This window comes from Pseudomonas sp. Irchel 3F6 (genome assembly GCF_900187595.1).
GTDB classification, from domain to species: Bacteria; Pseudomonadota; Gammaproteobacteria; order Pseudomonadales; family Pseudomonadaceae; genus Aquipseudomonas; species Aquipseudomonas siliginis.
Genome location: NZ_FYDP01000002.1, coordinates 630,331 through 741,409, shown reverse-complemented (window position 1 = coordinate 741,409; position 111,079 = coordinate 630,331). Strand labels below are relative to the sequence as shown.

At 59.0% G+C, this 111,079-nt stretch carries 112 protein-coding genes, 3 tRNA genes, 6 pseudogenes and 1 riboswitch (2 of these 122 running past the window's edge); of the genes and pseudogenes, 49 read left to right on the top strand and 72 right to left on the bottom strand.

Annotated elements, in window-relative coordinates; all coding sequences use genetic code 11:
• Positions 1-144: the 3' end of a cyanate transporter gene (locus CKW30_RS09500; RefSeq protein ID WP_095180649.1), read on the top strand. The gene continues 1,029 nt to the left of window position 1, outside the view; 144 of the gene's 1,173 nt are visible here — the last part of the coding sequence; its start codon lies beyond the left edge, outside the window; its stop codon occupies positions 142-144.
• A gap of 176 nt (positions 145-320) precedes the next feature.
• On the top strand, positions 321-1,256 hold the full coding sequence (locus tag CKW30_RS09495; RefSeq protein WP_024012014.1) for a LysR family transcriptional regulator: 936 nt from the start codon (positions 321-323) through the stop codon (positions 1,254-1,256).
• 3 nt (positions 1,257-1,259) lie between these two features.
• Here the strand turns inward: CKW30_RS09495 and CKW30_RS09490 are convergent, their stop codons facing one another.
• The 6 genes from CKW30_RS09490 to CKW30_RS09465 form a co-directional block, all read right to left on the bottom strand.
• Complete coding sequence (locus CKW30_RS09490; RefSeq protein WP_041478855.1) at positions 1,260-1,625, bottom strand: 5-carboxymethyl-2-hydroxymuconate Delta-isomerase; 366 nt, start codon at positions 1,623-1,625, stop codon at positions 1,260-1,262.
• A gap of 164 nt (positions 1,626-1,789) precedes the next feature.
• The gene (locus tag CKW30_RS09485; protein ID WP_095180648.1) at positions 1,790-2,710 is read right to left on the bottom strand and encodes a LysR substrate-binding domain-containing protein; all 921 of its coding nucleotides are present in this window, start codon (positions 2,708-2,710) and stop codon (positions 1,790-1,792) included.
• Between the two features lie 89 nt (positions 2,711-2,799).
• A complete protein-coding gene (locus CKW30_RS09480; RefSeq protein ID WP_095180647.1) occupies positions 2,800-4,905 on the bottom strand; it encodes a DUF6311 domain-containing protein in 2,106 nt (701 codons plus the stop codon).
• Positions 4,902-5,288: a GtrA family protein gene (locus tag CKW30_RS09475; protein WP_056783558.1), complete on the bottom strand. Its 387-nt coding sequence runs from the start codon at positions 5,286-5,288 to the stop codon at positions 4,902-4,904. The genes CKW30_RS09480 and CKW30_RS09475 overlap by 4 nt, the downstream gene beginning before the upstream one ends.
• On the bottom strand, positions 5,285-5,995 hold the full coding sequence (locus tag CKW30_RS09470; RefSeq protein ID WP_095180646.1) for a bifunctional 2-polyprenyl-6-hydroxyphenol methylase/3-demethylubiquinol 3-O-methyltransferase UbiG: 711 nt from the start codon (positions 5,993-5,995) through the stop codon (positions 5,285-5,287). Before CKW30_RS09470 ends, CKW30_RS09475 begins: the two co-directional genes overlap by 4 nt.
• A 3-nt stretch (positions 5,996-5,998) precedes the next feature.
• Positions 5,999-6,964, bottom strand: coding sequence for a glycosyltransferase family 2 protein (locus CKW30_RS09465; RefSeq protein WP_095180645.1), 966 nt, complete (start codon positions 6,962-6,964; stop codon positions 5,999-6,001).
• Between the two features lie 275 nt (positions 6,965-7,239).
• Between CKW30_RS09465 and CKW30_RS09460 the strand changes: the two genes are divergently transcribed.
• Entirely contained in the window at positions 7,240-7,431 is a 192-nt protein-coding gene (locus tag CKW30_RS09460; RefSeq protein ID WP_016771242.1) for a DUF1508 domain-containing protein, read from the top strand.
• Positions 7,432-7,544: 113 nt separating this feature from the next.
• Here CKW30_RS09460 and CKW30_RS09455 read toward each other — a convergent pair whose 3' ends face one another.
• Together CKW30_RS09455 and CKW30_RS09450 are read right to left on the bottom strand one after the other, a co-directional pair.
• Positions 7,545-8,522, bottom strand: coding sequence for an SDR family oxidoreductase (locus CKW30_RS09455; RefSeq protein WP_095180644.1), 978 nt, complete (start codon positions 8,520-8,522; stop codon positions 7,545-7,547).
• A 152-nt stretch (positions 8,523-8,674) separates the two neighbouring features.
• Positions 8,675-10,252, bottom strand: coding sequence for a histidine kinase famiy protein (locus CKW30_RS09450; protein ID WP_256584281.1), 1,578 nt, complete (start codon positions 10,250-10,252; stop codon positions 8,675-8,677).
• Positions 10,253-10,448: 196 nt separating this feature from the next.
• On the opposite strand from CKW30_RS09450, the gene CKW30_RS09445 reads away from it, so the two are divergent.
• Positions 10,449-11,447 (top strand): ribonuclease Z, encoded by a 999-nt coding sequence (locus CKW30_RS09445; RefSeq protein ID WP_095180643.1) that lies wholly within the window; start codon positions 10,449-10,451, stop codon positions 11,445-11,447.
• Positions 11,448-11,470: 23 nt separating this feature from the next.
• On the opposite strand, the pseudogene CKW30_RS27495 reads toward CKW30_RS09445, so the two are convergent.
• Positions 11,471-11,605 (bottom strand): annotated as a pseudogene (locus tag CKW30_RS27495) (manganese catalase family protein); the annotation flags it as partial.
• Between the two features lie 40 nt (positions 11,606-11,645).
• Positions 11,646-13,001, bottom strand: coding sequence for a chromate efflux transporter (chrA, locus tag CKW30_RS09440; RefSeq protein ID WP_095180642.1), 1,356 nt, complete (start codon positions 12,999-13,001; stop codon positions 11,646-11,648).
• A gap of 428 nt (positions 13,002-13,429) precedes the next feature.
• Here chrA and CKW30_RS09435 point away from each other — a divergent pair, with 428 nt between their 5' ends.
• The gene (locus CKW30_RS09435) at positions 13,430-14,128 is read left to right on the top strand and encodes a hypothetical protein (protein ID WP_095180641.1); all 699 of its coding nucleotides are present in this window, start codon (positions 13,430-13,432) and stop codon (positions 14,126-14,128) included.
• A 369-nt stretch (positions 14,129-14,497) separates the two neighbouring features.
• On the opposite strand, the gene CKW30_RS09430 is transcribed toward CKW30_RS09435, so the two are convergent.
• From CKW30_RS09430 to CKW30_RS09415, 4 genes are all read right to left on the bottom strand, one after another.
• The gene (locus CKW30_RS09430; protein ID WP_095180640.1) at positions 14,498-15,703 is read right to left on the bottom strand and encodes a PIN-like domain-containing protein; all 1,206 of its coding nucleotides are present in this window, start codon (positions 15,701-15,703) and stop codon (positions 14,498-14,500) included.
• Between the two features lie 125 nt (positions 15,704-15,828).
• Positions 15,829-16,446: a hypothetical protein gene (locus CKW30_RS26805; RefSeq protein WP_143497913.1), complete on the bottom strand. Its 618-nt coding sequence runs from the start codon at positions 16,444-16,446 to the stop codon at positions 15,829-15,831.
• Positions 16,446-16,793, bottom strand: a complete 348-nt coding sequence (locus CKW30_RS09420; RefSeq protein WP_095180638.1) for a hypothetical protein — start codon at positions 16,791-16,793, stop codon at positions 16,446-16,448. Before CKW30_RS09420 ends, CKW30_RS26805 begins: the two co-directional genes overlap by 1 nt.
• Positions 16,790-17,941: a hypothetical protein gene (locus tag CKW30_RS09415; protein WP_143497911.1), complete on the bottom strand. Its 1,152-nt coding sequence runs from the start codon at positions 17,939-17,941 to the stop codon at positions 16,790-16,792. The genes CKW30_RS09420 and CKW30_RS09415 overlap by 4 nt, the downstream gene beginning before the upstream one ends.
• A gap of 578 nt (positions 17,942-18,519) precedes the next feature.
• On the opposite strand from CKW30_RS09415, the gene CKW30_RS09410 reads away from it, so the two are divergent.
• From CKW30_RS09410 to CKW30_RS09385, 6 genes are all read left to right on the top strand, one after another.
• Positions 18,520-18,738, top strand: coding sequence for a hypothetical protein (locus CKW30_RS09410; protein ID WP_095180636.1), 219 nt, complete (start codon positions 18,520-18,522; stop codon positions 18,736-18,738).
• Positions 18,739-19,272: 534 nt separating this feature from the next.
• A complete protein-coding gene (locus CKW30_RS09405) occupies positions 19,273-19,641 on the top strand; it encodes a hypothetical protein (protein WP_143497909.1) in 369 nt (122 codons plus the stop codon).
• Positions 19,634-19,879, top strand: a complete 246-nt coding sequence (locus tag CKW30_RS09400) for a hypothetical protein (RefSeq protein ID WP_095180634.1) — start codon at positions 19,634-19,636, stop codon at positions 19,877-19,879. Before CKW30_RS09405 ends, CKW30_RS09400 begins: the two co-directional genes overlap by 8 nt.
• A complete protein-coding gene (locus CKW30_RS09395; RefSeq protein ID WP_095180633.1) occupies positions 19,876-20,124 on the top strand; it encodes a hypothetical protein in 249 nt (82 codons plus the stop codon). The genes CKW30_RS09400 and CKW30_RS09395 overlap by 4 nt, the downstream gene beginning before the upstream one ends.
• A 194-nt stretch (positions 20,125-20,318) precedes the next feature.
• The gene (locus tag CKW30_RS09390) at positions 20,319-20,942 is read left to right on the top strand and encodes a chemotaxis protein CheB (protein ID WP_143497907.1); all 624 of its coding nucleotides are present in this window, start codon (positions 20,319-20,321) and stop codon (positions 20,940-20,942) included.
• Between the two features lie 124 nt (positions 20,943-21,066).
• Positions 21,067-21,321, top strand: a complete 255-nt coding sequence (locus CKW30_RS09385) for a DUF6555 family protein (RefSeq protein ID WP_073472985.1) — start codon at positions 21,067-21,069, stop codon at positions 21,319-21,321.
• Positions 21,322-21,337: 16 nt separating this feature from the next.
• On the opposite strand, the gene CKW30_RS09380 is transcribed toward CKW30_RS09385, so the two are convergent.
• From CKW30_RS09380 to CKW30_RS09340, 8 genes are all read right to left on the bottom strand, one after another.
• The gene (locus tag CKW30_RS09380; protein WP_095180631.1) at positions 21,338-21,583 is read right to left on the bottom strand and encodes a hypothetical protein; all 246 of its coding nucleotides are present in this window, start codon (positions 21,581-21,583) and stop codon (positions 21,338-21,340) included.
• Between the two features lie 486 nt (positions 21,584-22,069).
• Positions 22,070-22,864, bottom strand: a complete 795-nt coding sequence (locus tag CKW30_RS09370) for a DNA adenine methylase (RefSeq protein WP_095180630.1) — start codon at positions 22,862-22,864, stop codon at positions 22,070-22,072.
• Between the two features lie 151 nt (positions 22,865-23,015).
• Positions 23,016-23,561, bottom strand: a complete 546-nt coding sequence (locus tag CKW30_RS09365) for a lysis system i-spanin subunit Rz (protein ID WP_095180629.1) — start codon at positions 23,559-23,561, stop codon at positions 23,016-23,018.
• Positions 23,543-24,202 (bottom strand): glycoside hydrolase family 19 protein, encoded by a 660-nt coding sequence (locus CKW30_RS09360; RefSeq protein ID WP_095180628.1) that lies wholly within the window; start codon positions 24,200-24,202, stop codon positions 23,543-23,545. The genes CKW30_RS09365 and CKW30_RS09360 overlap by 19 nt, the downstream gene beginning before the upstream one ends.
• A 57-nt stretch (positions 24,203-24,259) precedes the next feature.
• Complete coding sequence (locus CKW30_RS09355) at positions 24,260-25,309, bottom strand: phage late control D family protein (RefSeq protein WP_095180627.1); 1,050 nt, start codon at positions 25,307-25,309, stop codon at positions 24,260-24,262.
• Between the two features lie 83 nt (positions 25,310-25,392).
• Positions 25,393-25,599 (bottom strand): tail protein X, encoded by a 207-nt coding sequence (locus CKW30_RS09350; protein WP_095180626.1) that lies wholly within the window; start codon positions 25,597-25,599, stop codon positions 25,393-25,395.
• The gene (locus tag CKW30_RS09345; RefSeq protein ID WP_095180625.1) at positions 25,574-26,419 is read right to left on the bottom strand and encodes a phage tail protein; all 846 of its coding nucleotides are present in this window, start codon (positions 26,417-26,419) and stop codon (positions 25,574-25,576) included. The genes CKW30_RS09350 and CKW30_RS09345 overlap by 26 nt, the downstream gene beginning before the upstream one ends.
• A gap of 12 nt (positions 26,420-26,431) precedes the next feature.
• Positions 26,432-27,199, bottom strand: a complete 768-nt coding sequence (locus CKW30_RS09340) for a hypothetical protein (RefSeq protein ID WP_177434198.1) — start codon at positions 27,197-27,199, stop codon at positions 26,432-26,434.
• Here CKW30_RS09340 and CKW30_RS09335 point away from each other — a divergent pair.
• A pseudogene (locus CKW30_RS09335) lies at positions 27,150-27,839 on the top strand (phage tail tape measure protein); the annotation flags it as partial. The gene CKW30_RS09340 and the pseudogene CKW30_RS09335 sit on opposite strands and share 50 nt — an antisense overlap.
• A 74-nt stretch (positions 27,840-27,913) precedes the next feature.
• Here CKW30_RS09335 and CKW30_RS09330 read toward each other — a convergent pair.
• The 5 genes and pseudogenes from CKW30_RS09330 to CKW30_RS26800 all read right to left on the bottom strand — a co-directional run bounded on the left by CKW30_RS09330 (position 27,914) and on the right by CKW30_RS26800 (position 32,175).
• On the bottom strand, positions 27,914-29,083 hold the full coding sequence (locus CKW30_RS09330) for a phage tail sheath family protein (protein WP_095180624.1): 1,170 nt from the start codon (positions 29,081-29,083) through the stop codon (positions 27,914-27,916).
• A gap of 103 nt (positions 29,084-29,186) precedes the next feature.
• Positions 29,187-29,756 carry a DUF4376 domain-containing protein gene (locus tag CKW30_RS09325; RefSeq protein WP_256584273.1) on the bottom strand — a complete coding sequence of 190 codons (570 nt, stop codon included), beginning with the start codon at positions 29,754-29,756 and terminating at the stop codon, positions 29,187-29,189.
• A gap of 19 nt (positions 29,757-29,775) precedes the next feature.
• The gene (locus tag CKW30_RS27370; protein WP_159894651.1) at positions 29,776-31,392 is read right to left on the bottom strand and encodes a phage tail protein; all 1,617 of its coding nucleotides are present in this window, start codon (positions 31,390-31,392) and stop codon (positions 29,776-29,778) included.
• Positions 31,385-31,483, bottom strand: a pseudogene (locus tag CKW30_RS27490) (phage tail protein I); the annotation flags it as partial. The pseudogene CKW30_RS27490 and the gene CKW30_RS27370, both read right to left, overlap by 8 nt.
• A gap of 98 nt (positions 31,484-31,581) precedes the next feature.
• Positions 31,582-32,175 carry a hypothetical protein gene (locus CKW30_RS26800; RefSeq protein WP_143497905.1) on the bottom strand — a complete coding sequence of 198 codons (594 nt, stop codon included), beginning with the start codon at positions 32,173-32,175 and terminating at the stop codon, positions 31,582-31,584.
• A 146-nt stretch (positions 32,176-32,321) separates the two neighbouring features.
• Between CKW30_RS26800 and xisR the strand changes: the two genes are divergently transcribed.
• The gene (gene xisR / locus CKW30_RS09305) at positions 32,322-32,537 is read left to right on the top strand and encodes an excisionase family protein (protein WP_095180621.1); all 216 of its coding nucleotides are present in this window, start codon (positions 32,322-32,324) and stop codon (positions 32,535-32,537) included.
• Positions 32,534-33,760, top strand: a complete 1,227-nt coding sequence (locus CKW30_RS09300) for a site-specific integrase (protein WP_095180620.1) — start codon at positions 32,534-32,536, stop codon at positions 33,758-33,760. Before xisR ends, CKW30_RS09300 begins: the two co-directional genes overlap by 4 nt.
• A gap of 54 nt (positions 33,761-33,814) precedes the next feature.
• On the opposite strand, the gene CKW30_RS09295 is transcribed toward CKW30_RS09300, so the two are convergent.
• The 7 genes from CKW30_RS09295 to CKW30_RS09265 form a co-directional block, all read right to left on the bottom strand.
• Positions 33,815-34,663: a DUF4062 domain-containing protein gene (locus CKW30_RS09295; protein ID WP_095180619.1), complete on the bottom strand. Its 849-nt coding sequence runs from the start codon at positions 34,661-34,663 to the stop codon at positions 33,815-33,817.
• A 195-nt stretch (positions 34,664-34,858) separates the two neighbouring features.
• Positions 34,859-34,953 (bottom strand) — tRNA-OTHER (locus CKW30_RS27210).
• Positions 34,954-35,064: 111 nt separating this feature from the next.
• Positions 35,065-35,583 (bottom strand): lysis system i-spanin subunit Rz, encoded by a 519-nt coding sequence (locus CKW30_RS27485; RefSeq protein ID WP_256584272.1) that lies wholly within the window; start codon positions 35,581-35,583, stop codon positions 35,065-35,067.
• Entirely contained in the window at positions 35,580-36,131 is a 552-nt protein-coding gene (locus CKW30_RS09280) for a glycoside hydrolase family 19 protein (RefSeq protein WP_095180616.1), read from the bottom strand. The genes CKW30_RS27485 and CKW30_RS09280 overlap by 4 nt, the downstream gene beginning before the upstream one ends.
• A gap of 59 nt (positions 36,132-36,190) precedes the next feature.
• The gene (locus CKW30_RS09275; RefSeq protein WP_095180615.1) at positions 36,191-37,294 is read right to left on the bottom strand and encodes an acyltransferase; all 1,104 of its coding nucleotides are present in this window, start codon (positions 37,292-37,294) and stop codon (positions 36,191-36,193) included.
• A gap of 62 nt (positions 37,295-37,356) precedes the next feature.
• Complete coding sequence (locus CKW30_RS09270; RefSeq protein ID WP_095180614.1) at positions 37,357-37,743, bottom strand: hypothetical protein; 387 nt, start codon at positions 37,741-37,743, stop codon at positions 37,357-37,359.
• Positions 37,744-37,745: 2 nt separating this feature from the next.
• Complete coding sequence (locus tag CKW30_RS09265) at positions 37,746-38,828, bottom strand: hypothetical protein (RefSeq protein WP_095180613.1); 1,083 nt, start codon at positions 38,826-38,828, stop codon at positions 37,746-37,748.
• A gap of 262 nt (positions 38,829-39,090) precedes the next feature.
• On the opposite strand from CKW30_RS09265, the gene CKW30_RS09260 reads away from it, so the two are divergent.
• The 7 genes from CKW30_RS09260 (at position 39,091) to CKW30_RS27480 (ending at position 42,408) form a co-directional block, all read left to right on the top strand.
• On the top strand, positions 39,091-39,366 hold the full coding sequence (locus CKW30_RS09260; protein ID WP_095180612.1) for a hypothetical protein: 276 nt from the start codon (positions 39,091-39,093) through the stop codon (positions 39,364-39,366).
• Entirely contained in the window at positions 39,363-39,884 is a 522-nt protein-coding gene (locus CKW30_RS09255) for a hypothetical protein (protein WP_095180611.1), read from the top strand. The genes CKW30_RS09260 and CKW30_RS09255 overlap by 4 nt, the downstream gene beginning before the upstream one ends.
• Positions 39,865-40,488 (top strand): YqaJ viral recombinase family protein, encoded by a 624-nt coding sequence (locus tag CKW30_RS09250; RefSeq protein WP_095180610.1) that lies wholly within the window; start codon positions 39,865-39,867, stop codon positions 40,486-40,488. Before CKW30_RS09255 ends, CKW30_RS09250 begins: the two co-directional genes overlap by 20 nt.
• A gap of 6 nt (positions 40,489-40,494) precedes the next feature.
• A complete protein-coding gene (locus tag CKW30_RS09245) occupies positions 40,495-41,043 on the top strand; it encodes a hypothetical protein (protein WP_095180609.1) in 549 nt (182 codons plus the stop codon).
• Positions 41,044-41,223: 180 nt separating this feature from the next.
• Entirely contained in the window at positions 41,224-41,526 is a 303-nt protein-coding gene (locus tag CKW30_RS09240) for a helix-turn-helix domain-containing protein (RefSeq protein ID WP_095180608.1), read from the top strand.
• Positions 41,527-41,650: 124 nt separating this feature from the next.
• On the top strand, positions 41,651-41,827 hold the full coding sequence (locus CKW30_RS27205) for a hypothetical protein (RefSeq protein WP_159894648.1): 177 nt from the start codon (positions 41,651-41,653) through the stop codon (positions 41,825-41,827).
• A gap of 329 nt (positions 41,828-42,156) precedes the next feature.
• Entirely contained in the window at positions 42,157-42,408 is a 252-nt protein-coding gene (locus CKW30_RS27480) for a hypothetical protein (protein WP_095180607.1), read from the top strand.
• 2 nt (positions 42,409-42,410) lie between these two features.
• On the opposite strand, the gene CKW30_RS09230 is transcribed toward CKW30_RS27480, so the two are convergent.
• The 6 genes from CKW30_RS09230 to dapA form a co-directional block, all read right to left on the bottom strand.
• A complete protein-coding gene (locus CKW30_RS09230) occupies positions 42,411-43,388 on the bottom strand; it encodes a site-specific integrase (RefSeq protein WP_177434206.1) in 978 nt (325 codons plus the stop codon).
• Between the two features lie 110 nt (positions 43,389-43,498).
• A tRNA-Ser gene (locus CKW30_RS09225) sits at positions 43,499-43,588 on the bottom strand.
• 84 nt (positions 43,589-43,672) lie between these two features.
• Positions 43,673-44,386 carry a phosphoribosylaminoimidazolesuccinocarboxamide synthase gene (gene purC / locus CKW30_RS09220; protein WP_016771262.1) on the bottom strand — a complete coding sequence of 238 codons (714 nt, stop codon included), beginning with the start codon at positions 44,384-44,386 and terminating at the stop codon, positions 43,673-43,675.
• 28 nt (positions 44,387-44,414) lie between these two features.
• Positions 44,415-45,176, bottom strand: a complete 762-nt coding sequence (locus tag CKW30_RS09215) for an MBL fold metallo-hydrolase (protein ID WP_024012002.1) — start codon at positions 45,174-45,176, stop codon at positions 44,415-44,417.
• 6 nt (positions 45,177-45,182) lie between these two features.
• Positions 45,183-46,298: an outer membrane protein assembly factor BamC gene (gene bamC, locus CKW30_RS09210; RefSeq protein ID WP_016771264.1), complete on the bottom strand. Its 1,116-nt coding sequence runs from the start codon at positions 46,296-46,298 to the stop codon at positions 45,183-45,185.
• Between the two features lie 17 nt (positions 46,299-46,315).
• Positions 46,316-47,194 carry a 4-hydroxy-tetrahydrodipicolinate synthase gene (gene dapA, locus CKW30_RS09205; RefSeq protein WP_016771265.1) on the bottom strand — a complete coding sequence of 293 codons (879 nt, stop codon included), beginning with the start codon at positions 47,192-47,194 and terminating at the stop codon, positions 46,316-46,318.
• A 328-nt stretch (positions 47,195-47,522) separates the two neighbouring features.
• On the opposite strand from dapA, the gene CKW30_RS09195 reads away from it, so the two are divergent.
• Complete coding sequence (locus CKW30_RS09195) at positions 47,523-48,083, top strand: glycine cleavage system protein R (protein ID WP_024012001.1); 561 nt, start codon at positions 47,523-47,525, stop codon at positions 48,081-48,083.
• Between the two features lie 10 nt (positions 48,084-48,093).
• Positions 48,094-48,567, top strand: a complete 474-nt coding sequence (locus CKW30_RS09190) for a peroxiredoxin (RefSeq protein WP_056783542.1) — start codon at positions 48,094-48,096, stop codon at positions 48,565-48,567.
• 119 nt (positions 48,568-48,686) lie between these two features.
• On the opposite strand, the gene CKW30_RS09185 is transcribed toward CKW30_RS09190, so the two are convergent.
• Together CKW30_RS09185 and CKW30_RS09180 are read right to left on the bottom strand one after the other, a co-directional pair.
• Positions 48,687-49,757, bottom strand: coding sequence for an AI-2E family transporter (locus CKW30_RS09185; RefSeq protein ID WP_041478862.1), 1,071 nt, complete (start codon positions 49,755-49,757; stop codon positions 48,687-48,689).
• Between the two features lie 32 nt (positions 49,758-49,789).
• Entirely contained in the window at positions 49,790-50,029 is a 240-nt protein-coding gene (locus CKW30_RS09180; RefSeq protein ID WP_041478863.1) for a sulfurtransferase TusA family protein, read from the bottom strand.
• A 96-nt stretch (positions 50,030-50,125) separates the two neighbouring features.
• Here CKW30_RS09180 and CKW30_RS09175 point away from each other — a divergent pair, with 96 nt between their 5' ends.
• The gene (locus tag CKW30_RS09175) at positions 50,126-51,559 is read left to right on the top strand and encodes a M48 family metalloprotease (protein ID WP_095180604.1); all 1,434 of its coding nucleotides are present in this window, start codon (positions 50,126-50,128) and stop codon (positions 51,557-51,559) included.
• Between the two features lie 80 nt (positions 51,560-51,639).
• On the opposite strand, the gene CKW30_RS09170 is transcribed toward CKW30_RS09175, so the two are convergent.
• From CKW30_RS09170 to rpoE, 4 genes are all read right to left on the bottom strand, one after another.
• Entirely contained in the window at positions 51,640-53,073 is a 1,434-nt protein-coding gene (locus CKW30_RS09170) for a DegQ family serine endoprotease (RefSeq protein ID WP_095180603.1), read from the bottom strand.
• Positions 53,074-53,281: 208 nt separating this feature from the next.
• On the bottom strand, positions 53,282-54,247 hold the full coding sequence (locus tag CKW30_RS09165; RefSeq protein ID WP_095180602.1) for a MucB/RseB C-terminal domain-containing protein: 966 nt from the start codon (positions 54,245-54,247) through the stop codon (positions 53,282-53,284).
• 8 nt (positions 54,248-54,255) lie between these two features.
• Entirely contained in the window at positions 54,256-54,843 is a 588-nt protein-coding gene (locus CKW30_RS09160) for a sigma-E factor negative regulatory protein (RefSeq protein WP_008077804.1), read from the bottom strand.
• 30 nt (positions 54,844-54,873) lie between these two features.
• Positions 54,874-55,455, bottom strand: coding sequence for an RNA polymerase sigma factor RpoE (rpoE, locus tag CKW30_RS09155; RefSeq protein ID WP_003172477.1), 582 nt, complete (start codon positions 55,453-55,455; stop codon positions 54,874-54,876).
• A gap of 556 nt (positions 55,456-56,011) precedes the next feature.
• On the opposite strand from rpoE, the gene nadB reads away from it, so the two are divergent.
• A complete protein-coding gene (nadB, locus tag CKW30_RS09150; protein WP_095180601.1) occupies positions 56,012-57,628 on the top strand; it encodes an L-aspartate oxidase in 1,617 nt (538 codons plus the stop codon).
• Here nadB and CKW30_RS09145 read toward each other — a convergent pair.
• Together CKW30_RS09145 and CKW30_RS09140 are read right to left on the bottom strand one after the other, a co-directional pair.
• Positions 57,597-58,049 (bottom strand): protein YgfX, encoded by a 453-nt coding sequence (locus CKW30_RS09145; RefSeq protein ID WP_095180600.1) that lies wholly within the window; start codon positions 58,047-58,049, stop codon positions 57,597-57,599. The two genes, nadB and CKW30_RS09145, sit on opposite strands and share 32 nt — an antisense overlap.
• Positions 58,033-58,287: a succinate dehydrogenase assembly factor 2 gene (locus CKW30_RS09140; protein WP_007911418.1), complete on the bottom strand. Its 255-nt coding sequence runs from the start codon at positions 58,285-58,287 to the stop codon at positions 58,033-58,035. Before CKW30_RS09140 ends, CKW30_RS09145 begins: the two co-directional genes overlap by 17 nt.
• Before the next feature lie 150 nt (positions 58,288-58,437).
• On the opposite strand from CKW30_RS09140, the gene CKW30_RS09135 reads away from it, so the two are divergent.
• Both CKW30_RS09135 and CKW30_RS09130 read left to right on the top strand, forming a co-directional pair.
• Positions 58,438-59,379: a folate-binding protein YgfZ gene (locus tag CKW30_RS09135; RefSeq protein WP_095180599.1), complete on the top strand. Its 942-nt coding sequence runs from the start codon at positions 58,438-58,440 to the stop codon at positions 59,377-59,379.
• Positions 59,380-59,413: 34 nt separating this feature from the next.
• Positions 59,414-60,235: an HDOD domain-containing protein gene (locus CKW30_RS09130; RefSeq protein WP_016770675.1), complete on the top strand. Its 822-nt coding sequence runs from the start codon at positions 59,414-59,416 to the stop codon at positions 60,233-60,235.
• Positions 60,236-60,348: 113 nt separating this feature from the next.
• Here the strand turns inward: CKW30_RS09130 and CKW30_RS09125 are convergent, their stop codons facing one another.
• Positions 60,349-61,734 (bottom strand): sensor histidine kinase, encoded by a 1,386-nt coding sequence (locus tag CKW30_RS09125; RefSeq protein ID WP_039760888.1) that lies wholly within the window; start codon positions 61,732-61,734, stop codon positions 60,349-60,351.
• Positions 61,727-62,398 (bottom strand): response regulator, encoded by a 672-nt coding sequence (locus CKW30_RS09120; protein WP_024011992.1) that lies wholly within the window; start codon positions 62,396-62,398, stop codon positions 61,727-61,729. The genes CKW30_RS09125 and CKW30_RS09120 overlap by 8 nt, the downstream gene beginning before the upstream one ends.
• A gap of 445 nt (positions 62,399-62,843) precedes the next feature.
• Here CKW30_RS09120 and CKW30_RS09115 point away from each other — a divergent pair, with 445 nt between their 5' ends.
• The 4 genes from CKW30_RS09115 to CKW30_RS09100 are packed head-to-tail and all read left to right on the top strand — an operon-like array spanning position 62,844 to position 66,878.
• Complete coding sequence (locus tag CKW30_RS09115) at positions 62,844-63,821, top strand: tripartite tricarboxylate transporter substrate binding protein (protein ID WP_024011991.1); 978 nt, start codon at positions 62,844-62,846, stop codon at positions 63,819-63,821.
• A gap of 55 nt (positions 63,822-63,876) precedes the next feature.
• Positions 63,877-64,335: a tripartite tricarboxylate transporter TctB family protein gene (locus CKW30_RS09110; protein ID WP_095180598.1), complete on the top strand. Its 459-nt coding sequence runs from the start codon at positions 63,877-63,879 to the stop codon at positions 64,333-64,335.
• A gap of 1 nt (position 64,336) precedes the next feature.
• On the top strand, positions 64,337-65,851 hold the full coding sequence (locus CKW30_RS09105; protein WP_016771277.1) for a tripartite tricarboxylate transporter permease: 1,515 nt from the start codon (positions 64,337-64,339) through the stop codon (positions 65,849-65,851).
• Positions 65,844-66,878 carry an AbrB family transcriptional regulator gene (locus tag CKW30_RS09100; RefSeq protein WP_056783516.1) on the top strand — a complete coding sequence of 345 codons (1,035 nt, stop codon included), beginning with the start codon at positions 65,844-65,846 and terminating at the stop codon, positions 66,876-66,878. Before CKW30_RS09105 ends, CKW30_RS09100 begins: the two co-directional genes overlap by 8 nt.
• A gap of 119 nt (positions 66,879-66,997) precedes the next feature.
• Here CKW30_RS09100 and ung read toward each other — a convergent pair whose 3' ends face one another.
• Positions 66,998-67,690 carry a uracil-DNA glycosylase gene (ung, locus tag CKW30_RS09095; protein WP_095180597.1) on the bottom strand — a complete coding sequence of 231 codons (693 nt, stop codon included), beginning with the start codon at positions 67,688-67,690 and terminating at the stop codon, positions 66,998-67,000.
• 132 nt (positions 67,691-67,822) lie between these two features.
• Between ung and CKW30_RS09090 the strand changes: the two genes are divergently transcribed.
• Positions 67,823-68,935 carry an enoyl-CoA hydratase/isomerase family protein gene (locus CKW30_RS09090; protein WP_095180596.1) on the top strand — a complete coding sequence of 371 codons (1,113 nt, stop codon included), beginning with the start codon at positions 67,823-67,825 and terminating at the stop codon, positions 68,933-68,935.
• A gap of 64 nt (positions 68,936-68,999) precedes the next feature.
• Here CKW30_RS09090 and CKW30_RS27755 read toward each other — a convergent pair whose 3' ends face one another.
• From CKW30_RS27755 to CKW30_RS09070, 4 genes are all read right to left on the bottom strand, one after another.
• Positions 69,000-74,531 (bottom strand): calcium-binding protein, encoded by a 5,532-nt coding sequence (locus tag CKW30_RS27755; RefSeq protein ID WP_095180595.1) that lies wholly within the window; start codon positions 74,529-74,531, stop codon positions 69,000-69,002.
• Between the two features lie 2 nt (positions 74,532-74,533).
• Positions 74,534-75,388 (bottom strand): hypothetical protein, encoded by an 855-nt coding sequence (locus CKW30_RS09080; protein WP_095180594.1) that lies wholly within the window; start codon positions 75,386-75,388, stop codon positions 74,534-74,536.
• Position 75,389: 1 nt separating this feature from the next.
• Positions 75,390-76,634, bottom strand: coding sequence for a glycosyltransferase family 4 protein (locus tag CKW30_RS09075; RefSeq protein WP_095180866.1), 1,245 nt, complete (start codon positions 76,632-76,634; stop codon positions 75,390-75,392).
• 196 nt (positions 76,635-76,830) lie between these two features.
• Positions 76,831-77,235, bottom strand: coding sequence for a hypothetical protein (locus CKW30_RS09070; protein ID WP_039760873.1), 405 nt, complete (start codon positions 77,233-77,235; stop codon positions 76,831-76,833).
• Positions 77,236-77,584: 349 nt separating this feature from the next.
• Positions 77,585-77,685, top strand: a riboswitch (guanidine-I (ykkC/yxkD leader).
• Between the two features lie 63 nt (positions 77,686-77,748).
• Between CKW30_RS09070 and CKW30_RS09060 the strand changes: the two genes are divergently transcribed.
• The 12 genes and pseudogenes from CKW30_RS09060 (at position 77,749) to CKW30_RS09000 (ending at position 91,628) form a co-directional block, all read left to right on the top strand.
• Positions 77,749-78,816 (top strand): putative urea ABC transporter substrate-binding protein, encoded by a 1,068-nt coding sequence (locus tag CKW30_RS09060; protein ID WP_095180593.1) that lies wholly within the window; start codon positions 77,749-77,751, stop codon positions 78,814-78,816.
• A gap of 18 nt (positions 78,817-78,834) precedes the next feature.
• The gene (locus tag CKW30_RS09055; RefSeq protein WP_024011982.1) at positions 78,835-79,650 is read left to right on the top strand and encodes an ABC transporter permease; all 816 of its coding nucleotides are present in this window, start codon (positions 78,835-78,837) and stop codon (positions 79,648-79,650) included.
• Positions 79,647-80,435 (top strand): ABC transporter ATP-binding protein, encoded by a 789-nt coding sequence (locus CKW30_RS09050; RefSeq protein WP_095180592.1) that lies wholly within the window; start codon positions 79,647-79,649, stop codon positions 80,433-80,435. The genes CKW30_RS09055 and CKW30_RS09050 overlap by 4 nt, the downstream gene beginning before the upstream one ends.
• A 13-nt stretch (positions 80,436-80,448) precedes the next feature.
• Positions 80,449-81,174 carry an urea amidolyase associated protein UAAP1 gene (locus CKW30_RS09045; protein ID WP_016771290.1) on the top strand — a complete coding sequence of 242 codons (726 nt, stop codon included), beginning with the start codon at positions 80,449-80,451 and terminating at the stop codon, positions 81,172-81,174.
• A gap of 11 nt (positions 81,175-81,185) precedes the next feature.
• Entirely contained in the window at positions 81,186-81,827 is a 642-nt protein-coding gene (locus CKW30_RS09040) for an urea amidolyase associated protein UAAP2 (protein ID WP_016771291.1), read from the top strand.
• 282 nt (positions 81,828-82,109) lie between these two features.
• Positions 82,110-85,745: an urea carboxylase gene (gene uca / locus CKW30_RS09035; protein ID WP_095180591.1), complete on the top strand. Its 3,636-nt coding sequence runs from the start codon at positions 82,110-82,112 to the stop codon at positions 85,743-85,745.
• 25 nt (positions 85,746-85,770) lie between these two features.
• The gene (gene atzF, locus CKW30_RS09030) at positions 85,771-87,543 is read left to right on the top strand and encodes an allophanate hydrolase (RefSeq protein ID WP_095180590.1); all 1,773 of its coding nucleotides are present in this window, start codon (positions 85,771-85,773) and stop codon (positions 87,541-87,543) included.
• 217 nt (positions 87,544-87,760) lie between these two features.
• Positions 87,761-89,247 (top strand): annotated as a pseudogene (locus CKW30_RS09020) (diguanylate cyclase).
• Positions 89,240-89,470, top strand: a complete 231-nt coding sequence (locus CKW30_RS09015) for a cysteine-rich CWC family protein (RefSeq protein ID WP_056783484.1) — start codon at positions 89,240-89,242, stop codon at positions 89,468-89,470. The pseudogene CKW30_RS09020 and the gene CKW30_RS09015 overlap by 8 nt, the downstream one beginning before the upstream one ends.
• A gap of 33 nt (positions 89,471-89,503) precedes the next feature.
• Positions 89,504-90,196 carry a pseudouridine synthase gene (locus CKW30_RS09010; protein ID WP_095180588.1) on the top strand — a complete coding sequence of 231 codons (693 nt, stop codon included), beginning with the start codon at positions 89,504-89,506 and terminating at the stop codon, positions 90,194-90,196.
• A gap of 316 nt (positions 90,197-90,512) precedes the next feature.
• Positions 90,513-91,397, top strand: a complete 885-nt coding sequence (locus tag CKW30_RS09005; RefSeq protein ID WP_041478884.1) for an alpha/beta fold hydrolase — start codon at positions 90,513-90,515, stop codon at positions 91,395-91,397.
• A gap of 157 nt (positions 91,398-91,554) precedes the next feature.
• Positions 91,555-91,628, top strand: a tRNA-Gly gene (locus CKW30_RS09000).
• A gap of 145 nt (positions 91,629-91,773) precedes the next feature.
• On the opposite strand, the gene CKW30_RS08995 is transcribed toward CKW30_RS09000, so the two are convergent.
• Positions 91,774-93,057, bottom strand: coding sequence for a type II toxin-antitoxin system HipA family toxin (locus CKW30_RS08995; protein ID WP_095180587.1), 1,284 nt, complete (start codon positions 93,055-93,057; stop codon positions 91,774-91,776).
• A complete protein-coding gene (locus CKW30_RS08990) occupies positions 93,057-93,353 on the bottom strand; it encodes a helix-turn-helix domain-containing protein (protein ID WP_095180586.1) in 297 nt (98 codons plus the stop codon). The genes CKW30_RS08995 and CKW30_RS08990 overlap by 1 nt, the downstream gene beginning before the upstream one ends.
• A 299-nt stretch (positions 93,354-93,652) precedes the next feature.
• Here CKW30_RS08990 and CKW30_RS08985 point away from each other — a divergent pair, with 299 nt between their 5' ends.
• A complete protein-coding gene (locus CKW30_RS08985) occupies positions 93,653-93,862 on the top strand; it encodes a transcriptional regulator (protein ID WP_081932519.1) in 210 nt (69 codons plus the stop codon).
• Between the two features lie 64 nt (positions 93,863-93,926).
• Here the strand turns inward: CKW30_RS08985 and CKW30_RS08980 are convergent.
• A pseudogene (locus tag CKW30_RS08980) lies at positions 93,927-94,285 on the bottom strand (DUF6124 family protein).
• A gap of 343 nt (positions 94,286-94,628) precedes the next feature.
• On the bottom strand, positions 94,629-95,399 hold the full coding sequence (gene tam / locus CKW30_RS08975; protein WP_095180585.1) for a trans-aconitate 2-methyltransferase: 771 nt from the start codon (positions 95,397-95,399) through the stop codon (positions 94,629-94,631).
• A 176-nt stretch (positions 95,400-95,575) separates the two neighbouring features.
• Here tam and CKW30_RS08970 point away from each other — a divergent pair, with 176 nt between their 5' ends.
• The gene (locus CKW30_RS08970; RefSeq protein WP_016771301.1) at positions 95,576-95,986 is read left to right on the top strand and encodes a low affinity iron permease family protein; all 411 of its coding nucleotides are present in this window, start codon (positions 95,576-95,578) and stop codon (positions 95,984-95,986) included.
• Between the two features lie 162 nt (positions 95,987-96,148).
• Here the strand turns inward: CKW30_RS08970 and CKW30_RS08965 are convergent, their stop codons facing one another.
• The 6 genes and pseudogenes from CKW30_RS08965 to CKW30_RS08940 form a co-directional block, all read right to left on the bottom strand.
• The gene (locus tag CKW30_RS08965; protein ID WP_095180584.1) at positions 96,149-96,652 is read right to left on the bottom strand and encodes a DUF4142 domain-containing protein; all 504 of its coding nucleotides are present in this window, start codon (positions 96,650-96,652) and stop codon (positions 96,149-96,151) included.
• 152 nt (positions 96,653-96,804) lie between these two features.
• The gene (locus CKW30_RS08960; protein ID WP_095180583.1) at positions 96,805-98,154 is read right to left on the bottom strand and encodes a sensor domain-containing diguanylate cyclase; all 1,350 of its coding nucleotides are present in this window, start codon (positions 98,152-98,154) and stop codon (positions 96,805-96,807) included.
• A gap of 75 nt (positions 98,155-98,229) precedes the next feature.
• Positions 98,230-98,868, bottom strand: coding sequence for a LysE family translocator (locus CKW30_RS08955; protein WP_071174649.1), 639 nt, complete (start codon positions 98,866-98,868; stop codon positions 98,230-98,232).
• A gap of 60 nt (positions 98,869-98,928) precedes the next feature.
• Positions 98,929-99,060: pseudogene (locus tag CKW30_RS08950) on the bottom strand (glutathione transferase); the annotation flags it as partial.
• A complete protein-coding gene (locus tag CKW30_RS08945; protein ID WP_095180582.1) occupies positions 99,059-99,793 on the bottom strand; it encodes a hypothetical protein in 735 nt (244 codons plus the stop codon). The gene CKW30_RS08945 and the pseudogene CKW30_RS08950, both read right to left, overlap by 2 nt.
• A gap of 347 nt (positions 99,794-100,140) precedes the next feature.
• Complete coding sequence (locus CKW30_RS08940; protein WP_095180581.1) at positions 100,141-101,445, bottom strand: hypothetical protein; 1,305 nt, start codon at positions 101,443-101,445, stop codon at positions 100,141-100,143.
• A gap of 216 nt (positions 101,446-101,661) precedes the next feature.
• On the opposite strand from CKW30_RS08940, the gene CKW30_RS08935 reads away from it, so the two are divergent.
• The gene (locus CKW30_RS08935; protein ID WP_177434205.1) at positions 101,662-102,336 is read left to right on the top strand and encodes a hypothetical protein; all 675 of its coding nucleotides are present in this window, start codon (positions 101,662-101,664) and stop codon (positions 102,334-102,336) included.
• On the opposite strand, the gene yiaY is transcribed toward CKW30_RS08935, so the two are convergent.
• Positions 102,297-103,445, bottom strand: a complete 1,149-nt coding sequence (gene yiaY, locus CKW30_RS08930) for an L-threonine dehydrogenase (protein WP_056783452.1) — start codon at positions 103,443-103,445, stop codon at positions 102,297-102,299. The genes CKW30_RS08935 and yiaY overlap by 40 nt on opposite strands.
• A 154-nt stretch (positions 103,446-103,599) precedes the next feature.
• Here yiaY and CKW30_RS08925 point away from each other — a divergent pair, with 154 nt between their 5' ends.
• Positions 103,600-104,619, top strand: a complete 1,020-nt coding sequence (locus CKW30_RS08925) for a DUF4917 family protein (RefSeq protein ID WP_095180580.1) — start codon at positions 103,600-103,602, stop codon at positions 104,617-104,619.
• Between the two features lie 164 nt (positions 104,620-104,783).
• On the opposite strand, the gene CKW30_RS08920 is transcribed toward CKW30_RS08925, so the two are convergent.
• From CKW30_RS08920 to CKW30_RS08895, 6 genes are all read right to left on the bottom strand, one after another.
• Entirely contained in the window at positions 104,784-105,128 is a 345-nt protein-coding gene (locus CKW30_RS08920) for a YegP family protein (RefSeq protein WP_076566339.1), read from the bottom strand.
• Positions 105,129-105,208: 80 nt separating this feature from the next.
• Positions 105,209-105,790, bottom strand: coding sequence for a DJ-1/PfpI family protein (locus CKW30_RS08915; protein WP_095180579.1), 582 nt, complete (start codon positions 105,788-105,790; stop codon positions 105,209-105,211).
• Positions 105,791-105,954: 164 nt separating this feature from the next.
• Complete coding sequence (locus CKW30_RS08910) at positions 105,955-107,181, bottom strand: SAM-dependent methyltransferase (protein ID WP_095180578.1); 1,227 nt, start codon at positions 107,179-107,181, stop codon at positions 105,955-105,957.
• 177 nt (positions 107,182-107,358) lie between these two features.
• On the bottom strand, positions 107,359-107,976 hold the full coding sequence (locus tag CKW30_RS08905) for a TPM domain-containing protein (protein WP_095180577.1): 618 nt from the start codon (positions 107,974-107,976) through the stop codon (positions 107,359-107,361).
• 33 nt (positions 107,977-108,009) lie between these two features.
• Complete coding sequence (locus CKW30_RS08900; protein ID WP_095180576.1) at positions 108,010-108,762, bottom strand: YgcG family protein; 753 nt, start codon at positions 108,760-108,762, stop codon at positions 108,010-108,012.
• Positions 108,763-108,775: 13 nt separating this feature from the next.
• On the bottom strand, positions 108,776-109,384 hold the full coding sequence (locus tag CKW30_RS08895; RefSeq protein ID WP_095180575.1) for a LemA family protein: 609 nt from the start codon (positions 109,382-109,384) through the stop codon (positions 108,776-108,778).
• Positions 109,385-109,642: 258 nt separating this feature from the next.
• Between CKW30_RS08895 and bglX the strand changes: the two genes are divergently transcribed.
• On the top strand, positions 109,643-111,079 hold the 5' portion of the coding sequence (bglX, locus tag CKW30_RS08890) for a beta-glucosidase BglX (protein ID WP_095180574.1). It continues 855 nt past the right edge of the window; only the first 1,437 of its 2,292 coding nucleotides appear in the window; its start codon is at positions 109,643-109,645; its stop codon lies off the right edge, out of view.

The following is a 111,079-nucleotide window of genomic DNA, read 5'->3' as shown; positions in this document are numbered from 1 at the left end:
CTGTTGGCAGGGATGATTCGCGATCGGCTGGGCAGTTTCGAAGGCGCGTGGTGGGCGCTGACTGCAGTGATGGTGACCATGCTGCTGATGGTCGTGCGCTTCAACCCTCGCGACTACACACGTCACTTGCCCTGCCCGGGCTAGAGGCCTCTGGCCATCTTTTGCGCACGAGATTGGCAACGTCGTGTTGCTAAAAGTTTCTGTCCCACATGTGTCCGTGAAATGTCCTACGAGGGTTTCTCCTGGCACCATCGTTCCGTTAGGATCGTACGCACACGTTTGCGCGAATTCTGCGCGAGGGGCACAGCGAGACGGAACTCATGCTGAACAGTAATTTGCTTCGCAAGCTCGATATGCAGGACTTGATGGTATTCGTCGCCGTGTACGAGCAGAGCAGTGTCACCGATGTCTCGGAAACCCTGTTCGTCAGCCAGTCCACCGTCAGTTATTGCCTGAAGAAACTGCGCACCAGTTTCGAAGACGAACTGTTCATCAACACCCGCACCGGCATGCGCCCGACCTACAAGGCCTGCAGCATGTACGGCCATGTGCAGAAAATCCTCGAAAGCATCAACCTCTGTCATGCCGGTGCCCCGGCCTTCGACCCGAGCCGGCAGGCGGTGACATTCAACATCTGCGCCCCGGAATACTTCGAGCAATTGATTCTGCCGCGTCTGTTGAAGCGCTTCGATTTCGACGACTTGCCGGTGATGGTCAACATGCACAAGTTTGAAACCGACGTTCCGGCCGAAGAGCTGCGTGACGGCAGCCTCGATCTGGTGATCAGTTTCGGCCCGCACTTTCACCGCCAGCATGCGGATCTGAAATCACGGATGTTGCTTGAAGATGACCTGGTCTGCGTCTTCGACAAACGCGCCACGCCACTGGAGCCGCGCCTGAGCCTGCAAGCATTCACCGAACGTCGGCATGTGTTTCCAACGCCGTGGACTTCAAGCACCAACATGGTCGACGGCTGGCTGGCGCGGCAAGCGCAAAAGCGCCAGATAGTGGCCCGATCGAACAGCTACAGCGCCGCGTTGAAGATGATCACCGGCACCGATTTCATCCTCACCCTGCCCCGGCGTATCCAGCGTCTGCTGACCAACGACGCGGTGTTCAACCACTGCGAAGCGCCCAACGGCCTGCCGGGTTTCACCCTCGACATGCAGTGGAGCCAGAACGCCGATCAGGACAGCGCCAACGTCTGGCTGCGCGAGCAGGTGATTCAGGTGTGCAGCGAGCTGGAAAACGCCTGAACGTCAGATGCCGATGGCGGCTTTGCTGTAGGACTCGCGATCGATGTCGAGCAGTTCCACGCACAGTTGCACTTCGAGCCCGGCCGGCCATTCGCACAGTTCCTGCAACACTGCCAGCAGACTTTGCGAGAGCTGCTTCTTGATCTCCGCCGAGCGCCCGCTGAGCAAGGCCAGTTTCACATGGACGAAGGCACGCTCGCCCTGCGCCGTGCCGACCTTGAAGTTGTCGATCTTGATCGCGCGGCTCTTGATATCGAACTCCGCGCCGAACTGACCGGAACCGACCAGCGTGTTGTTGAGCCGGATCAGGGCGATGTCAGCGTTCAACTGCGTCAGGTTGGCGGTGTATTCCATGTGCAGGTGTGGCATTGCGGATCTCCAGTCGGCGGATGCGGGGCGTACATATACCACAATCACACAGCGTCATTTGTGGGAGCGAGCCTGCTCGCGAAAGCGTCCTTTCAGTTTGCACACCCGCGCCTGCTGAACCGCTTCGCGAGCAGGCTCGCTCCCACAGGGATACGTGGCATCTGTTAGATCTGAATACCCGGCCGTTCACTCATGAATGCTTCCAGCCGCGAGCGCAGCCAGCGTTCGGCAGGGTCGCTGTCGACGTGGCTGAGCCAGACCATCGACAGGTCCAGTGTCGGCGTCTTGAACGGGAACGGTTCCTGGAACAGCGCCCCGGACGCCGCCATCGCCGCTGCGGTGTAATCCGGCAGGCTGGCGATCAGGTCGGTGCCGGCCAGCAAAGCTGGCAGTGCGCTGTATTGCGGCACCGACAACACCACCTGCCGCGTGCGCCCCAGTTCCGCCAGCCACTCATCGGCGTAGCCACTGACATTGGCCGTGTGCGACACCAGCACATGCGGGCGAGCGCAATATTCGTCGAGGGTCAGCGGCGTATCAGAGGCATCGGCGCGCAGGATGCTTGGCTGGATATGCCGCAGCAGTTTGCGTTTGGCGTTGGCCGGCAGGCCACGGGTCTGGCTGATGCCGACGGTGATATCGCCGGCAGCGAGCAGGTCGGGAATGCGCCAGTAATCGACATGCTGCACCACGAACACCACGCTCGGCGCCTCTTGGCGCAACGCGCGCAACAGCGGCGGCAGCAGGCCGAATTCGACGTCGTCGGACAGGCCGATGCGAAAGGTCATGGTGCTCGTCGCGGGATCGAAATCGCGGGTCAGGCTCAGCGCCGCCGACAGTGAATCCAGTGCCGGTTTGAGATGGCGGTAAATATCTTCAGCGCGGGCCGTCGGCTCCATGCGATGGCCGACGCGGATGAACAGCGGATCATTGAGCATCGTGCGCAAACGGTTGAGTGCCGAACTGATGGTCGGCTGGCCAAGAAACAGCTTCTCCGCCGCGCGGGTCACGTTGCGTTCGAGCATCAGGGTCTCGAACACCACCATCAGGTTAATGTCGGCCTTGCGTAGTTCATTGCGGTTCATCCTTTGCCCCTGCTCCCCGGAATAGCGGCAGTGTAGAAAGCCCCAAGAACCGCGTCTATGGGCCGCTGCGCCGAACAGTCACTGAAGGGTCAATGAAGCGTCAACGCCAGAATGCCAATGGCCAGTTTGCGCGGATCGAGTCCCATGCCCAGCGCTCTCGGGCTGACGGCATCGGCGTGCTGGAAACGAATCACCAGCACGCCTTCACGCTCAATGCGCTGCTGGACTTCAGCTGGCAGATCAACGCTGACAACGTTCGCTTCGGCCTTGAGCAAACGGGTGGAGAGCACCGGCACATCGTTGACGCTAATCTCCAGCCCCTGTTCGGTATGCGACGGCGTAATCAAAGCATTGGCTTCCAGCACAAATGATCTCACCGGGGCCTCGGGCCGCAGAATGATTTGCGATTCACTGCCCTCAGACCACGTGCCCCACGGTTCGCTTTTCGACCATCCGCTGCCGAGGAAAAACGTCGCCAGGCTGGTTACGTTGAAGGTCACGCGCTCGTTCGACTTCATTGGCGAAATCAGCGTAAGGGGATCGGCGGCCACGATGGGCGGGCAATCGGCGCAACGCTTCCAGCCGGGCGCCAGCACGTTCAAACCGTCGATTCTGGCGAGTACGTCAGTCTCGCGATTGAGAGTCAGCGCGGCCGGCAGCACAGTGCGGCTATCGAGTACATGCAACGTATCGGCGGCGTATTGACCAGAGCTGACCATCTGGTCGGCCACAGCCTGGGCCGCCTCGGTGGCCTTGGTACTCATGCGGCCGAGGTAGACCGCATTGGTCGGCAGATGATGGCGTCCCGCATACTCGGCCAGCGTTCGCCACTGCTCCGGATAATTCTCCGGGCGCAGCCAGCGCACCGCCTGATAATGGCGGGCTGCCTGATCCCAGAACGGATCAACCAGTGGCGTCGGCCATTGTGGCGCCGGCGTGGCCATGAACAGGTTGCGCGACTCTCCCCAACCGGAACGCGTATCCGCCACTTGCAGCAACAGGGCAATGCTCAGCAGAATCCGTGCCGTGCGCGAAGTATGGCCGCGAATCACCACGTACAGAATGGCGAAAATCGCCATGTACATGACAGGCCAGATCATCCGCCCCGAACCGCGAAAAATCGTCGCCACCGCCACCACCGCATCCGGCAGCGGGATGTGCAACTCGAATGGGCCGACCCCAATGTTGTTGGAAAACGCAAACAGCGCCAGGCCGGCGAGCGCGAGCAACAGCAACGGGTAGCGACGTGGCTTGAGGTGAACATCCGTGCCGCGTTGCAGCCATGCCGCGAAGGCGCAGATGAACAGGAACACCACACCCAAACCAAGGAAAGCAAAACCGTCACCATCGCCCAACACACCGGGCATGTCGCGCAGGGCAAACGACCAGGTTCCCGGGTCGAAAAAGCTCAGCACATTGGCGCGGAACAGACCGTAGCCCATCAGTGCCAGACCGTCATCGCCGACGCTGAAGTAGCCCGCCTGCCAGCAACACAGACTCACCAGCAAAAACAGACCGATCAGTTCGGCCACAGCTTTGCGCGGCGCCAGATGTCGCCGCAGGGTGTGCGCTGCGAGATCGGCGAGCCAGATCAGCGCAATCATCGCCAGCAGATAGGCGTGAATCAGCGCGGCCGCCGCCAGCAACGTTCCCCAGGCCAGAGAGCGCTTGGGCGTGAAGGGCCGCAGCGCCAGGTACAGCGCGGCCAGCAACATGAAATGCCCGCCTAGGGACAGGTGCACGCTCATGCGGATCAGCATGGCCGGAACGAATAAAAACAGCCCGGTGCCGAGCAACCGCAGAACCGCGTCGCGGGTCACCAGGCCGAGCAGTTTCCAGGCAAACCAGCTCTGCAGAATGAAGCAGGTCAGCAACCACAGTCCGAAATACTGAAACGGCTCCGGCAACAGCGCCGAAAACGGCTTGAACAGAAAGGCAAACAGCGGATTGGAATCGGAAAAGATCAAGCCATTGCTCAATTCAAGTCCATAAGACGGATTGAGCCCCAGCGGAAAGCTCCATGGCGAGTGCCGGAAAAACACCCAACCCTGGTAATGGGTGGCCGGGTCGCCGTCGCCCAGCCAGGCAATGTTCATCGGGTTCAACGCCCGTGGGCCGACCACGATAAAAAAGGCCAGAATGCCTAGCAGCACAGGCAACAGCGCAGCGGCCCGAGAGGTTGAGCAAAGCTTCATCGATACGTCCAGAAATTATGCAAAACGAAAGTGAACGCTGGCACCGTCAGGGCCACGGCGCCGATCCCGAGCAGATAATGCAACCCAGCCATTTGCGCCGCCCAGGCAACCAGCATCGCCAATAGAAAACCGCCCGCCGAGACCGACACAAAGCGCAGTAACGTGCGCCCGTGCAGGCGAGCTGAAAAGCTCCAGGTGGTATTGATCACATACGACACAACGGTCGCCACGGCAAAGGCGAAACCATTGGCCAGCGGCGGTTCGGGCGCGATGAAGCGGATGAACATCACGGCCACCAGCGCATGCAGCGCAGTGACGAACAGCCCGGTCAGGGCAAAGCGCAGACCACGGCGAACCAACGCTGAACGATCACTGTCGATCACGGTTTCTGCGCCAGCACGAAGACGCTCAAACCGGCCAGCCGGTTGCTGCCCATCAACGGCAACTCCATTCGGCAAAGAGTCTTGAGCACGCTGTTGACCCACGGGTGATGACGCTTGAGTTGCGACTGCGGCCGTGCGGTTTGCGAACCTTGAGGTATCAGGCGCAACGCTGCGGCGATAGGAAACACCGCACCGAAATAGTAGGCGCCGCGCTGCACGGTCAAACCGGCATCGCCCGCCAGGGTTTCGAATTGCGCGAGGGTGTAGCGGCGCTTGTGCTCAAGAAAATCATCATGACCGCTCCAGAGAAACTGAAACGCCGGCACCGTCATCAGAAAACGACTGCCCGAAGGCACTTTATCGACATAGTTTTTGAGCAGGCCGAGGTCGTCGTCGACATGCTCGAGCACGTCCATCAGTAACACCAGATCGGCATCGATGCTGTCGATGCCGCGGCGGTAATGCACCGGTTTGCCCGCGGTGGTGGCGCTTGAATCGGCGGGGTAACTGATGTCGACGCACCACGCCTCATGCGCGTCGGTGTGGGTCAGCAGATGATGCGAGAAAAACCCCGAGCCGGCACCGACATCGAGTATTCGTCGGATCGGCATGTTACCCAGCAATCGCCGGGTCGCCGCCGCTTTGCAGCAGTAATACCAATGCTCATCGATGCTGTCGCCGAGGATGTCGGTTTCCTTGAGATCCATCTGTCAGTCCTTGGGGTCGTAAACGCGACGCACCAGAAAAACCGGCCGGCGTTTGGATTCGATATAGGTGCGGCCAAGGTATTCGCCGAGTACGCCAATGCCGATCAATTGCAGACCGCCAAGGAACGTGACTGCGACCATCAGCGAGGCATAACCAGGCAAGTCGACACCGTGGATCAGTGTGCGCAGGACAATGAACATGGCGAACGCAAACGACACCAGCGAAACCGTTGCCCCCAGGTAAGTCCAGACCCGCAGCGGCTCGGTGCTGAAACTGGTGATGCCTTCGAGGGCGAAGTTCCACAGCCGCCAGCCATTGAATTTGCTTTGCCCGACCACGCGCTCGGGGCGCTCGTAGTCGACATGAGTGGTGCGGAAACCGACCCAGGCGAACAGACCTTTCATGAAGCGTCGCGACTCAGGCAGGGTCAGCAAGGCATCGACCACGCAGCGGTCCATCAAGCGGAAGTCGCCAACGTTCTCCGGCAACGGCTGTTCGGCGATGCGGTTGTGCAGGCGATAGAACCAGTGGGCCGAGGTCGATTTGGCCCACGTGTCGCTGCGGCGGCTGACACGATGCCCCAGCACCACTTCGTAACCTTCGCGCCAGCGCTCGATCATCTGCAAAATGACTTCCGGCGGGTCCTGCAGATCGGCGTCGATCGGAACCACGATCTGCCCGGTGGCCATTTGCAGACCGGCCGACAACGCCGCTTCCTTGCCGAAGTTGCGGCTTAGATCGACGATGCGCAGACGCGAGTCTTGCCGCTGCCGCTCAAGCAAGCGCTCAAGGGTGGTGTCGGTGCTGCCATCGTTGATGAAGACCAGTTCAAGATCGATCAGTGCCTGCGTCTGAAAGACGTCGTCGATGCGCGAAAGAAAGCTGTCGAGGCTGTCGGCCTCGTTGAAAACGGGGATCACCAGCGACAACGTCACCTGCCCGGCCTGTTGCGTTCCGTGCTCAGTCAAAGGAGTGCTCTTTTTATAGTTTGTCGGTCATCGAAAGTCTTTCGAGGCCATGAGCCGTGCCGTATTAAGCAGCAGCCGGCACGCACGTGCAAGCAGGACACGGCGTCATATCGGCCAATTCGCCGGGCAGTCGCGGCGCTCTGGCCAGCGTCTTTCAGAAACATCCGCGAACGATTGGAAACAAATCCGCGATAGCCAAAAAAACCCGCTGCGCTAGGCTTGCGTCGATGCGCCACACAGGTTGGCGCGCCTTTCTATCGCAGGGAGCGAACCCCATGTATTTCGAAATCTACCGACAAACCCGAGGCACCCCCAGCACTGGCAAAGGCCAGTGGCGCTGGCGTCTGCGTGCGCGCAACCACGAGACGGTGGCCAGTGGTGAGTCATATGTGAACAAGGCTGATTGCCTGCACGTGATCAATCTGATCAAAGCCGTTCAAGGCGAGACGCCGATCAAGGAGATTTGAGCGAAACCACATTCATCAAAGGTGCATGTGCTGCATTTGTTGCTTCCATGCACCCCAGCGCCTCTAGCAGCGCGCGCAGAGATGCGTCGACAGTGGAGCGAACCGGGAAAGCATCAGAGCTGTAATAGAACCACGCCGACCAATATGGCAATCACTGCCGATATCGCCAGCACTTGCGTCGAGGTCAAGGCCAGCGCTGCATCCCTGGAACGGCCGACGAAACGACCGCGAATCTGATGCCGATCCGGCTGCGCTTCGAACAGGTTGTCCGGGTGCTCGTTGTCTTCAGGCTCATTGGTCTGCTGACCGGACCATGCACTTCGCGCCATCAAACGGTCGAGCAGACCGGGCATGACCGACTGCCCAATAATCGCTTTGATCGTCGACCACCCTAGCCACAACTCTCGCGGAGGATGCTTTACCACACTGAAAATCGCCCGTGCCGCTACGTCGGGGTCGTGAATCGGTGGCACAGGTTGGGGACGCTTGGGCAATTTGTTACGTGCCCAATCGAACTGCGGGGTATTGATCGCGGGCAATTGCACCATGCACACGCGAATATGGCTGCGCTCATGCAGCAACTCACAGCGCAACGAGTCGGTAAAACCGCGCACGGCAAATTTTGCCCCGCAGTAAGCGGCCTGCAACGGAATGGCCCGATAGGCCAGCGCCGAGCCGACCTGAATGATCAGTCCCTTGTTGCGTGGGCGCATCAACGACAGCGCTGCCAACGTGCCATGAACCGTGCCGAGATAGGTTACCTGAGTGACGCGCTCGATCTCGGCGGCGGACAATTGTTCTATCGGCGAGAGCACCGTGACCATCGCTGCATTGACCCACACCGCCAGCGGCCCGAGCGCGGTTTCCAGTTGCTGGGCGGCCTGCTGCACGGCGAGCGCATCGGCGACGTCGACGCTGACTGTTTCAACCTGAACGCCATACGCTCGCAGCTCCTCTTGCGTGGCGGCCAGCCCCGCCGGATCACGCGCCAACAGCCCGATGTGGTAGCCGCCAGCGGCAAACCGATGGGCCACCGCGCGCCCTACGCCAGCACTGGCGCCGCTAATCACCACCAAAGATTGCTCCTGCATGAACCGTCCTCGTCGACGCTCAGTCGATCGGCCCGTTATTGATCATCAAGTCATCGCTCACTGCCAATATCTCCTCGGGGATCGGGTCCCTCACTGGTTGTTCAATGCAGTCTTTAGGATGGACGCCGAACGTGCGCCGTCAGTTCGTTTTTTCAGCCGAGCATCAAGCGCAGCTTGCGCAAAAGGTCCACCGGCGCGTAGGGCTTGGCGATCAATTCGAACTCATTGTCAGCCAGCTCATTGGGCGTCGACTCGTCCGCGCAGTACCCGGTCGTCAGCAGGATCTTCATGGCCGGATAGCGTTGGCTGATTTCCCGCGCCAGTGCCAGCCCGTTCATGTCGCCCGGCATGACCAAATCGGTGAATACCAGGTCGTATTCGCTACTCTGCAGCAAGGCCAGTGCCTCGCTCGCATCTGCAGCGAGGTCGGTGTGGTAACCCTGTTCGGACAATACAAAGCGCGCCAGTTCAGCGACTTCGGCGCGATCCTCGACGATCAGGATGCGCTCCGTGCCCTTGAGATTTTCTGCGGTTTCAGCGGAGCCAGATGCCGATAGCTGACTGTCATCCGCCGGGAAGAACAGGCGCACCGTGGTGCCGAGCCCCGGCGTCGATTCGATTTTGACCACACCGCCGGATTGCTTGACGAAGCCGTAAACCATCGACAAACCGAGGCCGGCACCGTTGCCTTCCTCTTTGGTGGTGAAAAACGGCTCCATCACTTTGTCGAGATCGTCAGCGGCAATGCCCACGCCGTTATCGGCAACCGCGATGCAGACGTAACGCCCCGCCGCCAGTCCGCCCTGGTGCGGATCCGTCGAGTCCGGTACATCGACGTTGCGGGTCTGCACGGTGATCGCAGGTTGCTGCTGGTCAACCAGCGCATCGCAGGCGTTGGAGAGCAAATGGTTCAGGGCCATCTCCGCCTGCGCCGGGTCGAGGCGGCAATTCCACAAATCCTCGGCCAACTCGAATTGCGGCTCCAGATCGCAGGATTCCGGTGCCGGCAGCGTTGACCGCTCGAGCAAGGCATTGAGATTGATCACCCGGCCCTCAAGCCGTTGCCGGCGCGAGAACGCCAGCAGATGCTGAGTCAGCAGACGGGCTTTTTCCGCCGCCGCACGGGCGTGACCGGCGCCGACCACGATGCGTTGCGGATCGATGCTCGGCCGCTTGGCGGTGTGCTGGATCAGCTCGATGTAGCCGATCATCACTTGCAGCAGGTTGTTGAAATCGTGGGCGATGCCACCGGTCAACTGCCCGAGTGCTTCCATGTTTTCGCTGTAACGCAAACCGTCCTCGGCGTCACGGCGGCGGCTGACGTCCATTTGCGAAGCGAAGAAATACACCAGTTGTCCGCGCTCGTTGAATAGCGGCGCGATGAACAGCTCGTTCCAGAACGACGAGCCGTCCTTGCGATAGTTGAGCACCTCCACGCAGGTTTCGTGTTGATGTTTCAGCGCTTGCTTGACCCGTTGCAACACCGCACGATCAGTCTGCTCGCCTTGCAGAAACCTGCAGTTGCGCCCGAGCACTTCTTCCAGCTCGTAGCCGCTGAGTTCAAGAAACGCATTGTTGGCAAAAATGATGGGATCGTCGGGCTGCGCTGGATCGGTGACAATCATGGCCATGCGGCTGACCTGCACCGCCGCGAAAAACACATCTTTGCGTTCTTGCGAAAGGGTCGCCGCATCGGCGCGGTCGACGATCGGCCTGGATTTTCTGGGCAAGTTGACCTCCGCTAAGTGACTCCGTTTCGCTGTGACCATCATCAGCGAGCGAAGTGCCGAGGCCAGCCGCCGACAGCGCGGGTGTCCGATGAATTGTCGCAGTCCATCGATGGATCCGAATCGCCTCGCTGATTGTCGAAAGCTCACCGAGAACTGCACGCAATATCTGAAATCCGATCCGCCAGGGAGAACCACCGTGGATTTGTTGTTTCTGGGCACGTCTGCCGGCGTGCCGACCCGCCAGCGCAACGTCAGCGCGACGGCACTGATCGCGTCTGCCGGCAAGGGCTGGTACCTGATCGATTGCGGTGAAGGCACCCAGCATCAGGTGCTGCGCACGCCGCTGTCGCTGAGCGAGTTGCGGGCGATTTTCATCACTCATGTGCATGCCGATCACTGCCTGGGCTTGCCGGGCCTGCTGGCTAGCACCGGCATGTCCGGACGCACGCGACCACTGGACATTATCCTGCCGACAGCGCTGCATCCCTGGCTGAAAATGAGTCTGGAGGTGACGCAATCGTATCTGCCGTTCGAGATCAACCTGCACGCTGTGGAAACGCTCACGGAGTGGCGCAACGTTAACGTTCAGGTGCAGACCGTCGAACTGTCACATCGGGTGCCGTCTCACGGTTATGTGTTCACCGAGTCCGACCCGGAACCGCGTCTGGACGTGCAGCGCCTGGATGCCGAAGGCATCGAACGCGGCCCGCTCTGGGGTCAGTTGGCCCACGGTCAGGACGTGGAGGTTGACGGGCGGATGCTGCACGCTCGCGACTATCTGCTGAGTTCACGACCTGATCGACGCATCATTGTCTGCGGCGATAACGATCGGCCGGCACTGCTGGCCGAAGTGGCGCAATCGGCAGATGTGCTCGTGCATGAAGCGACATTCGTGCAGGCAGCGATCGACCGCGCTCGTGCCAGTTACGGCCACAGCAGCGCCGCCGCTGTCGCCGGTTTCGCCGAATCAGCCGGGGTGCGCAATCTGGTGTTGACGCATTTCAGCGCGCGCTATCAGGCCAATCCGGCGGTGAGCCCGTCGATCGAGGATGTGCGCAACGAAGCGGCAGCGTTGTATCACGGCCAACTGATTCTGGCGCGGGACCTGCAGCGTTATCACCTCGACCGCTTGGGGCATTTGCAGCCCGTAGCGATCGAGCGCAAATCTTTGCAAGTCACCAAGATCTCACAGTGATCAACCGGGGCGCGCCGCCTGATGTCAGGCGCGCGCCCCATCAAGCGCTCATGAACGATCTTCGCCCGTGCTTCAGCTGCGATGTTGGAGCGCATGTCGGCGCCCTTGTTGAGCATGACGATGATCGAGCCAATGATCTCCAGGTGACTGAGTTCTTCAGGCCTCCAGCGCGCGACTCGATTTCCGGCGCCGCGACCACTAACGCAGCAAATGCACCACCAACCCAACCAACGCACAGCCCAGCAACACCTGAATCACTCCGCGCTTGAAGCGAAACAGCGCAATGGCCGCCGCAAGCGCAATCAACGCCGACGTCCAGTCCAGGCTGCCGCTGAAACCCTGCGGCCAGAGCACGTGGTAGCCGAAGAAACACGCCAGGTTGAGAATCACCCCTACCACCGCGGCGGTGATGGCGGTCAGCGGGGCGGTGAATTTGAGTTCGTCGTGCGTCGACTCCACCAGTGGGCCGCCGGCGAGGATGAACAGGAATGAGGGCAGAAAGGTAAACCACGTCACCAGCGCGGCGGCGACCGCTCCGGCGAGGAACACCTGATCGGCGCCGAACACCTGCGACACATAAGCCCCGACAAAACCGACAAACGCCACCACCATGATCAGCGGCCCCGGCGTGGTTTCGCCCAGCGCCAGGCCGTCGATCATCTGTGTCGGGGTCAGCCAGCCGTAGTGACCGACCGCACCTTGATAGACATATGGCAACACCGCATAAGCCCCGCCGAAGGTGAGCAGCGCTGCCTTGGTGAAGAACCAGCTCATCTGCGTCAACGTGCCCTGCCAGCCGAATAGCGCGGTCAATACACCCATCGGCAATGCCCACAGCGCGGCGCCAATCACGGCGAGCATGGCCAGTCTCGTCCAGCTGAAACGGGCATGGGCCGGTGTTGGCGTGTCGTCGTCGATCAACGCCGGACCGAAAGACTTCTTCGCCGCACTATGCCCGCCGGCTCTGAACCTCTCAGGCGCCAAGCGTCCGCCGCAATAGCCGATTACCGCCGCACCCAAAACGATCAGCGGAAACGGCACATTGAACGCAAAGATCGCCGTAAACGACGCCGCAGCAATCGCCCACAGCCAGTTGTTCTTCAGCGCCCGCGAACCGATCCGATGGGCCGCCTGCACGACGATGGCCGTCACCGCAGGCTTGATCCCGTAAAACAGCCCGGCCACCACCGGCACTTCACCGAAGGCGATATAAAGCCACGACAGGAAAATCAGGATGAACAGCGAAGGCAACACGAACAACGCCCCGGCCACAATCCCGCCCCAGCTTCGATGCATCAGCCAGCCAATGTAGGTCGCCAGCTGCTGCGCCTCCGGCCCGGGCAGCAACATGCAATAGTTCAAGGCATGCAGAAAACGCCGCTCGGAAATCCAGCGTCGGCGCTCGACCAGTTCCTGATGCATGATCGAAATCTGCCCGGCCGGCCCGCCGAAACTGATAAAGCCCAGCTTCAACCAGAACCAGAACGCCTCGCGCAGACTCACGCTCTGCGGCCTAACGTCATCATCACCCGCCAACGGCTGAACTTCACTCATCGAGCTGTTCCTTTTATGCAGTCGGCAGGTTGTACCCGAAAAGCATTGCGAACAAAACGCCAGAAACGAAAAAGCCCCCGTAATCAGCAATGATTACGGGGGCTTCGTCTTGTTCAATAATGGCGGAGAGATAGGGATTCGAACCCCTTCTGGAATCTTTGTAGGCCGCTTTAGCCCACCGAAAACGGTGCTTTCTACCTTCATCGTTGGCGTGCAGCGGGCCCAAACGGCCTCCCATATGCCCTAATTTTGCCCTAAACAGTAACGGCGGCTTTCGGCCAGAAGCGGACGCTCACCCGGCCTCCTCTGAAAGAATTAGGCGGTCAGAATCAAACTCGATTCACGACTAATCCATGCGCTGCTTCATGATCTGGGAACTGCTCGAGATCTGCTATCCTTGTCGACCAATTTCAAACTGACTGGCGGACATGGACCTTTTTATAATCGTTTTTTTGATTAGTTTTTTATTTTTTCAGGTACTTGGGCTTTTCACTTTCAAGCGCGAGATTCTATGGCTCTCTAGTGATTATGTGTGGCTTGGATTGGCAGCTATTTCGCTAATTTTTTACGCTCAGAAGGCTGAACAAGATAATGCCAAGCGAGTGTTACCAAACTATAATGCGCACCTTAACCAAATGCAAAAAATGACACACTCCGATGTTCTTTTCAATTTGGGTCATCTTGACATAATGTATGAGTACGGCCCAGGAGAAGGCATCAAGAACAGCAATGAATATCGTTCTGATATTTTGCTATTAAAGCACCGCATTGAAGCACTCATTGAGCCAACGCAGGCGAAAGACTGGCCAGATAGAATGGAGCAGTTTTTTGACTGCGCCCAGATATCAGAGAATTTAGTGAGTGAAACGACGCGCCTCACGGCAGATAGATTATGCGAAAAATTTGAATGGGTACATAAATCAAGAGAGGATAGAAATGCGGTAGCTAAAACCGCTAAAGGCGGGATCGCATCAGTCTTAGAAATTCACATTTACCCAATTTTTTTTGCTTTGGCGCTGGCCATTCGACTTGGACGTACGACAGCAGATGTCCGTAGAAAGCAACCAGCAAAAACGCCTCCAACCGTACTTAAGCCCGATGATGCAGCCGATACCTCTGAGGCATAACTTTAAAGCTTAAATCAAGTCGAATTTTGTAGGCAGATCATATATCTATCTGTTATAGCGTCCGCTCATACTGATCGTCCGATTCTTGCAGAGGAGGCCGGGCGAGGGTCCGCTTTTGGCGGAATGCGGACGGTCAGAAGCGACAGCTATCAGTGAAAGCTTGCCCTTCACCCCGAGTTCGATCCGAACCTCAGATATCGCTGTAAAGGTACAAGAGGGATTTTACCCCATTGATTAATCTTTTGGGAGTCAATATGTTTATGAACAAATTGAATAACATCTAGGAGCGGCAAATTTCCTTGCCTGCCCCTTTTTACCGCGTATTTATCGATAATAGGTGTTTAGGTACAGCACATTTTGCAGGAACGACTAAATTAACTCATCGCTAAGGAACTGAGATATTCTACGGGCATAATAACGTTGCTTCATTCGTAAAGATTTTCGCCGTCTCACTGAAAAATTTAAGCGGCCCTTATATACCTCAATCACTGATGGGGTTGAGGACGACTCTGCTTCGGATAACTTTTCGCGCAAATTTTTTATTATGACGTCCATCTTGGCGATGGCTTCCTCAATCATTATTTCTTGTTGCTGATAATACTCCGCACCGTACTTACTCGATATGGCGTTATCTACATCAACTTCACTAGCCTCGTCTTGAGTTGACGATAGATCTCTATCCTGAATTGAAGGTTGCTTTTCATTGATGAACGTATCTCTAACCTCCTCGACAGCTGCGGAAGAGGTTTTTTGGTGAAGGTACTCATTAGCAAGCTTCAAAAAACTGTGAGTCGAGTATATGTAAAAGTCCTTGCCAGTGACTTCAAGAAATTCATCCATCAGTCCAGGTAAGGGGCCGATAGTTTTCCCGCCGCATATTGACCACCAATCCTCTTTTCGCTCACCGGTGACTAAAATCACCGAGTTGGACGATTCTCTTGCCTTGTCTAATATCTGCTTCCAAAAAATAAGATCTCCATAGCGTTTATAAATTTCCTTTACCAGCATCGACCCCTTATGTTTGTCCTTGTCTTCAAACCCAGGCGGTATTTTCTGAAGGTATCTAATGTCGCCCTCTATCACTAGAGCATCTAGTTCCTCAGTAGAATACTTTGGCCCAACTTTTCCCTCTAATAGCTCGCCAAGTCTCGCTTTGACATCATCATCTGTGATTCGACCCTCATGAAAATCTTTTCTGTTTTTTAATTCATCTAAAACTTTTCCTGTAGAAATGCAGAATTCTTCGTAAATATCTCTCGATACAAACGGATGCCGGGTTGGCATCTCTAGCTCTGTCTTGAATTCTTCGAGCGTAGCAATCGCCGAAGTATAAAGCTTCGATTGGTCGTGTACGATCTTTGCCCGATTATCGAGATACTCAAGCATGACTTGGTACGGAATCCACAATCTTTCACCAAGGGATTCTATAACTTGGTAAAGTGCATCCCGAGTTTCATCGGAGTATTTATACAGCCCAGTCAAAACATTTGTGTCAAAAACAAATATGCACTCCGCCCACAATTTAACTATTCTTCCGTTGTCGCTAGCGAAATGACTTGGAAATAACGACTTCATAAAAGTGCACCCTCACTTCCATTTCTCTTGGGTTTAAGCTTATTAATTTATGGCCTACAACTAGAATGCAGGCGCCTGAATCCCCATCCCCTTAGGGTCGATTTAATAAAGCGAGCGCCACACTTTCACATGTTTCTGTCTTTTGGATCAAAGTGTAAAGGAATATTGTAGTGCGTAACAAAGTAATCCCTGCCAGACTTGACATGTTTTCCGACAGTTTTAAAATCCAAGTCCTGCTCGTCGTACGGAGCGATGATAAGCTCGGGGTAAAACTCTTTCAGCCTCGATCGCCATTCGTTTGTAACACTCAACGCGTCCACATTGAAGTTATATATCAGAAAGGCTCCTCGATCCTCATCTTTCATTCCAGTAGAATATCTAGAGTTCAGCTGTTCCCAACCTCTTTGAAGATTCATGTAGTCTTTGTGAATCTTAGCTTCTGCAAGCCACAAGTAGTCCTCGTATTCGATACTAACATCAACGTGGCCGCCAATCATGACATCATGGCGAGCGCCAAATCCCCATCCTTTGAAATGTGAAATAATATGAAAGGTTATTTGGTCTTCGGATTGTCCTTGAAAATAATTGCTGCTTCTAACCATTTCCTTGGTTATCTGGCATAACTTTGTCTCAATAGCACTAACAAAATCTCCGTAACATTCAATCGAATCGCTCAATGTAGATCGAAGTATTGGCATTAAGTCTATTTTTTTTGATGCGGACTTTATATTGAGGTTAGTCATCAGAGCACCAAAAATTCTATCGCTATACTTTCTTCGGAAACACTTTCAATCGGCATTTTTGTTTCTGGGTGGGAAAGTACACCTGTCAGCAAATAGTGCTTTATATACTTGGGCGGGATAAATAGCGGTCGACCGTTTTCGTCTTCGTAATAAAATTCTTTTTCAAGCACGCCTACTGATTTATTGCAGAGCAGTTCAATTCTCAGTGCTAATTCGCAGGTTTCTATTGGAGAGAACAATCTTTGCAAGGCCGCGAATGTTAAAGTTTGTTTCTTGTAGCCAACAAGCGTCCTTTTAGCGTCGTCAATCAAAACGACAGCTTCTTGGCTATCAGGATTAATTCTCATGGCATCCTTGCAAACGTCATTAAACGACCGTAGGTGAAGTTAAACGACGAACGGCCAGTACACCCCAGAATGATGGCATGATCAATGCTTGCAATGCTGAGAGCGCGGTAGCTGCCAGGGATTGAAAGAATTGGCTCGTCATCACTCATAGTGATTCTCCAACTAACATTCAGTTTGTAGATGTCAATTGTATCAGGAGTGGGCGCGGATGCTATCGCAACCATAGCTCCTGCATGCCATGTTTCGCTCCTCAAATCCGCAGAGTTTCGCTTCATTTTCTCGGTTTTCATCGAGTTTCCGAGCATTGTTACAAAGCCCAACTCGCAGACGTTACCTTCCTTCGAGTTATAAATTTTCTGAATAACAGGAAAAAAATTTAATTCACTTGGTATCACAAATGAACTATTACTTCTCAGCAGGCACGTATTAATAATAGATCGATATTCTTTTGATCGAATTAAGATTTCATTCGAATTTAAAATAGTGCCGCCGGGCTTAGTAATGTCCAGAATCATTTCTATAGTTGGTGAGAAAGAAGCGCTGTTGCCTGACCAACGAAATCTGATGGTGTCGATTTGCTCGTGAAGGGCTGTACGAATTCCTACCACCTTTGAATAACCATCGAGTTTCTCAACAGCTTGGGTGTCTGCTGGAGAGATCGCTATGGTCTCTCTGATTTGATACTCCCTTATCGATGAGAATACGAACGATATGCCACCGGCCTGGCGGTAGACCTTGCGCAGCATTGTTTTGCCGTTAAAGGAGGGTAGTTCGTGTTTATCCAAAAGACCTGGAAAAGTAGCCGGGTGATCTCTGTGAACTCCTACGTGCTTGAGGTTTTTTTTAAAGTCAGCCGCCAAGTCCTGAATCTTACCGGGCTTAGAGTTTGAAAAATCAAATATGAATATTGCCTTTGAGGAATACCGAAAATATTCGGACACCCAAGATTTTATAGCCTCTAGCGAACCAATTACGGCAGATGTAATTTTTGGATTTTCAGCAATTTCTGTCAATGCTGTTACGGTTTTCGACCACGAGTTTGATACTGGGAGATCTAATTCTCGTAATTTAGAGGCAAAATCCGGCAGAGGGATTCTTTTGTCTATGTTTGCAATACAAGACGTGAATTCAGTTGCGTCGAAAACCATTAGCAAAAAATCCCTTTAAGCAGGTTGGCTGGCTAGCACGCAGCCAAAGGGCTTTTCTACCATTGAGTCACTTAAAATGAAAGCAAAATGCCACTTAAGCGATCAGTGGAAAATCCAGATGCTAAATTCGTCAACGAAAACGACGCTGCTCCGACTAGCGGGGCTCACGAAAGCTGGAAGTGTTGCTAAAACGATCAGAGCCTTTAAGAGGTGATCCGTACCCATCTGTCCGCTTATGGCCGAAAGCAGCCGCTCAGGGACGTCCGGCTCTGGCCAAGAGCAGTCATTGGCGCAGGGGCACCGACGTTGTCAGGAGGGCGCGTGGTCAAGCTGGTAATGCTGCAAGTTCGAATCTCTCCTTCACCGCCACATTCAGTAAACGCAAACCCCTGATTTTCCTAGAGAAAATCGGGGGTTTGTGGTTTTTGACGTCCGAAAAATGGCCATATGGGACAGATCTGGGACAGATGCGCCATTCTGGTGCGAAAAAGTCATCGAAACTCAGATGCCTGAGCTAGTCTGGTTTGGCACGGCTGAACTAGCCCTTTTGGTAGCTTTCGCTCAAGGACGATCCAAAAATGCCAAATAACTCAGATTCAAATGTAACCACGGCCGACGCGCTGACTTTGTTGCTACACAACCAGCATGCGCTGGGTGCGGCGATAGAAGAGATCACTCATTGGATCTCGGGGGCTGGCGCAGATGTTGTTGCCGATAATGCTGTAGTCGCCTTAGAAACACTGGACAGGAATGCGGCAGCGATTACGGACGCGATCACGCGATTACGGCAGGTGTAGTCACTGGTAATGGTTGGCGGAGCGAGCCAACGCGCGTTCGGAGTCCATCGGATTCCGCTCAACACTTTCTGGACGTTGCGAAACGAGCTGTTCCGTTGCCAATGGTTGGTGATACTCCAGCAGACATAGCGTCGGAGATCAGGTATCTCATAGCTTCTACATCAAGCGTCTTGCCTTTGTTCTCGCGCATGAACTCGCGGCTAATGAAATAGCGGCCACAGGCATCACATTTAATATTTACCCAGTCGCCTGCCAGAGTTCGACGCTCCGCGTTTTCCCAACAAATCCAGCACATACATTTCATAAAGGCGCTCCTCGATGACCAATGGATTGCGCCAGAGAAAAACGAGTTCAACGCTGAGTGCCGACCGGAACCACCGTCTATCGGTTTGTATATTCAGATGTGCGGACGCCGCGTACGGCCGATAGCGGCTTTTGCCGACCAATGAACAGAACGCCGTTTATGTTCAATAGGCCCCCACATCTGGCCTAGGTATGGGGGCCTTTTTGTGGCTTACCGCTTGCCGGAATCCCATGGACTGGTCTACCGCCACCCCCTATGCTGGCCATCGTCTTGCTACCAGTCTTAAAGGAAAGGTTATGGTCGCCCCTGAGAATCGCCCAGAGTCCGATGAGTTCGCGTTCAGCTTCCCTAAAGTCGAACTGAAGACGCCCTATTTGCAGCATATGTGGGGAGAGCTGCTGGATAATCTCTACCGCGCCGAGCACGAAGGCGCCGACATCGAGGGCGATGCATACGTGGCGCAAGGCTTTGTATTGGGCTTAGCGGCGGCGGAGGTTGTTACCGACGAGCAACGCGACCTCATGTACGAACTGTTGTCCCTGACCCGTCAAGAAGCGTTGCGCCGCGTTGGACGTCACAAGGGGTTAGACAATGAGTGACTACGACGAATTTGCCGCACTGAACTTGCCGCGTTCGGTGCACGCGCAAGCGCTGAAGCTGCTCGCTGGCATCGCCCAGGCAAGCACCTTGGCCGACACGCTGCACGCGGCCGACCGAGCCGAAGGTTTCACTCTGGGCATTGAAACGGTGAAAGCACTCAACCTCGGGGCCATCGAAGGGCTGTATCTGATATTCGACCGCGCTTTACAGACGCGTCAGCGGGAACTGAAAAAATGATCGGTGAAGGCATTCATGAAGAGGTACTGCGCGCCTTGGTTGAACAACATGCGATGCGCGAATGCCTTGTGACCAGGATCGATGGCGGCTCCGACTGGGGCCTGTCGATCCGCCTGGGCGGCAGCGGCGCACGCTGGGTGCCGGTGCGCTCGCGGCGTGAGCGGCTGCGCACCTGGGCCAGCCTGACGGCGGGGGGCCGTTTCGCCGACAGCATCGGTCTCAAGGGTTTCACCGTGGAGTTATGAGCGGTTTTTGCTGAGTAATCGGCCCATCGCTGACGTGGCGCCAAAGCGGACACCGAAAATCACTCGCCTAGTGATGATCTGAGGCATCGTCACCCTGCTGTCTTACAATTCTTTCACCCGCAAATTCTCGCTGCAGTCTGGAACATTTGGCCGACGCTTTTGATCCACTTATAAAGACAGAGCGTACGAGCGACATGGATACCGTAAGAGATATCGTAGTGATCGGTGGATCAGAGGGCAGCTTCGGCCCTCTTCGTCAAATCCTTTCAGGGTTGCCAGCAGACTTCCCTGCTGCCGTATTGATCGTTGTGCACACAGGCTCCTCGAGCCCCAGACTGCTTGCATCGATATTCGATTCTTGGTCAGCCTTGCCCGTTGCCTATGCAGACGAAGGCGTCCGCGTCGAAGCGGGTCGTGTCTACGTGGCCCCGCCAGGACGACATCTTGAAGTGGTTGAACCGGGGCTTATGCATCTCAGCGATGGACCGAAACTGCATTTCTCCAAGCCTGCCGTGGATCGGTTGTTTGGCACTGCCGCGGCGGTGTTTGGAATAAGAGTCATCAGCATGATCCTTTCCGGCAATGACGGAGACGGCGCCGCCGGGGCGGCCGCTGTGCAGGCGGCCGGTGGGGTCAGCCTGGTGCAAGACCCCGGCGATGCGCTGGTGTCCAGCATGCCGATCAGGGCAATTGAGAAAGATCATCCGAACAGCTTGGTTCGCACCGACGCGCTACTGGAAGCGCTGATCCATTGCGTCACGCCTCTCGAACTGGAGCGAACGGCCGCGGGTGATAGAACTTCGTCTGTCAACCGCTGACTGGTCGCAATCTTGCTCACCGCGAACACAACTGACCTACCGATGGCGTTAATGATCGTCGGACAATTTCTCTGAATTTTCTTCAGCGCGCAAAATCACTTATTCATGAGCAATAGGAGGCCTCGTGAAGCCAGCTGATTTGTACGTCATCGATTATCAACTCCACGGTGAGCCCAAAAGCTTCGTCATCAGAACGAAGCTGATGAACAACGCGGAGGCCTGGCAGTGGGCGAGCTGTGATGCGGGCCTTGCTCCGATACCCAAGCCGGGGCGTCCACCACTGAAGCGTTTTTCTAAACCGATGGCGGAGCGTTTCGGCGTGACCGACGTGAAATGGCGGGCGTCCGTCACAGTCGTCTGGGAGGAAGATCATGCGTAAATGATCGAAGTTGAGGTCACTCAGCTACGGTGGTGATCCCGTCAGCCGCTCGACCGTCGAGCACAGGCATCGGGTCGATCTGAATGCCTGGGAGGATGGAGACCCACGCGGCATAGGCTCGCTGCTGTCGAACCAACGCTTCTTCCCATCGAGAGCCACTGACTTCATGTGATACGACCAGCATCATGAGGTGATTGGTGGTTGCATCAAGGTCGAGCAACAAGTGATGGGCATTGAATCGAAAATCATCGGTCGAGAGCATGGAGTCACACTGTATGGATGGAGGGAAGCGCACATCTCTGCTCCCACATGACATCATTATGACACTAGCCAAATAATACGACCGCTCGGACCGACAACCGGTTGCTAGGGTAACTGACTGTCAATCCAGCGTTCGGCAGCCGCCATCGCGTCAGCGAGCGCACATGGATAATCCGGCCATGGGCCTGGCAGTTCCGCAACCGTATCAGCGAACCCGTGCACCCCGCTCTCTGCCAGCACATGCGCCGCTGTCGGCGATGGATCGTTGGGCCTATTCCAATCAAATTTTACGACCAGCTTATGGCCGCGATATTCATGCGTGATGGGAACGTCTAAGCCATGGGACATCTGTCGAACCCTTTGCCACTGATCAATGCCTTCGAGTATTAACGCAATTGAGCCAGGAGCACTATCGTGGCGCTTCGCTATTGGAGCGGAGTGTGCCACCCCGCCCAGCTCCGGACGGAGTAAGCAAGCCCGAGATTTCTCAAAACAAGCCGCCCAACGATTCTGGCGCCCAGTTCATGATCACCAACTCACCGCTCACCTCGGCTTTACCTTGCCGCTGGTTGGTTGTGGTGTAGCGGATATCTAAGGTTTCGAAGTGGAAACCGTCGAACACACGGCGGATATCCGGATGGTCGTTGATGCTGACCATGACTTTGCCTTTGCAGCGGCGCATAAAGTCGGCCATCCGCTCATAGTTCTCGAACGGAAAGTCCACGCCATAGCCAGCGGTCTGCCAATAAGGCGGATCCATGTAGTGGAAGGTGTGGGCACGGTCATAGCGTTCAGCACATTCAAGCCAGGGAAGGTTTTCGACGTAGGTGCCGGACAGGCGCTGCCAAGCGGCCGAGAGGTTTTCCTCGATCCGCAGCAGGTTGATAGCCGGGGCAGTCGTCGCCGTGCCGAACGTCTGGCCCGAGACCTTGCCGGCGAAGGCATGGTGCTGCAGGTAAAAGAATCGGGCGGCGCGCTGGATGTCGGTGAGGGTTTCAGGGCGGGTCATTTTCTGCCACTCGAACACCTGTCGCGAGCTAAGCGCCCATTTGAATTGGCGCACAAATTCTTCGAGGTGGTTCTGCACGACGCGGTAAAGCGTGACCAGGTCGCCGTTGATGTCGTTGAGGACTTCGACCGGCGATGGCTGGGGCTTCATGAAGTAGAGCGCGGCACCACCGGCAAAGACTTCAACGTAGCATTCGTGTGGCGGAAAAAGCGGAATGAGACGGTCGGCCAGGCGGCGTTTGCCGCCCATCCAAGGAATGATGGGGGTAGGCATAAAAAAGCAAGACCTTTACTGTATGGATAAACAGGTGCTAGGCTCGCCGCGCTTTGTGCACGGAGCAAGAGCCTTGGCTGGACTTGCAGGGAGAATCTGCAGGGACGGCGGTCGATCTGGATGTTGACGCATCCGGACCGGCCGCTCTTTTTTACTTCGGTGTTGAGACTTCTTTGGCGTATGCCTGACAGGCCGCGAGGGCAATCAGCCCCCGGTCGCCGGCATCGGTGATGCCGATAATTCGCCGAGCATGCGCTGGGTCAAGTTCGGCTCTTGCGGGGCCATGAACCACGCCGCCGGCGCGGGCAGGGGCTGACACCCCGTCGCAACGGCCGGCAGCGCTGCCGGCGTCAAGTAGGACTGACAGCCTGACATCAGCAGTGGCAAGGCGATCAGACAGGCGTTGCTGAGCTGTTTGCGCATCGGATAGATCCTTGTAATGGGTTTGGTCGTTGTCTTTCAGGCGCCGCTCCAGCGCCAGGCGCTTGTCCTGCTCGATCACCAGCGCCCCCACCGTCGCCTCGGCGGCCGCCCGGGCCACGTCGGCGGACTGGCGGGCCTGCTCGGCTAGCGCGTTACCGTAACGCCAGTCCTGTATCGCCCAACTGCCGGCAGCTCCGGCGCCGGCGATCGACAGCAGTACCAGGGCGATCGCACAGGGTCGCACCGGTGCCGGGATCAGATCGAGGATTGACATAGCACCGCCTTGGCCTTGGCCCACAGCTCGCGGCGATCGGCCAGACCGACGTCGCCCCCGTTGATTTTCCGGCTGATGCCGTCGAACAGGCCGGCGTCGGCCAGATCGTTAAGACCTCGATCCCACCAGTACCAGGCCGCCGACAGCGCGGCATATTCAGGCTGCTCCAGCAGCTCGGGCCGATCGAGCAAAGGCAGGCCGAGCGCTTGCCCGCACAGGCGGTAGTTGTCGCGCCCGGTGATCTGGATCAGGCCGCGCCCTCGATAGCGGTAGCCATCGCCAGACGCCTCGGGACCATTGCCCATGCGATTTGCATAGACGCGGTTGGCCAGCTTTTCCGAGTTGCACAGATACGCCTTTGCGGCCACGATCTCGGCCGGATCCGCTCGGCCGTTACGGTTGTCATCGAAACCCGACTTGAACAAGCGCGCGACGCGCTCGGCGTCCCGGTAGTAGAGGCTTTCCGACAACTTGGTCAGGTGCTGCGACTCGTGCCCGCACTGGGCGAGAAACGCCGCCTCGCGCACCGGCGAGGTAATGCGGAACCGCGCCATGGCCGTGACCAGCGCAGACACAAAAACGCCCGCGACTGGGCGGGCGTTGGGGAGGATCTGCAGCAATTGCTGCTGAGTGATCGGCATACAAACTCCAGGCACAAAAAAGCCGCTCAAGGCGGCGGGATGGGGTGCGCTCTCGCGCTATTTGAGGCTCACGACCTTGACCGGCTTGGCGGGCTTTTTCCCCTTCTTGCCTTTGGCTTTGGCCTTGCCATTCTTGCCGCCGTTGCACTCGACAACGGTGGTCCAGCCGGCTTGGGTGTAGGTCTGCTGCACCGACTCGGCCAGATACTCGCCGTCAAGTCCAACCTTGAAGCCCTGGGCGATGATCGATCGTTCGGCAAACAGATCGGTACGCCCTGCCATTTCCAGCCGCACGCCGGCCGTGGACCGGTTGAACGCTGCAAGTCGGGCCTTCGCCGCTGCCTCGGCCGCCGTCTTGTTCGGGTGAATATGGCGATCGGTATGCACCGCCGGCAGGCCGTCCGGGGCGTCGTCGTTCTCCAGTGACACCACGGCAAGCTTGCCGGTCTTCTTGTCTTGATGCTTGGCCCCGACCGCCTTGTGGCTGCTGCGATCGCCAAGGTGGAATTGCCAGCGGCTGACGTCTTCGCGCGTGATTACGATCGGCGCAAAGGCCTTGCCGCTCGCACTCTGCCCGCCCTGACGCGGCATCACCAGTAGCTTGCCGTCGGCGACCTTGGCCGTGCAGTCGTACTGCTTGGCCAGCCGTGTGATGAAATTAAAATCGGACTCGCTGAGCTGATCGGCACGCACCACTTTCGTGTTGTCCGGACACACCGGCGCCCAGCCGTTGCGGGCCGCGACGTCGGCGACGATCTTGGACAACGGCACGTTTTCCCAGCTACCGCTCCGAATAGTTTTGCCGCTGCCGCGCATGTCGCTGGCCTTGCCCGTGATCACGATCGTATCCGGCGGACCGGATACCGTGACCTCGTCGACCACATAACGGCCCAGCCGGGCCAGCGACGTCTCCAGATAGCCCAGGTAGACCTCGATCCCGGCGCCCCGGGCAGGCAGCACCACCAGCCCGTCACGGTCGTCAATGCGCAGTTCGAACTCGTCGGACTCCATCCCGACCTTGTCGGTGACACTCAACTGAATCAGGCGATCGTTGAGCAGCGCCGTGATGTCGTTGCCATCGGCAACAATGCGGAATCGGGGGGTCATGGATTGTTTCCAAAAGAAAGCGGGCCAAGGATTGAAGCGTTACGCGTAACGCGAGCGGACGCCGGCGGCGTGTCCGGACGGGATCAATCCCACAAGGTCACAGCCTCGGTGACTGGGTGCGGCAGATCCGGCAGCACGATCACCACGCCGGCGCGGTAGGGCTGTTCCTCGTCGGCCAACCCCTGATTGGCGCCCAGCACCGCCTCGACGCTGCCATTCAAGTGCCCGTAAAAGTTGTGACAGATGGTATCGAGCAGATCCCCGTCAGACGTTCTGCATGTCGTCGCCATAGCGGACAAACTCCAAGGTAAAGGCCTGTTTGCGTGGAATGCCGCCCGCCATCAGCGAGCTTTGTTCCTCGTCGACGCTCTTGAGGCACCACGTTCCCAGCACGTCGCCATAGCCGGTGGTCAAGGTCAGCGGCTGAAGCTGGGCGCCCAGCGTGCGCAGCGTGTCGAGCTGCTTTAAGCCGCCCTTGAAGCCCGGGAAGATCACCCCCTTGAGCGTGATTTTCTCGTCGCCCATGCCCACGCCCTGCTGCGCCGGCCGCCGCCCCAAGCGCTCTTGCGAGGCCCAACGAAACTCGGTGGATCGGCGCAGCTCGTCAAACGCAGCGGTGTCGAGGTTGAACGTGTACTGCGGCGCCTTCGGGTCCTGCGGCTGAATGATCAGCAAGTGCGGGAACGGCTTCACCGTTTCCGGCGCCGGCGTCTGATCCGTGGCAAAGGCACCGGTGGGCACGATGTTGGCCAGCGCCGGGCTGGACTTGCCGGCGATCTTGTTGATCGCCGTGGCGGCGCGGCCGGCCTGTTCCTTCAGCACCCCCAGTCGCTCGTCGATCTGCGCCACTGCGCGCGTGGCCGTGCCATACATCGACACCACCCGCCCGACTTGCGCCTGGGCGGCATTGATCCCGCGCATGGCGCGCTGAAGCTTGGCCCCGATCGCCGGACCGACAAAGGGCAAGCCCTCCAGCTCGGACGCGGCGCCGGTGATTTCCCCGATCGCGCCGTTAACCGGCGCCATCATGCCGTCAAGGCTGCGCCGGCCCGTCTCCCCGGCCGAGGCCAAGTATTTAATCCCCGACTGCAATTGCCCCAATGCTTCCATAAATCCCCCTGATCACACGTGCGGCGCATCAAACAGATTGCGGCTTTCCTGCTGCTTGGCCATGTCGCGGTAATACTGATCGAGCTGCGGTTTGATCTGCGCGAACAGTTGATTGCCGTCCTTGACGTCTCCGTTGACCGTCAGCGAGAACGGCGCATTGATCGCCACGTTGGACTCGACCTTTGGCGTCGCCGGCGCACTGGCCGGCGCTGCCTTGGCCAACGGCCCCAGCTTCGCGTCGGCACTGGCTTCGGGCAGCATCATCGAGCGGCCCACATCGCCGGGCTTTGCCGAGTCGCTGGCCACTGGCGCAGCGCCAGGCGCGGCCATCATCAATGGCGTAGAAGGCTTGGCGAAGGACTTGGCGATATCGCCCATCACCGGCGCAATGTCTTTGCCAGCGTTGGCCATCATCAATGGCCCGGCGTCTGGCATCTTCTTCGCGGCGTCATCGGCCCCGAACAGTGATTTGCCGACAAAGCCGCCCAGAGAGTCGCCGCCTATGTTGCCCAGCACGCCGCCGATCAAGGCACCGATCGCCGTACCAATCACAGGCACGACCGAGCCGATCGCAGCACCCGCCGCCGCACCAGCGAGGGTGCCCGCCAACCCGCCCGCCGCTGAGCCGTAGCCCTCGGCCTTCTCGTCCTGAGTCTCGGCGTTCTGATAGGTGTCATAGGCCTTGAAACCAGCGTCAGCCACCGCGAGAACCGCCGTGCCTTTGACCGCTGAGGCGACGCTGTCCAAGACCGTGATCGACACGTCACGCGATACCGGCATGGCGCGTAATCAGGTGGCCGAGGTGGTGAACGCCCTGGTGGGTGCCGGCATGGAGCTGGACAAGGCGCTGGCCTACGCACCGACGGCGGCCAAGTTCGCTGTGGGGCAGGGTTCGGACGGTACCGAAACCGCCCGTATGATCAATGCCCTCGGGCAGAACGCCAAAATCACCGACCCCGCAATGATGCAAAAGGCGCTTGAGGCGATCGCCTACCAAGGGCAGGCGGGCAGCTTTGAGGCGGCCGACATGGCGCGCTGGTTCCCTGAGCTGCTCGCGGGTATGGGCAAGCTGGGCATTACCGGCATGGACTCGGTGACGCAACTGGGTTCGATGCTTCAGGTGCAGATGAAGACGGCCGGCGGTTCCGACGAGGCGGCGAACAACCTCAAGAACTGGATGGAAAAAATCGGTTCCGGTGACACGGTCAAGGCCTACGAAAAGGCCGGCATCGATTATCAAGGCTCGATGAATACGGGGCTGCAAAACGGCAAGTCCACCTTGGAATCCAGCTTTGCGCTGGCCCAAAAATACATTGAGGCGACCGACCCCAAGAAGGCCGCCGAAATGGCCAAGGCGACGGCCGCGATCAGCAAGGAATCGGACCCCGAGAAAGCCAAGGCCATGATCGCCTCGCTGGAATCGCCGGAAAAGCTGACGCCGTCCACAAACAGGTTCATGTTCTTCAGAACTTGAGGAATCATCGGTAAGCCCCCTTAGGCTTCAAGCACTTCGGTCAGCCACTCGTTGGTGACCTCGATCAGGAAATTCGGGTTTTCAGCCGGCGGCACGTCGGTAAAACGGATGCGCCAATAAACCTTGCCCTGTTCGAGCTGGCTGGCCGTGTTCATTTCGGTGTCCGGGTAGACTTCAAAGTTGATGATCGCGCCGGCGTTCTTCTGGTCGCGCATGAACGCTTGCAGGCCTTCGGTCACGTCCTTGACGTAGGTTTTGGTGATCGAGCGGTCGACCGCCCATTTGTGCCCCGCCTGGATCGCATCCATCAGGATGTCGCAGGTACGAACGCGGGTGACAAACGACCATTTCGGATCACTCGACAGCGTGCGGTTGCCCCACAGGCGATAGCCGCCGTCACGAATGATCGTGCTGATATTGGCGTTATTGAGCAGGTTAGCCCGGCAGGTTTCGTCGCCGTCCAGGAACTCGATCGGGCGAGTAGTGCCGGTGATGCCGACAAACTCCTTGTTCGACGGCGAAGCCCAGTAGCCGTAAGTCGCATCGGTCCACGCGAACAGGCCCGCCACCCAGGCAGAACCCGGGGCATCGATCGTCGCGCTGGTCACCGTGTCCCAATACTGCACGCCCGGATCAACCAGATAGATGCGCTTGCTGCCGAACTCCTGGGCGTAGGCCAGCACCGCCTCGTCGGTCGTGTTCGGACCGTCGACAATCGCGATCGCGCGCAGCTTGGCGGCCAATGCATCCATGGCGGTTGCCACAGCCTGAGTGGCCGAGTGTTTCGGGGCGATCAGCAACTTGGGTTGCGCGTTGTGCTTGCTCTTGCCGTCCAACAGCGCTTGCAGGCCGGTACGCTGGCCACCGACCAGAACGCCACCGATGATCGCTGAGGTTTGCAGCGCTGCATCTTCCAGCTTGGGCACACCGACAGCGACGATCACCGCCTTGGCGCGCACATAGATTGCCTGGGCGGCCTTGGTGATCGCCGAGTCAGCACCGAATGCAGCGATCGCCTCGCGCTCGGACGTGAGCAGCACCAGCTCCCCGGCCTTGGCCGTGCCGCCGCCGACAACGCCCGGCTTGAAGGTGTCGCAAAGACCGATGATCGAGGACGACGGCAGCGAGATATTGCGCGCACCGGTATCAATCAGTGTGGTCGTCACACCGTGAAAAAAAGAACCAGCCATATGGGTCAATCTCCAGAAACGAAAAAGCCCCGCATAAGCGAGGCTGTGAGGGTGTTGGTGTTACGCGTAACGGAAAAGAAAACGCCCCGTCAGTGCAGGGCGTTTATTGCGGCTCTACTTCAGCATCCGGCGCTAGATCTGGGTCAGGCCCCGGCAGGGTCTGCGGCGCCGGGATCGGCCAACCTTTGTCCAGCATAGCCTCGGTGAATTCGCCGGCGGCGATCGACTCAAGCAACGCTTTCTCACGGTCAAAACAGGCTTGAACATGGGCGCGCACGGCCTTGGCGATCGCGATGATTTGCACCGCGCCGATCTCTACGAATCCGCCTACCGTCTTGAAGTTACAGCGATAGTCGGGATCAAAAAGGGCGGACAGTCCGGTACTGGCAATCAGCGCCTGGCTGTCACGCGTAGTCTCGATCGGCAGGCCGTTGACGATCACACCCGTGGCTTCGCGCTTGTAACGCTCATCGGCCACCATCTGTACAAAGTCCGGCAACAGCTCGGGCAATGGCTGCTTGATTAGCTCACCGTCTACCAGACGCCAAACGCCATCGGTGTCATTAAGCGTCGAATCCCACAGCGCCGCTGTTACTCGCATTGCCTCCTTGGGAATCACCGCGTGAAAGGCCGAGTCAAACCGCGCACTGACTTGCCCGGCATCATCAAACATTAGGTATTTCATGCTTACCTCATCGACCGATGGCCAGATAGACGAACGGAATTGCTAGACTCCCTTGGGACCGCACATGCGTGATCGTCCAGTTGAGGACATTCGCCGAAAAAAAATGATCGGTCGTAGTCGTGTTGCCGTTCTGCAGTTCCGAGCTTCGATAACCGATGATGCGAAAAACCTGATTCGGAAACGCCATTGGAAACGCATAGGTGTTCTGCCTGATGGTCGTCTCTACCTGCGCTGTCTGCTGGCCCCACTGGATAATCACCCCGCCCAGCCACGACGGCAGCGCCAACCAGCCGTTAGCGCCGAAGTTCCAAGAAACCCCCATGCGCAGCTTTCTCGGCGTGACGATCGCGGCGTCATCCTCACCCGTATCGGTCTGCGCCTGCGTCGCGATCTTGGCAGTGCCGAGTTTTATTTCGGTGGCCTGAGTCGCCAAAACAGCGAGCGCCGCGATATCAATATTTCCCTGATTGATTGGTGCGTTCCACGCCTTAATACACCACATTACCGCCAAGTTACGGCCGCGCGTTTCGTCAGCAGTTCGCGCCACCTTGGAGGCGTCAAAATTCATATTGATTACGCCGGAAGAGGCAGTTCCGTTCGGAAGCTGCGTCCCGCCACTCGCCGTCGCGGTGAAAGCGCCTAACACCGTTCCTGTAGCCGCGAGCTGTACGCCGTTGTTAGCAGCATATTGGCCGGTAATGTTCTGCAAGGCATCAAGCTGACTGCTTCCAATTGCACGGCCAACATCTACACCGCGGCCATGATCCCAGCCGCGCAAGAATTCGGCGCGCGACTCCGGCAGACGGAAATTCCCGGCACCCTCGCCTCCCTTGTTGAAGGCCGTACCGAGAAACGCAGCCAGATCGGGATAGACCGCAATGCTTTTGACACTGCCGTCCAGCTCAAGAAAACCGGGCGCGACCTTGTCCAGCGGAAACGCCACCGTTGCACCCACCGGCAGCGCCGAGGCCTGCGCAATCATCGCCTCGATTTCGGCCTTGGTGTAGCTGTCCTTGATACCCATCCCTGCGAGCGTGTCCGGGTTGTCTCCTGACACTACAATCCCGCGATCGCTGACCTTGACCCGGGTGAATTCGCCCGGCGTCTTGTTCTTCGGCAGCACTTCCAAAATGGCCGCGTCGACGTAGGCCCGCGAGGCCAGCACAATCGCCGGGTCAATCTTGAGTTGAATGTTGCCGGTGCTGGTGACAATGAAGTTCATCCGCACGATTTGCGTGCGACCCGATCCTTGCGACAGCATCGGCTTGAAGCTGGGCGCGCAGTTGGCCACCGCCACCAGATCGCCGTCCGCATCGTAGAGGCCGATTTCGCGAATCCACTTACCGCCCTCGTCGGCCGGAATGATCTGCTCGGCGATGATCACCGCCGGGTTGACCGGGTCAATCTTCAGTTGGTTGAGCGGCTTGCGGCGCCACTCGTTGAGCAGCTTGGTTTGACTGGCCGACGGCACCGGATTGGGAGGATCGGCCAGCCCGTTCGGGTTGGCATCCCCCACGCCCATTTGCGTGATCAGCCAGGGAATGCCGAGCGCGTCGGCGTTCGCCTGCTTGTTCATCCCCACATTCGTAAGGATCGCGAAAAACTGCGAATTCGCATCAATCATAATAAACGTCCAGGGTGTCTATGGTGTGTTCGCGGCCGACCACGCCAAAGCTGCCAGTGACCTCAATGTCACGCATGACGGGCGGGTATACCCCACAAAAAGCTGCGCGAGGCAGCCACACCCTATGCAACGCTAATCGCTCAGAATCGCCCGCCCGCGCAGCCTGTTGTGGGGTATAAGCAAGCTCAATTAGTCGCTGACAAGCTCCATACTCATCAAAGCGTCGGCCGCAATCCTGATCTTTTGAGAGCTATGAGCCAGCACCGTTGCGCACCTCATTCGATCCACCTGAGGTTCAGAGAGAAGTCTGGCCATCACTGTGGCCTTCTCCAAAGCGCCGCGAATAGCCATAAACGGCTCGACCATTTCCGGCAACGGGAGGTCAACCGGGCTGACAACTTTCATAGCCATCAAATGCTCTTCGGCCTCAGTCAAAACCTCGACTCGCTTGGCAGTATCAGACTCATGCAGCGAATCAAAGTTAACGAACAACACGTGGCTGACCTCAGCTGCTCGCTTGGCAATACCGCATACCAGTCGAAATATAACTTCATCGCGCTGCCGACGAGCGCGAGCCGTATCTCTTGCCTGTTTGTTCCCAATGTAGAAAGCCGCACCTACAGCTGCAATGCCTCCGATCGCCTGAACCCAAGCAGCTGCACTTTCACTAGACCAGCCTTTGAGAAGAAGCGTAATCACTACCCCAAGACACAGGCTACCAGGAGGAGAGAGGATTATTTTGTACAACGTGCTGGTGTTGATCTTGATCTCTGCGGACCACATAAATGGCTCCTAGCCATTACTCAAAAAAGCAGTTTGAACACTTCCACAAGCCTCGTCCATGAACTTGAAAACCCGACTGATTCACGCTTGAGCAAGCATCCCACCGCTCGCCCCCATATGCCAGTACATGGCTGGAGGGCGGCAGTATGAGTGCAGCTGAGAAGATTGATCTCCACATCACCCCGGGAGCTTGGTTCCGCCAAGACTTGCTTTACCCAGTGTTTGGACTCAGCACAGAAGCAGTCCGCAAGTATCGCTCTCGCGGACTTTGGCTTGAGGGTAAGCACTACCGAACAGACCCTGCAAATGTGCTGGTTTACAACAAGGACGCAATTGAAAAGTGGATGGCAGGTCAACCATGACTGACAAGATGCCCACTGGCGTCGAAATGAACGGCAAACAGCTACGCATCTGGTTCATCTTCAATGGCCAACGATGCCGGGAACCATTGGATGGGATTTCGAAGGTAAACAAAGCTGCGATTGCTTATGCAGACAACAAACGCCGCACAATCCTTGCAGAGATCAAAGAGGGCCGCTTCGATTATGCAGCCCACTTTCCCAAATCACCCAGGGCTGCCATGTTCACAGGCACTGGCGGCCCTTCGCTAAAGCGTACCGTGAAGGAAGGTATTGATCGCTGGCTAGAGGTTCAGCGCGCGCTCAAGGCTTCGAGCACGGTCGTCAACTACGTCAGCAAAGCCGTGCACGTTGAGAAAAAATTCGGCAAGCGTCGGATCGTAGACATCAGCAAGAGCGACATCGAGCTGTTTCAAGCGCAGTTGTTGAAGCAAGGCCTGGCCCCGAAGACAGTAAACGACATTTTTACCGTCGTTCGCGGGATCTGGGCCGACGCGTTCGGTGACGGAATACTGAAAGCCAACCCACTCGACCGGATCAGCAACGTCGGGGCGGATGTCGACCTCGAGCACGCTGACCCCTTCAGTCGGACCGAGATCGAGTTGATTGGTAAAGCGGACCCCGACCGCCGAGCTGATGCCCGAATGATTGAGTTCAACTGCTGGGCCGGGCTGTCTCTGTCCGAGCTTATCGGATTGGCCGCTGAAGACGTCGACCTCCAAGCCGGACTGGTACACGTTCGGCGGGCATTGGTCGTAGGAGAATTCAAAGTTCCCAAGGAACGCTCAAGAGTAAGAGTCGTTGAGCTGATAGACCCTGCCCTCGAACTTATGCGGGAGATTGTGGCTGCCGCCAAGGACGCACAAGCCGAAGAGATCAAAGTTATTCAGCGCGACAACATCACTTTTAAGAAAATGAAAGTGAGGTTCCTTTTCCGTAGCTCCACCAGCGGCTTGCTCTGGAGTGGCAAAACACTGAGCAACTGGTTCACCGCCCATCTGAAAAAGGCAGAAGTCCGCCACCGCGGGGCCAACCAATGTCGCCACACCTTTGCTAGTCAGATGCTGTCGAGTTACGTCCCAGTCGAGTGGGTAGCCCGACAACTCGGGCACGCCGATACAACGATGGTGAGAAAGCACTACGGGAGATGGATACCGAAGGACACCAAGAGTATGGCGGGAATCGTGTCTAAGATGCTGGGGTTTCGAGAAAATAGCGAGACATGAAACTTTAATCTTGATGATGCGGCCGGGCCGCATCTCAAACCGTTGCGATAGTCTTCAAGAGATTATTGTATCGGCGACTTCGTAGCCTTTCGCCGTGATTTCAAAAAACTCTCCTTTATGACCTCGTTCCACAATCAATTCCTCTTCTTGGAGGAGCTGCAACGCATTCTCCCACTTCGCCACCTCTCTTCGTTCCTTACTATCCAAAAAGCTTTTAGCGTTCGACTGCATAGCAGCACCACCTATGTAGCGGACGTACGTAAGCCGACCATGGGGATCCTGGCTCACCTCTTTAAGCAAAACTTTGGCCTCATGAGTTAACGAAGGAACCGTTAGGCGCATGAAATCGGACACCGGTTGGTTACTTGAAGATTCAGTCTGCGTAAGCTTGAACATTTCATGAGCGTTCAGCTTTTGCTGTAATTGTCTTGAAAATTTGTTTCGAAATTCAGCGAGACTATCGAATGACTCAAACAAGCCTCGGCTTCTGCAGCTAGCCTTGAAATCTCTAAGTGTCTGATATTGTTCATTATCGACGTCGTCAAGCACGGCGGGGGTTGTGGAGAAGTACAGCATTGCCAGGCGCCCAGCTGCTATGTGCTTTTCAATTTCCTCAATGGTACCGCTCGCATATTCTGTTGTAGGGGTTCCGGCCCTGGTCCAAAAGATGCCGACCAAAAGATCGCAACTATGAAGTACCTGCTGATTGATAATCTCTTGAGGCCCAGCTCCCATCTCTGGCGATGAGTGCGTTTCCCACCCGACAGGCATGAGTACAACCTTTCTCACTTCAGAGTTAACCGCATTCCACTCGTGGATGACTTCTCGAAAAAGCGCGCGCTCGGCTAGTACATCCCCGGGCGATGCAACCATCACGTTAAAGACCTTAGCGTCGTAGCTCATTCGTACTACCCCCTAGTGCCGTCCATTTTCGAACGCTTCGAGAGTAGCAGATCGAAGCTAGGCGACATGCCTACAGCGGTATAGAACGGTTTAGATGCTCAGATTCTTGCCCTAAATATGCCCTAAACAAAACTACGAAAACGAAAAAGCCCCCGTAATCAGCAATGATTACGGGGGCTTCGTCTTGTTCAATAATGGCGGAGAGATAGGGATTCGAACCCTAGGTACCGGTGAAGGTACAACGGATTTCGAATCCGTTTTCGCCCCCAATGATCGTTGGCAGCATTTCCCGAGACCCCCTTCCGGGCCTCACTTTCGCTGCATCACCGTTCCACATGATTAATCATGTTTTGGGGGAATCATTGCACCAGATTTCCCCCACCCCATCTCAGGCGTTCTGCCTACTGCACATTCCCCCTCGAAAGACACACATGCGTCACATATTCCTGAAGCGCCTTCAGGGCTGCTTGGTCGGCGATAATCCCGGCTCGGGCAGAGAGAACAGTTGATCCAGCAACTGAAGAGAGTTCGACGGTGCCTGCATTGTCCACGCTGGCGGCTCCGGCGGGGCTGGGCACGTCGACGCCACTGGCACGACAACTTCCCGCGATCCGCAGCCGGCGAGTGCCAGCAGCAACGTCAGCGCGCAGCTTTTCATTTTCAACGAGAGCATCGGTCTTTTCCTTCTGGGCTTTCTGGTCAAGTGCGGCGAGGGCTTGTTCGGCTGCCTGCTGTTTCTCCACCGCCTGCCGGGCCTGCGCAGCACCGGCTGCCGAGATCCTGGCCAAGTCAGCCTGCCGGCCTGCCTCATTCTTGGCGATGATCGCGTCGTAGCTGTTGGCCTGCCACATCCAGGCACCGGTGGCGCCGAGCAGGAGCGCAGCTATATAAGGAAGGATCCGCAGCAATAGCGGATTCATGCCAGCACCTCAATCCCGCGCTCGTAGAACTCCATCCGCTCCTCCAGCCCGTTGTAGCCGCCGTTGATGCGCCGGGTGATGCCGCGCATGTCGCCAGCGTCGGCCAGGGCATTCAGGTTGCGCGAGCTCCAGAACCACGCCGCCGACTTGCAGGCCCACTCTGCCTGTTCGAGCAGTTCTGGCGTGCGCAACAGGCGATCGTCACCGAATAGCGCCTTGCTGCAGGCGTAGTAGTTGTCTCGCCCAGTTACCTGAATCAGCCCTCTGCCTCGGTACTTCTGCCCGTCTCCATCAGCCTCCGGTGTGTTGCCCAGGCGCTTGGCCAGCGTCCCGGTGTCGTACTTGCTCAGGTACTGGTCGCCGCCCAACTCCCGGACGTACCGGAACTGGCCGGATTCATGCCCGACCTGCGCAATGAACGCCGCCATGCGCAGCGGCGTGTTGATCTGATACCGATCCATGGCCAAATTCAGCGCAGACGCAAAAACGCCGGCTTGCTTGCCGGCGTTCGGGAGGATCTGCAGCAGGTGCTGCTGGGTGATGGGCATCTATTTTCTCCAGACAATAAAAAGCCCGACCTAAGCCGGGCTTTTTGTGGAATGAGCCATTAAAGCGGCGCTGTCGCCACCCTACTATCAAGACTTGGCTTGCGTTTTAAGGAAAGCGCTGGCTTCTCGATATATCTCCACGAAAGCCATGCAAGTGACATCGCGATGATGGATGCTGAAATCGCCAGCCACCAACCGTTGATTGACTTACCTGAGACATAAACAAGAATTTGCTGGATCGGGAACGCGAACAAGTATGTGCCGTATGAAAGATCTCCGATCTTTTTCATCCCGGATACAAATATAGGCTTTCGGTAGGCTAGATACAAAAGCAGATACGGCAGCGCAAACAGAACAGCGTAATGGGCATACCCTAGATTGGTGCCCATCAGCATGACTACAATGCACGCCGCAGCAATCCCGCCCTTGAAGGGGATTTTATCTTTAAACACCCAAAGCATTGATCCCATCAAAAACGAAAATCCGAAACGCACGACTTGCGATGTTTCAGTGGTGCCGAACAATGCGACAGACTTTATCGGAGCAATAAAATAATCATATGCATAATAAATAACGAGTAGCAGCAGGGTTGGCACAACAAGCTTAAAGGATCTACTGCCGACAAAGAATATGGCCGCCAAGAATACATAGCAGAACGCTTCTATCGGGATAGTCCACAGCGAACCGTTCACAGCGCCTGCTGCGGGAAGGTTTTGAAATACTCCAGGGAGAATGAACGCCGTCTTGTAAGGTATGGCGTTGGCGAAATAGTTGTGCGTGTATGGGCTTGAGAAGTACTCAGACAGGGGCAGCGTCGTGAAGATCGGGCCTATGACCAGCGCAGTGACGAATGTGATGGCGGCGAGTGCCGGGATGATTCGTAGCGCACGCGCCTTGCCGTATTCCAATAGGCTTCTACGCTCAAGCGAGCCAGCGATAAGAAATCCGCTGATCACAAAAAACGCGCAGACTGCTATCGCAGAGGGGTCATACCCGAAGAAGAACTGCTTCCATGTTGCAGAGCTTTTCCCTGAAAGGACAAAACTGTGATTGAACAGCACTATTAATGCCGCTGCCAGCCGCAAAAGATCGAAATTATTTGCACGCTCGCGCGTCATATCCCCAAGCGTGATTCTTTCTGATGCCCGCCCTTCCATGTCCATTCTCTGCGCTGAAAATTGTGGCGCGGATCATACCGCGCCGCCACGGATTCAGCGAGCACCGCTTATGCCGGGCTGATTGGGCGACTGACAAGATCAGGGAATCCAACAGCGCCTTCCTTCCACGTGCTCACTTGCCCGCGATACTTCAGCCACTGCTTGCGGGTGCCTGGCATGAGGTCTGAAGGCGGCTCATCGGCCTCCGCTTCTTCGATCGCCTCAAGCTGCCGGGAAATGATGACCAGCTCTGACACTCGCCAGTCGTTCTCGATGGCAGAGTTTTTCACATAAAGCTGCGTCGCCAACTCCGCCTCAGTGAACTCAGGCTCTGGAACGTTTCCATCGGCAAGCCAAACCAAATAGGCTTGATGATCCCTGTTCTCAGGGTCGTTGGGGATGAAGGCGCCGTCTGAAAGTCGCGTAACTCCACCATAGCTGGTCAACTTGTACATGATCAAAGCTCCGCATCAAGACTTAGGGTGGTGTAGGAAACAACGTTGTTGCCTGCTGCAGCCGTATAATTGAGCGTGATCTGGTCCTGGGTTATTGAAGTCACGCTGATTGCGCTTGCTCCGGTGGAAGTGAGGCCCGACGCGGCAACCGATGGGAGCGTTCGCATCCTTGAGATTCCGCGATAGACGGCTACGCCGGCGGAACCGGAGAAATACTGAACTTCCCTTAAAAAGCTGGCGAGACGCTGGTAGTAGCGCATGCACATGGACATTTCCAGCCACGGCGACCGGGCTTCGTACAGCGTTGCCTGTGTGCCGGCCTCAAACTGCGCCTTGCTGACGGTGCCACCAGTGAACCGGATGGTCACCGCCGTGTTATCGGCCAGCGAGGAGGTATTGCCGCCGTTGGTGATTGCTACGCCATTCACTGTTGCCGTGGCGGTGCCGACCCAGCTCAGCGTGTAAACGCCGCCCTCGATGCTGCCGGCTTCAATGATTTGTTCAATACCGCCGGCCGGGGCGGTAACCACATACCCCGCACCACTTGCCGTGTAGGCAAGGTTCTGACCGCTCACAACAACAGTCCACCGATCGAGTGTGTACTGATTCGCTGCGGCTGTTGCTGCGCCAGAGGCATAGGCTCGCTGATTGACATTGAACCGACTGTTGATCAGCTTGTTCCGAAAGCCTGGCGACCCATCTGTGCCAACGCGCGCAACCACTGCCGAAATATTTGCGTTACCTCCGCTGGAGTAAATCAAGACCCAGGACCCGGCACCGATACTGGTGTTGTACTGCAGGCAGACATCGCCATTTGCCGCGATCTCGCCACCCCGGAGCGCTACATGCGCCATGTTGACGATCGGCGCAGCCGTCAATCCGTTAGGGCTGAATGTCACCGCCGCTGTGTTCGCAGACGCGGCCTTAATGAGCAATACGGTCCCGTTGCTGAGCGTGGTAATTGCTGGAGAATAGGTCGCGGTGATTGCGTTGGCCGATCCGCCGGCTGCCGCGAAGTTGAAAGCATTCCCCTGCATCCCATCGCGCAGTTGGGCGATGTATGATGCATGCGTGCGCAGATACATGAACCAGCGCTGGATTCTCGTAAAGGATTATTTCGGCGTAGGTTCTGGCGTTGCCTATGCGCTGTGCCGCGAGTTCGGACTTGACCCTGACGAAGAGCTCAAGCCATGACCAGCCACCAACGCGCCCGCCGCCTACTCCTCTGGCGCGGCAGCTTCCCTGTCCTCGCCATCTTCACCATCTGGATGCTGGCCAGCGCCTACGCCGGTCAGCTCACTCAATAACCCGAACGCACACGCCGCCTGCATGGCGGGGAGAACCGTCATGTCTGAATTTCAACATACGCCAGCACCATGGACGATACGCGAAGTGGTCGGCAACTCAATACCGGGGCAGCGAGCATTCGCTATCGACTTCAACGAAGACCAAGAGCAGGTCGTTGACTGGGTTTACGAAGAGGCTGACGCCCAGCTGATCGCTGCAGCTCCTGAGTTGCTGGCGGCGCTTACAAAATGCCTCAGCCTCAAAGGGACTCTTGAACTGCATGGAATTCTGCATGAAGTCGAGTCAGCCATCGCCAAGGCAAGAGGTGAGTCATGAGCAACGAATCGAAAACCCATTTCAGAAAGGCGTTCGACTCGCCCTACCTGAGCAGCGCCGATATCGTCGAGCCGACGATCCTCACCATTAACCGCGTATCGCTGGAGCCGGACAAGACCAAGAAGACGAAGGACGTCTTCAACACCGCGCACTTCGCCGAGCGTGAGCTGCGCCCGGGTGAGAAGCTGAAGCCGATGATCCTCAACGCGACCAACAGTAAGACGATGCGCTCGCTGACTGGCTCACCGTTCATTGAGGACTGGGCCGGCTTCAAAGTGACTGTCTACGTCGACAGCAACGTGAAGTTCGGCAAGGAGACCATGGAAGGCTTGCGGATCAGCCCGAAGGCTCCGGTCATTGCATGGCTGACTCCAGAAAATCAGAAAGGCTGGAACAACGCCAAAGCAGCCTACAAGCGCGACGGCAACCTCGACGCTGTACTGGCCCGCGTATCCTTCTCCGATGCCCACCAGCAGCAGCTCATGGAGGAATGCGCCAATGAATCGCGTGTGGCGTGATGTTCCCCAAAATTCTGAGGCGTGGCTGCAGTTGAGAATAGGCAAGGCCACTGGCTCAAACGCAGGCTGCTACATGGCAAACGGTGACGGCGCATTCGGTGATCCGGCCAAGAAATACGCCCTCCAGATCGCCCTGGAGATTGCTACCGGTCGAAAAGCCGAGTTCAGCTTTTCCAACGAACACACCGAGCGCGGGCATACGGATGAGCCAATCGCAAGAATGCACTACGAGGACGCCGAATTCGTCGATGTCACGAATGGCGGGTTCTTCGACTGCGGAGATCATGGCGACTCGCCAGACGGCCTCATAGGCAAACATGGGGTGCTGGAGATCAAGTGTGTGACCGCCGCAGTTCACTACGCCACGCTCCGGCGCGGCTCATTTGACCCGGCCTATCGCTGGCAGTTGGTGAGCCATCTCGACTGCACAGGCCGCGACTGGGTCGACTTCGTCAGCTTCTGCTCCGAATTTCCCGAGGCCAGCCAGCTCATCGTTTACCGCTCAACCCGCGATGACTTCAAAGACGAACTGAAACGCCTCGAAGACCGTCGCGCAAAATTTCTTGAGCTGGTGCAAACCACACTGGCAAGCATTCCACGGTGATGAACCATGAACGCCTACATCAGCAGCGATCTGAACATGGTCAGGGAGTTAGACCCGAAACGTCACGAACTGGCACTGCTCCAAGCGCAGTGGCTGGAAAAAGGAGGGACTATTGAGGTGCTCCCGTTCTGGGTTTCCCACGGAGAACCAGTCAAGCCCAGCACCATGACGCCGAACTTCCAGAGCCGATCCGTCAAAGACGAAACGGATCAGCAGGCCGCCCGCATCAGGAAAATGGCCCTGACCATGAACCAGCGGGAAATCTGCGAGGCAGAGGGAATCTTGCGCGGCGTACTGCGTGGGATCGGCAAGCGCTACAACATCAAGTTCCCCATCGGATGCCACGACATCATCCCAAGGAACAAGGCCACGCCAGAAACCGAGGCGGCGCTCGTTGTCAGCATCAAGGAATGCATTGCGGAGGGCATCAACCGCAACCAGTGCGCCAAGTTGCTGGACATCAGCACCACCCTGCTCCTCCGGCTGATCGACGACTACTCCATCGACTATCCGAAGCTGACGCCCGGTTTCAAGAAAAATCCCGCCAAGAAGTAACCCCTTCCACTTTTCAGAATTTCACCCATCCGGGAGGCCTTATGTCATCCAAAGGAAAGCTCAACGCCGGCTATTTGGAGCTCGGAGCGCGGTGCATCTACTGCGACAGACCGCGCAACAAAGGCAACCACGAACGCTGCTCGAAAGCCCGCCAACAAGAACACGCTCGGAGAAATAGCCATGACAGCGAAACTGTCGCCTGACTCGATCGGGCTGATTTTCACGATGAACGCGTCGAAGCATCCGGTGAATGAGATCGCTGATGCGGCGGGCTGCTCTTACTCCACGGTGATCCGCTACCTGAATGCAGCCGGGATCGTTCTCGGGAACAAGGGCAAGCCAAGGCAGTGCACGGATCAGTACATCGCCATGGCGCTGGATATGCGCTCACACGGCTCAACTTGGTATGACGCCGAGAAGAGTATCGGCTTCCACCGTTCAACGTTCCAGGCGCGGCTCAGGGCCGAGAGAGCCACGGCATGATCGCTTTCCTCGCCTGCTGGATAGCAACCTCACTCATCCTCGGCGGCGGCCTGGCTCGCCTTGCACACCTGGCCAAGCTTCGCGATCAGCGGGCAGCGGACGGGGTTAACTGGAGTATGACCGCATGAACCTTATTGAACTGATTCAAAGTCGCCGCATTGCGCTGACTCCTGAGTATGACGCCGGCTGGACTGCCGAAGTGTACGACGACTGTGAAAGCCCGGTTTATGTCGGCCACGGTTTCACCATTGACGAGGCGATCACTGATGCGCTCGGGCCAGTCGAGGGTGATCACGAATGATCTACCAGCCCGCCATCGCTGCCGCAGTCATCTGGCTTAACACTGGCCTCCCTCAACTTATTCAATGGTGCATGTCATGAGTGAAGTCCATCGGTATCAAGCAATCCAGATGGTCACTGAGCTGGGCAACAAACTCAGCTACTCGCCAGCCGGGCCCTGGGTTGTCATGGCATCTGAGTTTGACTCAATGAAGATCTGCTTCGACGCCCAACGCCTGCGCGCCGAGCCGCGACGCAATCGTAGAAGTTATGAGCAAGGAGGGTTGAGATGGTCAAATACAAGACGATCAGCCAGTTCGCCACCGAAAGTGGCTACATGGAGACGAGCCCATGAGCGATGAATCGGAGATCATTTACGTCGATGGGCTGGGGCGAATGCTCGGCCGTACTGAGTCATCGGTAAGGGAGGGAATTCGCCGGGGAGTCGACTGGCTGCCGAAGGGGTTCAAGATGGGTAGCCGGCATTGCTGGCTCAGGGAGGACGTGCGGGAGTTCTTGCGGGGGTGTAGGGATGGGCAGAACAAGGCGCCGAAAGTTGGCCGGAAGCGGCAGGCGCCGCCGACACTGCGCGGGGTGGCGTGATGCTACCCCAACTTCTCGGCGAGGTTGCTCGGGCAGAGGTGCGTGTATCGGCGAAGCATCGACAGAGTTTTGTGGCCGGTGATGCTCGCCACCTCCATCATGGAAAGCCCGCGCTCAAACATCCGGCTCGTTGCTTCGTGGCGCATGTCGTGAAGGCGGAGGCCTTTGATCTTCGCCGCCTCGCACGCCAGCGCGAAATAGTTGGTCACGCTGTCCAGCTTCAGATGAAAGAACCTGCCGCCGTCGATCGGCGTCGGCAATCCCTCCAAGAGCTCCACCGCCCGCTTCGATAGCGGGACGGACCGGCGCTCGCCGTTCTTCGTGTCTTCGAGGAAGGCAACCTTCCCCCGGATTTGATCCTTGCGCAGCATGACAAGTTCTGACCGGCGCATTGCCGTCTCCACGGCCAGTTCAATGATCACTGGCAGCTCGGCATTGATATCGCCCGCGTGCTTGCAGAGAGCTTTCAGCTCGGCGGAAGTTGGCCGGCGCTCACGCTGCTTGCTGCCCTTCGGCATGCGGATGGCAGTGCAAGGGTTCTTCAGCCCCTGGATGCCCCAGTCCTTCGCGGCGACTGTATAGAGGTGGCTGATCAGCGCGAGGTTCAGCCGAACAGTGGCCGTCGACTTGCCGGCTTTCAGCTCAGCATCACGGTACGCCGCCATGTCGCTGGAGCGGATCGCGGCCAGCGACTTGCCGCCCCACTCCGACTTCTGCCACTTCTTGGCCCGGACCTTCTCCTGCGCCGATCCCTTCTTCGCCTCGCTCACCTCGTTGACGTAGCGCTCCAGCGCTTCTTCAAGCGTGGTGCTCTCCGCCTCGCGGGTGTCGACGAATCGCTTGCGCGACATATCACCCTCGATCTCGGCAGCCCATCGCTGGGCTTCTGCCTTGGTGTCGAAGGTGGCGGAGAGTGTCGGGTATCCTTTGCGGCGGATCTGGGCGCGCCATGCATCGCCGCGTTTTTCGTAATAGGCCATTTGGGGATATTGGCGGGTGCTTGGGGGAATCGCAAGAGAAGCCATTCCCCCGGATTTCCCCCAAATACAAAAAAGCCCCGAGGCTGCTAAGCGCTCGGGGCCTTTAAATATGGCGGAGAGATAGGGATTCGAACCCTAGGTACCGGTGAAGGTACAACGGATTTCGAATCCGTCCCATTCGGCCACTCTGGCATCTCTCCAACGGCGCGCATCATAACAACACTTTCGTCGGTTGCGAACCCCCCAAACGAAATTTTTTCCGTGCTATCAGATGCTTGCGTCGATTAAAGCGGTACGCCCAGACGAGCGGCGACTTCTTCGTAGGCTTCGATGACGTCACCGAGGCCCTGGCGGAAGCGGTCCTTGTCCATCTTCTTCTTGGTGTCCTTGTCCCACAGGCGGCAGCCGTCCGGGCTGAACTCGTCGCCGAGGACGATGGAGCCGTCGCTGAACACGCCGAATTCAAGCTTGAAGTCGACCAGCAGCAGGCCGGCGTCGTCGAACAGTTTGCTCAGGACTTCGTTGACCTTGAGCGACAGTTCCTTCATGCGCGCCAGTTGCTCGGCGGTGCCCCAACCGAACGCCACAACGTGGGATTCGTTGATGAACGGGTCGCCCTTGGCGTCGTCCTTCAAGAACAGTTCGAAGGTGTACGGGTTGAGCTTCATGCCCTCCTCGACGCCCAGACGCTTGACCAGGCTGCCGGCGGCGTAGTTACGCACGACGCATTCCACCGGGATCATGTCGAGCTTCTTCACCAGGCATTCGTTGTCGCCCAGCAGTTTGTCGAACTGGGTCGGCACGCCGGCCGCTTCGAGTTTCTGCATGATGAAGGCGTTGAACTTGTTGTTCACCATACCTTTGCGATCAAGCTGTTCGATGCGCTTGCCGTCGAACGCCGAAGTGTCGTTGCGAAACAGCAGGATCAAGCGGTCAGCGTCGTCGGTCTTGTAAACCGATTTGGCTTTGCCGCGGTAGAGTTCTTCACGTTTTTCCATGATGGGCTCCGCTTGCTAAGTAGGTGGGCTAGGCGATGTGGCGCCAGTCGAGCCCTGAATCTTGATCGGCCAGTTGCAGCCAGTCCGGGTCGCACCCGAGGGTGTCGACAAAACATTGCCGGGCCAGCTGCGGCAGGTTGTTCTTGCTGCTCAGATGGGCCAGCACCAGGTGTTGCAAACCCTGCCAGCCCAACTCGGCCACCAGGAATGCCGCCTGATGGTTGTTCAGATGTCCGCGTTCGCCGCCCACCCGCTGCTTGAGAAAGTACGGGTAGTGACCACGGGCCAGCATGTCGCGGCAATGGTTGGACTCGATCATCAACGCATCGAGATCCCGATAGCCATCCAGCACCCGCTCGCAGAACGACCCCAGGTCGGTCAGCAGGCCGAAGCGCCGCTGTTCCTGATCGCTGAAGACGTACTGGGTCGGCTCCTGCGCGTCATGGGCCACGGCAATGACCCCGACGTTCAGTGCGCCGATCTGCAGTTGCTCGCCGCCGGCCAGAAAGCCTGCCGGTTCCAGCGGTTTGCGCATCCCGCGCAGTGTGCCGCGACTGAGGTAGACCGGCAGATTGTAGCGCCGAGACAGCAAACCCACGCCATGCACGTGGTCGGCATGTTCGTGGGTCACGAGTATCGCGCTCAGTTGCGCCGGGTGCACACCCAGGCGCAACAGACGTCTTTCGGTTTCCCGCAGGGAAAAACCACAATCAACCAGCACGTACGTATCAGCACTGGCGATCAGCGTGCCGTTCCCTTGGCTACCGCTGCCGAGAACGGCAAAACGCATATCGGATCAGCCCAGGTTGTCCTGAATCACGCTCAACACTTTACGCGCGACATCGGCCGGCGCGACGGTGTTGATGTTCTTTTCGACGGTGACCTGGATGTTCTCGCCCACCTTGCTCAGGCGAACCTGATAACGCTCGGCGCGGGCTTCGACTTCTTCCTTGCTCGGCGCACTGCCGAACAGGCTGCTGAAGAAGCCAGGCTTGTCGTCTTTCTTCTCGGCTTTTTCGGCCAGGTTGATGTAGTAAAGGCCCAGGCTGCGGTTGATGTCTTCAACGCGCCATTCGCCCTGTTCCAGCGCACGGCCGACGCTCGACCAGGCGCGGTCCAGATCGGTACCGACGTTCAACACCGGGTTGCCGCTGCCGTCTTCGTTCAGGCTGACACGGCTCGGGGCGTCGAAATCACGCGAGGCCAGCATCGACACCGAGCCGCCCTTCTCGGAGGTGCGACTCATGCTCGCGAGCATGTCGTCGACCAGCGCAGCGTCCAGGCCAGTGTTGACCGAACGGTTGGTGAAGGCCACGTCGGCCGTGCTGCCGGCAGGACGCTCGGCGCTGACTACGTAGATTTCACTGGTGTTGCGCTGCACGCCCGGCTCGATACGTACGCGCACACGGGTTTCGCTGTCGCTGGCGATACCGGCCGCACTCAGGCGCTTGGCCATCGAAGCGGACAGCTCGTCGGAGTGCTGCCAGGTAGTGGTGAACTCGCCGGTCTGCGGACGCTGTTCATCCAGACGGAAACCGTTGTCCTGGAAGAACTGCAGCGCCACTGGCCAGACTTCGGCCGGTGGGTGCTGGGCCACGACCCAACGCGAATCACCGCTCTTCTGCAGCGAGTAATCCGTGGCATCGGCAACCGCCGACAGCGGCTGAGGACGCGGCACGACGTATTCGCCCGTCGCGGTGTCATCGGCCACATTGCGCGGGATCGGCAACAGCGGATCGAGACGCTTGGCAGTGCTCACATCCGGTGGCAATTGCATCGGTGCAGTCTGTTGCGCTTGCAGGTAATCGCTTCCACGGTCGCGGAAATAACCTTCCGGCCCCCAGACCCATCCGCAGCCACTGGTGCTGGAGATAATCAAGGCAAGTGCGGAAAGTCCGGCCATTCGCTTCATGCGTTGTACTTCCTCAATTAAACCAGGACGTTGCACTGGCGCAGGGCCGAGCGCAGCGTTTCATGACAAGGTGTGCTCAGCCAGGTCAGTGGCAGGCGGATGCCTTCGTGCATCAGGCCCATTTCGACCAAAGCCCACTTCACCGGAATCGGGTTGGCTTCGATGAACAGGTCCTTGTGCAGCGGCATCAGTTTTTCGTTGATTGCGCGTGCGGTATCGGCGTCGCCCTTCAGCGCGGCCTCGCACAGGTCAGCCATTTCGCGCGGGGCGACATTGGCGGTGACCGAGATGTTGCCTTTGCCGCCCAGCAGGATCAGCTCGACAGCGGTCGGATCATCGCCGGACAGCACGATGAAATCCTTGCTCACGCCATCGATGATCGCTTTGGCGCGTTTGAGGTCGCCGGTGGCTTCCTTGATGCCGATGATGTTCGGCACGGTGGACAGGCGAATCACCGTCTCGGCCTGCATGTCGCAGGAGGTGCGGCCGGGAACGTTGTAGAGAATCTGCGGAATGTCGACCGCTTCAGCGATGTGCTTGAAGTGCTGGTACAGGCCTTCCTGGGTCGGCTTGTTGTAATAAGGAACCACCAGCAGGCAGGCATCGGCGCCGGCAGCCTTGGCGTTGCGGGTCAGCTCGACGGCTTCGCGGGTCGAATTGGCGCCGGTGCCGGCGATGACCGGAATGCGCCCGGCAACCTGTTTGACCACGGCTTTGATGACGGCGATGTGCTCTTCTACATCAAGGGTGGCCGACTCGCCGGTAGTACCGACGGCGACGATGGCATGGGTGCCGTTCTTGAGGTGGAAGTCCACGAGTTTGCTGAGGCTGTCCCAGTCAAGACGCCCTTGTGCATCCATGGGAGTGACCAGTGCCACCATACTGCCCGCAATCATGAAACCGCTCCTGCCGGAAAAAGAGAGCGGTAATGGTACTGGCGCCAAGATGCTTGCACAAGCGAAGTACTGCGCCGCTGCCATTCCCCTTGGCGCCGCTTTTCGCTACCCTTCAGACTTTGATCGGTACAGATCAGCTTGTACGCCGGGTTTCTGCATCCCCTTTCGGCCTCCCAGGCCCCGTTCCTGCGTCGCATCGACGCGCTCCCGCACAGTGGAGCGAGCCGCGAACGCTGGCCGGGGCTCTTTATACGGACCGCCAGAACAGGCACGCCCGGCCACCAATGCCCGTCAACCTACCGACCGCTCATCGCTTTAGGAATGCTGCATGTCCACCCCCACAGTTCGCGAACAATTCCTTGTCATCAGTGCCCTCGGCGCCAACCCCATGGAGCTGACCAACGTCCTGTGCCGCGCCAGCCATGAAAACCGCTGCGCCGTCGTCACCTCTCGCCTGACCCGCCACGGCGAGTGCAGCGCTCTGGTGCTGGAAGTTTCCGGTAGCTGGGACGCCCTCGCGCGCCTCGAAGGCAGCCTGCCATTGCTGGCCAAGCGTCACGCTTTCACCGTCAACGTGGTGCGCAGCGCCGCTCTGGAAAATCGTCCGCAAGCGCTGCCTTACGTGGCTTACGTCAGCTCGGCGTATCGCCCGGACATCATCAATGAGCTGTGCCAGTTCTTCATGGACCATAACGTCGAACTGGAAAACCTCACCTGCGACACTTACCAGGCTCCCCAGACCGGCGGCACCATGCTCAACGCCACGTTCACCGTGACCCTGCCGGCCAACACGCAGATCAGTTGGCTGCGCGATCAGTTCCTCGATTTCGCCGACGCGATGAACCTGGATGCCCTGATCGAGCCTTGGCGCCCACAAAACCCAATGTAAGGAAGCTTTCATGGCCGTTGTCATCGACCAACCGGTTGCGGATTTCACCGCGCCTGCGACCAGCGGGCAGACCTTCAGCCTGTCCGAACTCAAGGGCAAGCAAGTGGTGATCTATTTCTACCCGAAGGACAGCACCCCGGGCTGCACCACTCAAGGCCAGGGCTTTCGCGATCAATATGCGGCATTCAAGGCTGCCAACACCGAAGTCTTCGGCATTTCCCGCGACAGCTTGAAGTCGCACGAAAACTTCAAAGGCAAACAGGAATTCCCCTTCGAGCTGATCAGCGATAAGGACGAGGCGGTTTGCCAGCTGTTCGACGTGATCAAGCTGAAAAAGCTGTATGGCAAGGAATACCTGGGCGTTGATCGCAGCACTTTCCTGATTGATAAGGACGGTGTGCTGCGTCAGGAATGGCGTGGCGTGAAAGTGCCGGGGCATGTTGATGCCGTGCTGGCGGCGGCTGAGGCTCTGAATAAAGCCTGATGCTTTTGCTGCGTCGTCACCGACGCCATCGCTGGCAAGCCAGCTCCCACAGGGTTCAGCACATACAAAACCTGTGGGAGCTGGCTTGCCAGCGATGAGGCCAAAAGCCTCACCCCGATTTAAAGCAACGGCGCCACCACCGGCTCCTTGCGCGGCCACGCATCGAGCACAGCCTTGAACAGCGTCGCCAGCGGGATCGCAAAGAACACACCCCAGAATCCCCACAATCCGCCAAACAGCAGCACCGCGCAGATAATTGCCACCGGATGCAGGTTCACTGCTTCCGAAAACAGCAACGGCACCAGCACGTTGCCGTCCAGCGTCTGAATGATTCCGTAGACCGCCATCAGGTAGATGAACTGATCGCTCCAGCCCCACTGGAACAGCGCAATCAGCAGCACCGGCACGGTCACCACTACCGCACCGACATATGGCACCACCACCGACAAGCCGACCAGCAACGCCAGCAGCGCCGCGTAGTTCAGGCCCAGCGCGATGAAGGCGATGTAGGTCACGCCGCCGCAAATCACGATCTCGATGCCTTTGCCACGTATGTAATTGGCGATCTGCCGGTTCATTTCCTGCGCGACGCGGGTGATCAGCGCGCGCTCGCGAGGCAGATAGCCACGCACCCACTCGCCGATCATGGCCCGATCCTTGAGGAAGAAAAACACCAGAATCGGCACCAGCACAAGGTAGATCATGATGTTCACCAGCAGCGGCAAACTCGACAACGAGAAAGTCAGTGCCCACTGGCCAAACTTGCCAATCTCGCCCCGCGCCGCTTCGATCGCTTGCAAGACTTGCTCGTCAGACACCAGATGCGGATAGCGCTCTGGCAATAGAAGCAGCAGCGACTGCCACTTGGCGAGCATGCCCGGCAACTCGTTGAACAGCGTGATCAACTGATGCCACAGCAGCGGCAGCACCACGACAATAAACAGCATCAGCGCGCCCATGAACAGCGCAAACACCAGCCCCACCGCCACCCCGCCGGGCACACGCAGCCGCTCAAGCGTCACCACCAGGCCTTGCATCAGATACGCCAGCACCATGCCCGCCAATACGGGCGCGAGCATGCCGCCGAGGGTAAGCACGGCGGTGAAGGCGAGAACCAGCAGCACCGCCAGCACCACGGCTTCTTCATCGGAGAAGTAGCGCTGAATCCAGTCGCGTAACACTTTGAACATCAATAATCCCTTCGATCGTTAACGCGCTCGCGTCAGGCTTTTTTCAACCAGTAACGGTAGACGCCAGCCTCGTCTTCTTCGCGCAACAGCGCATGACCGGCCAGTTTGGCAAAGGTACGGAAGTCGCGTTGCGAGCCGGCATCGGTAGCGATCACCTTGAGCACAGCGCCGCTGTGCAGTTTGTTGAGTTCCATTTTTGCCTTGAGCAACGGCAACGGACAGTTCAGGCCACTGGCGTCCAGTTCCACGTCATGGGCTACAGCGTCAGTCATTGCGTCACTCCGGTTCGTTGTCGAGCTGCCTAGAATATCTGGTCGCGGCTTCGGTGTCCGGCTACAGTAAGGTCTTTGTCCTCCAAGGCTTTGTGCATGACTTTTCTGCGCCCTACCCTGCTGACGCTCGCTTGCCTGCTCGCCTCACCAGGCTTTGCCGACGATCTGCCGTCACTCGGCGACGCCAGCTCTGCCATTGTCTCGCCGCAACAGGAATACCAGCTCGGCCGCGCCTGGCTGGCCATGCTGCGCAGTCAGGTTTCCCAGCTCAACGATCCGCAGCTCAAGGACTACGTCGAATCCAGCGTGTACAAGCTGGTCGAGACCAGTCAGGTTTCCGACCGACGCCTGGAATTCATCCTGATCAATAGCCCACAACTCAACGCCTTTGCAGCGCCGGGCGGCGTGGTCGGGGTCAACGGCGGTCTTTTCCTCAACGCCCAGACCGAGGGTGAGTACGCCTCGGTGCTCGCTCACGAATTGGCGCACTTGTCGCAACGCCACTTTGCTCGCGGGGTGGAAGCCTCACAAAGAATGCAGGTGCCGATGATGGCCGCGTTGCTGGCCGGCATTGTCATTGCGGCGGCCGGCGGCGGTGATGCCGGCATCGCCACGATCGCTGGCACCCAGGCTGCGGCGTTGCAGGAACAGCGGCGCTTCTCGCGACAAAACGAACAGGAAGCGGATCGCATCGGCATCCTCAATCTGGAAAAGGCCGGTTACGATCCGCGCTCAATGCCGACCATGTTCGAACGCCTGATGCGCCAGTACCGCTTCGACGCCAAACCGCCGGAATTCCTCCTGACTCACCCGGTCACCGAATCGCGTATCGCCGATACCCGCAACCGCGCCGAGCAGGCGAAACCGGGCGGCATCGAAGACAGCATGCGCTACCAGTTGATCCGCGCGCGGGTGCAGTTGATCTACGAAGAAACCCCGGGGCTGGGCGCCAAGCGTTTCCGCGCCCTGCTCGATGAAAACCCGAAAAACGATGTCGCGCGATACGGCCTCGCCATCGCGCAAATCAAGGGCGGCCAGCTGAACGAAGCCCGCGAAAATCTCAAGCAATTGTTGGCCAAGTCGCCCAACGAGCTTATCTACAACCTCGCTCAGGTCGATCTGGACATCACCAACAATCGCCTGCCCGATGCACAATCACGGGTCGACCGCATGCTCACGCAGTTCCCGGGCAACTATCCGCTGAATCAGGTGCGTGTCGATCTGCTGTTGAAACAGAATCGCGCCGCCGATGCCGAGAAGGCGCTGGACAGCCTGCTCAAGTCCCGCCCGGATGATCCGGACGTCTGGTATCAGGTTGCTGAAACCCGTGGCTTGTCGGGCAACATCATCGGCCTGCATCAGGCGCGAGCCGAGTATTTTGCGCTGGTCGGCGATTACCGCCAGGCCATTCAGCAGTTGGACTTCGCCAAGCGCAAGGCTGGCAACAACTTCCCGCTGTCCTCGCGCATCGATGCCCGCCAGCGTGAGCTGATGGAGCAGGAACGCATGGTCAAGGACATGATGGGCTGAGTCTTTCCAGGCAAGACAAAAGCTGCAGACACAAAAAAACCGCCTCTTTCGAGGCGGTTTCCTTTTACCTTGTTGCTGGCTTATTCAGCCAGTTTGAAGGTGATGAAGCTGGCACGGCCCTGACGCAGCACGCGCATCGACACCGAACGGTTCTTCGGCAACGCCTTGGCGATGTCGGTGAACTCCTTGGCCGAGCCGATGGCCTGGTTGTTCAGGTGAGTAATCACATCACCCGGCTGCAGACCGATCAGGGCCGCAGGACCGTCCTGCACTTCCTTGATCACCACACCACCTTTGAGGTCGTAGGCTTTCTTCTGCTCGGAGGTCAATTCGCCGACCGCAACACCCAAGCGGTTGCTGCTGCTTTCCGCGCCGGATTTCGGCAGTGCGTCTAGCTCTTTATCCTCGTCCGGGATTGCGCCGACAGTCAGCTCGACGTTCTTGCGCTTGCCTTCTCGAATCACTTCCAGATTAGCTTTGGCGCCAGCCTTCAGCGCGCCGACCAGATGCGGCAGATCGGCAGACATGACGATCGGCTGACCGTTCATGCTCAGGATCACGTCGCCAACCTGCAGGCCGCCCTTGGCCGCAGGGCCGTCATCCTGGATCTGCGCTACCAGCGCGCCAGCTGGCTTGTCCAGACCAAATGACTCGGCGAGGTCCTTGTTCACTTCCTGAATGACCACGCCCAGCCAGCCGCGGCTGACTTTGCCACCGCTTTTGAGCTGATTGGAAACGTCCATAGCCACGTCGATCGGGATGGCAAACGAAACGCCCATGAAGCCACCGGAGCGGGTGTAGATCTGCGAGTTGATGCCGACCACTTCACCGTTCAGGTTGAACAGCGGGCCACCGGAGTTGCCCGGGTTGATCGGCACGTCGGTTTGAATGAACGGCACATAGTTTTCGTTTGGCAGGCTACGACCGACGGCGCTGACGATGCCTTGGGTCACGGTGTGGTCAAAGCCGAATGGCGAACCGATCGCGACGACCCACTGGCCAGCCTTCAGATCCTGGGATTTGCCGAGCTTGAGCACCGGCAGATCCTTGCCTTCGATTTTCAGCAACGCCACGTCGGAACGTGGATCGGTGCCGACCAGCTTGGCTTTCATCTCACTGCGGTCAGCCAGACGGACGAGGATTTCGTCAGCATCGGCGATCACGTGGTTGTTGGTGAGGATGTAGCCGTCCGGCGAAATGATGAACCCCGAACCCAGCGATTGCGCTTCACGCTGACGCCCGTCGCCACGCGGTGAGCGCTGCTGAGGCGGCATGCCGCGCTCGAAGAATTCGCGCAGCATCGGTGGCAGGCCTTCCAGATCCGGCATCTGCTGATTCACGCGACGGTCCGGCAGTTTCTGCGTGGTACTGATATTCACTACCGCTGGCGACGCTTGTTCGACCAACTGGGTGAAATCAGGCAGATCGGCCGCTTGCGCAGCAGGGACCGCCTGACCGAGCAACAGCACGGTGGCGAAGATGGAAAGATAAGATTTCAAACTAGGTATCGACATACAGCTCCCGTTACGACGAGCAGGGTTAAGCGATATGGAGCAAAGGAACACCGGAAACCACAGACCGGTATTTTTGTTCCGGGAACAACAAACAAGGCCAGAGCCGTGAGGCTCTGACCTATAAAAAATTTTCAGGGGTTTTGCAAATGAAAATGCTCAGCAAACATTTCGACGTCTCGACGACGAGGTGGAAATGACTGAAATCAGCTCACTGCTTGCTGGTCGCAGCGCCATCGTTGTTACGCATCGATAGAGCAATTCGTTCGGCGGTGCCAATCGGGATTTCGCCAACCACCGTGACCATCATTTCACCTTGCGGTGTAGTCAAACGACGGGATACCGCGACGGTCGGACCCAACTGAGTGCGGGTGTCGGTGACGGTGGCACCGTTCAATGGCTCAAGGAACACCGAGAAACGCGCCAGGCCATCGTCATACATCAAGCTGCTGACCTGGGTATTGGTCTGCGCATCCTTGTGCGAACTGCTGCTGGTCAGCTCGAAGCCGGGCGGCAGCCAGTCCGAACGCCAGTTTTGCACGGTCTTCGCCGCAGAAGCCTTGTCGCTTGCGATGTTGATCGGCTTGCAATCGGCGTCAGCCAGCAAATCCTTGTCCGACGGGACTTCATCGGTGTCGAGGCTGGTGAACTGAAAGCGCTCGAGCAATTGCCCTTTATCGTTCAACAGCAACGACTTGAGCGGCAGGCCGGTTTTCTTGTCCAGATGCAGCTCGAAACCGTATCGGTGCTGATCACGAGGGGTCAGCGACACGATCACTGCATCACGACCGGCCACGCGCGACTTGCCAATGACAGCAAGGTCATACCAATTCTTCAGCTTTTTGGGGTCCAGCGCACGGGCGGCAGCGTTGGGCGAGTCACCCAATCCCGCAATCAGTGTGCCGCTGACGCATTGAGTTCGTCCATCAATGCGCACGACTTCCTGAGCCGAACCGTCGAGCTGCAATAACCGCTCGCGGACCTGGCCATTCTGGACACGATGCCAGATGTTGTGCGTGGAAAAACTGCCGTTGCGCTCGTAAACGAAAGTACCGTGAAAGCTTTGCTGCTGCTCGGCCTGGCCCAGACGGGTCAACCAGTCCTGGGCCTCGTCAGCGTGGGCTGGAACGATGAACCAGCCACTGAGCAGAAGCGAAAGTAGAGGGATGGCGCGCATGATCCTCCTTAACGGTTTTCCAGGCTTGCGGCACGTGCGTATGGCAGCGCGCTTTCAGTTCCTTTGAGTGCAGCCTGCTGAGCGTGCTGACGCAGATAGCCTGGCAGACGCTGATCATGCCAGCCTGGCTGTCCTTGCAGAACGCCGTTAGCCATAGGACCAGTCGCTTCCGAGCTTTCGCTGTAACCAGCCAGAACTGCCGGACCTTTGACCTGTGGAGTGGCCAGAGTAGGCTGATTCGACTGCTGGGCCAGTTCAACACCAGCGATTTCGTCCTGGTTGTACAGGCGAACACCGGCCAGAACGGCCACGGTTACCGAAGCGGCAACAGCGAGGCGACCCAGGTTGCGCCATGGGCTGCGGGATACTTTGGCCGGAGCCGTTTCGTCTTCCAGCGCAGCGGACACTGCCGCAGCGATATCCAGACGCGGAAGCAGCAGATCCTTGTGCATGGCTGCCCGAGCGATCTGGTAACGAGCCCAGGTCTCACGGGTATCAACATCATCCAGTGCGCTAAGCACTCGACGCAATTCCAGTTCGTCCGCTTCGTTATCCATCACTGCGGACAGCGATTCCTGCAGGGCTTCACGACTCATGGCGTTCCTCTCTTGGCTGTCGCCGCTGTCTCAGTTTTCCTGCAACAACGGTTGCAGGGCTTTGTCGATGGCCTCCCGAGCGCGGAAAATCCGGGAGCGCACGGTACCCACCGGACACTGCATGACGCTCGCAATGTCCTCGTAACTCAGACCATCGAATTCACGTAAAGTTAAAGCCGTACGCAAATCCTCTGGCAGTTGCTGGATGGTCCGATGGACGGTGCCTTCGATCTCATCCCGCAGCAATGCACGTTCTGGTGATTCGAGATCCTTGAGGCCGTGATCGCCATCGTAGAACTCCGCATCCTCCGAACTTACATCGCTATCCGGCGGCCGACGGCCGCGGGAAACCAGGTAGTTCTTTGCCGTGTTAATGGCAATACGGTACAGCCACGTATAAAACGCACTGTCACCGCGGAAATTTCCAAGTGCCCGATACGCCTTGATAAAGGCTTCCTGAGCAACGTCCTGGGCTTCATGGGTGTCGTGCACAAAACGCACGATCAACCCGAGAATTTTGTGCTGATATTTCAGCACCAGCAGATCGAAAGCTCGCTTGTCGCCACGCTGTACGCGTTCGACCAGCTGCTGATCCTCTTCCTGGGTTAGCATGAACACTCCTCGATAAGCCCGGAGGAGACTTGCATTACTAAACGACCAGACTTGCAAACATAGACTCGGGCTTTTCGCAAAAGTTCTCCCCCTCCAAGCAAGTTTCCTGCGAGCTCTGATTTGGCACGCACGAAAAACGCAGCGCGGGATAAACCGGCTGCGCGAATAATCTTGTTATCGGTTTCGCCGGCAGGAATCCAAACGCAGATCCCGCACTGAAGCCGACACTGTCCCTGGTTTCTGGCACCGTCTATTGATCTTGGGCCTTTGGCAAAAGTTCCAATTATTTATAGCCGTACCCACCTGACATTGCGCAACCCTGCTCGGAAAAGTCTGTTTCAGCTCCGATACAGGTGTCTTTTTCCCAAACCGGCAAAAAAACTTCCGACGAAGCACAGCGCTTTTTACCGCGCAGTAGTCTCACAATGCCATCTGGGCCTGGCTATTGTGCCGCCCAACCCCTCTATATACTAGTGGGCTGTGTGGCTGTCTTGACTCGCCGATCCAGCTGTCTTGCGCCAACCCCGACCCGGGTCGCTTTGAGCGGAATCCTGAAATGAGCCAACAGTTCCAACACGATGTTCTGGTGATTGGCAGCGGTGCTGCCGGTTTGACTCTCGCTTTGACCTTGCCCGGTCATCTGCGCATTGCCGTATTGAGCAAAGGCGATCTCGCCAACGGTTCGACATTCTGGGCCCAGGGTGGCGTTGCCGCCGTGCTCGACGATACCGATACTGTCGAATCCCACGTCGACGACACCCTCAACGCCGGCGGCGGCTTGTGTCACGAAGACGCTGTGCGTTTCACCGTCGAGCACAGCCGCGAAGCCATCCAATGGCTGATTGACCAGGGTGTGCCGTTCACCCGCGACGAACAGTCCGGCACTGAAGATGGTGGTTTCGAATTTCACCTGACACGCGAAGGCGGCCACAGTCATCGGCGCATCATCCATGCTGCAGACGCCACCGGTGCCGCGATCTTCAAAACCTTGCTGGCCCAGGCCAAAGAGCGCGAGAACATCGAACTGCTGGAACAGCGGGTGGCCGTTGATCTCATCACCGAGCGCCGCTTGGGCATGGAAGGCGATCGCTGCCTGGGCGCTTACGTGCTGAACCGCGCCACGGGCGAAGTCGACACCTACGGCGCACGTTTCGTGATTCTGGCCTCGGGCGGCGCAGCCAAGGTCTACCTTTATACCAGCAACCCCGACGGCGCCTGCGGTGACGGCATCGCCATGGCCTGGCGCTCCGGTTGCCGGGTGGCGAACCTGGAATTCAACCAGTTCCACCCGACCTGCCTGTATCACCCGCAAGCCAAGAGTTTCCTGATCACTGAGGCGTTGCGTGGCGAAGGCGCGCATTTGAAGCTGCCCAACGGAGAGCGCTTCATGTATCGCTTCGACAAACGCGCCGAGCTGGCGCCTCGTGACATCGTCGCGCGGGCCATCGACCATGAGATGAAGCGTCTGGGTGTCGACTGCGTATATCTCGACATCAGCCACAAGCCTGAATCGTTCGTAAAAACTCACTTCCCGACTGTTTATGAACGCTGCCTGGGCTTCGGCATCGACATCACCAAACAACCGATCCCGGTGGTCCCCGCCGCGCACTACACCTGTGGCGGGGTGATGGTCGATCAGCACGGTCGCACCGACGTGCCCGGCCTCTACGCCATTGGCGAAACCAGCTTTACCGGCCTGCACGGCGCCAACCGCATGGCCAGCAATTCGCTTCTGGAATGCTTCGTTTATGCCCGTTCGGCAGCAGCGGACATTCTCGCGCAACTTGATGAGGTCGCGGCACCAAACGCCCTGCCCGTCTGGGATGCCAGTCAGGTGACCGACTCGGATGAAGACGTGATCATCGCGCACAACTGGGACGAGTTGCGCCGATTCATGTGGGACTACGTCGGCATCGTGCGCACCAACAAGCGCCTGCAACGGGCGCAGCACCGGGTGCGTCTCCTGCTGGATGAGATCGATGAGTTTTACAGCAACTATAAAGTCAGCCGCGACCTGATCGAGCTGCGCAATCTGGCACAGGTTGCCGAATTGATGATCAGCTCAGCCATGGAACGCAAGGAAAGTCGCGGGCTGCACTACACCCTCGACTATCCGGATATGCTGCCCGAAGCGCTCGACACTATTCTGGTGCCGCCCACCTACGCCGGCTGAACTTGAGCCGCACTCGCAGGCGTCGGTGCAGATCCGCCGCCTGCGAGTCACGTGGTACGCAGATCGACCTGACCCGCCACTCTCCGCGCAAACGAAAGCGCAACACCACAATCAATGGCAGCGCCAGACTGTCCGGGCGCAGTTGCACCGCTTGCCAGCCATCAGCCTGATTCCAGACCTGCCAGCCATCGCCATCGCGGCGCAAGCCGCAGAATGCTTTCGGGTGGTTCAGCAGAATCTGCCGTGGCAGCACCCAAAAACCATGCAGCGCACAGACGCAAGCGCCGAGCAGACTGGCCCAGAGTGGAATCGACAGAAGAAACAACGAGCCCATGGCGAACGCCTGGGCCAACAGATACGCCGCCAGCAACTGCCGTGAGGCATGCCAGCGGCATTCGAACGTATTACTTGGGCTGGACACGATCCAGAATCATCCGGACCATGCGTTGCAGCTCGGGATCTTCCGACTCGCTGCGCTCCATGAACCAGCCGAACATGTCCTGATCCTCACAGGTCAGCAAACGCACGTACAGATCGCGATCCACTTGATTCAACGTCGCGTAAACCTCCTGCACGAACGGCACCAGCAGCACGTCAAGCTCAAGCATGCCGCGACGGCTGTGCCAAAAGAGGCGATTCAGTTCAACTTGTTCGACCATGGAGCCCTCCTCGAATTTGCCGGGCAGTATACAGCCCCGGCGCGAGCCGCACAGTCGGCTTTGGTCGGGCACCCGTGATCCTTTATCAACTACCCATTTCAACCCTGCCCCCTTATGATGTGCCCCAGTCTATTTACCCTGCGATGACCCATGGCCGATTCTGCTTTTTTCTGCACCCTGTCTCATGAAGGCGTACTCGCGGTTCGCGGTGCGGACGCCGGAAAATTCCTGCAAGGCCAGTTGACCTGCAATATCAATTACCTGAGCGACACCCGCGCCAGCCTCGGCGCCCGCTGCACACAGAAAGGCCGGATGCAGTCGAGCTTCCGTATTCTGCTCGAAGGTGACGGTGTGGTGATGGCGATGGCCAGCGAGCTGCTCGAGCCGCAACTGGCCGACCTGAAAAAGTACGCAGTGTTCTCCAAATCGAAACTGACCGATGAAAGCGCCGCCTGGGTGCGCTTCGGTCTGGCGCATGGCGACGCAGCCCTGACCAGCCTCGGTCTGGCACTGCCCGCCGAAACCGACAGCGTTGTGCGCAACGAAGGCCTGATCGCAATTCGCGTTTCGCCCGAGCGCGCCGAACTCTGGGTGCCTGCCGCTCAGGCGCAAAGCGTGCAAAGCCAACTGTCGACTGCGCTGCCTGAGGCCGAACTGAATCAATGGCTGCTGGGCCAGATCCGCGCCGGTATCGGCCAGGTCATGCCTTCCACCCGCGAGCTGTTTATCCCGCAGATGCTCAATTTGCAGGCGGTCGGCGGCGTGAGTTTCAAGAAAGGCTGCTACACCGGCCAGGAAATCGTCGCGCGCATGCAGTACCTGGGCAAACTCAAGCGGCGCCTGTACCGCCTGCGCCTCGACGCGGCCGAGTTGCCGGAGCCCGGCACTCAGTTGTTCGCGCCCAGCCACAACAGCTCGATCGGCGAAGTGGTGCTGGCGGCCAATGCCGAAGGAAACATTGAACTCCTGGCCGTGTTGCAGGCCGAAGCTGCCGAAGCCGGTGACTTGCATCTGGGCGCCCTCGAAGGCCCCGCGTTGCACGTGCTCGACCTGCCTTACGAACTGGATCGCGACCGCGAAATCCAGCGTTGATCGCAGCATTGTTGCAACACCCTAGAGAGTCCAAATGAGCGAACTGGCGGAAAAGGTCCAACAGGATTTGGTTGCGGCCATCGATAACGATGACCTGGTTCTGCCAACGTTGCCGGAAGTGGCCCTGCAAATTCGCAAGGCCGCCGAGGATCCGGAAATCAGCGTCAGCGATCTGAGCAAAGTCATCGGCCGCGACACCGCGCTGTCGGCGCGCCTGATCAAAGTGGTCAACAGTCCGCTGCTGCGCGCTGCGCAGGAAGTCACCGACCTGCACACCGCCATCACCCGTTTGGGCATCAACTACAGCAGCAACCTGGCTATCGGTCTGGTGATGGAGCAGATCTTCAATGCCCGCTCCGAGGTGGTCGAACAGAAGATGCGCGAAGTCTGGCGCAGCAGTCTGGAAATCGCTGGCGTCAGCTATGCCCTGTGTCGTCGTCACACTCAGCTCAAACCCGATCAGGCGGCACTCGGCGGGCTGGTGCATCAGATTGGCGTGCTGCCGATTCTGACTTACGCCGAAGACCACAATGAACTGCTCTCCGATGCGGTCAGCCTGACCCATGTGATCGAGCAGATTCACCCATTGCTGGGCGAGAAATTGCTGCGGGTCTGGGAGTTTCCCGAGCGCCTGGTGCATTTGCCATTGCTGTATCAAGACTTCAGCCGCGACTCGACGCGCATCGATTACGTCGATGTCGTGCAGGTGGCCAATTTGTATTGCCGCAAGGACACCGATCATCCGTTTGCGCGGATTGACCCGTTTAGCGTGCCGGCCTTCAGAAAGCTGGGGATTGATCCGGAGAACAAGCAGTTCTGCGCGGATCTGGAAGAATCGCGGTCGATGTTCTACTGACCTGTAGTGAGGGGATTTATCCCCGTTGGGTTGCGCAGCGACCCTAGACTCTGCGATGCGAACCGCGACTGCTGCGCAGCCGAGCGGGGATAAATCCCCTCGTCACAAAAGCACTACCCGGCAATAAAACTGACCCGCACCTTCAACCCTGCCTGCTCGCCATCATGCAGGGTGATCTGCGCCAGATGCGCGCGACAGATCTCGCCGACAATCGCCAAGCCCAGACCTGAACCGGCGACCTGCTGATTACGCCGGTAAAACCGCTCGAACACCCGATCGCGCTCATGCAGCGGGATCCCGGGCCCGTCGTCCTCAACCTCAAGCACCGCCGGCGCCGTCACCCGCAAAATCACGTTGCCGCCCGGCGGCGTGTGCGCCAGCGCGTTGTCGACCAGATTGCTCAACAGTTCATTGAGCAGCGTCGGCTCACCGCGCAGCCACACCGGTTCATCCGCCTCCAGCGCCAACGCCACACCCCGTTTGTGCGCCAACGGCGCCATGGCCATGCCCAGCTCTCGGGCCAATTGACTCAGATCGAGCAACTGCGCGCCGCCCTCGGCAATCGCCCGCGCACCGTTTTCGACCCGGGCCAGCGACAGCAGCTGATTGGCCAGATGGGTCAGGCGATCGGTGCTTTGTGCGGATGACTCAAGGGTGGTGCGCCAGGTTTCCGGTTCGTTTGAGCGCAGGCCCAATTCCAGGCGTGCCTTGAGTGCCGCCAGCGGCGTGCGCAACTCGTGAGCGGCATCGGCGATGAACTGCGCCTGCCGCTCGAACTGGCCGCGTAGCCTTTCGGTGAAATGATTGAGCGCGCGGACCAAGGGTCCCAGTTCATGCTGCACTTCCACCAGCGGCAGCGGCCGCAAGTCGTCGGGCTGGCGTTCCTCAACAGCGGTTCTTAACCGCTCCAGCGGCCGCAACGCCGCACTCACCGCGAACCACACCAGCAGCAATGCACCCACGGCCAGCATGCCCAGGCGCAGCAACGTATCGGCCGCCAGACTGCGCGCCATGCTGACCCGCGCTTCGTCGGTTTCAGCCACGCGGATCTCCGCCATGCCGTTCATGTTCGGCTCGCTTACGGCCTTGAGCAGGCTGACCACACGCACGTTCTGGCCGTTGTACTTCGCGTTGTAAAAGCGCGCGAGCGCCGGATAGCTGTCGGTGCGCGGCGTGCCGGGCGGTGGCCCGGGAAGATTTTCGTAGCCGGAAATCAGCTTCTGGTGAATGTCGTTGACCTGGTAATAGATGCGCCCGGCGCTGTCGTAGGCGAAGGTGTCCAGCGCCACGTAAGGTACATCGGCGCTGAGGCTGCCATCGCGCTGCGACAACCCGGCAGCGATGGTGCGTGCCGAGGCCAGCAGCGTTCGGTCATACGCGGTGTCGGCGGCTTCGCGACCGTTCCAGTAAGCGCTCAAGCCGCTGGCGAGCATCAGCACCACCAGCAACCATCCAAGGTTCCACAGCAACCGCCAGCGCAGGCTGCTGGGCTTATGCATCGCGGCTTTCCAGCAGATAGCCGAGGCCACGGAAGGTGACGATGGCCACGGGCTGGCCATCGAGTTTCTTGCGCAAGCGGTGCACGTAGATTTCGATGGCGTCGGGGCTGGCTTCTTCGTCGAGGCCGAACACCTGCGCGGCCAGTTGCTCCTTGCTCATCACTCGCCCCGGCCGCGCGATCAACGCTTCGAGAACGGCTTGCTCGCGCGAGGTGAGGGTCAGCAGTTCGTCGCCGAGGGTGAAGCGCCGCGTATCGAGGTCGTAAGCCAGCACACCACAGCGCTGCTGACGCTCGCCGCCCAGCACACTGCGGCGCAGCAAGGCTTTGACCCGCGCTTCCAGTTCCGTCAGTTCGAACGGCTTGGCCAGGTAGTCGTCAGCACCGAGATTGAGGCCATGCACGCGATCCTTGACGTCGCTGCGCGCGGTCAGCATCAACACCGGCAGGTTTTTGCCGCGTGCACGCAGCCGCGCCAGCACCTCGAAACCGTCCATGCGCGGCAGGCCTACGTCGAGGATCGCTACGGCGTATTCCTCGCTGCCCAACGCCAGGTCGGCAGCTACGCCATCGTGCAACACATCCACCGTCAGACCGGTGCTCTTGAGCGCCTGAGCCACGCTTTCGGCCAGTTGCAAATGGTCTTCGACGAGCAGGACACGCATGGATTTTTACCTCGTTCAGGGTTGGCCGACGCCACGCTTTGTCGCGGAGTTTACAGCCGCAACCGCCGCTGTGAAGCCCGAAAAACCGTGAAAGACAATTGAAAGGTTGTTGAAAGGTTAGCCGGTTAGAGTCGGCCCACGGACAGTTTCGACTGTCGCCGCTGCCGCCACACAGCGCAACGAAAAACGCCATGAAGCGTTTTCGACTCATAAGAACAATAACGGAGTACCCCAGCATGCCCTCCATGCGCACCAAGGCTGTAATGCCTGCTCGCCTTGCTCGATTCCACCGTTGCACCGTCGGCTTCTCGCCGCAGTCCTGTTTCCCCTCCGTTGTTTCAGTCGTTGCGCGCGCGCCGCGAGAAAACTGCGCCTGCCGCTAGGTTTTCGCGTTGCCCTTTGGTCATTCGGTCCATCCATAACAACAACTCCTCTGGAGACTCAAATGAACGTATCACTGCGTAAAGTTGCTCTCGCCGCTGGCGCGATGCTGTTTGCCGGCCAACTCATGGCCGAGCCGAAACGTCCGGAATGCATCGCCCCCGCCTCCCCCGGCGGCGGTTTCGACCTGACCTGCAAACTGGTGCAGAGCGCACTGGTCAACCAGAAGTTGTTGAGCAAGCCGATGCGCGTGACCTACATGCCCGGCGGCGTCGGCGCGGTGGCGTACAACGCGGTGGTGGCACAACGTCCGGCGGATGCCGGCACGCTGGTGGCGTGGTCGAGCGGTTCGCTGTTGAACCTGGCCCAGGGCAAGTTCGGCCGCTTCGATGAAACCAACGTGCGCTGGCTCGCGGCCGTCGGCACCAGCTACGGCGCCATCGCAGTGAAAAGCGATTCGCCCTACAAGACCCTCGACGATCTCGTCCAGGCGTTGAAGAAAGATCCAGGCTCGGTGGTTATCGGCTCCGGCGGCACCGTCGGCAGCCAGGACTGGATGCAGACCGCACTGATCGCCAAGGCTGCCGGTATCAACCCGCGCGAACTGCGTTACGTGGCACTCGAAGGCGGTGGTGAAATCGCCACGGCCCTGCTCGGCGGCCACATTCAGGTCGGCAGTACCGACATCTCCGACTCCATGCCGCACATCCAGAGCGGTGACATGCGCCTGCTCGCGGTGTTCTCGGACAAGCGTCTCGACGAACCGGAAATGAAGGACATCCCGACCGCTCGCGAGCAAGGCTACGACATCGTCTGGCCAGTGGTGCGCGGCTTCTACCTCGGGCCAAAAGTCAGCGACGAAGACTACGCCTGGTGGAAAGACTCGTTCGACAAACTGCTGGCTTCCGACGAGTTCGCCAAGCTGCGCGATCAGCGTGAGCTGTTCCCGTTCGCCATGACCGGCCCGGAACTGGACACCTACGTGAAGAAGCAGGTCGCCGACTACAAAGTGCTGGCCAAAGAGTTCGGCCTGATCCAGTGATCGTCTCTGTCTAGTGGCTGCGTCTCCTACGCGGGGACGCAGCACAGGAGCTCCCATGCTTATTCAACGCATTTTCGCCTCGGTGTTGCTGCTGGTGTGTGCCGGCCTGGCACTGATGGCGTGGCCGTACCAAGCGGCTTTTTCCTATGAACCGGTCGGCCCACGCGCCTTTCCGCTGCTGATGCTCGGCCTGATGGGGCTGGCGCTGCTGTACATGGTGGTTCGCCCGGCACCCATCAAACACAACCCGGATGAGCCGCCGCTGGATCGCGAAACCCTGACCAAGATCGGTCTGTGCGTGGTGTTGCTGCTGGTGTTTGCCGGCACCTTCGAACCCCTTGGCTTCATCGTGGCCAGCATCATTACCGGCGTACCGATGGCCCGTCTCTATGGCGGCCGCTGGCTGCCGAGCGTGGTCATCATCAGCCTGATGGCGGTTGGTCTCTATCTGCTGTTCGATCGCTTGATGGATGTTCCGCTGCCCCTCGGCCTGCTCAGCGTCCTGGAGAACTGATATGGATACCCTTGGCTATTTGGGTCAGGGCTTCGGCGTCGCGCTGAGCCCGTACAACCTGGTGACCGCCCTGTGCGGCACCCTGATCGGCACCGTCGTCGGCCTGTTGCCGGGCCTCGGTCCGATCAACGGCGTGGCGTTGCTGATTCCGATCGCGTTCGCGCTCGGCCTGCCGCCGGAGTCGGCGTTGATCCTGCTCGCGGCGGTGTATCTGGGCTGCGAATACGGCGGCCGGATCAGCTCGATCCTGCTGAACATTCCGGGCGAAGCCTCGACTGTAATGACCACCCTCGACGGCTACCCTATGGCCCGCAAAGGCATGGCCGGTGTGGCACTGTCGCTGTCGGCGTGGAGTTCGTTCATCGGCGCGTTCATCGCCACCTGCGGCATGGTCCTGTTTGCGCCGCTGCTGGCGAAATGGGCGATTGCCTTCGGACCGGCGGAATACTTCGTGTTGATGGTGTTCGCAATTGTCTGTCTCGGCGGCATGGCCGGTGATCGACCGTTGAAGACCTTTATTGCGGCGCTGATCGGCCTGTTCCTTTCCACCGTCGGCATCGACGCCAACAGTGGCGTGTACCGTTTCACCGGCGACAACATTCACCTGACCGACGGCATCCAGTTCGTCGTGCTGGTGCTGGGTCTGTTCTCGATCAGCGAAATCCTCCTGCTGCTGGAAAAGACTCACCACGGCCAGGAAGCGGTGAAAGCCACCGGCCGGATGATGTTCAACTTCAAGGAAGCGGCGTCGGTTTTCGTCGTCAACGTGCGCTGCGGCGTGCTCGGTTTCATCATGGGCGTGTTGCCCGGTGCCGGCGCAACGCTCGCCAGTGCCGTGGCCTACATGACCGAGAAGCGCATCGCTGGCACCAGCGGCAAATTCGGTGAAGGTGATCCGCGTGGTCTGGCCGCGCCGGAGACCGCGATCGGCGGCGCGGCGTGCGGCGCTCTCGTTCCGATGCTGACCCTCGGCGTTCCGGGTTCGGGCACCACGGCGGTGATGATCGGCGCGCTGTCGCTGTACAACATCACCCCGGGTCCACTGCTGTTCCAACAGCAACCGGACATCGTCTGGGGTCTGATCGCGTCGTTGTTCATCGCCAACGTGATGCTGGTGATCCTCAACATCCCGATGATCCGCGTATTCACCCGCATCCTCGCCGTGCCGAACTGGGCGCTGGTGCCGATCATCGCGATCATCACCGGGATCGGCGTTTACGCGGTGCACGCGACCACCTTCGATCTGTTCCTGATGATCGGTATCGGCATCTTCGGTTACATCCTGCGCAAGCTGGATTTCCCGCTGTCGCCACTGCTGCTGGGCTTCATCCTCGGTGGCCTGATGGAGCAGAACCTGCGTCGCGCGCTGTCGATCTCCAATGGCGCGCTGGAGATTCTCTGGTCGAGTCCGATCACCTTCGGTTGCTGGATCCTCACCGCGATCATGCTGCTGATGCCGCTGATTCGCATCTGGCGTAAACGTTCGGCGGCACGGCGCGTCATTGCCGATGTTTGATCGCTTGTCCCTGAAAGCCTGGTGGGGCACCCCGCTGGTCGGTCTGCTTGGCGGTTTCATCGCCAGTCAGATCGGCTGGCCGCTACCGTGGATGGTCGGCTCGTTGCTGGCGATCATCCTGGTGCGCTGCCTGACGCCGTGGCAACTGGCGGAAATCCCTGGCGGGCGCAAGTGCGGCCAGTGGATCGTCGGCATCGGTATCGGCCTGCACTTCACCCCGCTGGTGATGGAACAGGTGCTCAGCCATTTCGGTTTGATTTTCTTCGGTGCATTGGTCACCAGCCTGTCGGCAGTGGTCGGCGTGTGGCTGATGCGCCGCACCGGCGAGGATCGCGCCACGGCTTTTTTCTCAAGCATGCCCGGTGGTTCCGGGGAGATGGTCAACCTCGGCGCGCGTAACGGTGCACTGCTCAGCCATGTCGCGGCCGGGCAGAGTCTGCGGGTGTTGGTGGTGGTGTTGTGCGTGCCGGCGGCGTTCAAGTATCTGCTCGGTGACGGCACGCCGATTTCTCACGCCGGCAGTGTCGATTGGCGCTGGCTGGCGATTCTGTTTCCGGCGGGCGCCCTGCTCGCCTGGCTCTGGCAGCGTCTGCGCCAACCCAATCCATGGCTGTTCGGGCCGTTACTGGTCAGTGCGGCGGTGAGCATTACGTGGGATCTGCACATCGGTTTGCCCAATGGCGGCAGTCAGATCGGCCAATGGCTGATTGGCAGCGGTCTGGGCTGTCACTTCAATCGGCAGTTCTTCCGCCGCGCGCCGTCGTTCATGGGCCGGACGTTGATCGGCACGGCGCTGACCATGTTGATCGCGTCGCTGGCGGCGCTGGGCTTGAGTGCATTGACCCATCTGGATCTGCGTTCGCTGACCCTGGGCATGATGCCCGGCGGGATCGCCGAGATGAGCCTGACGGCGGAGACCCTGCAACTGTCGGTGCCGCTGGTGACGGCGATGCAGGTGATGCGGCTGTTGTTTGTGCTGTTTCTGGCGGAGCCGTTGTTCAAGTACTGGAATCGTCATCCCGCCTAAGTCTGCGAGATCGGGTCGCTCTTTTCGCGAGCAGGCTCGCTCCCACAGGGGGTTTGTGGCTTGCACACAATTCCTGTGGGAGCGAGCCTGCTCGCGAAGGGGCCAACCCGGTCGACACATCAAATCGGTGGCAAGCGCCAGTCGATCGGCGTTTCGCCATTCTGTTCGAGAAACTTGTTGGTCCGGCTGAAATGCCCACAGCCCAAAAACCCGCGATAGGCCGACAACGGCGACGGATGCACCGAGGTCAGCACCAGGTGCTTGGTCGCGTCGATCAGCTTCTGCTTGCTCTGCGCATGGGCGCCCCAGAGCATGAACACCAGATGCGGCTGCCGCTCGCTGACCACCTCAATGATGCGGTCGGTGAAGTGTTGCCAGCCCTTGTCCTTGTGCGCGTTGGCGTTGGCGCGCTCAACCGTCATGGTGGTGTTGAGCAGCAGCACGCCCTGTTCGGCCCAGCTCTGCAGGTAGCCGTGGTTGGGAATGTCGATATTGAGGTCGCGTTTCAGCTCTTTATAGATGTTGACCAGCGACGGCGGCACCGGCACGCCCGGTTGCACCGAGAAACACAGACCGTGGGCCTGGCCCGGGCCGTGGTAAGGGTCCTGGCCGAGGATCACCACTTTCACCTTGTCCAGCGGCGTCGAATTCAGCGCATTGAAAATCAGCGGTCCCGGCGGATAGATCTCCTTGCCGGCTGCCCGCTCCTGCTGCAGAAAGTTGCGCAACTCTGCCATGTAAGGCTGGTCGAACTCAGCACGCAGTGCCTCCTTCCAGCTCGGTTCGAGTTTGATACGGTCGTCAGCAGTCATGGTCATTTCCGGCAAAAACAATGGGGCGAACCCTAGGAAAGCCGACCACGCTTGTCAATTGATCTGACGCAGATCCGGCACTTTCCCCCATAGCGATCATACTGATCGCTCAAATTCCCGATCGAGGTCACGATGAATCTGCACTTCGAAGAACTTACCGGCACCGACGGCGCCCGCATCGGCATCGCCAGCCTGGATGCCGAAAAATCGTTGAACGCGCTGTCACTGTCGATGATCAACGCCCTCAGCGACAAATTGAACGCCTGGGCTAATGACCCGCAAATCGTCTGCGTGCTGCTGCGCGGCAACGGCGCCAAAGCCTTCTGCGCCGGCGGTGAGGTGCGCAGCCTGGTCGAAGCCTGCCGCGCTCACCCCGGCGAAGTCCCGCCGTTGGCCGCGCAGTTTTTCAGCGCGGAATATCGCCTCGATTACAGCCTGCATACCTATCCCAAGCCGCTGATCTGCTGGGGTCACGGTTATGTGCTCGGTGGCGGCATGGGCCTGTTGCAGGGCGCCAGCACGCGGATCGTCACGCCGAGCAGCCGTCTGGCGATGCCGGAAATCACTATTGGACTGTATCCGGACGTCGGCGCCAGTTGGTTTCTCGCCCGATTGCCGGGCAAGCTCGGCTTGTTTCTCGGCCTGACCGGCGCGCACATCAACGGCCGTGATGCGCTGGATCTGGATCTGGCCGATCGCTTCCTGCTCGACGAACAGCAACCGCAATTGATCGAAGGCCTGCTGCAATTGAACTGGCAGGAACAGACCGCCATGCAGCTCAACAGCCTGCTCAAGGCTCTGCAGCAGGAGGCACTTGAGCAAATGCCCGAAGCGCAGTGGCTGCCGCGTCGCCAGCTGATCGACGAACTGCTCGACGTCAGCGACGTCACCTGTGCGTGGAAAGCCATCAGTCTGCACCGCGACAGCAGCGATCCATTGATCGCCCGAGCGGCGAAAACCATGACCGAGGGCTCGCCGCTGACCGCGCATCTGGTCTGGGAACAGATCAGCCGCGCGCGGCACATGTCGCTGGCCGAAGTATTCCAGATGGAATACACCCTGAGCCTCAATTGCTGCCGTCATCCGGAATTCAGCGAAGGCGTGCGGGCGCGTTTGATCGACAAGGATCAGAAGCCGCATTGGCACTGGCCGGACATCAATAACGTGCCGGATGCGGTGGTCGAGGCGCACTTTCATAAAGTCTGGGAGGGGCGGCATCCCTTGGCGGATCTGACCCAGTATTGAGGTGACGCGAGGCCCGCGATGGCGACTGGATTGCCATCGCGGGCCGGCTCAATCGGTCATCTTGTCAGACATTCAGTTCGTAGAACTCAATGATTTCCTTTATGGCCCGCTGCGCTTCATCGTCGCCCTTTATCAAAATATCCTCGACATCCCTCAGTGGCGGAAGCGGGTGCAGACGTTCAGCAATTTGCCTTGCGCTGTAGTCTTGAGTCGCTGTTCCTTCGCTGACTCTTATGAAGCCAATAGCGCTTTCACCTGCGGCAAAATGACTGGAAACCCGGATTTTCGGCGCCATGCCGTAATCCACCACAATCACCAGATCATCGCGCTCACGATGAAACCTCAGGTTGTCGATCGTCAGCCTGCGTTCGGAAAAATCGATTCCATCCTGTCCGCCTCCGTTGTTGATGATCACGTCTCTGCTGAGGCCATCGTATCGGTAGAGATCATTTCCAGCGCCGCCGGTTAGCGTGTCATTGCCCGGCCCACCCACCAGCAGGTCGTCACCGAGGCTGCCCGTGAGCACGTCATCCCCGTGCATGCCTCGGATCTCCCCCGCGCCGCTTATCGTGTCGTTGCCACGACCGCCTACGAGTGGCAGCGCTCGTCCGTCTCGCAGGGAGGTTGAACGGGTGGGATGGTTGACGATGACACCCGTATGAAAAGTCTCGGGCGCAGGTCCCAGCTGACTTGATTCCAGGAGCTGCTTCAAACTTGCGACCGACCCATCGGCGAACTTGACGAGCTCAATACCGGCGCCCTCAAGTTCACCGCTGTGGGGCCAGACGATGCGGACTTTCTGTGTCCCGCCCCATTGGATATCGAGTGTCGGATGAAGCATTTTCGCTCTCGGCGGGTTGCGGTAAGCCGCGCGATCCGGGTTGGGCTCCAGCTCGACATGGGTGGTCTCTATCAGCGCAGCACTCCAGCTCAATTGCAGTGCATCGCGCTGCGCATCTGCTGGAAGAACGACCGTGTCCTCATCGATCAGGCCGTACTCGTCTTTCCACTCCGCTGCGCCAACTTCTGCGCGGTGGAAAACAGGGTTCGGCACATCCGCAATCGTGGTGGTCGCTGCGGCGTGCGCTTGCACGATGTAGGTGTCGGCACCGCCTTCGCCGTAAAGCCAGTCATCCCCTGCCCCGCTGACCAGATAGTCGGCGCCCTCGGCGCCCAGCAAGGTATCGTCACCTGCACCTGCGGATAAAAACGCGCCCGGTGTTCTGTCGCCGACAGTGCCGTAGTCAAGTGGGGAGCCTGCATAAGCGACGATCAGATCATCACCCGCGCCGCCGTGGAAAACGTTTTCCACTTCGACGTTGACTCGCCCGCCGGCATCGTCGCCATGGACGATTTTGCGTTTGATCGTTTCAGTTGTGACATCCCAGCGAAACGCCTTGGGCACTGTTGCGCCCGAACTGAAGCTTGCCGCCGGATAGACGTACCAGCCTTCAAGCGCGCCGGATTCCTTTCGGTCCTCAACCAATACGTCGCCCGAATTGAATGAAAACCCGTTGGCCGAGCCGGATCGATAATAGCGAGGCGCCTGACTTGAAGAGGCTGTCGCTCCCTCGGATTTCACCTGTTTATTTTCGACACGGGTTGTGGTTGTCGACTGCCTTTCACTGACCACGGCGTGCCCTGCATCAACCTTCATCCATGGCGGCGTTTCAGACAGTGTCCCCGCTTCGACGCTGCCATCGATCAGCTCGGTGTGAGTGGTGTAACCGGTGTCGCTGGTAGTGATATGGCTGCGAACCCAGACGCCTTCCTCATTCAAGGTAAAACCTGTGGCGTGTCTGCGGGCGGAGCGTTTTGACTTGATTTGCGCGAGGAACTCATCGGTCCAGTTGACCGCTTGAACAGATGCCACCAGGCCTTGCGCCGCAGCGGTGACATCGTCTGGCTTAACCGGATCCGCAACTTTGCTTTCAGGGGTTGCCGGGGCGGTGACAGGTTCTGGTACGGGTGATTCGGCCGTCTCTATCGGTGGCAATGTTTTGCGCAGGACATCCTCATAACCCAGTACAACACCATCGCTGAAACTGAATGTGGAATCCTTCCACCGCTCGTGATTCTTGATGAGTATCGCGTCGCCCGTGCCATTGGCCAGTCGCAAAACCGTGCCGACGGTAACTTCGATAACGTCGGCCTTCAGGCTTTGCGCGCAAAACCCTGCACCGAACCTGATGATGTTGCGGCCGCCGGCATCGGTGACGATATCCAGGCCGTCGCCAGCGCCGAAATAGTAGATGTCGGCGCCATCCATGCCATCCAGCACGTCAGCACCTGGACCGCCATCAAACACGTTGTCGCCAGAATCGCCGCGAAGGTAGTCCGTCCCCTCTCCGCCCAGCAATGTGTCGTTGCCGACGCCACCGAGCAACGTGTCGTTACCTGAGCCACCGTGCAGATAATCGGCATTCTGCTCGGCCTCAGCGCTGTTTTCGTAATCGCCGGCAAGGATGTCGTCACCCGCGCCGCCGTACAGCGTGTCGGCACCGAAACCACCCTGTAACGTATCGTTTCCTTCGCCGCCCTGAAGCACGTCGTTGTTGCTCCCGCCCGGTTGCAGGTCAGACACATCGCCATCGAGGAAATCAGCCCCTGCACCACCCACCAGCGTATCCGCGCCACCCATGCCGCGCAGGGTGTCATTCCCCGCGCCGCCATCGAGAAAGTCGTTGCCGTGATAACGAACCGGATGGTCAGGGCTGTCGCCGATCAGATCGTCATGGCCTTCGCCGCCGAAGAGCAAATCATCGCCACCGCCGCCCCAGAGCGTGTCATCACCGGAGCCACCGTCCAGCAGATCATCGCCAAAAAAATGCGCGGCATCGCCTTCGACGCCGTCCAGTACGCCGTCATCACCCTGCAAAATGTCGTTGCCAGGGCCGCCATACAAAGCGTCGCTGCCACCGTTACCGCCGAGTGAATCATCACCACTGCCGCCGTCCAGCACATCGTTGCCATGGTGTCTGCTGGGCAGGCCACCGCCCCAATCGAGGTTGTCACCAAGCATCACGTCGTTGCCGCTGCCACCGGCCAGGGTGTCGTTACCTTGATTGCCTTTGAGAAAATCGTCGTCAGCTCCGCCGTCAAGCAGGTCCTCCCCCCAGCCGCCATCGATAAAGTCCTTGCCACCCTGACCGTACAGCACGTCGTCACCGCCCTCGGAGGCACTGTTTATCGAGGCCTTTGAAAAGACCGTTCGGTGACTGGTGACACCGCCAGCAATAGTGACGGTAGCGTGTTTGACCGCCCAACCCTGCTCCAGCGCACCGGTGGTTTCGTCTCCGGATAACACATCGTCGCCAGCACCGCCGATCAAGGTATCCCGATCATTGCCACCGAGCAGAACATCTCGGGATGCCGTACCGATAAGCAAATCGTCACCTTGCCCGCCGTCGAGCCAGTCTCCGCGATTCGCCTTGCCCCTGGCGTCACCGTCGGCCATAGCGTTTTCGAGCGTCGTCTGCTTGTCGCCGAATAACCGATCGTCTCCAGCCTTGCCAAACAATCGATCAGAACCACCCAGGCCGAGAATGACGTCGTCTGCGGCGGAACCGTAAAGTACGTCGGCCTTGTTGCGCTGTTTGACCTTGGGCAGCAGCACCACGTTGCCCAGTTCATCAAAGGAGGGCTGATCGCCGGGGACAGTGGGATCGGCGTCTTTGGCTTTCCAGTCGCCCTGAAGCGTCAAATCCGCAGCAGTGAGCGGCTGCCCCTCGTATTCAGGGAGGCGGATGCCAAGCATCCCGGGCTGGAAGTTTTTGATCACCACCAGATCGCCCTGGCCGTATTTGATGTTGAGGGTGTTTTCAACAAGCGCCAGGGTGATGGACCGATCCTCGGTAGACCAGATGTTGCTCAGAGGCGCGCGGCGTTTGAGTGCGGGAATCGGTGCGCCGTTGATCCACAGCTGCCCATCGGCGTTGGCATCAAGAATCTCGTCGAGGCCATCGCCGCTGGCGAACTCATAACGGTCGTTGCCTTCGCCCCCGATCAAAGAATCGTTACCCTTTCCTCCGATCAGAACATCGTCACCGGCCATCCCGTACAACTCATCATTGCCGTCACCTCCGGTTAGCAAGTCGTTACCGCGACCGCCTTCAATGACATCGTGACCGGCCATCCCATCGATGGAGTCATTGCCCACGCCGCCATACAGATGATCGGCATTGGCGCCACCAGCGAAAGACCGCCCGCCGTCATCACCGAACATGGCCAACGAGTTCAGCACTCCGGTGGTCATCGGCGCCTGTTTGCCGGAGGCGAGATCGGAGTAGGAAAACTGCTGCAGCGAGTGTTCTCCAAACGAGCCTTGGGTTCGGGCAATCAAACGGGCGAGCATCTGCGCACGGTCCGCCAGCCACTGCGCGGTGATAAAGCCTTCGCCAGTGTGCGGATCGTAAAGCTCGAGGTTGCGGTCGGGATAACCGTCGGCTCGCTCTATGACGACTTCACTGAGTTGCTGCAAAGAGTTGCGCAACGCCAGACCGAGCGGCGTCGCCTCGCCTGCCAGTTTCGCCCATGCATTGGCATTGCCGAACTCGCCTATTGTTCGGGTGACGATGCTTTGCGACTGCTCTGGGGAGAATGCCGAGAAGAAGGCGTAAGCGTTGCTGGCGAAGGTGTCGTTGGTAGTGGGTATGGCAGCAGAATCGCCGTCGTAAGTGCGCTTGAACATGTCGAGAAATTCGTTCTGGCCGTAGCGCAAGATCAGCTCGACCACGGCGGCAACAGGTGTGCCTTTGACTACATGCTGAATCAGCGGATTCACACTGCCACTGGCCAGCGCGATATTGATTTGCTCGGGTACGACCGAGAGCAGACTTTGCAGTGGATTGATGCCGAAACTGCTGATCGCCGCTCGCAGGCCGACGCTGTAGGCGTCGATGGCGAAGAGAATGTTTTTATAGTCGTCGAGCCGGTTGGGTTTTGCCTGAGTGGGTGGGCCGTCATCTTCCGCATTCGGGTCGCCAGCAGAGATCAGTCTCCACGTTTCATAGGGAGGTTTACCGCCCAGCAGGCTAAATCCGACTGTTCCAGACCAGCCGGCATTGCGTTTCACGGCGGTATCGTCCTCCCCGCAAACCTCCTTGAACAGCGCCTCGCCAATCGCGCTGGCGTCGATTTCTGCGATCTGGCTGATTGACGGAACCGTCCACGGTGCCAGTTGAGCGGCAAGGGATCCGTTGATCAGGGTATTGATGAAGTTGACGGCAACCTGGTTGGATGAAAGCTGCATCAGGTCTTCACTGAAAATAGTATTCAGTCTGAGTTCACCCTGGCGTGAGGTGTAACCACGAATCAGGGCAGAGTAGGCACCGTTTCCACCGTTGGCATCAATGGCCACGGCAAGCCAGAGTCTGGCGCTTTTCAGCACCTCTCCAGCCTCCTTATCGGCAGTTACAACGTCAGAAACTTTTTCACCAATAATGTCGAATAGCTTTTGGTACAGGGGGGCGCAGCTTGCCCCTGCTATTTTCAGCGCATCGTACTGAATTTGTTTTGAGCTCAGCCTCATTCCTTTGCAAATATTAGCCGCGTTGAAAATCTCTGATTTTTCCATGTCGCTAAAAACATAACTCATTGTTACTTCCTTGTAATAACAGCCCGTGAAAGATAACCACTGAGATACTTGAGCATCTCAGGTGCTTCGCGTAATGACGCTAATCCGAGTTTTACGCCACCGTGCCCACCAGCGAAGTCGAAGTTATCCAGATTGATAGCGCAGAAGAAATTCAGTTTGCCGAAATCAAGATTTTCCAATTCAGTTCTGCTGAACCTTGCCAGTTTCTCGTCAGTCAGCTTTTCCTCCGAAGCCGGGCGAATCAAGCCGTCACAGTTGATCAACCGAGGGGTTCCATCTCGCCGCGGCCAGCCAGTAATGACAAACGTTCTAACCGAATCTTGATTCTTGAAATGCGGTGGAGGTGCATCGAGCCAAATCTCCAGCCCCGGATAATTCTTTAGTTTCACAATCAACTCATCCGGCCAGTTGACGTGCCGATAACCCCGCTCATGGGGTTCGGTGGTTTCTTTCCTGGTAAAAAGTCCGGCGTTCAATTTATAGAGCCGCCAACTTTTGGGGATCGACTCTGCGCGCTGATCCTGGTACCGGTGCAGCCCCGTCCCGGTCCACCAGAAAAGCCCCTTCAGAGCAATCGCCAGACACGCTTTCTTGTTCACCATTTCAGGCATGCCTACATAAAACTCAGGGACTAGCGTCTTATCTATATAGGCGCCGCCTAATATCGGCACTTGCTGCATGCTCGCCAGCTTGTTCTGGCAAGCTTTCTCGTTTGCCTGGTGAATAGCCGCCGACTCGGCAGTTTGTTCTTTGCGAATATAAAATTCCGCTACGCAGTAACAGACATAAAAGAACAATCCATACTTCAACAACCTTTTAAACCACTTGATCGCCTGCTTACGCGACTTCCTGGACATTTCAAACCTCCCGCTCAAACTGCGGAACGGTTGGTATGTCGCTATGCCCGGATATCGCGCTTGCAAAAACCTCAAAATATTGGCTCACGCCCGATTCCACACTGAACCGACCTGCCGTCAACTTCGCGGCGCTGGCAAGACCATCGTACTCACCTGCCGACTTCAAAACCTTGCATACACTTCTGGCAATTTCTTGATGGTCGAAGAAATCCACCAATATGCCATTCGCCCCCTCGACAATGACTTCCCTTACCGGAGCCGTATCCGACGCAACAACCACACAACCGGACGCCATCGCCTCCAGTAACGACCACGACAAGACAAACGGATACGTCAAATAGACATGAACTTTCGAACACTGCAGTACCGCTCGATAAGTCTGGTAGGGAAGTTTCCCTGTGAAATGCACTCTGGAGTGATCGAAACTGACCTCCGCCTCCATCCTGCTGCGCCAATCCGGGTACCCGACCGGCTTACTCCCATAACTGACACCGTCACCGCCAACCACGATGATCTGCGCATCTGGACACTCGGCCTGAATAAGCGGGATCGCTCGCATGAAACTGTGAAAGCCGCGATAAGGCTCAAGGTTTCTGGCGACATAGGTAACGATCGGCTGTCCGGCTTTGAGCTCGATTCCATTGGGCAGTCTGACTGCCCCCACTTTCGCCAAGTCAGCACGTTGAATCACACCTTCGTGAATGACCCGAATCGCCGACCGGTAAACGGCCGGAAACAGGCTGCGCTGCCACTGCGTAGGCGCGATTGCGATATCGCATTGTTGAATATTCAACAGATGCAGCGAGTTGAGCACTCGCAGCCGTGACGACTCCCTTGCGGCTCGGCGGAGTTCAGGGTCGAACCCGCAATCGGCGCCCTGCGCTCGATAGTAATACTCGCAATAGTGAATCAGCGGCGTATCGGCATAGACGTCCTTGGCAAACAGCGTCTCTCCCCATCCGGGATGAGCAAGAATCACGTCTGGCTGATAGCCCGAACGTTTCAGCCTGCCCAGGATTTCAAAAACCTTCTGCCCGTCGATCACCGCTTGTTCGTAGCGGATCAGATACGGGTGAATATTGCCGGGCGCTCGGCTGGTCGCTCGATATCGATGGATTTCCACACCGGCGACGCCCGGTGCAGTGTCCCGACCTATCGCCACAACCTCATCACCGCGCTCCAGCGCCGCCAGCACCACATGACGGAACTGACCGGGAAAATTTTGGTGAATAACCAGAAGCTTCATAGCGCTGAACGTCCATTTTTCGCCGCTATCGAGCTGAGGATTGCTCGCCTCGTTCGGCATCCACGAACGCTAACAAACGCCACGAAATGAAACTGTAGGACGCTTCCGGGAATCTCCTAGGAGATGGCCAACGGAACAACTTTTCGCCGGGCAAAAAAAAGCGGCGCTTGATGCGCCGCTTGTTCATTGCAGAGATTTACCAGCGGTTGCCACGGCCGTTGTAGTCACGGCGACCGCTGTGACGATCATAGTTGCCGCGACCGCGGTGGTCATTATCCCAACCGCCGCGACGGTGGCCGTCCCAGCGTCCGCGATCATTGCCGTGCCAGCGCCGGCTTTCGTAGTAACGCGGGGCCGGTTGGTAGTGCCGTGGCGCCTGGTAATAACGCGGTTGCTGGTAGTAACGCGGCGCTGGCTGGTAGTAGCGCGGCTGGGTGTAATAGGTGCCGCCGCTGCGGTAATAGGAGCCGCCACCGCTGTAATAGGCCGGTGCGGGTGATGTGTAGACCTCTGACCTGTAGTAGCTGTCTCCATAGGAATAAGGAACGCATCCGCCAAGGGAAAAAAGCATCACGGCAAGCAGTACGATTCGGCGATACATGGCGGCCTCCTGGACCGCGGGTTGGCCACACCAGCGACGCTGGCAGGCGACCGTCAGCAATTGCGTGACTGTCGAAGAATCAGACAGCGGTTTCGGAATCTGGTGCGTTCCTGCAACAAGTTGAAACAAGTGATCATGAAATCTTGTTAATCCGCAAATCAACGCCCCGTGAACCCTGAACACGCTGCATGACGGTGCAACCACGCACCACCACGATGCGCTGTCGCTCGCCCCGCTCACCTCGGCAATCCAGCAGATCCCCGCCGCAGAGGCCTCGGCCCGACTTGGCACGTCTCTCGCTTTAGCAAACCCGTGCAGGAGTCATCACAGGTTCGCGGCACCACAATTTGCAATGGCTGACTAGGGTTCCGGCTCGCAATCGCGAGTGGCTGGTCCGAGAGTTGGCGACCTCCAGTTGAGGTTACACGGCGGGACAAAAGCCCGGGAGACAAGCCACCGTTCGCGGTGCCGCGTTGCCTTCCTGTCCGCCCTCGATCAACTGGAGAATCCGCAATGATCCGACTACGTTTCCCCGCCCTGCTCGCCGCCGCCTTCGCCGCGCTCATCAGCACGCAATCTTCCGCCGCCCAGAAAGACCACTTCAGCGTGTGCTGGACGATCTACGCCGGCTGGATGCCATGGGAATACGCCGGCAGCCAGGGCATCGTCGACAAATGGGCGAAGAAATACGGGATCAAGATCGACGTCGTGCAGCTCAACGACTACGTCGAATCGATCAACCAGTACACCGCCGGCCAGTTCGACGGCTGCACCATGACCAACATGGATGCGCTGACCATTCCGGCTGCCGGTGGTGTCGACAGCACCGCGCTGATCGTCAGCGATTTCTCCAACGGCAACGATGGCATCGTGCTCAAGGGTGAAGGCAAGAAAGTTGCCGACCTCAAGGGCATGGACGTCAATCTGGTCGAGCTGTCGGTCTCCCATTACCTGCTGGCCCGGGCACTGGACTCGGTGGACCTGACCGAGAAAGACCTGAAAGTGGTCAACACCTCCGACGCCGACATTGCCGCCGCGTTCAACACCGACGACGTCAACGCCGTGACCACCTGGAACCCGATGCTCTCGGATATCAAAGCCAAACCCGGCGTCACCGAAGTGTTCAATTCCAGCCAGATCCCCGGCGAGATCATGGACATGATGGTGGTCAACAGCGCCACCCTCAAAGACAACCCGGCGCTGGGCAAAGCGCTGACCGGGGCGTGGTTCGAAGTGGTCGCTTTGATGAACGCGAAAAGTGCCGCGAGCAAAGCTGCGCTGGAGCACATGGCCAAGGCCTCGGGAACTGATCTCGCCGGCTTCCAGGCGCAACTGGACACCACAAAACTGTTCGCCACGCCGAGCGAAGCGCTGAATTTCGCCACCAGCAAACAACTGCCGGACACCATGCGCAAGGTCGCCGAATTCTCCTTCGAGCATGGTCTGCTCGGCGAAGGCGCGAAGGACCCGAGCGCGGTCGGCATGTCCTTCGCCAACGGCGTGACCAGCGGCGACACCGCCAATCTCAAGCTGCGCTTCGATCCGACCTACGTGCAGATGGCCGCCGACGCCAAGCTGTAAGCCACGGAGGATTTGGCCATGCGCCTGATCAATCGCCACCCCGATCGCCCGAGTCGCCTGTTATTGGTGATCCTGCCGTTCGCGCTCGTGCTGTTCGCCTACTTCACAGGCTCGGCCGAGCGCCTGGCGGACAACCCCAACGACAAACTGCTGCCCAGCGCCGTGCAGATGAGCGACGCGGTAAAACGCCTGGCCTTCAACGCCGACAGCCGCACCGGCGAATATCTGTTGTGGCAAGACACCGCGTCGAGTCTGCGGCGCTTGGCTATCGGCCTCGGCATCGCAGCGCTGGCGGGTCTTTGCCTGGGTATTGCGGCGGGCACCCTGCCGCTGTTCGGCGCGCCGTTGTCGCCGCTGCTGACGGTGCTGTCGATGGTGCCGCCGCTGGCGATCCTGCCGATTTTGTTCATCGTCTTCGGGCTGGGCGAGTTGTCGAAAGTCATGCTGATCGTCATCGGCATCACCCCGGCGTTGGCCCGGGATCTGGAACAGCGTGCCCGCGACATTCCGGTCGAACTGCTGATCAAGGCGCAGACCCTCGGCGCCTCGACCTGGACGCTGATGCTGCGCGTGGTCTTGCCGCAGCTGTTGCCGCGCTTGCTGATCTCGCTGCGCTTGATGCTCGGTTCGGCGTGGCTGTTCCTGATTGCCGCCGAAGCGATCGCCTCCACCGACGGCCTCGGCTACCGGATCTTTCTGGTGCGGCGCTACCTCGCCATGGATGTGATCCTGCCCTATGTGGTGTGGATCACCCTGCTCGCCTGGCTGATGGACTGGGGCTTGAAGCAGCTGACCCAGCGCGCTTTCCCTTGGTATGAGGGAGCGGCGAAATGAGCTTCATCACAGTAAAAAACGTCTGGCAGCAGTACGCCGATCAAGTGGTGCTGGAAGGCTTGAACCTGAGCGTCAACGAGGGCGAGTTCTGCACCTTGGTCGGCGCCTCCGGTTGCGGCAAATCGACCTTCCTGCGCCTGCTGCTCGGCCAGGAAAGCGCCAGTCGCGGGGAGATTCTGCTCGACGGCCAGCCCTTGGCCAGCGAGCCGGATGCCAGCCGTGGCGTGGTCTTTCAGCGCTACTCGGTGTTCCCGCATCTGAGCGTGCTCGACAACGTCACCCTCGGTCTCGAATTGCCGCGCGCGCCCTTGCTTGGTCGGCTGTTCGGCAACGCCAAACGCGAGGCTCGCGAGCAGGCAGCAGCACTGCTGAGCAAAGTCGGCCTCGGCCATGCGCTGGACAAGTACCCGGCGCAGCTGTCCGGCGGCATGCAGCAACGCTTGGCCATCGCCCAGGCGCTGATCATGAAGCCGCGCGTGTTGCTGCTCGACGAGCCCTTCGGCGCACTCGACCCGGGCATTCGCAAAGACATGCACGCGCTGCTGCTGGAGCTGTGGCGCGAGACGCAACTGACGGTGTTCATGGTCACCCACGACCTGTCCGAAGGCTTCAGCCTCGGCACGCGTCTGCTGGTGTTCGACAAGGTGCGCCTCGACCCGCACGCCCCCGGCGCCTATGGCGCCCGCATCACTTACGACATCCCGTTGAACAGCGACCGCCGCGCCCAGCGCGCCGCCGTCGAGGCCCTGCCGCTGCCGCTGGCGGGCACCCTTCGCACTGCTTGAGAGGACTGCTGCAATGACTGATTCAATCCAACTTTTCCCACCCTTCGCTGAGGAAATGCTGCCGGGCGGCGGCCACCGTTCGTTCGTGCTCAAGCGCGGCCAATTGCTGCGCCTGACCGACCTGCGCGGTGGCGCCAATGTCAGCCTGACCTTGCTTAATGCCAATGAAAAAACCGAGCGGCTGAACCTGCCCGACAGCCTCAAATGCCAACACACCGCCAAGCTCACCGCCGGCCACTGCCTGTACTCGGACATGGGCCGCGTGCTCGCCGCGATCACCGCCGACACCTGCGGCTGGAGCGATAGCCTCGGCGGTGTGCTTTGCGCACAGGAAGTCGCCGAAAAGTACGGTCAGGGCCGCTACCAGGAATTGCGCAACGGCTTCTTTCGCAATGGCACCGACAACCTGCTGGTGGAACTCGGCAAGTGGGGCCTGGGCCTGTCCGACCTGCTGATGACCCTGAATCTGTTCAGCCGTGTGAACGTCGATGAGGCCGGGCGTTTCCACTTCGTCGAGGGCAATTCGAAGGCCGGTGACTACATCGAGTTGTACGCGCCGATGGACACCCTGGTGGTGCTCACCGCCCTGCAACATCCGATGGACCCGTCACCCGAATACGCCCCGAAACCTCTGAAGCTGAGCTGGATGAACGCCGACGCCAGCGTCGCCGAACACTGCCGCACTTCGCGCCCGGAAAACGAGCGCGGCTTTATCAACACCGACCGTTTGTTCGCCTGAGGATCGCTGCCATGTCACTCGCAATCGCCACTTCGCACAAGCAAGCCGACAGCGCGATCTACCGCGCGACCATTCCCGCCGGCGAGCCCTGGCTGATGGAGGTCAAGGCCGGGCAGACCCTGCGCATCCTCGATCTGGAAGGCAATCAGGCAGTCGACACTTTGTTCTACAGCCTCGCCAACCCGAAGGAACGCTACGACGTGCAACGCACCTTGCGCCGGCAGAACAGCGTCTACCTGAGCACCGGCAGCGTGCTGTATTCCAACCTCGGCCAGCCGATGCTGACCATCGTTGCCGACACCTGCGGGCGCCACGACACCCTCGGCGGCGCCTGCGCGCAAGAGAGCAACACCGTGCGCTACGCCCTGGAAAAACGCTACATGCACAGCTGCCGCGACAACTACCTGCGCGCCTGCGCCCACGACGGCCGATTGAGCAAGAGCGACATCGGGCCGAACATCAATTTCTTCATGAACGTGCCAGTGACGGCGGACGGCGGGCTGACTTTCGAGGACGGTATTTCGGCGCCGGGCAAGTATGTCGACTTGCGCGCCGAGATGGACGTGATCGTGCTGATTTCCAACTGCCCGCAGTTGAACAACCCGTGCAATGCCTACAACCCGACCCCGGCGGAGTTGCTCGTATGGAACTGACCATCAGCCGTTTACGCCGTTGGCTTTTTGCCCTGTGCCAGGCGCGTTCCGGGCAGTGCCTGAAACCTTCAAGGCACTGATAGTCCTGTGGGAGCTGGCTTGCCAGCGATTGCGGTGTTTCAGTCACCAACAATGTTGGATGTGCCGACCTCATCGCTGGCAAGCCAGCTCCCACAGGAGTTTGTGGTGGGTTTGAGTGAAGTGTGTTTTTTCCATCCGGGACGGCCCGGATGTCTGTCGAAAAACAGCGGGACGGCCCGCTCCCCCTTCAGGGGTTATGCCATGTTCGAAAAAATCCTGATCGCCAACCGTGGCGCGATTGCCTGTCGCATCCTGCGCACGATCAACGTGCTGAAGGCCCAAGGCGTCGCCGTGTATTCAGAAGCCGATGCTGCCAGCCTGCACATCTCCCAGGCCGCTGAAGCGCACAGCCTCGGCGAAGGCTCGGCGTCCGCGACGTATCTGGCGGTCGACAAAATCCTCGCGATCGCCAAACAAAGCGGTGCCACGGCGATTCATCCCGGCTACGGATTTCTCTCGGAAAACGCAGCGTTCGCCGAAGCCTGCGAAGCGCAGGGCATCGCCTTCATCGGGCCGACGCCGGAGCAATTGCGGATGTTCGGCCTCAAGCACACTGCTCGCGCATTAGCCAGACAGCACGGCGTACCCATGCTCGAAGGCACCGACCTGCTCGACAGCCTCGATTGCGCGCTGAGCGCCGCCGAACAGGTCGGCTACCCGGTAATGCTGAAAAGCACCGCTGGCGGTGGTGGCATCGGCATGCGCGTGTGCCGCAGCGCCAGTGAATTGAGCGAATCATTCGAAGCGGTGAAACGCCTCGGTCAGAACAACTTCAGCGACGCCGGGGTGTTCATCGAGAAGTACATCGAACGCGCGCGGCATCTGGAAGTGCAAGTGTTCGGCGACGGCTGCGGTGAAGTCATCGCTCTCGGTGTGCGCGACTGTTCGGTGCAGCGGCGCAACCAGAAAGTCCTCGAAGAAACCCCGGCGCCGAACTTGCCCGAAGGCATGGCCGATGAGCTGTGCGCGGCAGCGATCAAACTGGCGCAAGCGGTGAATTACCGCAGCGCCGGCACCGTCGAATTCGTCTTCGACAGCGAGGCCCAGCGCTTCTATTTTCTCGAAGTGAACACGCGCTTGCAGGTCGAGCACGGCGTCACCGAACAGGTGTGGGACGTAGATCTGGTGCGCTGGATGATCGAGTTGGCCGCCGGTGATCTGCCGCCGCTGAACGAGTTGTATCAAGGCCTGGAACCGCAGGGCCATGCGATTCAGGCACGTCTGTACGCGGAAGATCCGGGGCGTGATTTTCAGCCAAGCCCGGGCCTGCTGACCGCTGTGCAGTTTCCGCCAGCCAACGGCGTTGAGTTGCGCATCGACACCTGGGTCGAGGCCGGTGTGGAAATCCCGCCGTATTTCGACCCGATGATTGCCAAGCTCATCGCTTGGGCGCCGAGCCGCGAACAGGCTCGCGCCGAACTCCATCAGGCACTGGGCGATAGCCTGCTGTATGGCGTGGAAACCAACCGCGATTACCTGCGGCAGATTCTCCTCGATACTCCATTCGCCAGCGGCCAGCCGTGGACCCGTTGCCTGGAAAATCTGCTCTATCACGCCAACACCTTCGAAGTGCTCAGCGCCGGCACGCAAACCAGCGTGCAGGACTATCCCGGCCGCCTCGGTTACTGGGCCGTCGGCGTGCCACCCTCGGGGCCGATGGACAGCCGAGCGCTGCGTCTGGGCAATCGCCTGCTCGGCAATGAACAAGGCGCCGCCGCACTGGAAATCACCATGAGCGGGCCGATCCTGCGCTTCAATTGTGACGCGGTGGTCGCGGTGACCGGCGCGCCGATTGCCTTGACCCTTGACGCTGAACCGGTGCCGATGAACACCGCGCTGCTGGTCCCGGCCGGCGCGACATTGCAACTGGGCAGCATCAGCGGCGCCGGCGCGCGCAGTTATCTGTGCCTGCGCGGCGGCGTGCAGGTGCCGGATTATCTGGGCAGCAAAAGTACCTTCACTCTCGGCCAGTTCGGCGGGCATGGCGGACGGGCGTTAAGGGCCGGTGACGTGTTGCATGTGCCGGCATTGACCGAGCGCAGCGCCGGCCAGCAACTGGCCGAACAGCACATCACTGCGCTGCCGAGCGTGCGCCAGATCCGGGTGATCTACGGTCCGCACGGCGCGCCGGAATACTTCAGCGAAAACTACATCGCCACGTTCTTCGCGACCCAGTGGGAAGTGCACTTCAACTCCAGCCGCACCGGCGTGCGCCTGATCGGACCGAAGCCTGAGTGGGTGCGTGAGGATGGCGGTGAAGCGGGTCTGCACCCGTCGAACATCCATGACAATCCGTATGCGATTGGTGCGGTGGACTTCACTGGCGACATGCCGGTGATTCTCGGCCCGGATGGCCCGAGCCTGGGTGGGTTTGTCTGCCCGGTGACGGTGATTGAGGCGGACCTGTGGCAGCTGGGGCAGCTCAAGGCGGGCGATAAAATTCAGTTCATCCCCGTCGACCTCGGCACCGCCCGCGATCTCGCCCTGAAATGGGATGCACCCTGTGGGAGCTGGCTTGCCAGCGATGGTGCCCGATCTGACACCGCATCAACTTCATCGCTGGCAAGCCAGCTCCCACAAGGGATTGTGTCGCCTGTGGTTCTTGAGTTGGGTCAGGGGGATCGGCGGCTTGTCGGGAGGGTTTCTGGCGACACTCATTTACTGCTGGAGATCGGCGCGCCGGAGCTTGATCTGGTCCTGCGCTTTCGCGCCCACGCGCTGATGCAGGCGCTGGAAAGCCAAGCCCTGCATGGGGTGATCGACCTCACCCCGGGCATTCGCTCGCTGCAAGTGCACTACCAGCCCGAGCAACTGCCGCTGGCTGATCTGCTCGGCATCGTCGCTGGCGAATGGGACGCGGTGTGCGCCGCCAAGGACTTGCAGGTGCCTTCGCGCATCGTGCACTTGCCGCTGTCGTGGGACGACCCGGCCTGTCAGTTGGCGATCGAGAAATACATGACCACCGTGCGCAAGGACGCGCCGTGGTGCCCGAGCAATCTGGAGTTCATCCGGCGCATCAACGACCTGCCAAATCTCGACGAAGTGCAGCGCACGGTGTTCGATGCGAGCTATCTGGTGATGGGCCTTGGCGACGTCTATCTCGGCGCGCCGGTGGCCACGCCGCTCGACCCGCGTCATCGTCTGGTGACCACCAAGTACAACCCGGCACGTACCTGGACCGCCGAGAATTCGGTCGGCATCGGCGGCGCCTACATGTGCGTGTACGGCATGGAAGGCCCGGGCGGTTATCAGTTTGTCGGGCGCACCCTGCAGATGTGGAATCGCTATCGCGAAGTCGCCGCGTTCGACGGCAAACCGTGGCTGCTGCGCTTCTTCGATCAGATCCGTTTCTACCCGGTCAGCGCCGAAGAACTGCTGCGCATTCGCCGCGATTTCCCCCTTGGGCGCTTTGATCTGAACATCGAACACAGCCAACTCAACCTCGCCGACTATCAGGCATTTCTCAGTCAGGAAGCCGCGGGCATCAGCGCTTTCCGTGCGCAGCAACAGGGCGCGTTCAAAGCTGAACGCGAACGTTGGATCGCCAGCGGCCAGGCGCATTTCGACAGTGAAGAAGCCGTGCCTGACGCCAGCGAAGAAGCACCACTGGAAAACGGTGAACACAGCGTCGACAGCCACATCGCCGGCAATCTCTGGCAGGTGCAGGTCGAGGCCGGCCAGCGTGTCGCGGCGGGCGACGTGCTGGTGATTCTCGAGTCGATGAAGATGGAAATCCCTGTGCTCGCGCCGCTGGCCGGTGTGGTGCGAGAGATCCGCGTGCAACCCGGTTCGGCGGTGCGCGCCGGACAACGGGTGGTGGTGCTGGAACTCGACTGAAGCCATTTTTTATAAGGATCAACCGATGAATCTGCAACTCGATGCACTGCGCCAGGCCTATCGCAATGGCGACACCACACCGCGCCAACTGCTGCTGCAACTGCGCGAAAAAGCCGCTGCGCTGAATCCCGACTATCACCTGTTCATCCACCTGCTGAGCGTCGATGAACTGGAGCCGTATCTGGCCGCCCTCGACGGTCGTGACCTCGACAGTCTGCCGCTGTATGGCGTGCCATTCGCGATCAAGGACAACATCGATCTGGCCGGCATTTCCACCACAGCCGCGTGCCCGGCGTTCGCCTATGTGCCGCAGCAGTCGGCGACCATCGTCGAGCAACTGTTGGCGATGGGGGCGATTCCGCTGGGCAAGACCAATCTCGATCAGTTTGCCACCGGACTCAATGGCAGCCGCTCGCCCTACGGCGCGTGCCCGAACAGTGTGCTGGCGGAGTATCCGTCCGGCGGTTCCAGTGCGGGTTCATCGCTGGCGGTAGCGCTGGGTGTGGCGAGTTTTGCCTTGGGCACTGACACCGCCGGTTCCGGGCGGGTGCCGGCGGCGCTGAATAATCTGGTGGGATTGAAGGCGAGCAAAGGCCTGATTTCCACCGCTGGCGTGCTGCCGGCGTGCCGCACGCTGGACTGCGTAACCACCTTCACCGCCACTGCTCGCGAGGCCAGTCAGTTGCTGGCGTTGACGGCCAGACACGATCCTCGCGATGAGTACAGCCGACGCAATCCGGCCTGGAATGACGGCTCGGCATTTGGCGCGCCACGGCCGTTTCGCTTCGGCGTGCCACGGGCACAGGACCTTGAATTTTTCGGCTGCAACGAGGGGCCACAGTTGTTCGCAGCGGCCATCGAACGGCTCAAGGCTTTGGGCGGCGAGGCAGTCGAATTCGATCTGTCGCCGTTTCTCGAAGCGGCGCGTCTGCTCTACGACGGGCCGTGGGTCGCCGAGCGTTACAGCGTCGCCGGTGAGCTGCTGGAGCAGAACCCAGAAGCGGTGCTGCCGGTGATCCGTGCGGTGCTGGCCAAGGCTCCGGCAGTGACTGGCGTGCAGACCTTCCGCGCGCAATATCGATTGCAGGCGCTGAAGGCCCTCTGCGACGAGGCCCTGGAAAATCTCGACTGCGTGCTGACGCCGACCATCGGCCGTCCAGTGACCCTGGCCGAGCTTGAGGCGGAACCGGTGCTGCGCAACTCCGAACTCGGTTATTACACCAACTTCATGAACCTGCTCGACTACGCCGCCGTCGCCGTGCCGACCGCGTTCATGGACAATGGTTTGCCGTGGGGCGTGACGTTGTTCGGGCGGGTGTTTACGGATCAGTATCTGTTAAGCGTGGCCGATGCCTTGCAGCGCCAGCAGGACAGCGCCCTGCCAGCTCCGACGAACGCTGCGCGCAACGACCGCGCTCGATTGGTGGTGTGTGGCGCGCATCTGCAAGGGCTGGCGCTGAACTGGCAACTGACCCAGCGTGGCGGGCGTTTGCTGGAAACCACGTTCAGTTCGCCGGACTATCGACTGCACGCCCTCGCCGGCGGCCCGCCATTGCGGCCGGGCATGGTGCGGGTCAAGGACGGCGGCGTGGCGATTGCCGTGGAGGTCTGGGAGTTGCCGAGCAGCGAGCTGGGCTCGTTTCTCACCGGAATTCCGGCGCCGCTCGGGTTGGGCAAGGTGCAACTGGCGGATGGGCGCTGGGAGAGCGGGTTTATCTGCGAGCCGTATGGCCTGGAGGGTGCGGTGGATATCAGTCATTTGGGGGGATGGCGGGCATACCTCAAAACCCTGGCCTGAATCTGTCGCCCTGTGGGAGCGAGCCTGCTCGCGAATGCGGTATGTCATTCAACATTGATGTGGCTGACCCACCGCTTTCGCGAGCAGGCTCGCTCCCACAGGTTCTGGCGCACCACCCCCGAATAAAGGAACGACCATTCACGCCGCACAGGGAGCAGTTATTTGCGCGCAGTGCCACTAGAATGCATCCCATCGGGCCACTGCCAACGGATCTGCCATGCCGCTTCGTTCTCCCTTGTACTCGCAACGTTCACTGGTGCTCACGTTGGTCGCCCTGCTCGGCGCCGGCTTTCTCGCCACCTCGCTGTTGAGCTATTTCGCCTCCCGCGCGTCGATCCGCGACAACATCGTCAACACCGAACTGCCACTGACCTCCGATACGGTCTATTCGGAAATTCAGAAAGACCTGGTCCGGCCGATCCTGATTTCCTCAATGATGTCCCGTGACACGTTCATGCGCGACTGGGTGGTCAATGGCGAACAGAATCCCGAGCAGATGACCCGCTATCTCGACGAGGTCATGACCCATTACGGCGCCTACACGGCGTTCTTCGTTTCCAATGCCACGCTCACCTACTACCACGCCAAGGCGTGCTCAAGCAGGTCAAAGTCGATGAGCCGCGCGACACCTGGTACTTCCGCGTGCGCGACATGCAGGACCCGTACGAGATCAATGTCGACCCGGATCTGGCCAACAAGGACAACCTGACGTTCTTCATCAACTACAAGGTCTACGACTACCACAACCGCTTCATCGGCGCGGCGGGCGTGGGCCTGACGGTGGACGCGGTGATCAAGCTGATCGACAAGTATCAACAGCGCTATCAACGCAGCGTGTACTTCGTCGACACCTTCGGCCGCCTCGTATTGACCGGCGCAGAAGGTGGTCCGGAAGGCGCGCACATCGGCCAGAGTCTTGGCGAACTGGAGAGCATGAAAAGTCTGGTCAGCCAGTTGCCCAAGCCGCACAGCGGCAGCTACGAATACTCCACCCACGGCCAGGGACATTTTCTCAACGTGCGGTTTATCCCCGAGTTGAACTGGTACCTGTTCGTCGATAAACGCGAAGACGGCGCGCTGAGCGAGATCCGCCAGTCGCTGTATCTCAATCTGCTGATCTGCCTGTTGGTGACGTTGATCGTACTGGCGCTGCTCAATCGGGTGATCAAGCGCTTCCAGGCGAAGATCCAGGCGCACGCCACCCTCGACAGTCTGACCGAACTGCCGAACCGACGCGGCTTCGACATCCTCGCTGCGCAAGCGCTGCACGAGGCCCAGCGGGAAACCAAGCCGCTGACCGCGTTGCTGCTCGACCTCGACCACTTCAAAGCCTTGAACGACACCTACGGGCACATGGCTGGCGACCAGGTATTGATCGGTTTCGCCCGCGACCTGCAAAGTTGCCTGCGTCACGCCGATATCGTCTGCCGCTGGGGCGGTGAAGAGTTCATCGTTCTGTTGAAAGACACCGACGGCGAGACCGGGCAGAAAATCGCCGAGAAAATCCGCCAGCACGTCGAACAACACGAATACGCTTACGATGGCCACAGCCTGCATCTGACCGTGAGCATCGGCGCCACCACCGTGCAACACGATGACACCTTGCACACTCTGCTGTCGCGGGCCGATCATGCGATGTACCGCGCCAAGCAAACCGGGCGCAACCGCACCTGCATGGAAATGCCGCACTCGACCTATGCCTGATAACGACGTCAAACCCGACCAATGCCCGGCCTGCGGCGCCCGCAACGATTGCAGCCTCGCCGACCCGCGCACCGCCGACCGCGAATGCTGGTGCTACGGCGTGACCATCGACCCTGCAGTGCTCGAAGCGCTGCCGGCCGAGTTGCGCAATCAAGCCTGCCTGTGCCCGCGTTGCGCCCAGGTCGAAGCGCAGTTGCAAGCAGATCGGCGGCCGATCCCGTAAGATGCGCGGCCCTTTGTCCGTTGAATTCTGACCATGCGCGTCGACCGCTTCCTCAGCAATCTGCCCTGCTACAACCGTCAGCAGGTGCGCCTGTTGCTGGTGGAAAAGCGCGTGCGGATTGACGGAAAAGTCGTCAGCGACCCGCACAGTGACGTACTGGAATTCAGCCGGGTCGAAGTCGATGATGAGGTGCTGCAAAGCGGTAAACCGGCGCGCTATTTCATGCTGCACAAACCGCCGGGTTGCGTCAGCGCCACCCGCGATCCGCAGCATGCGACCGTGCTCGACCTGCTCGATGAACCGCACAAGGACGATCTGCACATCGCCGGACGTCTGGATTTCAACACCACCGGGCTGATGCTGATCACCAATGACGGCGCCTGGTCGCGGCGCCTGACGCAGCCGCAAACCAAACTGGCGAAGGTCTATTACGTCGAAACCGAACAGGACATCGACCCGAGCTACGCGCTGAAATTTGCCGAGGGCATCTACTTCGCTTTCGAAGATCTGACCACGCAACCGGCACAGCTTGAGCTGCTCGGCCCACGCTCGGCACGGTTGAGCATCGTTGAAGGCCGCTACCATCAGGTCAAGCGCATGTTCGGGTTCTTCAACAACAAAGTCCTGCGCCTGCACCGCGAATCCATGGGCAAACTGACCCTCGATCACGCGCTAAAACTGGGCGAGTACCGCGCTTTGCGCACCGAAGAGATTCATTTGTTCTAAGCCGGCGACCGCTCAGCCGAAGTTGTCGAACAATTCGCCGACGGCACTTGCGTGATCCTGAGTCCCCTGCTTGAATCAGGACGTCGGCCGAAATGTGACCGATGAGTCACCACATACTTCCAAGAAACTTTTTGTCGGTCGTCTGCCCTCAAGGGCTGCGCCTCAGCCGGCAATCTGCCCGCCAATAACAACACCCGTCGACCTGCCGTACCGGATCGACATGGGCCAGCAAATTTCAGGCGTATGCCTACCTGTCACAAAGCTCGTGCAATCTCGATTGCGCGCATACCCGCTTGCTTGCCAGGAGTCTTATGACATGAGGCCAGAAATCGCTGTGCTGGATATACAGGGTCAGTATCGGGTTTACACGGAGTTCTATCGCGCAGACGCCGCAGAAAAGACCATCATTCTGGTCAACGGCTCGATGGCCACGACTGCGTCGTTTGCACAGACCGTGAAAAACCTGCACCCGCAATTCAACGTGGTCTGCTATGACCAGCCCTACGCGGGCCGCTCAAAAGCCCACAACCGGCATGAGAAACATCTGACGAAGGAAGTCGAAGGGCAGATTCTGCTGGAGCTGATCGATCACTTCGCCGCCGAACACGTGCTGTCGTTCTCCTGGGGCGGCGCCGCCACTCTGGTCGCCCTCGCCCAGCAACCGCGGCGCATCGAAAAAGCCGTGATCAGCTCGTTCTCACCGGTGATCAATGCGCACATGCTCGATTACCTCGAGCGCGGCGTCGACTACCTCGGCAGCCGCGACGGCGATCGGGTCGGCCATCTGGTCAACAACACCATCGGCAAACACCTGCCGTCGCTGTTCAAGCGTTTCAACTACCGCCACGTCAGCAGTCTCGCCGAGCATGAATACGGACAGATGCATTTTCATATCAACGACGTGCTGCACAGCGATCGCCAGTGCTATCTGAATGCGGCGAAAAAGATCAACGTGCCGGTGCTGTTTCTCAACGGCGAATGGGACGAATACACCGCCGCCGAGGATGCGCGACTGTTCGGCAACCACGTTGCCCACAGCAGCTTCACCACCCTGCAAGCCACCGGACACTTTCTCGACATGGAGCACAAGGCCGCCTGCCGCGACAGCCAGAACGCCCTGCTCGGCTTTCTGAAACCTGCGCCGCAAGCCAGCCGAACGCGCTACTCGTTTGTGCAGGATCAACATGCTTTGGCCATTTGAAACAGCGTCATCGCGGGCAAGGCTGCAAGCTTGAAGTGCCTGTTGCACCGGCGCAGCCCTTGCTCGCGATCGACCGTTTTCTGCGTGGCAAAGCCCTCGCAGAGAAAAGAAAACTTCAAATCCGTGGCCGAGTCTGGTACAAAGTCAGCCGCTCTGAGCGGGTATAGTTTAGTGGTAGAACGAAAGCTTCCCAAGCTTTAGATGAGGGTTCGATTCCCTCTACCCGCTCCACCGAATATTGATCTCGCGTTGTGTTGTCCGACGGGGGATGCAGAAATGAAAAACCGGCCTTGATGGCCGGTTTTTTTGTGTCTGGAAGTTGAAGCGTGTTGGCGGTGAAGACTTCCAGAAGATCGCTGAGCCCTTCCTCCCCGGATTACTTCTCGAAATCCTGATGCAGCCTCGCCAGTACATTGAAGATCGGTTCCCCGGCTTTGTGCGGGACATTCAATCGAGTGAATACTTTCTTCCAGTCGGCGAGCGCTGCGAGAGTCTGCTCGATGTATTCCTCGGCCTTGAGGTATTTGTAATCCTTGCAGATCTCCATGATTCGCTTGCGCGTAGGCGTGCCGGGAGTGCGGCCACCGAAGTCAGTGGTGTGCTCGCCCATGGCGTTTGCGAAAGTCAGGTCGTATGCCGGGGACAGCGTCCAGGTTTCTTTCTCGCCTTTTTTTTCAGGATTGTGGCAGAGAAAGGCAAAGTTCTTCGCATGGTCGTCATGGTTGTGAGACAGCGCATTGAAGATCATTAACCTGGCCATCTTTTCCACTTCGACGGAGCTTCTGGTCAACACCTGAGTGAGCTTGAGCAGGTTCGGGTAGTCGATGGATGACAATGCGCGGTAGTCCGCGTACATGAGCGCCGAGACGGTCATCATGTGAATCTTGCGCTCGCCGTCGCGGTCGAAGCGCTTGGTTGCGAAGAAACGCTCAACCTCGCCGCCAGGCATCTGCACATCCAGAAGATCCGATTCAGCCATGGTCACTCCGGCGGCACGAGCCATCTCGGCATAGGCGAGTTCAATGCCGCCGGTTTCAATCGGTTCGTACAATGCCCTGAACTTCACGATCCAATGTGCATAGCCCTCGGGCAGGGCATCAAAGGCCGAAATTGCGTGTTTTTTGTCGGCAGACAGCGCCACGATTGCCTTCGGTCGTGCGCCCCCCGGTGAGCCACCGGCCAGTCGCAATTTGGTAAGCACAGCAGGGGTCTCACCCTCTTGAACTTCGATTGAAGCTTCGTAGAGTTGGCAAATATCCAAAGGGCCTGTGAGCTCTGTTTTTTCCGCCTTCGGCTGATATTCAAACGCCCCCATACTGCGCTCGCCCATATAAGCAAGGCGATCAAGCGCTGTGAGTGTAAGGTGGGTGCCGTCACCGAAGGTGCTGTCGAAATATCGATCCATCAGCAGCATGCCCCAGCCGTCAGGCAGTGAATCGGCGAACGGTCCGTGTAGCCCTTCGAAGAGGCTGGTGTTCCTGGCCAACTGGGGCTTTTCGTCCCAAGCCATTGTCAGCGGCGAAAGATTGTAGCCAGTGGCAAGCCAACCCGGATCGTAAGCGAAGTAAATCCCCCGGCCCGCGACTCTGACCAGCTCACCAACCTTGGCGCCCTCTTTCAAAACATCCAGCGCTTCTGTGTGTTTGAAAGGCTTGATCATCAGCGCATCCCTCTCTTTCGCCTGGCATTCTTCAGCTCATCCAGCGAGCTCGGTTGCTCTGGTTTGAACAGCCTGGTCACAGCGTTGAGTTCATCAAGCGCAGTGGCTATCAGGATCAAAGCCTCCAACGTCACGAGGCCGGTCGCTTCGAATCGCTTGATGGTGGATTCGGAAACCCCCGCCTTTTCTGCGAGCGTCTTGCGGGAAAGGTTTTTGGAGAGCCGCAGGATTTTGGCGTTTTCTCCGACATTTCTAGCGATCTCAGCCGGCGAGTGAAGCAAATGCATGAATGACATGGCAAACCCTTCCAATTCTTAAGGATCTTAATAGAGCCATTGTAGCCATCTAACCTCCCTTAAGGATCAGATATGACCATTTTTGAAAAATTTCACTAATTTCGTGGAGCAATAGAGATCTTCTGATTGCTACACAGCTGACATTGAGGATTACGCGGTTGGGTCACGCGTGGCCGCTTTTGTCACCGCGAATCTGACTCTCCGCAATGCAGTCATATTTGGCAACGTAATGATGAACACAGCGTTTGTTGTGCCGTTCAAGATCGCCGCTCATGTGGTTACCAAAGCGGACATCATTTATGGACATCAAACCCATTCGGAGCACTGAAGACTTGTCCGCAGCATTGCTGCGTATCGAGCAGATTTGGGGCGCTGAGATGAACTCGCCGGAAGGCGATGAATTGGAAATTCTCGCTCGGCGGGTGGGCGAGTATGAGGAGCAGCAATTCCCGATTCCCCCTTCCGAGCCCTTTCAAGAGGACAAACCTGGTATTGATCAGCGGTTTTGACGCTGCACTAGCCGAAAAACCGGTCGCAACGACCGGTTACTTTTTACTCGGAAATCAACGCCGGCTAACCCACCGGCACCACATTATCCAACACCTGATTCACCGCCAGCTCGCCCAGCATGACGACCTGGGCGATGCCGAGCAGGGTTTTGCGCTGGCTGCCGTCGAGCAAGGCGGCAAAGTCGCCGAGCATGACGCTGGCCGAGCCGAGGGACTCGCTGGCGTTGACCAATAGCGACTCGGTATCGGTGCCCGGATTAACCATGAACATGCTGCTGGCCTGGTACGGCGGTGAGCTTGTTTTTGGTGGGATGAGATAGTGGTCGAGGGCGCGTTCGGCGGCTTCGTGGAGTTTTTTCGAATCGAGGGATCGTAAGGAGAGGCCGGATCGGTTTCCGGCGGATTTGGCGTTACCTTGAACATGGAATCTTCCTGTAGTGGTAACTGCAACCATCCCGCTGCTATACGAAAGGGTGGCAGCTGTACGCAAGTTAGCAGACCGGTAGGAAGTCCAAAACCCGGCGCACCCGAGGGTGCCATGCGCACAGCCACCATCAAGTGCAGGCGAAGCCTGACTGGAAGGCACATGTGCAACCGTTGATCAATCCTGGCCGGGCTGCTAAACCCGATCACTGCCCCAGCGAGCCCCTCACCCTAACCCTCTCCCGAGGGAGAGGGGACCGATCGGGTTGTTCTTGCGAGTTACGCCGACCTGAACCAATGCGTCGAACTCGCGATAAAAAACGAGCTAGGCGAATGAATATTTTCAGCGGGTTGCAACAATAAACAAGCGTGGAAACGGCAACAGCACCGAGCCGTCAGCCAAGGCCGGATAAGCCTTGGCAACTTCCGCCAGATACCGCTGCAGATACTGAGCCCGCTCCTCCTCGGTCAATGGGCTCAGGAATGGAATCAACCCGCTACCCTTGAACCACTCCACCACCCCCGCTGCACCATCGCGAAGTTGGTGGTGATAGGTGGTGCGCCACACATCGACCCGCGCGCAGTGCGGCCGCAGCATTGAAAAATACTCACTGGCACTGGCCATGTCGGTGCGCTGCCCGGCAGCGTCTGCGAGCTTGCTCGCCCACGGCCCATTGGCGGCGACTTCACGCATCAAGCGGTGGGACGGTTCGTTGAGGTTGTCCGGCATTTGAATCGCCAGGCTGCCACCGTCTGAAAGCTTGCTCGCCAGGGCTGGCAGCAACGAAGCGTGATCAGGCACCCATTGCAGCACCGCATTGGCGAAGATCACATCGAACGGACCCTCGTCAGCCCATTTGTCGACCTCGGCCACCTGAAACTGCACGTCAGGCAAGCGCTTGCGCGCGGCGGCAATCATGTCCGCCGAACTGTCGAGGCCACTGACGCTCGCATCGGGAAAACGCTGCACCAGCAATTCGGTGGAATTGCCCGGTCCGCAACCAATGTCCACCACCGCCCGGGCCTGCGCGGTGGGTATCGCCGCCAACAGATCACGGGCCGGGCGGGTGCGTTCATCTTCGAAAGCGACGTATTGCTTGGCAGACCAACTCATTGCGTTCTCCTGTCGGGGCATGGCTTGAAACCGGGAAGTGCAGCTGCCCATACCATACAGCGATAAGGCCGATGAGCTCGCCCCGCCTCCGGCGTCCCGCCCGGTTATTTGTAATTAGAATTTTCAGCACAACACCGATGTCTGAATTTCAAGCTCCCAAAACAAGGACTTCCATCATGAAATTCGCAAAGATTGCCCAGAAACTTGCCCTGTGGGCCGGTAGCCCGAAAACGTTCATGGGGGCGTTGATTCTGATCGGGTTGTGGGGGTTGAGCGGGCCGATTTTTGGTTACAACGACACTTGGCAGCTGATCATCAATACCTCGACGACGATTATCACGTTCCTGATGGTATTCCTGATTCAGAACACGCAGAACCGCGATACCGACATTCTGCATTTGAAACTCGATGAGCTGTTGCGGGTGAACAAGGAAGCGCAAAACGCGATGCTCGGGCTGGAAGCGCTGGACTTGAAGCAACTTGAAGCGCTGCGCCGGCATTACCGCGCGCTGGGTGAGAATCAGGTGTTTGATCTTGAGGGGCTTGGCGACAAGAGCAAGCCAAAGCAGGATTTGAATGAGTGCTGAGCAAGTAAACACACCCTGTGGGAGCGAGCCTGCTCGCGAAGATGGCGGGTCAGTCAAAACATCATTGACTGACACACCGCTTTCGCGAGCAGGCTCGCTCCCACAGGGGAAGCATCGCATTTCAACTGAAGGTTTCGCTCGCGCTGCAACAACAAGGCGAAGTTAGCGACTGGCCTGCAACGCTCGAGCTTTCTCCAGATGGCTTTGCAGTTTCGGCAAAGTCTCATCGGCAAACGCTTTGATTTCCGGCACGTCGGTGGTCTGTGCCTGTTGCTCGATCTGAGTGATGGCCTCCTCGGTCGCCTTGACCTGACTGGCAGCGTAGGCCTGATCGAATGTGGTGCCGTCCTTCACTTCCGGCATCAGCTCTTTGGCCTTGTCGGCGAGTTCTTCGCGGGGGGCAACCGGCAGGTCGAGTTTCTTGGCGATTTTCGCAAGGTGCTGGTTGGCCGTGGTGCGGTCGTTGATCACAACGATGGTGTAATCCTTGACCTCTTTCGATTCGGTCTTGCCGTGGGCCAGACGACTGGCTTCGATGTCGGCCATGCCTTTGGCAGAGGCATCGTTGATGAATTCGGCAGGCGACTGGGCGAACGCACTGCTGGCGCACAGGCCCAGCAGGGTTGCAAAACTGACGTTACGTAAACGGGTGGCCATCCGGCTCATGGTCGCGCCCTCCTTCGTGGAAAATTCAAACGGGCCGTGATTCGCCCGCTGCTCAAATGTCGCGGCGGACAATTGTCCGCCTCAGTTAGGAATGCTTTAGCGGTCAAAGGTTTAGAAAATCTGCCTGAACCGCGACGAACGGCGCGCTCGCTTCAGCTGCCCAAGGCCCGATGATTCAGGCGTTTGGCCGCATACATGGCTTGATCGGCATGCCGAAACAGTTGCTGTTCTTCTTCGCCGTGTTCAGGAAAGCGCGCCACGCCGATGCTCGATTCGATCCACAGGTCATGCCCGTCGAGGCGCATGGGCTGCGCCAGCACCTGTCGGATTTTTCCGGCGACACTGTCGGGATCGCCGGCGGCATGCACGCTGTGCAGCAGCACGACGAACTCATCGCCACCGATACGCGCCACCGTGTCGGTTTCACGCACGCAGCCTTTCAGCCGGTTGGCCACGGTTTGCAGGAGCATGTCACCGACGGCATGGCCATGGGTGTCGTTGACCTGTTTGAAGCGATCCAGATCGACATACAGCAGCGCCATGTGTCCGTGCAGGGTTCGCGCATCGGCCAGCGCAGCCCTGAGCCGATCACGCAGCAGTTCGCGATTGGGCAGTTGCGTCAGTTGATCGTATTGCGCCATGCGCTTGAGCCGCGCGTGCAGTTGCTGGCGCTCGATGGCCGTGGCGACTTGTGCACAGACATATTGCAGCAGTTCTTTGTCCTGCTCGGTGTAGCGTTCACCACCAGCGAGGCTTTTGACGATCAAGGCGCCGATGGTGCCGTTTTTTGAATTCAGTGGTACGCCGAGCCAGCAAGGCGCGTTTTGTTCCGCCACCAGCTCAGCAAAATCGGGCGTGGCATCGGCGCTGTCCGGCGTCAGCAACATCGGCTGGCCGCTGCGGATCACTTGCGCGCAGAGCCGTCTGATGACGGTGCCGGGCTGCTCGGGCTGCAATTCGTGATCGTCGACGTGATAGGGAAAATTCAGCTGCGCGCAGTGTTCGTCGTACAGCGCCACGGAAAAATTCAGCGCCGGCAGCCACTCGCCAATCAGCAGATGGATGCGTTTGAACAGCGCCAGCAAATCTTCCGCCGCGTGCGCCGCTTCGGAAATCGCGTACAACGCCGCTTGCCGCGACTCGGCCTGCTTGCGCTCGGTGATATCGCGGGCGACGGCGATGCGCAGTTGATCGACTTCCGACCAGCGCGCCGACCAGGAAATGTGCGCGACGCTGCCGTCCTTGCGCAGATAGCGGTTCTCGAAATTGTGCTTCGGGTCGCCGCCCATGATTTCGCCAGCGGCCGCAAGGGTGCGCTGGCGATCGGCCGGGTGCACCAGCTCGATCATCGAGCGGCCGATCAGTTCGTCAGGCGTGTAGCCGAAAATCCGCTCGCAGGCAGCGCTGACGAAAACGAAACGGCCCTGTTTGTCGACCGCGCAAACGGCGTCCAGCAACAGGTCAATGTAGCTCGCCAGCGGCGCAGGGTTGGGGCTTTGCATGGTTCTACGGGGTGTCCGCGCAGTGCAGCGATTTCAATCATCCATGATCGTGATTGCGCGTCCCTGCCCATTCCATCAAGTCTTGTTCGGCAGCAGCCCCGGCAGCGCGTGCATCAACGCGTTGATGGCGAAGCCGATAAACATCACGCCGCATAAACGTGTGATGAGCAGCTCATGCCGCTGATACACCGTGCGCACTCGCTGCGCGCCGACCACGCCGATGAGGATAGCGTAGGCCAGCGCACCGCCGATGAAACTCAGAGCGATCAGCGCCGGCAACATCGACCAGTTGAGCAGTTCGGCGCGGCTCGACAACAGCGCCGTAAAGGTCGCCACCGCCACCGGATAGGCCTTGGGATTGGTCAGGCCGAAGACGATGCCGTGCCAGAACGGCTGCCGCGCCGCCCCTTGCGCCTCGTCGCCATTGCGGCGTTGGGCACGCACCGCACGCCAGCCGAGCCAGAACAGGTACAACGCGCTGAGCACGCCGAGCACATCGAACGCGGTGCTGCCGATTTCCCGCGCACCGACAATCGCCACCAGCGCGGTGCTGCACCAGATCACATCGCCGAGCAGATGCCCGCAGAGAAAACCCGCCCCGGCGCGCCGGCCATGGGCCGCGCCAATCCCGAACACCGCCAGCACGCCCGGCCCGGGCGTGATCCCGTAGATGAAACCCGAAGCCAGAACGGCCAACAGCAATGATGGAGTCATGAGAAACCTGCAAGCGCCAGAATACTTGGCGGCCAGTCTATATCAGAGGGTCACGGCGGATCACTGCGCGTCGTGAAAACGCATGCCGGGGTACGGTTTCTGCCGACACGTAGCCAGCCGCGATTGCAAATCGCCGACGTGGACTTCCAGCTCGTGCCCGTCGGGATCGAGGAAGTAGAACGACGCGCCTTCAATAGCCTCTCAGATTTTCGGGAACGAAATATTGCTGTCCGTCATAGCGCAACGTGGTCAGCACCGGCTTTTCGTGGGTAGTTTTCGATTCGCAGGTGTCGGGTGGCCCCTCACCGACCAGGCCCATGGTGACTGAGCGGACAATGATATCGGCGTAACCATGGGAACTGGTTTTGCCCATCTCAAGCGTACGCACCGTCTCCGAGCGCTCTCCGGCGCAATTGCCATCCCATTCGCCACTGAAGCTGTAGGCGACCAAGCGATCCAACACCGGGCGCAGTTTGTCGCCCTCTTTCACGTAGAGCGACAGCAGGGTTTCATCCAGCGGATTGACGCGTGACGAGCCTTTGAAATGGGCGCGAACGCCGAAGGCACGGAGGTCGGGCGTGAGTTTATAACGCGCCGTATCCAGCTCCAGACTCTCCAGCGCGATGGCATCGGAGAGAAACGCCGACGGCTGATGATAGGTTGCCAGCGGTTTGGGGCTGCCGGCCGTGATGACAGCCAGATCCAGATCGTACGAGCCCACGCTGCCGTCATGGCCATAGACCGGATCGGGCACGAACGTCGATAGCGCGGTAATCGTCAGCGACGGATAAGCCGGCCAGTCCTTGCACAAAGAAAAGTCCGCTTCGCCACTGACCGCAGGCGGCGTGCAATCTGCCCACGCCTGCCCAGCCATCAACCACCCGCAGAGCGCGGCAGCGCTGATCCACGTGGACTTCATTGTCACTTCCCGCTCCTTGAAGATATTTCCAGGCGCGCACTATCCCTTTCTGCATCGGAGGATTCAACAGATCTGGCCAGCGAATCTTCTCATGTGTCTGAAGTCGGAATTCGCGAGCAGGCACGCTCGCACAGGAAAGCGCATTCCAAAGTGGGAGCGAGCCTGCTCGCGAAGGCGTCATCACAGACGCCGCGAGTCTCAGAACTTATCCAGCGTGCGCAACTTCTGCGGCAAGCCGGGGTGGTGCTGCCGGTGAGGTCCTTGATGCGCGCCGACCAAAACCTGGCTGACGACCCCCCGAACTGGACAGGGTTCATCCGAGCCGGCAGGACAGTTCGGTTTACCTCTGGCGCTCAAAGGCCGATGCGGTCTCGCCGTTTTGTGACAGGCGCGGTCAGCAAGCGAACCAGCTGCGCGCTGTCGTCCCTGCGACCCAACACCAGGATCGAAGAGCCTTGCAGGCAGGCGTCGATGGCTGACCATGAAACGTCTCTCGCGCCCTCGACATCAAACGAATCATCCACTGCGCCATCGACCAGAAAGCCTGCCGTCAACAAGCCTCGTGCGCTGCCCGAGGTCTGTCCGACCGCCACAATCCGTTTACCGGCGATATCATCCAGCGCAAACCCTGCTTGCCAACCTCTCAGATCCCGCTCCTGCGCCGTCGGCGTGAGGACAGGATTTTTGAATGCATCATCCATTTGGCCGGCGTAGGTAATGCCACTGATGAACCCGTGTTGCAGTTTCGTGCCTTGCGTTGACTCGACCGCCGCACCGAGCAGAAGCAGGCGCTGCGCCGTTTGCACCGCGATGTCCGTCACGCTGCTTTCGAGCGGCTGGCCATCGCGCTGAATGTTCAACAGCAGTACCCCCTTGTCGCCGAACGCTTGCGCAACTTTCCCGCTGTGGTCGAACGCCATGACCAGTCCCTGATTGGTTACTTCCGTTTTGCCATGCAGCAGAATCAGCCCATCGTCGAGCTGGATGATCCCGGACAGCGAAATGGCCACCCCTGGCAGTGACAGGGGCAGCCAACCGTTGCTGGCGAACGATAAATCGTCCGAGCCATCGAGATGGAATCGCGTCAACAGGCCACTGCCCTTTTGCGCGGTCACGAACAGCAGCCGGTCCGGCTGCGCAAGCTGCGGATCGGATTTGGCCAGCAGCAGTTGCCCATGCGTGGCCCCAAAAAGTGCCGGAATCCGCATGGGCACAATCCGGTAGCCATTCCTGTCGCCGCCGAACTCGATGTCCGGCGAGCCGTCGGGCAGAAACCGGGCGATGACTTGCTGGTATTCAAGAGTCTGGTCTTTGACGACACCAATCACACCGCACATCCAGATCCGTCCGAGCGCATCAACGATCAATGGCCCGCCTTGCGTGAGCGAGCCTGTGCCGAACTGGCCGCTGAGATATCCGCCGGTGCCGAAAGCCGGATCCGGATTGCCATCGGCATCCAGGCGCGCAAGGCCGTAGTACGAATGGCCCGATTGCTCGACGGTAGCGCTGACCATGATCTGCTCCGAAGGAGTGATCGCCACGCCTTTGGCAATGGTCTTGCCCGCTCCGGGGAATTTCAGCGTTCGCAGACCAAAGAGCGCATCCAGCTCCCCGGCTGACTGCACGTTTGGGGACAATGGCGCGATAGATTCCGACATGCTCGTATGCTCCTCAAGAGATCGACGTCGACCCCCTCGTAGCGAGCATTCGACCCCAGGTCGCCACGCCGGACAACTGACAGAAATGACAGTTTTTTAGAAGAAAAAGAAATTACCTACTGTGTAAAAAAGACTGAATGACTGGTAGTTCTTACAGGTTCGAATTCAGGCATGTCATGCCAACCTCAGCGTTCAAATCAGCCATGGACGAGAAGCATGATGAGCACTCGCGACGAGCAAATTTCACAACCGGCCCCGACCATCACTTATCCCGAGGAGGCCAGCACGACGGGACCTGCGACATTGTTGCTCGGCAGCGGCATACCCAATGCTCTTGTGCACGTCTGGAACATTGAAAACACCCATTCGCTTGGCGAAGGGCTGGTCAGCGCAAATGGACGATGGGCGTTCAGCATCACCGGCGTTCAGGCCCAGGGCCAGCAGAAGATTCACGCCCACCAGACGTATGCAGGCATCACGTCCGAATGGAGCGAAGAGCGCGGATATGAGGTGCGACTGCGGCCCGAGATCGACGTCCCGGTCGTTGTCGAACCGATTGAGGGCGCGCAGGTCGATACGCCTCTGATCTTTTCGGGAGATGTCACGCGAGCCGAGGGTTTCGTCAGTATTTTCGATCTGGACACTGGCCTGGAGATTGCCAGAGCAGCGGTCGAAAGCGACCGGAAATGGCAAACCCCGGCAGCACCCTCCCTGGCGGTCGGGCAGTACCGTATCTCCGCCGTCCACAACATCGCCGGCCAGGTTTCAGATTGGGGCCGTGTGCGAACATTTGCCGTGGTCGCAGAAGCAAGCGAAGGACTGTTCGACTTCGCTCGCCTGCGCGCCTTCATTCAAAACGCATTGCGGAAAATTTCCTCGATCTGGCGCTGATCTGCCGCCCGTGGATTGGTCAGTCCGCATGCATCCTTCAAAGCATTGGTGGCGAGCACCGGGATGTCGCTGAGTTTCGCGCCCAGCTCACGCAGTCCGCCGGGAATCTCCACGTCTTTGGCAAGGTTGCGAATGGCATTGATCGCCGCTTGCGCGCCTTCTTCCGCGCTGAAACCACGAATATCCGCGCCCATGGCGTGGGCGACGTCCCTGAGTCGGTCAGCGCAGACCAGCGCATTGAAGCTCTGCACATGCGGCAACAGCACGGCATTGCAGACTCCGTGGGGCAAGTCGTAGTAGCCGCCCAGCTGATGCGCCATGGCGTGGACAAATCCGAGCGAGGCGTTGTTGAACGCCATGCCGGCGAGGAACTGCGCGTAAGCCATGTTCTCCCGCGCCGCCAGGTCGCTGCCGTCGCGCACCGCCAGACGCAGGTTGCTGCTGATCAGGCTCATCGCCTTCAACGCGCAAGCATCGGTGATCGGGTTGGCGGCGGTCGAGACGTAGGCTTCGATGGCGTGGGTCAGCGCGTCCATGCCAGTGGCGGCGGTCAGGCCTTTGGGCATCGCGACCATCAGTTCCGGATCGTTGACTGACAGCAGTGGCGTGACGTTGCGGTCGACGATGGCCATTTTCACGTGGCGCGATTCGTCGGTGATGATGCAGAAGCGGGTCATTTCGCTGGCAGTGCCGGCGGTGGTGTTGATGGCGATCAGCGGCAATTGCGGCTTGCTCGAACGGTCGACGCCTTCGTAATCGCCAATCTGCCCGCCATTGGTTGCGCACAGGGCGATGCCCTTGGCGCAATCGTGTGGCGAGCCGCCACCCAGCGACACGACGAAATCGCAACGGCTTTCCTTCAACAGCCCCAACCCGGATTCGACATTGGCCGTGGTCGGGTTCGGTCTGGCGCCATCGAAGATCACCGAATCGATGTCCTGCATCGCCAGTTTCTCGGCGATCATTGCGGCCACGCCAGCCTTGGCCAGCCCGGCGTCGGTGACAATCAGTGCCTTGCGAAACCCATAATTGCGGATCGCGACCATGGCTTCGTCGAGGCAGCCGCTGCCCATGATGTTGACCGCCGGAATGAAGAAGGTGCTGCTCATCGTGTGTCTCCTGACTGAAGCCGGATCGACTGCCTCGATTCGGCGGGTGCACACAGGATCGACCGATCGGTCACGAGCAATGTTGATCTGGCTCAATGTCCGCTCGTGATAAAGTCGCCGTCCATCTGCCCTTTGTTTTGAGACCGCCCACGCAATGACCGATTTTCTCGATGTCGACGCCACCCTCGAAGACTGGAACGCCCTGCGCGCCGCGAACGATTTCCAGGGTTTGCTGGTGGGCAATGGCGCCAGCCGCGCGGTGTGGGATGACTTCGGCTACGACTCGCTGTTCGAAAACGCCCGTACGGTCGAAGAGAAACCGCTGAGCCCATCGGAACTGGCGGTGTTCGACGCGCTGCAAACCCGCAGCTTCGAACAAGTGCTGGGCGCCCTGAAGACCACCAGCCGGGTCAACAAGGCGCTGGCGGTCAGCTCGGCGGCGCCGCGCAATCGCTATTACGCAATCAAGGAAGCGCTGATCAACACCGTGCACGCGGTGCACATCCCGTGGCGGCTGGTGCAGCCTTCGACACTGTCGGTGCTCAATGCAGAACTGGCGCGCTATCGCACGGTGTTCACCACCAACTACGACCTGCTCAATTACTGGGCGCTGCAACACCCCGGCGAGGCCATCGACGATCTGTTCAACGGCGCGGACGCAAGTTTCGATCTGAGCCAGAGCGCCACCGACAAACCGCGCCTGCTCTACCTGCACGGTGGTCTGCATCTGGTGCGCAATCAGGACGGCACCGCGCGCAAACTGACCTCGACCGAGGGCACCCTGCTCGGCAGTTTCGCCATCAACAACACGATCAAGACCCTGGACGACGTGCCCCTGTTCGTTACCGAAGGGCCGAGCGCTGACAAGCTCAAGACCATTCGCAGCTCGGATTATCTGTCGTTCTGCTACGAGCAGTTACTGGCCCATGGCGACAGCCTGTGCATCTTCGGCCATGCGCTGGGCGAGCAGGATGCACATCTGGTGCGGGCGCTGCGGTTGGCCAGACCGAAGTGCGTGGCGATCTCGATTTACCCGCGCAGCGCTGCGTTTATCCAGCATCAGAAGCGTCACTACGCCAAGGTGTTTGAAGGTACCGGGGTTGAGTTGCGGTTCTTTGATGCCAAGAGCCATGCCCTGGGCGATCCGCAGTTGTCGGTACCGGTTGAGGTTTGATATTGGCCGGGCTGACACCTTCGCGAGCAGGCTCGCTCCCACAATGGAATTCGGTCACCTGTGGGAGCGAGCCTGCTCGCGAAGACGGCATATCAGCCAACCCAAAAGGTGACTGGAACACCGCTTTCGCGAGCCGGCTCGCTCCCACAGGTTGATGTCGGATTTCAGAGGACAGGCAGGGTCTTGTCCTTGATGGTTTTCGTCGGGCCGTTGGCCTTCACGCTGGCGATGCCCTTGTCGCATGCGCCATCCGATGAATACGACTCGCTGCTGCCGATGATCTGGTGATTGGCCGCCTTCAGGTTGAAGTACGGGTGGCCGTCCTTCGTCGATTTTTTCTCGTAGCGCTCGTCCAGCGGGCTGTTGGCCTGCACCGAGGCGATCCCGCCGTCGGCGCCGGCGCGGGTGCTGTAGAGCTCGCTGGTCAGAATCGTTTCGGCGTTCGCCGCTTTCAACACGAACCTGAATTGGCCGTTGCTGCTTTTGCTCACTTCGTACCATCCGGACATGTCTGTTTCTCCTGGGGGCGATTGAGAGATTTCGCGCTTCAGAGTAAAGACCAGCAGCCGCGGTCTGTCGCCTGCCTCGACTACAAGGTGATTTTCGTACCGAGCAGACCGAGGAAACCGGCCAGCCATTTAGGATGCGCCGGCCAGGCCGGAGCGGTGGCGAAATTTCCCTGAACATGGCCGTCGGTCACCGGAATGTCGATATAGGTGCCACCGGCCAGACGCACTTCCGGGGCGCAGGCCGGATACGCGCTGCACTCGCGCCCCTCGAGCACACCCGCCGCCGCGAGCAGTTGCGCGCCATGGCAGACCGCGGCAATGGGCTTGCCGGCGGTATCGAAGGCGCGCACCAGTTCGAGGACTTTTTCGTTCAGTCGCAGGTATTCCGGAGCGCGACCGCCGGGAATCAGCAGCGCGTCGTAATCGGCTTCGCGGGCCTTGGCGAAGTCGAAATTGAGCGCGAACAGGTGACCGGGTTTTTCGCTGTAGGTCTGATCACCTTCAAAATCATGAATCGCCGTGCGCACGGTGCTGCCGGCGGACTTGTCCGGGCACACGGCGTGCACCGTGTGGCCGACCATCTGCAGGGCCTGGAACGGCACCATCACTTCGTAGTCTTCGACGTAATCGCCGACCAGCATCAGGATCTTTTTCGCGGCCATGGGAAAACTCCTCGGGGAAAGGTCTGGGGAGTATTCAAGGTAGACCTAAATTGAGCTGCAAGCTTCAAGCTTCAAGAACAAACAAGATCACCCATATCAGGCACACCAGCGTCATGCTTCAACTTGCAGCTTGCAGCTTGCAGCTTGAAGCTTGCAGCTGCCTGTTAAGGCATATAGCCGTCAGCGCGCAGCAGGGTTTCCAGGCAGTGTTCGCTGATGTGATAGAACGCTTTCAGCTCTGCGATCTTCGCCAACAGTTGCGTCGAATCGACCGGCTCGGCGCGTTTCACCGCGAGAATCATCTTGTTCTTGTTGGTATGTTCCAGCGAAATAAATTCGAAGACTTTGGTCTCGTAACCGCAGGCTTCGAGGAATAACGCGCGCAAGCTGTCGGTGACCATTTCCGCCTGCTGGCCGAGGTGCAAGCCGTATTGCAGCATCGGTTTGAGCAGCGCCGGGCTCTGGATCTGCAGGCGGATCTGTTTGTGGCAGCACGGCGAGCACATGATGATCGACGCGCCCGAGCGGATGCCGGTGTGGATCGCGTAATCGGTAGCGATATCGCAGGCATGCAGGGCGATCATCACGTCCAGTTCGCTCGGCGCCACCGTACGCACGTCACCGCACTTGAACACCAGCCCCGGATGCTCGAGCTTGCTCGCTGCGGCGTTGCACAGGCTGACCATTTCTTCGCGCAGCTCGACGCCAGTGACTTCGCCCTCGGCCTTGAGCGTGTTGCGCAGGTAGTCGTGAATGGCGAACGTCAGGTAGCCCTTGCCCGAACCGAAATCGGCGACCCGCACCGGTTTGTCCAGCGCCAGCGGCGACGAGGTCAGGGCATGGCTGAACACTTCGATGAACTTGTTGATCTGCTTCCACTTGCGCGACATCGCCGGGATCAGCTCGTGTTGTGCATTGGTCACGCCCAGGTCCTTGAGGAACGGACGGCTCAATTCGAGGAAGCGGTTTTTCTCGCGGTTGTGCTCGGCCGAAGGCGCTTCACGCAATTGCTGAGGTTTGCTCTTGAACAGCGAACTCTTGCCCTTTTTGCTGTATTCCAGCTGCGCTTCGTCGGTCAGCGCCAGTAAATGAGCATTTTTGAACGAGGCCGGCAGCAGCCCGGCGATCAGCGCCACGCCTTCGCTCAGCGGCAGGTTCTTGGTGATGTCGCGGGTCTTGTAGCGATAAACGAATGACAGGCACGGCTGCGCCTTGACCGTCACCGGTTTGATGATGACCCGTTGCAGATCCGCCTCTTCACCGACGTACTTGGCCAGCACCAGCTTGATGAAACCGCTGTCGTCGAGGCTGGCTTGCAGCAGCTCGATGAACTGGGCGTGGTGATCGGCGGCCGGTTTGGCGGACGGCGCGGAAGCAGCGGAAACGGACATGGACAAGCGGCCTCGGACGGGCGGAATCGGGAATGGCGGGTATTTTAGGGGGGATGGGGGTTGGGGACACCCTCTTATTTACCCAACGGCGAAAATCAAAAGATCGCAGCCTTCGGCAGCTCCTACAATTGGAATGCATTCTCCTTTAGGAGCTGCCGAAGGCTGCGAGCTTTTGATCTACCCCAACACCACCAACCGATTCGGCAACTCGTTCCGCACCTGCGTCACCGGCACGTGCACCTTCAACAACTCACCACACGCCTCCACGCACGTGACAAACCCTTCAAGCGTGCGGCCCTGGCGGACCTGTTCGGTGAACGCTGCGACAATCGCGTCCCAGTTGCTGTTATCCAGCCGTCTGGAAATCCCCTCGTCCACCAGAATCTCCACATAGCGCTCAGCCTCGCAGACAAAAATCAGCATGCCGGTGCTGCCCACGGTGTGGTGCAGGTTCTGTTCGAGAAACTGCCGCCGCGCCAGGTTGGAGGCGCGCCAGTGGCGCACGCGGCGCGGGACCAGATGCGTGGTGATTTTCGGCAGACGGAACAACAGGCAGAGGACGATGAACATGCCCCACTGCACCAGCAGCAGACTGCGCAGGGTCAGCCAGCCCGTGAGGTAGTGGACGATGCCCGGCAACACCAGCGCCAGCAGACTGGCCCAGAGCAGCGGGATGTACGCGTAGTCATCGGCGCGGGCAGCGAGCACCGTGACCAGTTCGGCGTCGGTGTCGCGTTCGACCCGGGCGATGGCCTCGGCGACTTTGCGTTGTTCGTGTTCAGTCAGTAATGCCATGTCGAAAAGTGCCTGCTCATTATTCTTTTGATCTCACCAGCCGCCGGACGAACCGCCGCCGCCGAAACTGCCCCCGCCACCGCTGAAGCCGCCACCGCCACCGCCGCCGAATCCGCCGCCTCCGCCAAAGCCGCCCCCTCCTCCGGAGCCACCCCGGCCGGCAGGCAGGATACCGAGCATCTGGCAGACAAACACCGTCAGGATGAACAACATCACCAGGAACACGAACAGCGCCGGGTGCCGCGAGATGAAATCATCCGCCGGGTCGCCGCTGGATTCGTACACGGTTGAGGGTTCGTCCAGCGGATTGCCACCGAGCACTACCAGCATCGCCGCAACGCCGTCGCTGATGCCTTTGCTGAAATTGCCGGCCTTGAACGCTGGCGTGATGACCTGATGAATGATCACCGACGACTGCGCATCGGTCAGGCGATCCTCCAGGCCATAGCCGACTTCGATGCGCAGTTTGCGCTCGTCACGCGCGACGATCAGCAAGGCGCCGTTGTTCTTGTCTTTCTGACCGATGCCCCAGTGCCGACCCAGTTGGACGCCGAAATCCTCGATGGTGGTGCCCTGCAGATCGGGCAGCGTGACCACCACCAATTGTTCGCCGGTGGCCTGCTCGTGCGCCTGCAATTGCTGGCTCAGTTGCGCGCGAATCGATGGCTCGAGCATTTGCGCCTGATCGACCACGCGCCCGCTCAGCGGCGGAAACGTCAATTCGGCCCGGGCGCTGACGGCGAACAGCCAGAGCATCAGCACCAGGCCCAGTTTCAACACACGCATGGGCAACCTCGAATCAGAATTTCACTTCCGGGGCCTTCTCCGCGCCGGGCGTGGTGGCTTCGAAGGTCTCGCGCATCGGCAGATCGCTGTACATCACGCTGTGCCACAGGCGACCGGGGAAGGTGCGGATCTCGGTGTTGTACTTCTGCACCGCCAGAATGAAATCGCGACGCGCCACGGCTATGCGGTTTTCCGTGCCTTCAAGTTGCGACTGCAAGGCGAGGAAGTTCTGGTTGGCCTTCAGATCCGGGTAGCGCTCGGAGACCACCATCAAACGGCTCAATGCGCCGGTCAGTTGATCCTGCGCCTGCTGGAACTGCTTGAGCTTCTCGGGGTTGTCGAGGGTGCTGGCATCGACCTGAATCGACGTCGCCTTGGCCCGCGCCTCAATCACGGCGGTCAGCGTTTCCTGCTCATGGGCGGCATAGCCCTTCACGGTTTCCACCAGATTGGGGATCAGGTCGGCGCGGCGCTGATACTGGTTCTGCACCTGGCCCCAGGCGGCTTTGACCTGTTCGTCGAGGGTCGGGATATTGTTGATGCCGCACGCGGTCAACAGCGTGGCGAACACCAGCAACGTGGCGATCTGTAGCCGTGAACGGGAGGTTGAGCTGATATTCATTGCAGTGATGCTCCATGACACATTTGATTTAAAAACCGAGCGCTGGGCATTCCCGGCCAGCGGTTGGGGCATAATCGGCGCCGCCACTGGCATGCGACGGGTTAATCGGCTAAAAAGTGCCCTTCGCGTTCACGTTGCCGCTGTCGGCTGCGGTTTTCCGGCTCAGGATTTTGCGCCGGCACCCGAACAACAATAGTCGCTCCCTACATTTTGGCTGGCCGGTGTTGCATCACCGTTTGGGCTCTAGAGAAAAAATTCATGAAGAAGCTGTGTTTGCTGGGTCTGTTCGTCAGCCTGGCCAGTCATCAGGTACTGGCCGCCACGACCCCGGTACCTTTGGAAAACAAGGACGCTTTCATCAGCAACCTGATGAAACAAATGACCCTCGACGAGAAGATCGGCCAGTTGCGCCTGATCAGCATCGGCCCGGAAATGCCCCGCGAGCTGATCCGCAAGGAAATTGCCGGCGGCAACATCGGTGGCACGTTCAACTCGATCACCCGCGCGGAAAACCGTCCGATGCAGGACGCGGCCATGCGCAGTCGCCTGAAGATTCCGATGTTTTTCGCGTACGACGTGATCCACGGTCACCGTACGATTTTCCCGATTCCGCTGGCCCTTGCGTCGAGTTGGGACATGGACGCCATCGGCCAGTCCGGTCGCGTTGCGGCTAAAGAGGCCGCCGCTGACAGCCTCGACATCACCTTCGCGCCGATGGTGGATATCTCCCGCGATCCACGCTGGGGCCGCAGCTCCGAAGGTTTCGGCGAAGACACTTACCTGACCTCGCGCATCGCCAAAGTCATGGTCAAGGCCTATCAGGGCGAGACCCCAAGCGCCGCCGACAGCATCATGGCCAGCGTCAAGCACTTCGCCCTGTACGGCGCGGTCGAGGGCGGTCGCGACTACAACACCGTCGACATGAGCCCGGTGAAGATGTACCAGGATTATCTGCCGCCCTACCGCGCCGCGATCGATGCCGGTGCTGGCGGTGTGATGGTGGCGTTGAACTCGATCAACGGCATTCCGGCCACGGCCAACACCTGGCTGATGAACGACCTGCTGCGCAAGGACTGGGGCTTCAAAGGTCTGGCGGTCAGCGACCACGGCGCGATCTTCGAACTGATCAAGCACGGCGTCGCCCGTGACGGTCGCGAAGCGGCGAAGCTGGCGATCAAGGCCGGCATCGACATGAGCATGAACGACACCCTCTACGGCAAAGAGCTGCCGGGGCTGCTCAAGTCCGGCGAGATCGAACAGAAAGACATCGACAATGCTGTGCGCGAAGTGCTCGCGGCCAAGTACGACATGGGCCTGTTCAAGGACCCGTACCTGCGCATCGGCAAGGCCGAGGATGACCCGGCCGATACCTACGCCGAGAGTCGCCTGCACCGCGCCGAGGCCCGCGAAGTCGCGCGGCGCAGTCTGGTGCTGCTGAAGAACCAGAACGAAACCCTGCCGCTGAAGAAAGACGCGAAAATCGCGCTGGTCGGCCCATTGGCGAAAGCGCCGATCGACATGATGGGCAGCTGGGCCGCCGCCGGGCGCCCGGCGCAATCGGTCACGCTGTTCGATGGCATGAGTTCGGTGATCGGCGACAAGGCCAACCTGATCTACGCCCGTGGCGCCAACATCACGGGCGACAAGAAGGTCCTCGACTACCTGAACTTCCTCAACTTCGATGCCCCGGAAGTG

What these genes read in the sequence shown, in the direction of transcription:
- CKW30_RS09495 (WP_024012014.1), top strand. Translation starts at nt 321, where the DNA reads ATGCTGAACAGTAATTTGCTTCGCAAGCTCGATATGCAGGACTTGATG.
- CKW30_RS09490 (WP_041478855.1), bottom strand. Translation starts at nt 1,625, where the DNA reads ATGCCACACCTGCACATGGAATACACCGCCAACCTGACGCAGTTGAAC.
- CKW30_RS09485 (WP_095180648.1), bottom strand. Translation starts at nt 2,710, where the DNA reads ATGAACCGCAATGAACTACGCAAGGCCGACATTAACCTGATGGTGGTG.
- CKW30_RS09480 (WP_095180647.1), bottom strand. Translation starts at nt 4,905, where the DNA reads ATGAAGCTTTGCTCAACCTCTCGGGCCGCTGCGCTGTTGCCTGTGCTG.
- CKW30_RS09470 (WP_095180646.1), bottom strand. Translation starts at nt 5,995, where the DNA reads ATGGATCTCAAGGAAACCGACATCCTCGGCGACAGCATCGATGAGCAT.
- CKW30_RS09460 (WP_016771242.1), top strand. Translation starts at nt 7,240, where the DNA reads ATGTATTTCGAAATCTACCGACAAACCCGAGGCACCCCCAGCACTGGC.
- CKW30_RS09455 (WP_095180644.1), bottom strand. Translation starts at nt 8,522, where the DNA reads ATGCAGGAGCAATCTTTGGTGGTGATTAGCGGCGCCAGTGCTGGCGTA.
- chrA (WP_095180642.1), bottom strand. Translation starts at nt 13,001, where the DNA reads ATGAGTGAAGTTCAGCCGTTGGCGGGTGATGATGACGTTAGGCCGCAG.
- CKW30_RS09435 (WP_095180641.1), top strand. Translation starts at nt 13,430, where the DNA reads ATGGACCTTTTTATAATCGTTTTTTTGATTAGTTTTTTATTTTTTCAG.
- CKW30_RS09430 (WP_095180640.1), bottom strand. Translation starts at nt 15,703, where the DNA reads ATGAAGTCGTTATTTCCAAGTCATTTCGCTAGCGACAACGGAAGAATA.
- CKW30_RS26805 (WP_143497913.1), bottom strand. Translation starts at nt 16,446, where the DNA reads ATGACTAACCTCAATATAAAGTCCGCATCAAAAAAAATAGACTTAATG.
- CKW30_RS09420 (WP_095180638.1), bottom strand. Translation starts at nt 16,793, where the DNA reads ATGAGAATTAATCCTGATAGCCAAGAAGCTGTCGTTTTGATTGACGAC.
- CKW30_RS09415 (WP_143497911.1), bottom strand. Translation starts at nt 17,941, where the DNA reads ATGGTTTTCGACGCAACTGAATTCACGTCTTGTATTGCAAACATAGAC.
- CKW30_RS09410 (WP_095180636.1), top strand. Translation starts at nt 18,520, where the DNA reads ATGCCAAATAACTCAGATTCAAATGTAACCACGGCCGACGCGCTGACT.
- CKW30_RS09405 (WP_143497909.1), top strand. Translation starts at nt 19,273, where the DNA reads ATGGACTGGTCTACCGCCACCCCCTATGCTGGCCATCGTCTTGCTACC.
- CKW30_RS09400 (WP_095180634.1), top strand. Translation starts at nt 19,634, where the DNA reads ATGAGTGACTACGACGAATTTGCCGCACTGAACTTGCCGCGTTCGGTG.
- CKW30_RS09395 (WP_095180633.1), top strand. Translation starts at nt 19,876, where the DNA reads ATGATCGGTGAAGGCATTCATGAAGAGGTACTGCGCGCCTTGGTTGAA.
- CKW30_RS09390 (WP_143497907.1), top strand. Translation starts at nt 20,319, where the DNA reads ATGGATACCGTAAGAGATATCGTAGTGATCGGTGGATCAGAGGGCAGC.
- CKW30_RS09380 (WP_095180631.1), bottom strand. Translation starts at nt 21,583, where the DNA reads ATGCTCTCGACCGATGATTTTCGATTCAATGCCCATCACTTGTTGCTC.
- CKW30_RS09370 (WP_095180630.1), bottom strand. Translation starts at nt 22,864, where the DNA reads ATGCCTACCCCCATCATTCCTTGGATGGGCGGCAAACGCCGCCTGGCC.
- CKW30_RS09365 (WP_095180629.1), bottom strand. Translation starts at nt 23,561, where the DNA reads ATGTCAATCCTCGATCTGATCCCGGCACCGGTGCGACCCTGTGCGATC.
- CKW30_RS09360 (WP_095180628.1), bottom strand. Translation starts at nt 24,202, where the DNA reads ATGCCGATCACTCAGCAGCAATTGCTGCAGATCCTCCCCAACGCCCGC.
- CKW30_RS09355 (WP_095180627.1), bottom strand. Translation starts at nt 25,309, where the DNA reads ATGACCCCCCGATTCCGCATTGTTGCCGATGGCAACGACATCACGGCG.
- CKW30_RS09350 (WP_095180626.1), bottom strand. Translation starts at nt 25,599, where the DNA reads ATGGCGACGACATGCAGAACGTCTGACGGGGATCTGCTCGATACCATC.
- CKW30_RS09345 (WP_095180625.1), bottom strand. Translation starts at nt 26,419, where the DNA reads ATGGAAGCATTGGGGCAATTGCAGTCGGGGATTAAATACTTGGCCTCG.
- CKW30_RS09340 (WP_177434198.1), bottom strand. Translation starts at nt 27,199, where the DNA reads ATGCCGGTATCGCGTGACGTGTCGATCACGGTCTTGGACAGCGTCGCC.
- CKW30_RS09330 (WP_095180624.1), bottom strand. Translation starts at nt 29,083, where the DNA reads ATGGCTGGTTCTTTTTTTCACGGTGTGACGACCACACTGATTGATACC.
- CKW30_RS09325 (WP_256584273.1), bottom strand. Translation starts at nt 29,756, where the DNA reads ATGTTTGATGATGCCGGGCAAGTCAGTGCGCGGTTTGACTCGGCCTTT.
- CKW30_RS27370 (WP_159894651.1), bottom strand. Translation starts at nt 31,392, where the DNA reads ATGATTGATGCGAATTCGCAGTTTTTCGCGATCCTTACGAATGTGGGG.
- CKW30_RS26800 (WP_143497905.1), bottom strand. Translation starts at nt 32,175, where the DNA reads ATGTGGTCCGCAGAGATCAAGATCAACACCAGCACGTTGTACAAAATA.
- xisR (WP_095180621.1), top strand. Translation starts at nt 32,322, where the DNA reads ATGAGTGCAGCTGAGAAGATTGATCTCCACATCACCCCGGGAGCTTGG.
- CKW30_RS09300 (WP_095180620.1), top strand. Translation starts at nt 32,534, where the DNA reads ATGACTGACAAGATGCCCACTGGCGTCGAAATGAACGGCAAACAGCTA.
- CKW30_RS09295 (WP_095180619.1), bottom strand. Translation starts at nt 34,663, where the DNA reads ATGAGCTACGACGCTAAGGTCTTTAACGTGATGGTTGCATCGCCCGGG.
- CKW30_RS27485 (WP_256584272.1), bottom strand. Translation starts at nt 35,583, where the DNA reads ATGAATCCGCTATTGCTGCGGATCCTTCCTTATATAGCTGCGCTCCTG.
- CKW30_RS09280 (WP_095180616.1), bottom strand. Translation starts at nt 36,131, where the DNA reads ATGCCCATCACCCAGCAGCACCTGCTGCAGATCCTCCCGAACGCCGGC.
- CKW30_RS09275 (WP_095180615.1), bottom strand. Translation starts at nt 37,294, where the DNA reads ATGGACATGGAAGGGCGGGCATCAGAAAGAATCACGCTTGGGGATATG.
- CKW30_RS09270 (WP_095180614.1), bottom strand. Translation starts at nt 37,743, where the DNA reads ATGTACAAGTTGACCAGCTATGGTGGAGTTACGCGACTTTCAGACGGC.
- CKW30_RS09265 (WP_095180613.1), bottom strand. Translation starts at nt 38,828, where the DNA reads ATGTATCTGCGCACGCATGCATCATACATCGCCCAACTGCGCGATGGG.
- CKW30_RS09260 (WP_095180612.1), top strand. Translation starts at nt 39,091, where the DNA reads ATGTCTGAATTTCAACATACGCCAGCACCATGGACGATACGCGAAGTG.
- CKW30_RS09255 (WP_095180611.1), top strand. Translation starts at nt 39,363, where the DNA reads ATGAGCAACGAATCGAAAACCCATTTCAGAAAGGCGTTCGACTCGCCC.
- CKW30_RS09250 (WP_095180610.1), top strand. Translation starts at nt 39,865, where the DNA reads ATGAATCGCGTGTGGCGTGATGTTCCCCAAAATTCTGAGGCGTGGCTG.
- CKW30_RS09245 (WP_095180609.1), top strand. Translation starts at nt 40,495, where the DNA reads ATGAACGCCTACATCAGCAGCGATCTGAACATGGTCAGGGAGTTAGAC.
- CKW30_RS09240 (WP_095180608.1), top strand. Translation starts at nt 41,224, where the DNA reads ATGACAGCGAAACTGTCGCCTGACTCGATCGGGCTGATTTTCACGATG.
- CKW30_RS27205 (WP_159894648.1), top strand. Translation starts at nt 41,651, where the DNA reads ATGAACCTTATTGAACTGATTCAAAGTCGCCGCATTGCGCTGACTCCT.
- CKW30_RS27480 (WP_095180607.1), top strand. Translation starts at nt 42,157, where the DNA reads ATGAGCGATGAATCGGAGATCATTTACGTCGATGGGCTGGGGCGAATG.
- CKW30_RS09230 (WP_177434206.1), bottom strand. Translation starts at nt 43,388, where the DNA reads ATGGCCTATTACGAAAAACGCGGCGATGCATGGCGCGCCCAGATCCGC.
- purC (WP_016771262.1), bottom strand. Translation starts at nt 44,386, where the DNA reads ATGGAAAAACGTGAAGAACTCTACCGCGGCAAAGCCAAATCGGTTTAC.
- CKW30_RS09215 (WP_024012002.1), bottom strand. Translation starts at nt 45,176, where the DNA reads ATGCGTTTTGCCGTTCTCGGCAGCGGTAGCCAAGGGAACGGCACGCTG.
- bamC (WP_016771264.1), bottom strand. Translation starts at nt 46,298, where the DNA reads ATGAAGCGAATGGCCGGACTTTCCGCACTTGCCTTGATTATCTCCAGC.
- dapA (WP_016771265.1), bottom strand. Translation starts at nt 47,194, where the DNA reads ATGATTGCGGGCAGTATGGTGGCACTGGTCACTCCCATGGATGCACAA.
- CKW30_RS09195 (WP_024012001.1), top strand. Translation starts at nt 47,523, where the DNA reads ATGTCCACCCCCACAGTTCGCGAACAATTCCTTGTCATCAGTGCCCTC.
- CKW30_RS09190 (WP_056783542.1), top strand. Translation starts at nt 48,094, where the DNA reads ATGGCCGTTGTCATCGACCAACCGGTTGCGGATTTCACCGCGCCTGCG.
- CKW30_RS09185 (WP_041478862.1), bottom strand. Translation starts at nt 49,757, where the DNA reads ATGTTCAAAGTGTTACGCGACTGGATTCAGCGCTACTTCTCCGATGAA.
- CKW30_RS09180 (WP_041478863.1), bottom strand. Translation starts at nt 50,029, where the DNA reads ATGACTGACGCTGTAGCCCATGACGTGGAACTGGACGCCAGTGGCCTG.
- CKW30_RS09175 (WP_095180604.1), top strand. Translation starts at nt 50,126, where the DNA reads ATGACTTTTCTGCGCCCTACCCTGCTGACGCTCGCTTGCCTGCTCGCC.
- CKW30_RS09170 (WP_095180603.1), bottom strand. Translation starts at nt 53,073, where the DNA reads ATGTCGATACCTAGTTTGAAATCTTATCTTTCCATCTTCGCCACCGTG.
- CKW30_RS09165 (WP_095180602.1), bottom strand. Translation starts at nt 54,247, where the DNA reads ATGCGCGCCATCCCTCTACTTTCGCTTCTGCTCAGTGGCTGGTTCATC.
- CKW30_RS09160 (WP_008077804.1), bottom strand. Translation starts at nt 54,843, where the DNA reads ATGAGTCGTGAAGCCCTGCAGGAATCGCTGTCCGCAGTGATGGATAAC.
- rpoE (WP_003172477.1), bottom strand. Translation starts at nt 55,455, where the DNA reads ATGCTAACCCAGGAAGAGGATCAGCAGCTGGTCGAACGCGTACAGCGT.
- nadB (WP_095180601.1), top strand. Translation starts at nt 56,012, where the DNA reads ATGAGCCAACAGTTCCAACACGATGTTCTGGTGATTGGCAGCGGTGCT.
- CKW30_RS09140 (WP_007911418.1), bottom strand. Translation starts at nt 58,287, where the DNA reads ATGGTCGAACAAGTTGAACTGAATCGCCTCTTTTGGCACAGCCGTCGC.
- CKW30_RS09135 (WP_095180599.1), top strand. Translation starts at nt 58,438, where the DNA reads ATGGCCGATTCTGCTTTTTTCTGCACCCTGTCTCATGAAGGCGTACTC.
- CKW30_RS09130 (WP_016770675.1), top strand. Translation starts at nt 59,414, where the DNA reads ATGAGCGAACTGGCGGAAAAGGTCCAACAGGATTTGGTTGCGGCCATC.
- CKW30_RS09125 (WP_039760888.1), bottom strand. Translation starts at nt 61,734, where the DNA reads ATGCATAAGCCCAGCAGCCTGCGCTGGCGGTTGCTGTGGAACCTTGGA.
- CKW30_RS09120 (WP_024011992.1), bottom strand. Translation starts at nt 62,398, where the DNA reads ATGCGTGTCCTGCTCGTCGAAGACCATTTGCAACTGGCCGAAAGCGTG.
- CKW30_RS09115 (WP_024011991.1), top strand. Translation starts at nt 62,844, where the DNA reads ATGAACGTATCACTGCGTAAAGTTGCTCTCGCCGCTGGCGCGATGCTG.
- CKW30_RS09110 (WP_095180598.1), top strand. Translation starts at nt 63,877, where the DNA reads ATGCTTATTCAACGCATTTTCGCCTCGGTGTTGCTGCTGGTGTGTGCC.
- CKW30_RS09105 (WP_016771277.1), top strand. Translation starts at nt 64,337, where the DNA reads ATGGATACCCTTGGCTATTTGGGTCAGGGCTTCGGCGTCGCGCTGAGC.
- CKW30_RS09100 (WP_056783516.1), top strand. Translation starts at nt 65,844, where the DNA reads ATGTTTGATCGCTTGTCCCTGAAAGCCTGGTGGGGCACCCCGCTGGTC.
- ung (WP_095180597.1), bottom strand. Translation starts at nt 67,690, where the DNA reads ATGACTGCTGACGACCGTATCAAACTCGAACCGAGCTGGAAGGAGGCA.
- CKW30_RS09090 (WP_095180596.1), top strand. Translation starts at nt 67,823, where the DNA reads ATGAATCTGCACTTCGAAGAACTTACCGGCACCGACGGCGCCCGCATC.
- CKW30_RS27755 (WP_095180595.1), bottom strand. Translation starts at nt 74,531, where the DNA reads ATGAGTTATGTTTTTAGCGACATGGAAAAATCAGAGATTTTCAACGCG.
- CKW30_RS09080 (WP_095180594.1), bottom strand. Translation starts at nt 75,388, where the DNA reads ATGTCCAGGAAGTCGCGTAAGCAGGCGATCAAGTGGTTTAAAAGGTTG.
- CKW30_RS09075 (WP_095180866.1), bottom strand. Translation starts at nt 76,634, where the DNA reads ATGAAGCTTCTGGTTATTCACCAAAATTTTCCCGGTCAGTTCCGTCAT.
- CKW30_RS09070 (WP_039760873.1), bottom strand. Translation starts at nt 77,235, where the DNA reads ATGTATCGCCGAATCGTACTGCTTGCCGTGATGCTTTTTTCCCTTGGC.
- CKW30_RS09060 (WP_095180593.1), top strand. Translation starts at nt 77,749, where the DNA reads ATGATCCGACTACGTTTCCCCGCCCTGCTCGCCGCCGCCTTCGCCGCG.
- CKW30_RS09055 (WP_024011982.1), top strand. Translation starts at nt 78,835, where the DNA reads ATGCGCCTGATCAATCGCCACCCCGATCGCCCGAGTCGCCTGTTATTG.
- CKW30_RS09050 (WP_095180592.1), top strand. Translation starts at nt 79,647, where the DNA reads ATGAGCTTCATCACAGTAAAAAACGTCTGGCAGCAGTACGCCGATCAA.
- CKW30_RS09045 (WP_016771290.1), top strand. Translation starts at nt 80,449, where the DNA reads ATGACTGATTCAATCCAACTTTTCCCACCCTTCGCTGAGGAAATGCTG.
- CKW30_RS09040 (WP_016771291.1), top strand. Translation starts at nt 81,186, where the DNA reads ATGTCACTCGCAATCGCCACTTCGCACAAGCAAGCCGACAGCGCGATC.
- uca (WP_095180591.1), top strand. Translation starts at nt 82,110, where the DNA reads ATGTTCGAAAAAATCCTGATCGCCAACCGTGGCGCGATTGCCTGTCGC.
- atzF (WP_095180590.1), top strand. Translation starts at nt 85,771, where the DNA reads ATGAATCTGCAACTCGATGCACTGCGCCAGGCCTATCGCAATGGCGAC.
- CKW30_RS09015 (WP_056783484.1), top strand. Translation starts at nt 89,240, where the DNA reads ATGCCTGATAACGACGTCAAACCCGACCAATGCCCGGCCTGCGGCGCC.
- CKW30_RS09010 (WP_095180588.1), top strand. Translation starts at nt 89,504, where the DNA reads ATGCGCGTCGACCGCTTCCTCAGCAATCTGCCCTGCTACAACCGTCAG.
- CKW30_RS09005 (WP_041478884.1), top strand. Translation starts at nt 90,513, where the DNA reads ATGAGGCCAGAAATCGCTGTGCTGGATATACAGGGTCAGTATCGGGTT.
- CKW30_RS08995 (WP_095180587.1), bottom strand. Translation starts at nt 93,057, where the DNA reads ATGATCAAGCCTTTCAAACACACAGAAGCGCTGGATGTTTTGAAAGAG.
- CKW30_RS08990 (WP_095180586.1), bottom strand. Translation starts at nt 93,353, where the DNA reads ATGTCATTCATGCATTTGCTTCACTCGCCGGCTGAGATCGCTAGAAAT.
- CKW30_RS08985 (WP_081932519.1), top strand. Translation starts at nt 93,653, where the DNA reads ATGGACATCAAACCCATTCGGAGCACTGAAGACTTGTCCGCAGCATTG.
- tam (WP_095180585.1), bottom strand. Translation starts at nt 95,399, where the DNA reads ATGAGTTGGTCTGCCAAGCAATACGTCGCTTTCGAAGATGAACGCACC.
- CKW30_RS08970 (WP_016771301.1), top strand. Translation starts at nt 95,576, where the DNA reads ATGAAATTCGCAAAGATTGCCCAGAAACTTGCCCTGTGGGCCGGTAGC.
- CKW30_RS08965 (WP_095180584.1), bottom strand. Translation starts at nt 96,652, where the DNA reads ATGAGCCGGATGGCCACCCGTTTACGTAACGTCAGTTTTGCAACCCTG.
- CKW30_RS08960 (WP_095180583.1), bottom strand. Translation starts at nt 98,154, where the DNA reads ATGCAAAGCCCCAACCCTGCGCCGCTGGCGAGCTACATTGACCTGTTG.
- CKW30_RS08955 (WP_071174649.1), bottom strand. Translation starts at nt 98,868, where the DNA reads ATGACTCCATCATTGCTGTTGGCCGTTCTGGCTTCGGGTTTCATCTAC.
- CKW30_RS08940 (WP_095180581.1), bottom strand. Translation starts at nt 101,445, where the DNA reads ATGTCGGAATCTATCGCGCCATTGTCCCCAAACGTGCAGTCAGCCGGG.
- CKW30_RS08935 (WP_177434205.1), top strand. Translation starts at nt 101,662, where the DNA reads ATGATGAGCACTCGCGACGAGCAAATTTCACAACCGGCCCCGACCATC.
- yiaY (WP_056783452.1), bottom strand. Translation starts at nt 103,445, where the DNA reads ATGAGCAGCACCTTCTTCATTCCGGCGGTCAACATCATGGGCAGCGGC.
- CKW30_RS08925 (WP_095180580.1), top strand. Translation starts at nt 103,600, where the DNA reads ATGACCGATTTTCTCGATGTCGACGCCACCCTCGAAGACTGGAACGCC.
- CKW30_RS08920 (WP_076566339.1), bottom strand. Translation starts at nt 105,128, where the DNA reads ATGTCCGGATGGTACGAAGTGAGCAAAAGCAGCAACGGCCAATTCAGG.
- CKW30_RS08915 (WP_095180579.1), bottom strand. Translation starts at nt 105,790, where the DNA reads ATGGCCGCGAAAAAGATCCTGATGCTGGTCGGCGATTACGTCGAAGAC.
- CKW30_RS08910 (WP_095180578.1), bottom strand. Translation starts at nt 107,181, where the DNA reads ATGTCCGTTTCCGCTGCTTCCGCGCCGTCCGCCAAACCGGCCGCCGAT.
- CKW30_RS08905 (WP_095180577.1), bottom strand. Translation starts at nt 107,976, where the DNA reads ATGGCATTACTGACTGAACACGAACAACGCAAAGTCGCCGAGGCCATC.
- CKW30_RS08900 (WP_095180576.1), bottom strand. Translation starts at nt 108,762, where the DNA reads ATGCGTGTGTTGAAACTGGGCCTGGTGCTGATGCTCTGGCTGTTCGCC.
- CKW30_RS08895 (WP_095180575.1), bottom strand. Translation starts at nt 109,384, where the DNA reads ATGAATATCAGCTCAACCTCCCGTTCACGGCTACAGATCGCCACGTTG.